Source organism: Microcoleus sp. N3A4 (genome assembly GCF_036701805.1).
Taxonomy (GTDB): Bacteria; Cyanobacteriota; Cyanobacteriia; order Cyanobacteriales; family Microcoleaceae; genus Microcoleus.
Map to the genome: position 1 here is coordinate 1 of NZ_JAUBRJ010000032.1, position 82,355 is coordinate 82,355.

Sequence of the window (82,355 nt, forward strand, 5' to 3'; positions counted from 1 at the left end):
AGAAAACTGCTGAGTCTTTTGGGTTTGAGCTAGTTGCTAAAACTCCACAGTTAGATTGAGTTTCTTAGGAGGACTTTCGCTATGAGACGGGGGTTTTGAACCCCCGGCGGACTGTTCGAGAAGCGAAAGCATCCTCAAATTTTAATCTTTTTCCCAAACGGCGACAGCTTCCCATCCCAAACCGCGGCGAACAACAATCGGTTCGCTTTGTGTCAAATCGAGAATGGTAGAAACTTGATATCCCGGATCGGAACCGTCATCGACAATCACATCTACTAACTTAGAAAAACAGTCAAAAAGTTCAGCTTTGCCAAAGCTTTCTGCTTTTGCTGCAGGGACTGGTGCTGCACCTTCATCATCCGTGGTAATGTGAGCGGATGTTGAAATAATTGGATTTCCCAAAGCTTCCAACAGTGTAAAACAAAGCCGCTGGTCGGGAACGCGAATTCCAGTGGTTTTGCGTTTTGGGTTCATTACCAGCCGCGGCACTAACTTGGTGGCTGGCAGCAGAAATGTATAAGACCCTGGTATTAACCGCTTGATAATTCTGTATGCTTCATCGCTGACGGCAGCATAGTCGGTAATATTTGACAGAGAGGAACACAGGAACGTTAAAGGCTTATCATTGGATAGTTGCTTGATCTGCCTGACTCGTTCTACCGCAGATTTGGAGTTGAGATCGCAGCCGATCGCGTAAACTGTATCTGTCGGATAAAGCATCACTGCCCCATCTTTCAGAGCTTTTGTAATCTTCTCGATCCGGTCTTTTTGCGGTGCGACTGGATGCACTTCGTAAATAGTTGCCATGTTAAGATATTGCAGGCTAAGTGGGCGATCGAAATATCGAGTGAAACAATCAAGGCTAAAAATTAATTGTTAACAATGAATAAAATAGCTTATTTTGACTGTCCGACCGGCATTGCTGGCGATATGTGCATAGGAGCTCTCGTCCACGCCGGCGTTCCTTTAGAATACCTAATCGAAAAACTCAATTTGCTCGGCATTTCGACAGAGTACCAGTTGCGGACGGAATTAGTCCACCGGAATACTCAACAAGCAACTAAATTTTATGTCGATTTAAGTGCCGATTTGTGGTTAAAACCAGAAAATCCCGCTGATTCCACACTCGATCCCTCGGAAACGGAATCCCCGACTTTTGACGCCCGCCACCACCACCATCACGGGGAAGAACATTCTCACAGTCACGGCGAAGCAGATGCGGAAATTAGCCACACTCATCACCGCCATTTGCCAGAAATCAAGCAGATTATTGTCTCTGCAAAATTGCCTCCGCGCGTGGAAGCCTGGAGTTTGGCCGTATTTGGGAAATTAGCAGATGCAGAAGGTGCCGTACACGGTATCCCCGCAAGCGAGGTTCACTTTCACGAGGTGGGGGCGACGGATGCAATTATTGATATTGTCGGTACTTGTTTGGGTTTGGATTGGTTGGATATTGATGAATTTTACTTTTCGGCAATGCCGACTGGTGGGGGTACGGTGAAGGCGGCCCACGGTAAGTTAGCGGTGCCGACGCCGGCGGTGATGCGGTTGTGGGAAACGCACCGAGTGCCGGTTTACAGCAACGGGATCGATCGCGAATTGTGCACTCCTACGGGAACTGCGATCGCCTGTACTTTCGCTGCTGCTTTTGGCCCGCCGCCGCCGATGCAGCTTCAGGCGATCGGATTGGGTGCAGGTTCTCGAATGCTGGCAATTCCTAATATCTTGCGCCTCTGGATTGGGGAGAAGGAAGAGGGGGAGAGGGGGAGAGGGGGAGAGTGGGAGAGTGGGAGAAAGACGGCTACTAATTCCCAATTCCCCATTACCGATTCCCAATTACCGATTACCAATTCCATAGAAACTATTACGGTATTGGAAACGCAAATTGATGATTTGAGTCCGCAGGCGATCGGCTATGTTTTCGATGCTTTGTTTGCCTGCGGAGCTCTGGATGTTTTTACTGCGCCAATTGTGATGAAAAAGTCGCGGCTGGGGGTTTTGTTAACTGCGATTTGTCATCCCGAATTTCAGGATGCTTGTGAAGCAGTTATCTTTCGCGAAACTACTACTTTGGGAATTAGGCGATCGACTCAACAGAGAACTATTTTGCACCGGGAAATCCAGACAGTTCAAACAGAATACGGTGAAGTGCAAATAAAAGTTGCGAAGTCTGGACAAACGATTGTTAACGTGCAGCCGGAATACGAAGATTGCGCGGAAATTGCCCGACTTAAAAATATTAGCTGGCGGGAAGTTCACCGCTTGGCGCTGCAAAGTTGGTACGATCGCACTTAATCAGTTCGCGATCGCACTCCGACAAAGAAACCGGGTTTTTATACCGAATCTGCGGGCCACAACGCAGTATTTTCGTAAAAAACCCGGTTTCTGACTGGATAAATTCAGTAAATTAACCGCAGCATAATCTGTCGGGTTTGCTTTTCGATCGCGCAACCAAGCTAAAATATTGCCTAGGTGCTGTTTGAGTTGAATAGCAGTTTTAAAATGGGTTAACAGACGTTCAATTAAAGGATACAAAATCAGTTGAATTTATGAGTCGCCGATCTAGTCTTGGGTTTGGGATTCAATTAAGACATGAGTGTTCATGAGTTAAGTTTGTTTGCGATCGTTCCTTGCTCAGCAGTTTGGAGCAAGCGTTCTCTGACATACTCGACGATCGCCGGTTGTAGCATTAAACTTGTCGGTGCGGTATCATTGAGCGATCGCCGATCTTCGATGAGCGATCGTTCAGCCAGCGCCTCCAATGCTTCCATCAGTTGCCGTCCCGAAACTTTGGGCAAAATTTCCGCTTTTAACTTCGCAGGGGTAGCTCCTTCTTGATTAATGGCGATCCAGTACATGATTTTTTGTTGCAGGGGTGACAAGCGATCGAACTGGCGATCGAGCAAATCCCACAAGTCGCTAAAAACAGTATTTCCTTGCACTAAAAATGCGTGAATATCACCGCCAAAAAGTGTTTTAATCGTCGTTGCAGCAAGTTTGAGGGCGAGGGGATTGCCGCCAAAGTAGTTGACAATATCTTGACACTGCAATAGCGTTGCCTTTAATCCTTTGGCGGCGAGGATTTGCTGGCATACTGGCGGTGAAACTCCGAAGAGTTTGAGCGATCGCACGGGTAAATTTTCGCCCGATCGCACAGCAAACCCGCCCGGTTTTTCTCGTCCGGTTAAAATCATACAACTTCGGTGGGGTTCGTCAGCAATGCGCGCCAATAACTGTCGGTAATCTTCATAGCCTTGTTGATATTGTCCGCTGCGATTTCCACCTTGCAAAATCGACTCTAGATTGTCGAAAATTAACAAACAGCGTTTTTGTCGCAACTGTTCCATGAGAGCAGGAATAGAGTGATTGTTTGTGGCTGATGAATTAGTTAAAATCGGCAAAATATTGCTGAGGATAACATCTAATTGCGGTGCTTGCTGCAAACTCCGCCAAATCGCGAATTCAAACTGAGATTGAATTTGCTGAGCGAGTTTTACAGACAGAGAAGTTTTGCCGATACCGCCAAGTCCAAAAATACCGATCAGACGAGTAGAATTGCCGCTAATCCAAGTTTCTAATGTTTCGAGTTCCTGTTGCCGGTTGTAAAATTGGGAAACATCGATCGCTTCTCCCCAATCTTGGGTGCAGTTATCTGCTTCGCTAGCGTGCAAGATGCCCGCACAGCAATGCTGGTAGCGGCGCAAGACTGCTTGCAGATTTTGCTTTGAGATTTTTTCGCCGATGATTTGAGAGAGATTTCGCCACAAATGCGAACCGACTTTTTTGATATAGTCATGTTCGTAAAGTAAGCGATCGGCTATCTCTTGATAAGAGTGTCCCTCCCAAGTTTCCAGAAAGACGCGGGATTGAATGTCATTGAGTTTTTGCTTTTTGTTTGCGGATTGTAACAGACTATCAACTAGGGCGATCGCCTCTTGTCCTTTCATAGCTTGCCAATTTGACCTATTCAGTAAATTTACTGATGTTTCATGAGTGCGAGTTGCTGTTCAGGAAAGAAAACAAATTAACTGAATTAACCGCAAGGTAATCCCTTTTATACTTGGCGGTTGAAACCGCTACTAAACAAAGTCCGCCTTCCGAGACTGAAAAATAAGGGGGATATTTGACCCGGATTTGGGATGAGGTTAATTGCACAATCTCAGATATCAAATCTCAAATCGATTGAGTAAATTTACGTAAGTTTACAAAACCATGTCACTTTTTCTCACCGGCAGGGCGATCGGGCGTGGTTTATTCTTTAATAGTTAGTTGATTAGAGGATGATCATGGCAACAGTTAGAAACATTATTCAAACTCACGCTAATGGTACTTGTGGCACACAGGATGTGAAACAACTTAGCCTTCAGGTCATTGATGAAATGAACCTGCTAATTCCCAATGTTCTAGTTAGCTTTGATGATTTGGACGTATCAGGTAAGGAAGCAACAGTTAATTTTTTCTTGCAACCCAAGGCAAAAGAATCTCTGCGACGTGCGATTAAAAGAAGAGGGGTAACACTCAGACTTAATTCGGCCTATCGGACTGTTGTCCAACAACATATTCTATTCAGTTGGCAAGGTTCTGAATGCGTAGCGATAGCAGCGAAACCCGGACGGAGTAACCATGAAGATGGTCTTGCCATTGATACTCCAGATTTTGAAGAATGGATACCTGCATTGGAAGCCGAAGGCTGGCAGAATTTAGGAGTTCACGATCCAGTACATTTCACCTACATGGGTGGGGGTGTTCGAGATGACATTGGAGACATTGGAGTCAAAGCTTTTCAGATTCTCTGGAATAAACATAATCCCAAGGATCTAATTGGTGAAGATAGTGACTACGGACCTGAAACCGCGGCACGTTTGGATCGATCGCCCGCCAACGGTTTTGCAATAGCAAGACTTCTCAAGCTAATTAGTCCACCAATGAAAGGTGAAGATGTGCGGAAAGTGCAACAAGCCCTACTTAAAGAGGGTTTACTCGAAGCCCAGCAGATGAATGGAATTTACAACGAAGCGACCAAACTTGCGGTTGAGATATTCCAGAAACGTGAAGGGCTAGGGATAGATGGAATAATCGGCCCGCAAACTCGCAGAGCATTAAAAATGCTGGCATAAATGCTCAAGGCTTCTAGCGCAAGTCCAGAGAAAGTCATTATTACTAATTGGAGATTTGAATATGGCGATTGAAAAAGTTGAGTTAGAACTCAATGACGGGATTATTGATACCCCTCACCTGATAGATGATGTCGAAATCCTGCAAAGGCGCTTGAAAGATTGGGGAGTATTACCAAAAGATGCCAAAATTGACGGACTTTTGGGGTCTGTCACTAAGGCAGCAGTGGAGCAATTTCAACGGATGCGTCCTGCTGATAGAAGTCAATTTGTCCCAGGTGGACTAAAGGTAACAGGCAAAGTCGATCGCAATACCTGGGCTGAGTTGCTGAAGGTGAAGTCAGAAGAAATCACAATAGTTAGTCGCAAACCCCAGATTTGGGATATGCCAGGTGGCTTCTCTAGCGTTGATAATATTTTAGATATTGCTCAATGCCCATCGGAAATTCGCCCCTTTGCCAAGAAAAATTTGCCTCTTGTCCTCAATCAATGTATCGATAATGGCGTCATCGATCGGGGGCAAATTGCCTATGTTTTCGCAACTGCCGAACATGAATCCCATTTTGGACGCTTCATGATGGAATTATCTGATGGGTGGTATCTGGAAGGTCGCGAAGATATAGGGAACACTGAACCCGGTGATGGCCCTCGCTTCAAAGGAAGAGGTTTTGTCCAAATTACAGGTCGTCGGAACTACCGAATCTGGAGTGCAAAACTAGGAATTAACTTGATAGATAATCCCGAAAAAGCCGCTCTCCCTGAAATTGCTGCCATTATTCTAGTTCGGGGGATGCGTGATGGTAGTTTTACCGGTGTGGGCTTGAGTGATTTCATTGTTGGCGATCGACGAGATTTTTTGAACGCCAGAAGAATAGTAAATGGACTGAACAGGGCTGACAACATCGTGCAAATCGCTGAGTATTATTTCAAAGCCATAGCCTAAAACTTCAACAATTTGGAGTCATTTTTTATGCCATTTACCGCAAAAGTTGTAACAGCAGAAGCATGGGGAGCCAGACCGCCCAAATCTGGAACATTTCCTTTCCAAAGGACTATTCCCCGTTATGTCATCGTCCATCATACAGACAACCAAAACCCTCCTAACGACCCATCAACAGGCACAATTGAAGGCGCACTTCGGTTCGCGCGAATCATTCAAAATGTACACATGGATGATAATGATTGGTCGGACTCAGGACACAACTTCTTAAATACAACCGGGGGGTTTATTCTAGAAGGCCGGCACGGTTCCCTAAATGCTGTAAAACAAGGGTTTTGTATCCAGTCAGCCCATGCAGCACAAGACCCAGGAAAATTAGCCAACGGCAATCAATCTCCTGGTATTGAAAATGAAGGCAATTTCATGACCTTTCAAATGGGTCAAAAGCAATGGCAGAGCCTTGTAGAACTTTGTGTCTCATTATGTGATTCTTGCAATATTAGTCCGCTTAATATTAAGGGACACAGAGATTTCAGTAATACTGATTGTCCGGGTGATTTATTGTACAGTCAACTTCCCCGTTTGAGAAAACAAGTTGCCGATAAGCTAGGTCTGCAATTTATGCCAGAAGAGCTAGAAAATGATTCGCAAGTTGTGGATCTAAAGTTTGGCTCAACAGGTTCAGCCGTTATCAAACTACAACAGCGATTGCGCGATCGAGGATTTAATCCAGGAGCAGTTGATGGTGTATTTGGTGAAAATACACAAGCGGCTGTAAAAGCTTTCCAGCGTTCTGTTGGACTTCAAGATGATGGAATAGTTGGTGCCATGACTCGAACTAAGTTAGGACTTAGTTAACCTTATTCCTGATTGTTTTAAATCACATACAAGGTGTACTTAAGTTCTTAATTATGCCTTGCCTGTATTTAGCGTTATAGCGCATATACCACTTGAATTAATAGTTGAATTCATGATGCAAGAAATACCAGAAAACATTGAAAATCAAATCAAAAGATGGCATCAGTATGCCTATATATTGCATTCCATTTATCTGTTCTTAGGAGTGACTTCAATTGTCTCATCCTTACTTGTGGCCACCTTTGTTGAAGAACTCGGAACTCATCGAACAAAAGTGCTTTCTGCAATTAGCGCAATTTCATTAGCTTTGATTAGCACAACAGATGTTAAACGAAAAGGTAATGGGTTTCGTCAAGCTCAAAGACACTTAAGAGCTGAATCAATGAGATTTCACACTGGTAGTAGCTCACCGGAAAAATTAGTGGCAGCTTTCGCCGAAGCAGAAGCGATGATAGGAGACGTAAATTTTGACCCAAAAAAGTTATCTCAGGATTAGAAGTTATGCTTACAACAGTCCTAACATCGATCGTCACAGCTTTTGGAACAGCAATTGTTACTACTTTAGCGTCTTTTCTTCTTCAAGAACGAAGAATAAAGTTTGAGTTTGCCCAGATGCGAACTGAATTTATGGCAGAACAAGTGGCCAGACAACTGTTGGAGCATGAGAATTGGCAAAGACGTAGTTTTAAAGCAATCAAGCACAGGTTAGGTGGTTTTGATGATGACGAGCTACGAAAAATACTTGTGAGGGCTGGTGCTATCAGATTTGAAGATCGAAATACCAAAGAAGAATTTTGGGGATTGATCCATAGAAATCGAGATGTTTTGAATTCTTAAGTAGGACGATCGCTCTCAGGTTATTCATTAGTTAAATCAAATAAAGGAGACTACAATGCCGCAAATTGCCAACCTATTCATAGCGATCGCTGCGTTAGTGCATATTATTCTTTTTGCTGTCGAGATATTTTTCTGGAAAGAACCTGTCATTCATCAGAGGCTTGGCTTCACTTTAGACGAGGCGCTCAAAGTAGCGCCAATAGTTGCTAATGCAGGGCTGTACAATGGGTTCATTACTGCTGGTTTGATTTGGGGCTTGGTTTCCGGCAAAAATGGTGACGCGATTAAGGTTTTCTTTCTAGCGTGCGTCATTATCGCTGGAATTTTTGGTGCTGCAACGTTGAAGTGGACTACACTTCTGATTCAGACTGCTCCTGGTGCGATCGCTCTTTTTCTAGTTTGGATATCAAGATGGAAAGATTCAGGTAGTCAAAAGAACCAGGCAATTAACCAATGATCCGCCTTCTTCATCTCCTCACCAAATAATAGGAAATGAAGGTTGCAAGTGCGATCTTACAAACCTTTACAAAACCCTGTCACTTTTTCTCACCGACAGGGCGATCGGGTTGTGGTTATAATGCAGACAAGTAACGATCGATCGACACAACTATTCTGAGAATAGACTTATGAGCCATCAAATCGAATTTAAGGTTGCTGCCCCACCGTTTCGTTGGGATGAAGCTGGTGGCATCCGCATTGGTCACAGTCGCGTTACCCTCGATAGCTTGCTAGCAGCATACCATCATGGCTCTACACCTGAAGAAATTGCGGTTCAGTATTCTGTTCTCCATTTAGAAGAAATATATGCAGCGATCGCTTACTATCTCAGCCACCGTCAGGAAATAGATAACTACTTAGATCAACGTCGCCGGAAAGCTCAACAACAGCACAGTCAGTTTGTGCAGCAGTATAACTTAGCTAATCTCAGGCAGCGCTTGAGCGATCGCGATCAGAATCAAGGAGAATTCACAGCCAATGCGTCTATTAACTGATGAGAACTTCAACGGTTCGATATTGCGAGGCTTAATCAGACGCTTACCAGACTTAGATGTTGTTCGCATTCAGGATGTAGGTTTAATCCACGCAGACGATCCCACTATCTTAGAATGGGCCGCCAATGAGGGGCGCATTTTGCTTACCCATGATGTGGCGACAATTACCGACTACGCCTACGAACGAATTAAAAACGGGTTGCCCATGCCCGGAGTTGTTGAAGTTATTGCAACGGCTCCGATCGGGCTGGTCATTGATGACTTGTATTTATTCGTTTGTTGCAGTCAGCCCGACGAATATGAAGGCCAGATTCTTTTCATTCCCTTTCCTTAATTCCTACACCATAAATTGTCTAAATCCCGTTAAAGCAGCCGCCGCCATTGTAAAATCTGTTGTTGCCACAGCTCGAAATTCTGTATATTTGAGTTATCATCTATCTGAACGATCGCCCTTATTTGCTCCATCAGCTCGATCGCCAGCGGTACGCCAAGCTGCAATTGCTCCAAAACCTCCCGTTGAGCAAAAACGGTTTCCGGTGTTCCTTCTAAAATCAATTTTCCTCGATCCATCACAAACACCCAATCAGCCCAGCGGTAGATGAAATCGAGGTCGTGACTTGCTAAAAGGATGGTGGTTCCGGCGCTGTGAATTTGTTGGAGTAAACCGATCAGTTGTCGGGTGTGACGCGGGTCGAGATAGGCGGTAGGTTCATCTAGCAGCAGCAGTTTGGGCTTGAGAACCATGATATCGGCGATCGACACCCGCTTTTTTTGTCCCAAACTGAGATTGTGAATTGGTTCGCGGGCGAGTTCACTGAGATCGAATTGCTCGATCGCCTGCTGTACCTGTTGAGCAATTTCGGATTCTCTCAAACCTAAATTGTACAATCCGTAGGAGATATCTTCTTCTACCGTGGAAGCTACTAATTGATGTTCGGGATTTTGAAAGACGAGTCCGATTTGTTGGCGCAGTTGCATCAAAGATTTGCGATCGTAGCGAAAGGGTTTACCTTCCCAACTAATGATTCCCTGTTGCGGTTGGTACAAGCCATTTGCTAACAGGAAAAAGGTAGTTTTGCCACAGCCGTTTTGACCGATCAGCCCGCAGCGTTTCCCGGCGGGTACTTTGAGGTTTAAACCCTGAATTGCCACTCGCGAACCGCAGGGATATGAGTAGGAAGTGCGATCGAATTCGAGAATCCATTCAGACATATTTGTTATTTGTTAATTGTTATTTGTTATTTATTATTTATTATAATCTTGTTCCCAGGCTCTGCCTGGGAATAAATACCCGGAGGCTGTGCCTCCAATTACCGATTACCGATTACCAATTTCCATTGTATTTGTGTCAGTTTTCATCTGTTTTTGACAACTGCCAAAGTTGAATTTCATAACACAAATGCTGCTCAAAAAGTTGACTTGCCTCCAATCCTTCAACCACCAGCTTCTTGAACCAGCGACGAAATATCCAGCGCAGGAATTTGTGGACGGGCGGAACTGCGATCGCAATTAAATCTGCAACATAGATCATTGTATTCAGTCCATACCTGCGGAAAGTATCGACATATAAATCGATTGTCGGCAAAATATGGGCCGAAATATCCTCAGTTTTGACTAAAGTGAATCCAGCCTGCTTTAAGGCTGCATGAAGTTCCGTAACAACATGACAATTAGAGAACATTCCCTCTTGATAATTAGCATCAGAACGCAGCATATCGGCAAGCAGCACGTAGCCACCCTGATTGAGGATTTTGGCGGCACCGTTAGCAATATCAACAGCCGACATATACTGGCTACTTTCGCTAAAGAGAATAAGATCGTAGAAATGGGTTGCTTTAAAGTCTTCAAACCTCGTGAGGTGGAAGATTGCCCGATCGCGCGTACACTTGAGAAATCGCTGTTGTTGGAACGGATCGGGTGCGAGCCCTTCCACTGCAAAACCTCGATCGAGCAAATAAGCCGCATTTCCGCCAATCCCGCAGCCCACATCCAGTATCGTATGAGTGCCTTTGGGGATCGCATCCAACAGTTTTACAGTATAAGCTTGCTGAGCGACGCGCAATCGCGCGAGTGTTAGTTCATCAGCGGGCACAGGTAGGGTTTCCCAATAGCCGTAGTGAAGGTAGGGCGAATCTGTCAGGCCCAAATAGTAATTAAGCGCTGCATTTTGGTAGCGAGTTACCTTGGAAATTTCGATTGATTTTGGCTGCGACATTCGGAAAATTTAGTAAGTTTTAGGATTTCGGGCAGAGTTGAAATTCTTCCCAGCGCTTGCATACCTGTTCATAGCACTCAACAGGAGAAATTGCCAAGTTTTGCAACAAATTGATATCAATCTGACCGTTGGCGATCGACAAAAATATAATTGCTGCCTTGGGTTCGTAGCTAGCAATGATTTGGAGCAGATTTGAAACAGTATTTTCCTCTACTTCTAGTTGTTGCAAATAAGCAGTTACGTGCAATTGCGAAATAAATTGCAGATCGTACTTTATAGTATCTACGCTCCAATTCACAGAGCCGTTAATGGGAGTATTGATTTTGCAAGCAACCAAGCCTCGTCCTCGATGCAAAAAACCATTCCAAGCAGTATGTCCGATCGGCAAAATATTCTGATGAATAAACAAGTTCTGCCAGTAGCCAAAACTACCCTGCCAAACACTATCTTCGATTCGCATTTTTTTTAGTTTCCCGCTGCCTAAAATTTCGTTATTGTCGATCGGGAAACGGAGCACAACAGCAAATTATTTGTAAAAATATTGAACTCACCATCATCCATACCTCGCAGATGAAAAACAACAGGGAAACAAATCGGCGGGCATCCTGACTCAGAGATGCAATGATCTCATTACAGTTGCGGGACAGCGCCGGATTCGCACCGAACTTTCCCCCTTGCGTCTGATGTGTGTTTTTCATCAGAGCCGATCGATATACCGGGATATTACCACTATTTGGGATATTTGACAAAAAATCGTCCGCCTATTCACCAAACTCAATATTTTCATACAAATCTGCCAGCGAAATTTCCACAGGAATAGAGGTTAATGTCAGGCGATCGCCCATACAGCTATATTCCGAAAAAATCCACTTATTCGCATCAGTTTTAGAATATTGCTCGACCTGTAGCCGATATTGGTCGATTAATAAATACTCCTGAAAACTAGGAATACTGCGATAGGCAGCAAACTTTTCATCGCGGTCATAAGCTTTGGTACCTTTAGACAGCACCTCAGCAATTAGCAGCGGATTGGTAATTGTATCCGTCCGTCCAGATTGCAGCTCTATCGGGCGCGCTACCACCATCACATCTGGATAAGTATAATTATTAAGGTGCGGAACCCAAAGCCGCTGATCCGATGCAAAAATACTGTAAGGTTTACCCTTAAGACTCACCCTCAAAATAGCATTTAAGATGCTCGTAATTTCATTGTGATTCGGTGCGCCACCAGCCATCAGAACAATCTCCCCATTGATAAATTCATGCCGATCCTGAGAATTGATTTCCAATTCTAGATATTCCTGGGCCGTGTAGGTTTTGGTTTCAACTTGCGCGATCATACACAACGCTCTCCTTTAATCTACTCATTTCAGTTTATCTTAAAAATTCTGCTAATTCAACAGAAAAGGAGAATTTAATCATGCTAAGAAACAGGCTTTCCGGCCTGTGAAGCGAAGAGGGAATTTTATTGTGGGGCGGACAGGATGCCCACCCCTGAAAGGCTTATTGAGAATGTGCAAGATGTGAGTGCGATCGCACTTAACAAACTTACCGCAGCGGGACAAAGTTATAGCCAGTGCTTCCTCCTTGTTTAACTTGCACTAAAATCGGCTTACCAGCCCGATCGCCCGTTGGCAAAAACCTCACTTCTTCGCTCGATCCTGCTGCCGAGAAATTCGGATTTCTGAGTGCTTGTTGCAACCCTTCCCGCGTATTGCTTTGCCGCAAGCCAGCGATGACAGCTTGAGTCGCATCAAAACTCGTTGCTGTTCGCCAATTCACAATTCCTCCCCAACGCTGGCGGGAATTTTCTGGGAAACGGCTACCGGGATTAGTTTCAGGATGCCAGGGAACGGGCAAAACAAGCCCGTCAACGTCTTTTTGTCCGTCTTTTAAAGTTTGAAAGGTATACATTGTGGTGCTGCCGTAGAGTGGCAATTTGCCTCGATTGATGCGAGCCAGAGAAATCGCACGGTCAATGCGATCGACGTGGGGTGCTACCATCAATCCTTGTGCACCTTTGCTGACAGCATCGGCGATCGCACTTTCGGGATTAAAAGAAGGGATTGAAAAGTCGCAAACAGTCGGAACTAATTTGCCTCCAGCAGCAGTAAGAGAGGCCACAAATTCATCTTTAAAGGAGATGTTATCGGGTGCTTGCGAGTCATAACAAATGGCAATATTAGTTTTGCCTGCTGTTTTGACTGCATATTCTGCTAAGGGAGCCGCCATTACGCTAATATTGGGAACAGTCCGAAAGATGTAGCTGCCAAATCCTGATAGATTATTTGCCAAGCTCGTAGGTGTAACCATTACCAGTTTTTCTTGCTGATATATCGGAGCAGCTTCGAGAGATGCGTTGCTAGCATTGTGTCCAATTACTGCTAGTATATTCCGATCTTTTGTCAATGTCTTTGCAACTTCTCTGACCACTTCTGGACTGTTGTCATCGTTGACTATTTCTACTTGGAGTTCTGCGCCGTTGATGCCACCGCTATTATTGATTTCATCCTGAGCTTGGGCGACACCCCGGAGGATTTCTTGGGCAACATTGGGGTTGCTACCAATGGGGACGCTGACAGCAATTATTAAGGAAGAACCATTGCTGGCTGTGGTCTTATTCAAATAAATAATGGCATTATTCAAATAAATAATGGTTTCGGGATCGTTGCGATTTTGTTGCAGCGATTTCTGAAAATATTCGGCGGCTGCTTGGTAATTTCCCTCAGCAAAAGCTTGAACTCCTGCTTGTTTTGCTGCTGTTGTTTGGGATGTCAGCAATATCTGATTTCCTAAACTGATGCGATTTGCGATCGCTCCCGATGGGCTCGTTGCCTGTGTAGATGTAGATGTAGGTGTATTTGAAGTTTTGGCATTCAATAAACCGGGAACAAACTTGTATGCGCCAAACCCAATTAAGCCGATGGCAATAATAAAAACAATCGGCGGTGGGCTGTTGCTTTTGTTAGGATCTTGATACATAATTTTTTCTATTTATTTTGATACTGTAATTATTCATTCAATTACTGCTCGCGTCAATTCATATAATTCATTCATCGAGTTCATAAAAGTCATATTTGTAATAGCTGTCGCAGGAAGTGCGATCGCCCTTATTCAAATCTGGCCCGCTAAACTAACGATAATACGAGAATTATCAACAAGAGGACTTACGCACTGGCGATCGGAAACCGGGTTTTCTACTGAATCTGCGATGCTCTAACGAAGTATTTTCGTAAAAAACCCGGTTTCTGGGCCCCCATGCTAAGTCCCAAGAATAAATTTAGCGTTGAAATACTGCGCTTAAAATGGTTAAAACCGTGCAGCCAAACACGGCTTCCAATGTATATCTTCGCGAAGGTTTGTAAGGGGAAGAATTCCAAACGCGAAGTTCTCCATTAAAGCCGCGCGACGCTAAACTCAAGGAAACTTGACGGTAGTTTTCCAAAGTTCGCTGAAGCAATTGCCCGATTAAAATGCCTAAACTACGCATTCCCAGTTTCCAAGTGCGATAGCCGCAGCGGGAGTTTTGGGCTATCCAAAGTTCATCGGCGATCGCCAATAAGCTAAAAATAAACCGATACATTAGTAATAGCAGTTCTGTGACTAACTCTGGACAGCGTAATTGTCTGAGAATCTGCAAGATTTCGGTAAATGGAACCGTCAAGAGGATGAAATACATACAGCTTGTCGATGCGAAGGCGCGGGCAAATAGCAAGCTCACTTGGTATATCCCAGTGCGGCTCACATACAGATAAAAAGTGCCGGTGCTAATCCCCCAACCTTGCCAGATATCCCACTGAATTGCGGGAATACGATCGCCCGCCACCGCACTCATCGCCAAAGCAGGCAAACTTGTCAGCAAAAACATCAACGGTAGCGACAGCAACCGCAAATACAGTTCCCCCGGAATACCCGCATAGATGACGATCCAGACAGCCAACCAAAGGGCGATCGACAATTGGACGATCGCAGGAGAAACCAGAGAAAGAATTAACAGGGCGATCGCAAAGGATAATTTGTGGGTTGGCGGCAACCCGCGCAAGCGATTTGTATAAGCCAGACTGTCAATCTGATGGTTCATTCCGACGGCTATTCATCATCAGATTTTTGTCGCTGCGATCGCCCCTTGTACAGCCCGATCGCGTAGCCAATTACGCCCGATCCTAGCGCCGCTTGAGTCGCAAACAGCAAACTTTCAATTTCTCCGCTAGCAGGCTCAAATAAGTGATTGAACCAAGGTTGATAGTCCGGTTGAATTTCCGTAATCGCTTTCTGTGCTTCCCCATCCGATCCGCCGTATTCACCCCGGACAAAAACTAGGGGAATAACGGCAAGCGCGATCACAGCAATTACCAACATCCAATTTTGTTGTGAAGTAGCTTGCTGATTTCTTGTGTTTTTTTGACTCATGGCTTATGACTCCTGTCTCAATAGTTTCAAAGTTTCTAACTCCGGCTTCCCGTAAGAATGCAGCCAATTCCAGACTAATACAGTCAGCAATCCCTCACTAATAGCAAGGGGTACTTGAGTAATTGCAAAGATACCAGCAAACTTGAGAAACGAAGCCATAAAACCGCCGCTGGCTGCGGGAAAAGCTAACGCTAATTGAATCGAAGTAACCACGTAAGTCAGCAAATCTGCAAAAGCTGCTGCACAAAAAATTGCCGCCCGTTGCCTGCCAGTTCGCATCAGCAATTGATAGATAAAATAGGCAGCAAACGGGCCAACTATCGCCATCGAAAACATATTAGCTCCCAGCGTTGTCAGCCCGCCGTGAGCTAACAGTAACGTTTGAAAAAGCAGCACTAAAGCACCGAGTACCGCCATCACCGAAGGGCCGAATAAAATCGCACCCAAACCCGTACCCGTTGGGTGAGAACAACTCCCCGTTACCGATGGAATTTTTAAAGCAGAAAGTACAAAAGTAAACGCACCGGCTAAAGCTAACAGCAGTTTAAGTTCCGGGTGTTCTTTGGTGATGCGGGCGATCGCACGCAACCCAAAGGCAAAAAAAGGCAGCGCCACAATCCACCAAAACGCAGCCCATTGCACCGGCAAAAAACCTTCCGAAATGTGCATAGCTGCGGCGGGCGTTGCCGAGCCCAAGACAATATAACAACTCAAGCCAGCCATCAATCCCAAGCTGACCAATTTCCGATTTCCGGCCTTCATGCTGAACCTCGCAGATGAGACAATGTAAACCAACACATCGGCGGGCATCCTGACTCAGAAAGCGACATCACCTTCATTACAGTTGCGGGACAGCGCCGGACTTGCACCGAACTTTCCCCGTTTCCTCTAATGGCTGCTCCCCATTAGAACCGAATCGTTAGGCTTAGTATAGTCGATCGCGTAAGTCTCAGCAAATATTTTACAAAAATTACTTCAGATTAACTAAATCAAAATTACCGATCGTCTTCTCTTCTCTTCCTTCGCGTCTTCGCGGTTCGTTCAATAAATACTATCGCCAAACAAATCAACGGTATAATATTAGTGATTTTTGAGGAAAGCCGCCATGTTAGATTACAAATTTCCGAGGCACTGGCCCTCAGCCGATGAACTACCAGACTCCGATGAAACACCTGTGGATAACGAACTGCAAGAATTAATACCGGGATTGCTAAAGGCAATCTTGCTGATACTTTGGTCAGAACGCATGGACTGGTTTTTTGGCATAGATATGGGTATCTATTATCACCCCGATAAACCTCACATTGTGCCAGATGCTTTCTTAAGTTTAGGTGTAGAAAGGTTTTATGATGAAGAATTGCGTCCCAGTTACGTGCTGTGGGATGAAAATGTTTTGCCGACTTTTGTGCTGGAAGTAGTTTCCCCAACTTATCGCAAGGAATACAGCACAAAGTTGGAGGAATATCAAGCTTTAGGCGTACTTTATTACGTCATTTATTCTTCCCGCCGTCGCCGTAAACCTCATTTAGAAGTACACAAGTTAGTCAATGGGAAGTATGAATTACAGCCAGGACATCCAGTTTGGATGCCAGAAATTGGTTTGGGGATTGGTTGTGAAAGGGGAAATTATTCTGGGGTGACAAGGGAGTGGTTGTATTGGTATGATGCCGATGGCAAACGCTATCTGACACCTGAAGAACAGGTAAAACAATCAGCGGAACGTGTCCAACAGGAAGCCCAGCGCGCCCAACAGGAATCGCAGCGCGCCCAACAGGAAGCCCAGCGCGCCGATCGATTGGCTGAACGTTCCGATCGACTAGCTCAGCGATTGCGAGAGTTGGGGATAGATCCCGATAATCTGACCTGATGGCAATCAAGAGCACCAGACTGACCGACTCTGGACGCTCAGAAACCGGGTTTTTCAACCGAGATCGATCGCCCTCAACGAAGGATTTCCGGGAAAAAACCCGATTTCTACATCCAAGAATGTGTGAATATTTATCGCAAAAATCACCAAAGATGCAGCTAAATTTGGAACCAACAGAGAGTTTGACGGCAAACATTGAGATCCAGCTCGAAAAAATGACGATCGGGAGAGGTTATTAAATAATGGTCACGGATTTGCGTTCTTACGATGTCATCGGCTTTGGTGATGAAGTTCCAGGAGTTTTAGCTGTTATCTCGGCTGCCAGAGAATATCGTCGCCGGACAAAGCGTTATCCGCGAGTTATGCTGATGTCTAAAGGAAGCTTGCAAGAAGGGATTGGCGGGCATTTGGCAAGAGGCGGTCTTGCTTATTTAGATAGAAGTCAGATTAGTCAAGAACTTCAAAAATCTTTAAATTTAGATACCTTTGGTTCACCAGCGGCAATCTATAAAGAGTTCCTGCAAAAATCCGGTGTCACCGCAATTGCACTTGACCCCCGCAAAGCCAGTGCAGCGCTAAAAGAAATGCTGTTACAAGCTGGAGTCGCTCTCCTCAGCAAAGTAGAAATTCAATCAGTCAGTAAAGAAGGCCAAAAAATTGCCAGTATAACCACCTCTAAAGGCGCAGTTTATGCCGGCAAGCAATTTATTGATGCCACTGTCAATGCCGAATTAGCTCAAGCTGCCGGCGTGAGAAAGCAGCAGGGATTTGAAACATTTGGTCTGCCTAACTCAGAACTTCCAGTCACCCTCGTTTTTGAAACCCAAGGACTTACTGCAAGAAGACTGAAAGAACTCGATTACATTTATCTAAAACGCTTCACAAACCTCGCCGATTCTGAAAGTCAAAATTTTTTGCTGTACGCTGCAGGCAAGGATGTCAAACTAGCACAAGAACTCCGGCTGGAAATGATCGACACTAGAGGCAATCTCAAAACTCTGTGGGCGGGTAACGATTACATCGATGTTCGCTCGCCGGCTCTGTCTGCAGCTTATCACTCCTTTAGAGGAAGAAAGCTATCTTTGCCTCAAACGGGCGTAATTTTAGATGAGGGAAATATAGCAATACTTCCAAATGAAAGACTTTCGTGGAATGCGCTTTTATTTGCAGTCACCGCCAGCGAAGCAGAAGCCTTAGCGAGAAGCGGGAGCAAACCCACGGCTAATATGCAAAGAGAGATGTTATTTGTTGCCACTTGGCTGAGGAGTTTGGGGGCTACTTCTGTTACTTCTGCATCAGAACTTTATATCAGACACGCTGGCAATGTAACGGGAGTTGTAGAACCTTTAACCGGCGCACAAATGCTGTTTGGTGGCGTACCTGCTAATGAGGCACTTGCAACATTTAGCTATCATTTTGATGTACGCGGAGGCATCCCGGGTATTGGCGAGAAAGCAAACAGTCGAGGGTGGTTGAAAAGTATGAGTTTTAAACAGCCTATCTTTAATATTGGCATCCGCCACGCATTAATTAAAAACGTTCCTAACCTGGCAGTGGTCAGTCCGTGTTCTGGATTTGAAGGGTTTGCCTGTTCTGTCGGCAGAATTGTTGAATTCAACGCCGCAGTTGGTCAAGGTGTCGGTATCGCTGCCATTAATGCCATTCTAAATAACAAAAATCTCGCCGATGTATCTAACCGAGAAGTGAGACAAGTTCTCGCCCAAACAGGTCAGTTACCTAGAATTTTTGGAGTTGCCAACAATACTGATGGAACGCTACTGGCGCAATTTGAGACTCTTGTCACTTCGGATGCTATTGCGTAATAGCAATTTTAATAAACAATGCAGCAGTATGTTGGGCCAGTGAAACGAAACTCAACACAAAAGTTTTTAGCAAGAAATGAGTAAAATTGGTATTAATATTATTTCCGTTTGGTTGTAGTGAGGAATGCAAGTCCTCTGCATTTTACAGCATATTCCATTTATATGGGGTACACACAATCTTGTTGTAAGGTGCGTCGCCATCAACAATCTGCAAAGTTCCATTGAACCATATAACAGCGACGCACCCTACATAACTGATTTCGGTAATATTAATTCCGATGCTACCGGATTTGATATAACGACCTGTTCTTCGATCGACTTTATTGCCCTACTCGCTAACAACCAACCGTTAATTCTTCTGCGGGCACTTCGGATGAATCCCCCCCTGCAAACAAATGTAAGCAATTTGACTTTGATCTAAATTCTTAACCTCCGCAAAATCAACTCCTTGGAATCGACCCGATTTACTACCTACCGGATTTTGAATAAATTGCTCCGAAGCTGCTTTCCCCTGAAACACAGCGCTTTTAAAATTCGCGCCCGATAAATTCGCGCCCCTAAAATCAACCGAACTCAGATCCGCATTCCGCAAATTAGCATCTTGTAACTGAGCATCTTTTAAATTTGTGTTTGCCAGTTTAGTCGAAGTCAAATCGGCTTTTTGTAAGTTAGCGCCGCTCAAATCCGCACCGGACAAATCTGCACCTTGCCATTCCGATTTAGACAAATTTGTCAAGGACAACTGAGTGCCTTGAGCCTTCACTTGGCCCAAACGCGCACCTGACAAATCAGCTCCTGAAAAATTCGCGCTTCCTATATCTGCACCCGTAAAACTTGCATTTTTTAACATTGCTTGCTGCAAATTTGCCCCAATTAAAATAGCACTGCTGAAATTAGCTGAATTCAAATTTCCGCTTGACAAATTAGCTTTATTCATGACAGCGCGCACAAAAGTAGTCCGGTTCATTACAGCACTGTTCAAAAATGCCCCGGTCAAATTTACTCCTTCAAGATTAGCTGCGCTCAAGTCAGAAATCCAATCGTCAAATGTACCCGCACGCCTGTCTTCACCGGTGCCGTAAAAGCGAGTTCCCTGCAAGCTGGCATTGGTTAAATTGGCGTTTCTGAGCTTAATTCCCGATAAGTCAACTTTGTTTAAAACTAAAGTAAACTGAGCGGGGCCGGCAGGACTTTGAGCTAAATCCGTGCGGCTGAGATCCGCGCCGTTGAGCTGGCTGCTATACACTGTGAGAATTTTGCCGATCGCCCTTTGTACTGTTCTCTGGCGGGCGGCCGCTAACTCGCGTTCCGGGGCCTTGCCGCCAAAGCGCAGGGAATCGAGGTCGTTGCTGAGGGCCTGATTCAACCGCTGCAAGTCAGGCAAAGCTTTCGGGCCGCTACTGACTAAAGCTTGCTGGATCGAGTCCAGCATGGCGCGGCTGTCTTCTTGAGCGAGCAAATCCGCTAGCAGCGGTACGGCGCGGGAGTCTTCCACCGCCCCCAAAGCCAAAATTGCCGATCGCCTGCCCGATGCCCCGCTAGCCGAAGTCGGAGACAATTTGCTAACTAAAGCCACAAATAATTCGTCGTTCCGCTGCCGGGAATCCCGCATATTTGCTTGACTTTGAGTGTAGATGAGAGTGCCGACAAACAAAGTTAAAATCAATCCCGCGCTGCCAACGGTAACTATCACTAAAGTTGTGCCCGGGTGTTGGCGCATCCAATTCCACAAACTGGGATTTTCTTTCACGTCGGTTTGCGGAGTCAAAACCAAAGCCGCAATCTGCGCGTCTTCCTCAGTCCAATCTTGAGTCTTGGCAGGATTGGCAGACAGTTGATTCCGATCGCTGACGACCAAAGTATTCGCGAGGCGATCGTGTCCCGCTTGCCGTTTGTAACGCCATGTAAAAGCGCCGTCTGCGATCACTGCCAAGCCGCTCAGCCCCCCTAAAATCAGCAAATCTGGAAACGCACCGGTCAAGCGCCAAATGCCGTAAGCTACGCCCAGAGGCACTCCCCAGCGCCCCAAACTTTCGCGAATTAGCACTTGCCCAAAACCCGGAGGAGTACCCGACGCTGTGACAACTTTGACGCCGAACCAGCGTTTGGGGAGAGTTTGACCGGTTCTGGCGAGCAAAAACAGTTGCCACGCCGCTAAAACTGCCGGTGCCAGCAGCGCCCCTGACCAGAATAGATTAGTTAGAGGTGCGACTCTGGGGTTGCGATCGCGCATCGGTATGCCCAAAGTACGGGCGACGGTTTCGGATGCTGCTGCTACTGAGGAATTGAGCGGCACGGTTTGAGATTCGTTGTTCACCAATGCCCCGATACTGAAGGGAACGAGGGCGCTGGCGGCAATTAACGAAATTTCCACGGCCCAAGCGCCGCACCTGCGAACCAGCAGTGGCATTTGCTTGGATTGTGTTTGCCAAGACGGATCGGGTTGATTGATGCCGCTGGGCGCGGTGGGGCTAGCCATATTTAGAAATTCCTATTATTTGTCGTTAGTATTTGAGGACTGGGGGGAAATTGCCAATTTATACGCTATGTAGATTAGCACTCCGAGAACGGCAAGAGTCATCAGGGCCGAAATTAGCTGTACGACACTATTGAAGACTGTCAGGACAATTATCGCTCCGACGGCAAAGGCTGCCACCTGCCCGGGTTTGGGGAGTCTTTGAAACTTGTCGAGTAATTGATTGTATAAGGTTCCGACGGCTTGATAGCTGTCTGAATTTTGTGCGATCAGCGGCGATCGTTCTAGTTTAGCTTTTAGTTCTCCGAACGCTTGCTGCCAATTGAAGTTATTTTGAGGATTCATAAAAAAATTCGGGAGTTAGTTTAGATTAATGTGTTCGGAACCGTCATTGTCCCCTACCGTCAAAGAACTAGAACCAAATGCCATTGTGTGAGGAAACATGAAGATCCATTATCCGGGCGATCGCGGCAAACTGTGGTTTAGCCCGATCGTGACCCTAGCCTTGGCAATGATTTTAGCGGATGCCGGAGCCCTTCGGAGCCAACCGCTACAAATTGCTCCGGGATTTCCCGAACCGCTGAGAGTTTCTGGAGTTTCCGGCGGCCCGAACAATAGTGGCGACTGCGGTTTTGTGTCCCAAGCACCGAACCACGTCATCGAAGTAACGCAGGATTTGCCTTACTGGCGGATTGCAGTACAAACCGCTGGAGCTCCGAGTTTGATGATTCAGGGGCCGAGGGGGCGTTTCTGCGTCCTGCCGGCGAATGCTGCTGCGGGGAATGTAGAATTTTCCGGTTATGGCGACAAGGGGACTTATGTTATTTTTGTGGGCGATCGATCTCAAGGTCAACACCCTTATTCTCTCTCGATTTCCCAAAAGCGAAATTAAAAATACAACGGAATTAGGACGCTTGCTGTGAGAAAATGGCTTTTTTGCGATCGTCAAGAAGCCTGCTTTTTAACAGCAAGTGCGGGGAATAGGGATTTCATATCAATTTTGTATTTGGTCTTTAACCCACTGGCGAAACAATCTGAGAGTTTGACTCGTACCCGCTGTTTGACTTTCTTCGCAATATTGAGAAATAGCTTCAATAATTGGCAGATTGGGAAAAATCCGACTAATTTCCGATTCAACATATTTCCCATCTTGAAGCACATTAATCAGAAGCTTCTTATTTTCATAGCGCCAGATTTCAGGGACTCCCAGAGCTTCGTAAGCATCGAGTTGAGTCTTGGAAGTTAGATCGACTTCAATTGCTAAGTCAGGCGGCGGATCGACAGTTAAGTCGATCCGCTTTTTACCAATCATTAGAGCATAATTCAGAATGTAAAAGCAGTTGTCAGGTTCAATTCCTTGTAACATACTCTTTCGTTTAAAAGTCGTCGAACCAAAACATTCTCGATCGATTTCAAGTTCTTCGAGTAAGATTTTCACCATATCGCCAATGATTTCCTTATTGAATTCATGTTCTGGTAGCGGCATCCTAATTTCCAAAGTTCCTTGACTGTAAGCTATTCTAGAGCCACGGTGTTCTCCCAACTCTTCTAAAATTGCTTCAAATTCCTGCCAGTTGACATCATGGAACAACACTCTATTTCCTGGAGATACACTGATTTGCCTTAATTGCAGCGTTACCATTTCAACCTCCGATTTATTTAAGTTTATGATAACTTGTCTGTATCGGTAATTGGGCATTGGGAAACAGTCAGATTTGTAGTGAATACTTCAGTAATCAAAGCCTGATTTGTTCTCTAACCCACTGGCGAAACAATCTGAGAGTTTGACTCGTACCCGCTGTTTGACTTTCTTCGCAATATTGAGAAATAGCTGCAATAATTGGCAGATTGGGAAAAATCCGACTAATTTCCGATTCAACATATTTCCCATCTTGAAGCACATTAATCAGAAGCTTGTTATTTTCATAGCGCCAGATTTCAGGGACTCCCAAAGCTTCGTAAGCATCGAGTTGAGTTTTGGAAGTTAGATCGACTTCAATTGCTAAGTCAGGCGGCGGATCGACAGTTAAGTCAATCCGTTTTTTGCCAATCATTAGAGCGTAATTCTGGATATAAAAACATTCATCAGGTTCAATTCCTTGTAACATACTTTTTCGCTTGAAAGTGGTCGAACCAAATGGTTCAAAGTCGATTTCTAGCTCCTCAAACAAAATTTTCACTAAATAGCCAATAATGATTTTAGCTTTCTCGTGTTCTGGTAGTGGCATCCTAATCTCCAAAGTTCCTTGACTGTAAGCTATTCTAGAGCCACGGTGTTCTCCCAACTCTTCTAAAATTGCTTCAAATTCCTGCCAGTTGACATCATGGAACAACACTCTATGTCCTGGGGGTACACTGATTTGCCTTAATTGCAGCGTTACCATTTCAACCTCCGATTTATTTAAGTTTATTATAACCAGTCCGTACTGATAATTGGTAATTTGTAATTATTGGTAATTAGAAACAAAAAATAACAACCAACAAATAACAACTAACCAATAACCAATAACTATTAAACTATTTTTTGCTGCTTGTACAGTTCCTTAAACTTGCGCTGCTGCTCGTTGTGGTCTACGATCGGAGAGGGATAAGGAAGAAGTCGGCGTTCTAAAGGCGAAATATTTCCTGTTAGCAAAAGTTTCGTATCAACGCGGCGCAATTCGGGAACCCAGTGCCGAATATATTCCCCTTCTGGGTCAAATTTTTGAGCTTGACTGGCGGGATTGAATATTCGCAAAGGTTTCGGGTCCATGCCGCTCGATGCGCTCCACTGCCAGCCGCCGTTGTTAGCAGAAAGGTCGCCATCTATCAATTTTTGCATGAAGTATTTTTCACCCCACTGCCAGTTAATAATTAAGTCTTTGGTGAGGAAACTGGCGACTATCATGCGGCAGCGATTGTGCATCCAACCTGTCTGATTTAACTGCCGCATTGCTGCGTCAATAATAGGATAGCCAGTTTTGCCCCGACACCAAGCTTGAAAAAGCTTTTCATCGTTCTCCCACGGAAAGTCTTTGAATGCTTGACGGTAGGGGCCGTCTGCTAATTCTGGGAAGTTATACATGGCGTGTTGGTAAAATTCCCGCCACGCTATTTCCTGTTGCCAAGTCCTGATGCTTGTGCACGCTTCTTCACTGCGGCAAGTTTCCATTACTATCTGGGTAGCTTGCCAAACAGTGCGGATGCCTATTGCACCAAATTTGAGGGCGGCGCTGAGTTGAGATGTGCCGTTAGTTGCGGGGAAATTGCGCTGTTCTTGATATTCGTAAATTGCCCGATCGCAAAATTCTTCTAATTTTTGTTGCGCTGCATCTTCTCCGGGTTCTATTACTAATGGATTTTCCCAAATAAATCCCAAACTAGAAGCAGTTGGCAGTGTTTCAATTGCACCTGCTTGGTTGGCGAGTTCTTGTTCTTCTGCGGTTAATCCGGTCATTAATTCCAGATATGTTATCGGCAGTGTCTCTACTGGTTGGGCTTTGGGTTTGCTGTTCCATTTTTTCCAAAATGGTGTATAAACTGTGTAGGGAGTCCCTGTACCGCTGCGAATTTCATCTGGGGCGTGCAGGACTTGATCCCAGAAATTTTGAACTTTAATTCCTGCTTGTTGGAGGGCGTTTGATACGGACAGATCGCGCTGTTTTGCGTAGGGTTCTACATCCCAGTTCCAAAATACTGCTTTGGCATTTATAGCTGTTGCTAATTTCGGTATTCCGAGACTCGGGTCATCTTGAATTATCAGCAATTGGCTGCCTGCTTCCCTGTAACGCGAGGAGAGTTTTTGCAAGCAGCCGATCATGTAGGTGACTCTGGCTGGCGCTACGTCATCGCGATTTAGGATATTGCGATCGAGACAAAAAATCCCGACTACTTTCGGGCTTTGCTGGCGCGCTGCTGCCAGTCCGATGTTGTCAGAAATACGCAAGTCGCGGCGGTGCCAAAATAAAATTAGATCTGACATTCGATTTTAGATTTTAGATTTTAGATTTTAGATTTTACAGTCCTGGACACACGCGGGGTCAAAAACCCGGTTTCTAAGTTAATATTTATCGGCTTGATGCACGATTATTATCAGAAACCGGGTTTTTTTCGTCAGTCCTATTTAAGTCAAAAATGGACGCGCCAAGAAAAAGCTAGAAATTGATTTCGCGTCAATTGGTTCGCCAGCTAAGATAGCTTTTTCTAATTCTTCTGGAGTGAATAGAACTGTTTCAATGTCTTCATCATCATCTTGTGCCGGGGGCTTTTCTAGTTTTTCCAAATCTTGGGCTAAAAAAGCATAAATGATTTCGTCGGAATAACCGGGGGCGAGAAAAAATTGCCCTAATTTCTGCCATTTTCCGGCGCGATATCCGGTTTCTTCTTCGATTTCGCGTTTGATAGTTTCGGCGGGGCTTTCATTGATTTCGACTGTACCTGCGGGAAATTCTAAAATCCGCCCTTTGGCGGCGAAGCGGTATTGGCGTACTAAGACGAGTTTACCGTCGGGGGTGACGGGAACTGCAAGTGCTCCCCCGGGGTGGCGAATACATTCCCAGTCGCCTTCGGAACCGTTGGGAAGGCGGAGGGTGGCTACGTCAAAGTTAAATTTGCGCCCTTGGTAAAATAGGCGCTGTTTGAGGAGTTGGGGTAGTTCTTGACCGATCGACATAAGCGAGAAGCGAATAATGTTTGATTGCACCGATTTAAGACATCATAGGCGATCTAATACGATTTTAGATTTTAGATTTTAGATTTTAGATTGGGAATGACTGATGACTATCACAGTTTGAGCTTACCTACGGTTGCATTTTTTTTGAAACTGGTACGATCTGTGAATTGTACTCAATTTTTACAAGGGCAATTTTTGCACTCCAGAACAGTCTGCGGTTTGCAAGAGTTGGACGATCGCACTTTTCGTCACCGGATGCACCCAATCCGGGGCAATTTCTGCTAAAGGTACTAATACAAAAGCTCTTTCGGTCATCCGGGGATGAGGTAGAGTCAGTGTCGGAGTTTCTAGGATTAAATTGTCGTACAGCAGCAAATCTAAGTCTAGAGTTCTCGGCCCCCATTTTTCTCGGCGAATTCGATTAAATTTTCTCTCGATTTCTAATAAATTTGCTAGCAATTGTTCGGGTTGCAGTGCAACTTCTAGGATGGCACAGGCGTTGATGTAATCGGGTTGGGGCGGCCCGACGGGGGCGGTTTGATACCAGCTTGAATGAGATTTTACTGCTATTCCTGGGGTGTTGTTGAGGGTGGCGATCGCGCTTTTGAGTGTGGCGAAGGAGTCGCCTAAGTTGCTACCGAGGGCGATCGCACATTTTGTTGATTTCATAAAGAAGAGGGAAGGCACGACACGGATTTTGACACGGATACACGGATTAATTATCCAGCGTTCCTTCTGATGTTAAAGGAATAATGAAGAGTAACGCGGGGGCTGGTTTATCGACATCCTTTGCTACTGACAAGTATTTCGAGTAAAACTGAGATATTGCACCATTATCAATAACCATTCTATGGGCGGGCAGGATGCCCACCCCACAAGAAAAGGCACTTGTTGTGGAACAGGCATCTTGCCTGTTAAGCGGAAATATGGTGACACAAAATATTATTTTAATCTAAGGTTAACTGTCTGTTAATTTTTATTAACTATCATTGACAAGTGTTAGTATTTAGTTTCAAACATAATGAATTTGTACATACGCTTATTGTCAGCCGTCATTCTAGCAATTATCAGTTTAACAGCAAGTATATCGATAGGTTTGGCTGAAACAAAAGAGCGCTACCTTACCTTAGATTCGGACGGCAGTCAATCTTTTGCGAGTTTGGTGCAGCAGGCGGAAGATTTAGCGAAAGAGTCGATCGCCCGATCGTTTCAAGAAAATCCGGCATTAACAGAAGTTACAGTCATCATTACAGCCGATCGCAGCCGACAAAGAGTTCCGGTTTTGCGATCGAGAGTATCCCGCCGCGACTGGCAGAAAGATGCGAGAATCGAACAGTGGACTAGATATTTTGCCGATGCTAAATTGCTGCTGGGATTCAGAGACAGCAATATTTTGCCCGCAAATTCAGGGTCTTCGCAAGCGATGAATGCACCTGCGCCCAGTCGATCGACATCCCGACAAAACGATCCGGGTTTTCGAGATGATTGAAATATTGGTAATGGGGCATGGGGCATGGGGCATGGGGCATGGGGCATGGGGCATGGGTAACAAATAACAAATAACAAATAACAAATAACCAACAGCACGACACGGAAATCACGGATACACGGATAGATATTTTTTCCTGAATCTCTCTCTCTATTCCCAATTACCAATTGCCAATTACAATATTTAACTTGTTATTAACCTAAATATCTCCCTATTTTAATTAACCTTTAGGTTAACTTCCCTTAATTTAAGAGTGATAAATTTTTACGTAAATCATGATTAGGGATGTTGGGTTGAAAAGGAATTTATGTCGAAAATAAGTCGCCGACAATTGCTAATTTTCTTCGGCAGCAGTGCAGCTACCACTGTGCTTGCCCCTCAACTAACTCAAACACTATTCGGCATCAATTCCACCTCGGCGGAAGCTGTTGTAGGGCCGCTATCTTTCACTCCGTTAAGACTTCCTCACCCGCTGCCAGTTTATCAAGAATTGTCGAGCTTTATGCCGATCGCCCCAAACGGACAGGGAACCGTAATGGCGGCCTCGCAGAATACTCGATTAACCAGCTATAGCGTGGTTGACGATGTGGTTGTACCGCCGGAATACGAACGGTACGTGATTCTTCGCTGGGGCGATCGAGTTTTCCCCGATCCGGCAGACTATTTCGGTTACAACAACGACTACACCGGCTTTGTAGGGATTCGCGGCAGCAGTGACGACGGCTATCTCTGGGTTAACCACGAGTACGTATCCTTCCCGATGTCGAAAGTAGCGCCGGAAGCGCCGTCAGATGTGGCATCATTTCCAGCAACCGATCGCGCCGTCCTCGGTATAGACTTATCGGTAAAGAATCGCGATACCCTCGGCGAATTCCTCTACAATCTTGGTGGTTCGATCGTCCGCATTACCAAACAGTCTAACGGCAGATTTGGGGCGATCGCCCGCGACCCCCTCAACCGACGCATCCACGGACTTTCCGGCCTCGGAATCAACAGCCAACGTTCCGACACATACAAAACAGTCACCTCCTGGGGAACCAGACAAGGCGACGACAAATATCTTACAGCCACGGGCCCTGCTGCTACCCAAGTCTTCGCGCAAGTCAACAGCGACGGGCTGGGAAACCGCATCATCGGTACAGCCTACAACTGTTCCGGCGGCACAACCCCGTGGGGCACAATCCTCTCCGCCGAAGAAAACTTCCAAGGTAGCGAACTATTCTTCGTCGGAGTTCAGGAAAACATCAAACCCAACGGCGGTCAAACCGGCTACGCCAAGGGCACTACGGGCGAGGAATTCGGCTTAGTCGGCGAAAAATACGGCTGGATGGTAGAAGTCGATCCTCAAGATCCGAGTTTCCGCCCCCGCAAACACACGGCTTTAGGCCGTTTCCGCCACGAAAACGTCGCGATTCGCGCCGAGGCAGGGCGCAAGTTAGTAGTGTACATGGGGGACGATCGGCGCGGCGGACACACCTGGAAATTTGTCAGCAGCGGCACGATCGCAAATCCCGCTGATAAAACGAACAGCCGGTTATTTGAAGACGGCACTTTGTACGTTGCCCAATACAACCGTAACGGTGCGGGAAGATGGCTGCCGCTGGCATTAAATAGCCCGACGAATCCAGTGAGTCCTTCTAAAGTCGGCGAAGCGGAATTAGCCAGTTTTGGCAAGGCTCAAAGAGATGCGAATACTCGCTTCCCCAAACGCGCCGGAATTGCAGGTCAAACCGAAGACGGCGGTTCTTTTGTGATGGATACAACTAATGAAGCAACAGCACTTCCGGGCTACAGAAATAAAAGTCTTGCTAATTTCTACACCAGCCAAGGTGCGGTTTTAGTTGATGCTTTTCATGCCGCTAATTTGATTGGCGGTACTCCGACGGCGCGGCCTGAAGATTTGGAAATTAATCTTACTACTAAGGAAGTTTTCATTTCCTATACTGACGGCGCACCGGGTAGCGACGGTTATCCAGATTCTCGGATTTTTACTGTTGCTAAATACACTGCCGCCCTCAACAGCACTCAGCAGTCTGGAGGAATTTACAAAATAATTGAAGATAGTTCCGACGGTGCGGGTTTGACTTTCCGCTGGCAGCGTTTTGCTCAAGGTGGAGAAGCGGGTTCGGTAGCTGGGGCGGGATTTGCTAGTGTGGACAATTTGGTTTTTGACACTCAAGGTAATGTTTGGGGCGTCACTGATATGTCTACTCCCACGCACAATGGTTTTGACGTAGGGAGTGTTGGAAAGGCAACGGCGATCGACCACAAAAAGACAGGAAATGTCTCGGATTTTACTGGTGTTTTCGGCAACAATTGGCTGTTTTATATTCCGACTTCCGGCCCGAATGCGGGAAGTGTAATTCCGTTTGCTCAAGGGCCGAATCGGTGCGAAATGACGGGGCCGACTTTTGTGGGAGATACGCTGGTGATTTCGGTGCAGCATCCGGGGGAAGATTGCCCGATCGATGATGGTACTGTACTGAGTCGGCAAATTGAAATGTTGGATTTAAACGGTGCGGTTTTTAATCAAACTCGCAGTGTTTCTCGCGGCAGTTTGTGGCCGAGTAATATCTCTAATGATTCGCGCAGATCGCCGATGCCGTCGGTGATTGGGATTCGCCGCGTGCGATCGACCACAACGGGTCAGTTTGTTTAGAGTGCTTAGTTATTAGTCATTAGTCATTAGTCATCGCTAGGGTGTGCACTGCGAACCTTACGCCTTGATTGATGACTGATGGTTTTTGAGTTTTATATTAAGTATTTTTACTAAAAAATATGACTATTATGACGGCAAATAATGATAAATAAGACCTTAAGCTTTAGGTAAAAACTTTTTAGTAAGGCTAAGCTGGAACTCCTAGGACAAATTAGCCCTGCTCAAAAAAATGCTTTATTCATTGTTGTCCAAATCTCAAGTCAAAGTTCGGATTTTAAAACATTTAGCAGCCGCTGTTTCGGCTTCCTTAGCTCTCAGTGCAATTAGCACTTTGAAACCCTCGCCAGTAACTGCGGCTGGCGATATCCCCCCAGCACAAACTTCGACTCAGCTAGCAGCAAAACCTGATTCTAGCTTGCAGTTAGGGCAGTTACGCAGCACTGTTCCCGTGCAGACAATGCAGCTCGAACCGGGCGGATTTATCCCGATCGCGATCGGCAGTATGATAATTATTCTGGTGCTGCCACTATTTTTTGGCGGATTGGTAGTAATTGGCGATCGCGAAGTTGGCATTGTCAGTAAAAACTTTAGCTTCGGCGGCAAGTCTTTACCGCCCGGAGATTTAATTGCCTTAAACGGAGAAGCTGGATATCAAGCTGATACTTTGCCTCCCGGTTGGCACTGGGGTTATTGGCCTTTGCAATACAACGTTCGCAAAGAGTCTCTAACTGTGGTTCCCCAAGGTGAAATTGCCCTAATTATCGCAGCGGGTGGCGCGTCAATTCCGCCGCAGCGCATCCTCGGAAAAATCACAGAATGTGACAATTTTCAAGATGCTCGCAAATTCCTCCTTGGGGGCGGCGAAAAAGGTAGGCAACTCGGCATCGTGACTGGCGGTAGCTATCGAATTAATACAGCATTATTTACAGTAATTACAGCAGCAAACGCTACCAAACACGGGATGACAGCCGAACAGTTGAAGCTGTACACAATTGCCCCAGATAGAGTGGGAATTGTCACAACTTTTGACGGCGTTCCGATTCAAGATGGCGAAATTGCTGGCCCGATTATTCCGAATCACGACAACTTCCAAAACGCGCAAAAATTTATCGCCGCTGGCGGGCGGCGCGGTTTGCAGGAACAGGTTTTGCTTTCCGGTTCGTGGAACTTAAATCCTTGGTTTGTCGGGGTTGACCAAGTGGCGATGACCGAAATCCCGATCGGCTATGTCGGCGCGGTGATTTCTTATGTCGGCAAAACCTCGGAAGATGTGAGCGGCGCTGCTTTCACTCACGGAAATTTAGTGAATGTCGGCAATAAAGGGGTGTGGGTGACTCCTCTTTATCCGGGGAAACATCCGCTGAATACTCGCATTTTGAAAGTAGAGTTAGTGCCGACTACTAATATAGTATTGAATTGGTCTGGCAAAACAGAAAGGCACAGTTACGATTCTAAACTTTCGTCTTTAACCGTGCGTTCTCAAGACGGATTTGCCTTTGATTTAGAAGTAGCTCAGATTATTCACGTTGGAGCCTTGGATGCTCCGAAAGTCATCTCTCGTGTCGGTTCGATGCAGAATTTAGTTGACCACGTTTTGCAACCGACAATTGGCAATTATTTCCGCAATTCTGCTCAAGCTTATTCTGTATTAGATTTTCTCTCGGCAAGAAGCGGCAGGCAAGCGGAAGCCGCCGAGTATATCAAAGCAGCTTTGCGTACCTACGACGTGCAAGCAATTGATACTTTGATCGGGGATATTTTGCCGCCTGCAGAGTTGATGCAAACTCAAACCGATCGCAAAATTGCCGAGGAACAGTGCAAGACTTATGAGGTGCAGCAAGTAGCACAAACTCAGCGGCAACAATTGGTGCGGGAAACTGCTTTAGCCGAGATTCAACAAGAGATGGTAAAATCGGAACAAGGCGTGAAGATTTCTGAGTTGAAAGCGAATTCTCAGGTGAAACAAGCTCAAGGCGAAGCTGAGTCGATTCGGGTGAAGGGAAATGCTCAAGCTGAAGCTTATCGCGCGGGTGTTGTGGCTTTGGGAGGTTCTGGTTATACGGCTTTGCAGTTAATGCAAATTATAGGCGATCGCAACGTGCGAGTTGTGCCGGATGTTGCGGTTAGCGGCAACGGTAGCAGTGGGGGTTTAGTTGACGGTTTGTTGGGGATGATGATGTGGAATCAAACGAGCAAAAATGGAGACAATGGCGGGGAATTACCTGTAGTTAAGTTACCGAAATCGGAACCTGCGGCCAAGTTACCGGTAGCCAAGGTTAATTCGGTGAAGCCACCGGAATCTCGCGCTAATTCCCCTGTTGCGAATTCTGAGGCTGATATTGATTCGCTGTTTGGTGAATTGCCGTTTGACGATCGATCTTTTAGTTAGGCTGTGCAGTTTGTAGGATAGAATACTCAGATACCTGACTTCTTTAAGAAGTCAGGGTATCTAATTATTTCGATAGATGCCGACAACGATTATTGCTAGTCCATATAATTTCCCAGAAACTCTTGCTGAGCGATCATCTCTTCTGCTGACTTTGTAGAAATTAACCTCAAAAATCCTCGCAATTGTTCCCCAATCGAATAACTTTGTCGGCCCATTACAATTCCTGAATGTTCCTGACCTTGTTCCATATACATTTTATGCAAGCGACAAAAGTCTCCCACATTCAAAGTATAGATAACTCGCCCTTGAGCAGTGGCCCATATTAATTGCTCTTCATCGGTGCAACTGAGATTATTCGCTTCAGCAGTAGTGGCTACATCAATTCCTGCATTTCGGAGCGCTTTGACTAAGGAACGTTCCAGAATATCCTCATCTAAATATAAACGAATTTGGCTCAAGATTAACTCCCCACTTTGTGTTCGTTGGCTAAGCGATCGCACTCAGCTTCTTCAACCGCAATATCGGCATCTATCTGCTCTTTATTAGCGTAGTAGTAAGCTAATGCTGCATGAACTTGTGCTAAATTTAAGTGGGGAATTTCTGCAATAATTTCTTCGGGTTTCATCCCCATTTTGTACCAAACGGCGATTCGTTGAACTGTTATTCTAGTGCCTGCGATGCGGGGGCGATTTCCACAGGTTTCTGGTGTGGAAATGATGAGAGTGCCAATATCAGTTAAAGTTGGCATAGGTGAATCTGGGGTTAAAAATTAGAACTTAAGTATAGCATAAATTTATTATTGTTGAATTTTTTAAACTTACTTAATTTATGAAATATTTTGCCCTACTGTTGTTGCTAGTTTGTACCAAGAGCGCGGACTTGTTTCGGCATCAGGATACTTTTCCAAGAATTTCCTGAGTGCTGATTGAGAGATAACGTGCGTACAGTTCCTCGATAACAAACAAATTTACGCATCGATTGGACTTTCGCTAAAATCATTTGAATTTCATATTAGCAAATTCCGAAGTATTTGGTCTACTCCGATTTGCAGTACAATCGATCGATATTGCATCTGAGGAATCTCCCATGTCAGAACAGTTTTCCACTGAGATTAGCGATCGCATCTGCACTCACATGAACGAAGACCACGCTAGTGCTGTAGTGCTGTACGCTCAAGCATTTGGCGGCCAACCAGAGGCCACCGAAGCTCAAATGCTCGCTATTGATGCGAACGGCATGGATTTAACCGCTCAAATCAATGGCGAAACAGTGCCTGTCAGAGTTAAGTTCGATCGCACTTTAACAGATGCCGAAGATGCTCACCACACTCTCATTGAAATGGTGAAACAAGCTCGAAAAGTTCCTAAATAGCTAATTGCGTACTATTCTGTTATAATTTTAACGTTTGCAGTACGGACTTTAGTCCGGTTAAATAGTTGTTAAGGATTAAAGTCCTTACTACAAAACTTTAGTTCAGTTAAATCATTTTAAGGACTAAAGTCCTGACTGCAAACACAATTTTTAATAAAGTGGAATTTACATCTAAGATATCAAATAAAATGACAGAATATTCCCCCCCTGCTAGAAAAAATGATGCCGTCAAGGGCAGTCAAAATAACCCTTTCGAGGCACTGGTAAAGCGACTAGATTTGATGATTCGCGCCCGCTATTCGCTGCTGTACATTGTCGGCGCCGAAGAGGAACCCGTCGAAGCTGTAATTGCCCAAGTAGCGCTGCAAGTAACTCCCGCACGCCGGGTGTTGTTCTGGGATATCGTGCGCGGCTGGGAGGATAACGGTTCTGGGAAAGGTTCGGTAATGGCGGCGCTCGATCGCATTGGCAAGACTGTTGTTGAAGAATATACCATATTTGTCCTGCGGGATTTGCACCCAATTTTAAAATATCCCTACACCGAAAAAAATGCGGCGGTAGTGCGGGAATTGCGGAATTTAACGCGAGAATTGAAGCGCAGCAAAAAAACTATAGTTCTCACTTCTCACACGCTGGAATTGCCGGAGGAATTGAAAGAAGAAGTCACAGTAATTGATTTTCCTTTGCCCAACGTACAAGAAATCGACAGTTTAATTTCCCACGTTGTCGAAAAGCCGCAACAGTTGCAAGTTAGCGGTTTAGCAAGGGAACAGTTGGTTAAAGCTTGTCAGGGATTGAGTCGCGCTAGAATCGGGCGGGTTTTGGCTAAAGCTTTGGCCGCCAAACAGCAAATTAACGAGTCAGATATTGACGGAGTTTTGGAGGAAAAACAGCAAGCAATTCGCCAGACGGGAATTTTGGAGTTTTTCAACTCCAAAGAATCCCTGAAAAGTGTGGGCGGCTTGGAGAATTTGAAACAGTGGGTAAAGATGCGGCAAGATGCTTTTACTGACGAAGCGCGACGCTACGGTATACCGAATCCGAAAGGAGTTTTGTTAGTAGGAATTCAAGGAACGGGCAAATCTTTATCTGCGAAAACTATTGCTTGCGAATGGCGTTTGCCGCTGTTGCGGTTGGATACTGGGAGGTTGTTTGGCGGCATTGTCGGGGAAAGCGAAAGCCGCGTCAGACAAATGATACAATTAGCAGAGGCGATCGCACCTTGCGTTTTGTGGATCGATGAAATAGATAAAGCATTCGGCAACATTATCAGCGGTAGCGACGGCGATTCGGGAACTTCGCGCCGGGTATTCGGCAGTTTGATCACTTGGATGCAGGAAAAAACCAGTCCGGTGTTTATTGTCGCAACTGCAAATAACGTCAGGATTTTGCCGGCAGAGTTGCTGAGAAAGGGCAGGTTTGATGAAATTTTCTTTTTGAATTTGCCCTCAGAATCGGAACGGCAAGATATTTTTAAGGTGCATTTACAGCGACTGCGGCCTACTAGATTGCGCGAGTTTGATTTGGTAGTTTTGGCGAAGTGCGCTGAGAATTTTAGCGGTGCAGAAATCGAGCAAGTGGTAATAGATGGATTGTACCGAGCCTTTGGCACGTTTGTCAACGGACAGCGCCGGGATTTGATGACCGAGGATATTTTGAGGTCGATCGAGGATACAGTACCTTTAGCTGCGATCGCGCGATCGCAAATTGAAGATTTGAAGCGCTGGGCGGCGGAAGCCGGCGCGAGAACAGCTTCTAACGATACTCACTTAATTGATGAATTGAAACGCTACAGCCAGCGGCGGGGAATGGATGCGATCGACAATTAACCCCACTTGTAGGGTGCGTCAGTTAATGTCTAATTAATTCTCGGAAAAATTCCATCTGACGCACCTTCCTAATCGCATGGTGCGTCAGTTCATGGCTGATTAATTAGCCCAAATATCTCCCGTTATGACGTACCCTACTACTACAAACCCAACCTAAAAACATCCGCATAAATAGAATTTCCCTCAACCATTCTCCCCGCATCCGGCGAATCGTAAACCACTAACAGCGAATTCTGCCCCCCCAAATACGGAAACAGCGACAACCCCTCAGCATTGTCCGCACCAACCTTAAAAGGCAAGTCCAACAATACCTCCAAATCTCCCCCATCTTGCCCAGTAATACTGTCGCCCGATCGCCCTAAAATTCCCTTTAACCGAAAAACCCTCATCGCCCCAGATAAAGTCATCGTCGGCCCGGCTAAAACAATCAAATCTTCCCCATTCCAGCACAATTCTCGCACGCCCAAACCGTTCAGATCGACAAAATGTTTCTTGTACAATTTCCCTCCTTCCCCAATTGCCTTAAGCCTTAAAACTCCCGGTTCTACCTCTTCAACTTCTATTTCTAAAATTATCGCCCAACCCCGCAGCACCGGCCCTCGCAAACCGAGGAAAATGCGATCGCCCCGCACCGCCAACCCTTCAATATCAAAGCCATTTTCTTTACTCGGAACCGGCACAGATAAATATAGACCGAGGTGGCTGTCATTTTTGAGCGCGTCTGTCAGCAAATTGCCCGTTTCTGTCCGCTGAAGGCATCCAACTTTCTGTTCCCTTTGATTGTCTGAATGGGAAATTGACTCGCACAAAATCCCGTCTTTCATAGGAATGCGCGCCAGCAAATAGCGGTTGACTTCTGTCTCGATTTGTGCTAATCTTTCAATGTCTTTTTCGGGGTTTTGGCCTTTAGCTTTTTTGCGTTTGGTGCTGTGAGAACCGACCACCCAAAGATAATCGCCGCTGAAATCAATTCCTTCGATATCGATTTCGGATTCTCCCGAAAGTTCGATAAAATCTGCGATCGCAAATCTCTTGTGTTTTCCCAACACATGAGGCCCGACAGGCGACAAACGCTCGATCGAAGTCGTTTCATCGGAACCCAGCCACAAATGACCGTCGGGAGTTAAAGCAACAGCGGATAAGTCTGTAATAATATCAGCCGCTTCGCTGTTGAATTGCAGCAGCAGCCGGCCGAGCAAAAAAGATTCTGGCATAATGATTAGCAGCAAAAGTATTGTTATGGTGAGTAATTATAGCTAAATCTGCTTGAAACTCATAGGTTGCACTATTCTCAATCAGGCTTTTAGGGGCGGGCTAGAAGCCCACCCCACAATAAAATTTAATTTTTGTGGAACAGGCATCTTGCCTGTTCGTGACAGAGGTGCAAAAAGAAAATTCATCTGTTGTGGAACAGGCATCTTGCCTGTCCATGACAGAGGTGCAAGATTTGAGTTAAAACCGACTGAAAACTAAAACAGATATCCTCCTCAAGCCTCATAGCAAGAACTTCCGTTTTGAGATATAGCCTTTCTCAAAAAGAAGAGGTATGATTGACAGATTATACAACCACAATAACGTATAGGGCTAAAGCCCAACTACGTACCTCATCTTTCTGAGAACGGATATAAGGATTTTAATCCCAGGCTGCCCCAACCGCAGCCGACGGTCATTCTGCCGCAAACCGAACCTCCACAGACGGATAACACCCTAATTGAAACATTAACATTGCCGTTACGTTTTGTTACGATAAGGAGACAGAGAGAAAAACCTCTCCTTCGTAAAATCAGAGGTAGCCATTATGAACGGTACATTTCGCGTCGGCAACCTGTTTGGGATTCCCTTCTTTGTCAACGCATCTTGGTTTCTAGTTCTGGGTTTAGTAACCTGGCAGTACGGCGGTGCACTAGCTGCCCTGTTTCCCGCATTGGGCCCCGTAGCGCCCTGGATGCTGGGATTATTCACAGCGTTACTGTTATTTGCTTCCGTCTTAGCCCACGAATTAGGACACAGTTGGGTAGCCATCAAACAGGGAATTGGCGTGAAATCGATTTCGCTATTTCTGTTTGGCGGACTGGCTAATTTAGATAGAGAATCCAAAACCCCCGCCGAAGCATTTTGGGTAGCCATTGCAGGCCCGTTGGTCAGCTTATTTTTATCCGGTTTGTTAACAGCGATCGGCATCGGCGCCGGTCTCACAGGCCCCGCAGCCGCGATCGTCGGACTTTTAGCTTCCATCAACTTAGCTTTAGCCTTATTTAACTTAATTCCCGGTTTGCCCCTCGACGGCGGCAACATCCTCAAAGCGATCGTCTGGAAAATTACCGGCAACCCTTACAAAGGCGTAATTTTTGCTAGCCGCGTCGGTCAAATAATTGGTTGGATCGCGATCGGTACAGGCATATTCGGCAATATTTGGAATCTAGTAATCGGTTGGTTCTTGCTGCAAAATGCCGGTCAATCTGCCCAATATGCCACAGTCCAAAATGAACTCGCAGGCTTGACAGCCGCAGATGCTTTGACCCCCGAAAGCCCGATCGTCTCCCAAGACTTGTCCCTCAGAGAATTTGCCAACAATTACGTGATCGGTAGCACTCATACCTGGCGCAGGTTCCTAGTTACCGACGATGCGGGACAATTGGTAGGGGCGATCGACCTTGACGACCTCAAAACCATTACTACCGGACGCTGGCCCGAAGTTTTAGTTAAAGAACTCGTGAAGCCGATCGAATTTTCCACAACAGTCAAACCAGAATTATCTCTCCTCGAAGTCGTCACCCTTCTGGAACAGCTAAAAGTACAAGAACTCCCCGTCATTCGTGAAAACGGTGTCCTCGTCGGACTTGTAGAAAAAGCTGAAATTGCCCGCCTGCTGCAAAAACGAGCCCAAGCGAACCCTGCTTGATATTCTCAGATACTTGACAGATAACAGTTAACCCCCTCGATTTCCCCTTACCAAAAGGGCGATCGGGGGGGTTAACTGTAGCTTCCCAAAAGCCAAGTACAGCACTAAATTGTTAGCTGCAAATTAAGGAAGATAATTATAATAGTGTATCGATCATCTAAGCGAGGACGCTATGCCATCTCAAGACGTTTCCTCTCAATCCGAAACAAAAGAGTCAAAAGTTCTGCCGACTCTCACAAACAATATATTGCCCGAGGCCGCAGAGCAACCAACAGCTCAATTAAAAAATTCAGAGCTCACTGTTTCGGCAGCTCAAGATATCATTTACAAATTTTTTATATATCATATCAACTACTCGGCATCCGAATTAGTTTTGCAGCACTTTAAAAAAATATTTATAGAACAAATTGCTCCAGTGAACCCGAAAGTAATTCAAGCTTTATATACAATTATTGAGTTTGACAGTCAACTAGAATTTAACAACTTATTTAAACGCTGCTGTTACATCTTATTAAATAACTGGATCACTCAGAGACAATACCAACTTGCTCGCGACTTAATTAAAATTATTAGCCAGAGAACCCTCAGTGAACCCCACGCGGACAATTGTCTCAAAATACTCAGAGTGTGGCTGACAAACTTTGTCAGCAGCAAAGACTATCAAGACCTCAAGTTATTTGTATTCAAGTATGGCGACTACCAGCCGGTACAAAATCACTGGACTTCTCGCTATCAGCCTTACTTGCTAGCCGCTCAATATCTAGATGCTAACAACACCCCCGAAGAACGCCAAGCTGCCAGACTATTGTCCCAGCAGGTCAAAAACAAGTATAAGTTTGACCTAGCAATGTATACCTCTCGCTCTCAGTCTGCCACATCCAAATTAAAAAATTATCATAATCCCACACTTTTAGGAGATGAAGCCCTACGTTTAATCAAAATAATTTTGGTCAACCGAGGCTCCTTCAGCTATCGTAGTTTAGCCAATATTTTTCTCAGTCAGAGTCAAAATATTACCTACAAGCAGTTTAAGGAATATCTGATTAAGTATTTATTTGCTTACGAAGGGATTTTTCGTCGTACTAATCTTTATCAAGAACAAATAACTAATATATTAGATAGTTTTCATCCCGAAAATGACGGAGAAACTTTGAACAGCGGTCTGCAGCTCAGAACTTGCAATTATCTAATCAAATGTTTGACTGTGGAAAATTCCGGGGAACCGACAGCCTTATTTCTAATGTTTGCCACTCAACTAAATCCTTTAACACTAGCAATTATAATTCTCAAAATTATTTTAATTTCACCGCATTCTCGAACTTACTTAGAACTTTGTTTCGCTCGATTAATTCAATACTATCAAGATAACTCGGCTGCTGAATGTCAGTGGCTCATTAATTTTTTAGAAGTTTGCCAGATTGCTGTAACTATTTATGGAGAAAATGTTCAGTATAATTTAGTAAATATGTCAAACCAGCATCAAGAAGAACAGTTGTTTACTGACCTCAATAACTGTCGAGTTTTTTCACAAGAAAAACACATTAAACAAGATAAAGATTAGTCATCAGTTATTAGTTATTGGTTGTTGGTTATTGGTTATTGGTTATTGGCTATTGGTTATTAGTTATTAGTTATTAGTCATCAGTCATTAGTCATCAGTCATCAGTCATTAGTCATCAGTCATTAGTCATCAGTCATTAGATCCGCAATGCGGCGAACCCGACAGCAAGTTTATAGGTAAGGTGTGAATTGCACACCCTACAGCTCAATTTCAGCAATCAAATCGAGTATTTTTTGATAATCCAAATTGTAGATGATTCATAATACAGCATATTCGGTGGTTCATGAAGTACACTATAAAGCTATATTGTCTGGTACGTGTTATGTAGGGTGCGTCGCTGCTCATGTTTAATGGAACTTACAGATTGACTCTGAAAGCGACGCACCTTACTTACTACAATATGGTGTGTACCACATATACATGGAATACGCTGTAACTTCGGCAAAAACATTATTATCGCTGATTATACCGCGGCCAACAGTATCTCCATGTTCGCGCAATTCAGGTCGAGAATAACCTGGCAGGCATTTGAGTTTTCCCGATGCTATCACAATCCGCCATTAGTGGGAAAATGGTTCGATCTCAGTCGCAGTTTTGACAATTACCTCGAACTGACTGGGGCTATCGTTCGGGTGCATTTGTTCGCAGAGTAAAACAGAGTTGTCCTTGATTTCCTCCGGATCTATTTATTGAATTTATCGGCACAGAGGACTGATACAGTATATTCCAGCTTCATGAAGTACACTATAAAGCTATATTGTGCGGTACGTGTTATGTAGGGTGCGTCGCTGCGGAGCAGGTTCAATGGAACTTGCAGATTGATGCGTGGCGACGCACCTTACTTACGACTCTTATTGTGTGTACCGCATATACATGGAATATGCTGTATATTCCATATTGAGTGAACCGTCGGGATGTTGCACGAATATGTAAAGTTTTCCGGGAATAGTATTCGCTAATTTGTGAAACATAGCTTTGCTTTTTTGCAAGGCTAATTATAGCCTTTCTCAAAAAGATGAGGTATGACAGACAGCTTACATAACCACCCAGACGCTTGAGGGCCCAAGCCCAACAACGTACCTCATCTTTCTGAGAACCGCTATATGGTTGTTTGCGATCGCCAATATCAATCCCAAATCCAAACAAGAAATCCAGGCGGCCACCTTCGTCAAGCATCGGTTTGCCTTGCCACTCGACTCACAAAGTTCGTGAAGCGCAGCTATCCCGTAGGGAATCGCACTTTGTGAGAATGCGGTGCTCGTTAACCGTTTGATCCCGCGCTGTTGAGCGCTCAAACATCGAATGTAATCCGGCTCGATCGCTTTCTGCTACAAATGCAGCTAAGTAATCTTTGCCCGTAACTTCTGCGGCAGTATAGCCCGCAGCTTGCAGCATACAGTCATTCACCAGCAGGATTCTACTATCAGAGTCGATTGCCGCCAAAAAACTCGGCTAAATTTCAGTTGCTGCCGCTGCTTAATGTCGCCACAGCCCCCCAAGTGTTCGTACAAATATTTAGTGGTGCGAATGACAGGAGTTTGGCTGTCTAAAATATTCAGCCGCTGCCGTTGCTGCTTTCCCGACATCTTTCTAAAGGGTGATTCTTGACTCGATCGCATCAAGCAGCAAGCCCGATCGTTCGATCGCGAAAATTTGTCCCGTTTTCCTAAGCTTGATGCGATCGAGATATTGCTGAACCTCCGAGAGCCAAAAGTCTACGGCACTAACTCCCAGCAATTTACCATTTCGATCGCGAATCGGTTGGCTGGCAGCAATAAACACAGTCCCGGAAGTAAAAACCGGATAAATGCTCGTCCAAATCGGTTTGTTAGCTGCGACAGCTTCTTTGTACCAGGGGCGCAGGCGGGCATCGTAGGTTCCCGGTTCTGCCTTTAATTTAGCGGTGCGAGTGCCTGTGCCGTCTGTAGCGCAGTAAATGTTCTGAGATTTGGTAGACTTCGAGGCTGCGACAATTTGCAAGCTGTTGTCGTGAGGGTTGGGCCAAATACCGAGATCGTCTCCTGATTTTTCAGCACCCAAGGAAATCCACTGAATGCTTTTAAACGATCGCATTTGCTGCCAGAGGAACTTCTCTCTCCGAGTCTGGGGCCTTTCTAACTGTAAGTTTAATTCAGCGCGGTCGATCGCGAAGAGCGTTAATTTGATTTACCCAGCGAGTATTTTCGAGAACAGCAGTCAGCTTTTCTTCAACTCTCTTCCCGTCTTCGCGATCGATTTCTGGGCGAAGTCTTCCACTACTATTTGTCCATTGCGAAAGGACAGATAGCCGACAATCCCAACTGCGGCGACGATTTGCATCACAGAAGAGGCCACTAGAACGCAGTGCAGGGGGGATTTTTTTGGCTGTTGGGAAGTTTTGCTCGCGAATCGGAGTAACGGCATAGGTAGGTGACTAATTGCTCCCTAACACTGTAACTGTTCCGACCCGTAATTTCATTTAGGGGCGATCGGCGCTGTTTGCTTGCCCTCAAAACACTTCCCAGAGAAAAGAATCAGCAGCGATCGCGGGACTTATACTATTTGAGATTTTAGATTTGAGATTAAAGAATTCAATAATTGGGAATTACCGATGACGATCGTGGTTTAGAGCTTCGCTACAGTTGCATTATTTTTTTCAACTGGTATAACGCACTGTTAGCTTAGAATACCTCCGCCATTTTGTTGCTTTGTTGGGTTTCCTACCTCAACCAAACCTACTTCTTCCCTCGAACCTCTTCCCGACCCCTGTTAGATCCGTTAAATCGGCTATACAATCCGTTGGCGAACATCCATCCCTGACATCCGTTGCCGAACTTCTCTTCAACAGCTATGCGGAAAATCCCCCGCTTGTCCAAACGGATATAGCGAGGGGCGAGAATACCTATTCTCGGAAAATATAAAGTGGTGGCAGTGGCTTTTGTCGAGCCATTGCCATCTATAGCAGCCATACTGTTTTAGGCGCACAGAAAGATTTCAGAGCCAACTCTCTGCTTGCAGTCAATGCTTGAAGTCAATGCTTGAAGTCAAACTAACCAGTTCAAGCAAGAAGTCAAAGCAAGTGGTAAAGGCTTAGGCTACTTCTTCTTCTCGATCGATTTGGCGCAGGTGAATGTGCTTGCGTCCCAGAGAGATTTCAAATTCATCTCCCGGCTGGAGTTCCATTTGTTTGGTGTAGGCCGCTCCAATCAGTAAGTTGCCGTTAGATTGAACGCTAATCCGATAGCTGGCTGAGCGTCCGCCGCGTCCGTTGCCGTTTTGCTTCCCGTCTAGCTGAATGCCTTCTGCATCAATCAGCGCATTCAGGAATTTCATCATGTTGACCCGTTCTACGCCGTTCTTGGTAACGGTGTAGTAGCCACAGGCTCTAGCTTTTTCTTCCTTGGTAAGGTTCTCTAGGTCTTTGACCTTTTTGATCAGACCTTCGCCTTCTAGGGGTTCGATATTTTTCTTTTTAGCCATTTACTGAGTCCTGAAATATTCAACTGGTGTACGGATTTTTTCTCGGTTGGTTTTTAGTTTGACCAAGAAACTTTAGCTTTATAGCTGGTCGTAAAACCATATTACACCGATCGGCTCAATTGTTAACCACTATTATCTAAATATTTTTAACAACCTGCTGTCTTTCTTGAGGAGTAGCAGCAGCCGGTGCGAGCAATCTCTAAACTCGGTAGCATAAGCTATCAGCTATCAGCTAGCTGAATATTTGCCCCGCTCTTAAAATCCCATGAAGTTAACCACACGCGGACACTACAGTGTCAAAGCATTACTGGATCTAAGTTTGCAACCTCGCTACGGCCCGACATCGGTGAAATCGATAGCGAAGCGACAAGAGTTACCGGCTCCGTATCTAGAAAAATTGCTGATTGAAATGCGACGAGCCGGTTTAGTCCAATCTGTTCGGGGCTCCCAAGGAGGATATCAATTAGCCCGCGTGCCCGCTCAAATCTCTTTAGGACAAATCTTAGAGGCTGTAGGTGAAACTATTGAACCTTTACCTCGACATTTTCCCGACGCGACGCAAGCAGAGGACTGGGTAACATTCAGTTTGTGGAACCGATTGCACAAAAAACTTGCCGAAGCGCTGTACAGTATTTCCCTCGAAGACTTATACTATGATGTCCGCAGTTGGCAAGCGGCTCTTGGGGAAGAAACTAGCTTTATCATTTAAATGGTAAGTTCATTGATTCGATCTGGAGCAAGCACACATGGACGCAACACTTGTTACCTACTCTGGCGGCTGTCACTGCGGAGCTGTCCGCTTCCTTGTCGCCGTTGACAAACACCAAGCATCTGATTGCAACTGCTCTATCTGTAAAAAGAAAGGATTTTTGCACCTCATTGTGCCGCCGGAACGTTTTACCTTGCTCAGTGGCGAAGATGTTTTGACAACCTATACATTTAATACAGGAACTGCTAAACATACTTTCTGCCGAATTTGCGGCATTCACTCGTTCTATCGCCCCCGATCGCATCCCGATCATTTCGATGTCAACGTCCGCTGTCTTGACGACTATGCCATCGAACACTTTCAGATCCTACCCTTTGACGGTGTTAATTGGGAGCAGAACGTACACTTGCTGGGCGACGAAAGTAATCTCAGCATTTAAAATCAGGGTTCAAAAATCAAAGTCAGCAAGGCTAGCAGCATTTAAAACCGTGGCCCTCCTGCGAGCGCTGCTGCTTGGATCGACTATCAAGTTTGACACAATATATAATGATGCCGGATGAATTTCCTGTTTTGATTTTAGCTGCGGTATTGGATTATTCGATCGGCGATCCTTGGGGTTGGCCTCATCCCGTGCAGGCGATGGGTTGGGCGATCGACCGCTATACTCGACTTGTATTTAATATATTGAATAATCCCGCAGGCAAAATGCCTCCCGCTGCAGTTAGTCCCGCTCTCGTCCGGCACAAACTGCTGCTGCGATGTGCTGGTACAATACTAGCGATCGGGCTGATTCTAGGCAGTTATACTGTCAGTTGGTCGATCGTCCAAGCTGCTAGTTGGGTGCATCCTCTTTTAGGTATTGCCCTACAGACGATTTTGCTCGCAAGCTGTTTTGCCGGCCGCAGTTTGAGGGCGGCTGCTGAAGACGTGCTAGCACCTTTAAATGTTGGAGATTTAGTCAAGGCGCGAGAACGGTTGAGCCTTTACGTCGGTCGGGATACCGAAAACTTATCCGAGTCAGAAATTCTGCGAGCATTGTTAGAAACTGTAACAGAGAATGCAGTCGATGGCGTGAGTGCCCCGCTATTTTATGCCCTAGTTGGGTTCGCTCTGCCGCATCTATTATTAAATGTTACCGATGGCTCGATCGATCCTAACTCGATGTGGGTGAGTGCTATAGTCCCCTTGGCGATCGCTTACAAAGCAGCTAGCACATTAGATTCTACGATCGGCTACAAAGAAGCGCCATACACTGATTTAGGATGGTTTAGCGCCAAACTAGAAGACGTGCTGACGTGGATTCCTTGCCGGCTAACAGTGATTACTTTAGCCCTTATATCTGGCAAACCGATTTACATTTGGCAGATTTGTCAGAGAGATGCTGTTAAAGATGCCAGTCCCAATTCTGGTTGGAGCGAGTGCGTTTACGCCGCCATCTTGGGAGTGCAACTAGGAGGTACAAATTCTTATCGCGGAGTTGTCAAACACAAACCGCTCTTAGGCGAGCCGGTTCACCCGATCGCAGCGCAGCTAATTTGCCAAGCATTACAATTAACTCGGTATTGCTTTCTGATTTGGTTGGGATTATCATTGCTTTTTTATACTTTATTCTGTTTGAGCCGCTAACTGATGACCTCACCCGAACAGTCCAGGACGCATAAATAACGTATTTCTGTCATTGTTCGCGATCGGCATTGCAATCGCAGCATCTGCTTTTCATCCGTTCTGGGTAAGTCCTGCAGAAGACAGATATCAGCCACCGACAGGAGCAAAAAAAAGTTTTGGCCTCAGTTCAAACCCCCAGATTCATCTATCAAGTCAATCTAAAATCTCAAAGCTCAAATCCCAAATCGTTCCACTCCCAGATTCATAGACGAGCAATTGCACAAATCTTTGATTGATACACAAACCGCAGATAATGGCAGATAAACACAGATAAACGCAGATAATTTGCGATGGAGAGCGAATGAATGCAAGATGTCTCATTTGTCAAGTCAGTCTAAAATCTAAAATCTAAAATCTAAAATTGTGCGATCCGCCAACAGCCAACAATTAGCTCGCAGCAAGCAATGACTAAAATTATCGAAATTTTATCGCCGGATGAAGTGAGGCGCACTCTCACCCGCGTCGCTTCCCAGATTGTCGAAAAATCAGGGAACCCCTCGGAGTTAGTGCTGTTGGGCATTCACAGTAGAGGAGTGCCTTTAGCTCAAATTTTGGCCGATCAAATTGAAGTCCTCGAACAAGTCAAAGTACCCGTGGGCGCTTTGGATATTACCTTTTACCGAGATGACTTGGATCGAGTTGCGATGCGGACACCGGCTAAAACAGAAATTCCTTTCGATTTGACGGGCAAAACTGTGGTGTTGGTAGATGACGTTATATATAAAGGCAGAACGACTCGAGCGGCTTTGAATGCGGTAAACGATTACGGCCGGCCGGAGAAAATTTGGTTGGCGGTATTAGTCGATCGAGGCCACCGAGAAGTACCGATTCAGCCAGATTTTACGGGTAAAAAGTTGCCGACTGCAAAGGAAGAACAAGTTAATGTTTACGTTCAAGAGCTAGACGGGCGCGACGGAGTGGAGTTAATTAAGGGTTGATATCGTTGACCTTGGCATCGGAATAATAATTTTCGGAGTGAAGTGCGAGTGCGCCAGCTCGCTCTTGAGATGGGATCGTTAAGCGTATAAGCTTTTATAATAGTTCCCGCTCCGTTGGCTACAGAAGCGATCGCGGACAGCACTTACACAAAAACAGTCCAATTAAGGTACGTAGTTGCGCTTCAGCGCTCTTTCATCTCTCAAAGAGCGCTGAAGCGCAACTACGTACCTAAACTGGTATCTGAGAAGAAACCGGGTTTTGGGTTCACGGGGGGATCGTCCTAAGTTCTTAAAAATCGGCAGTGCAGGAGTTGAACCTGCCTGGGGCGAATTATGAGTTCGCTGCCTAAACCGCTCGGCCAACTGCCGTTAAATCGATTTGTTCGACCTAACTGAAAATGAAGTATAACATAATTTCTCAGTCCGTGCTAGAACTAGAGAACAAAAATCAAAATCTTTAGATCTGCCAAGCCCCCGATCGCCTGTTAGCCGCTGTGCTGGAGCCGATCGACCGGAGAAAGCAGTTTCTAGGACTCGGCATAAAATTATAGGCAATGGCAGTGAATTCGACAGTAGTGCTGACTCTAATTCTGCTCGCTCTGATGTTTGGAGCAGGTGTGACGAGTTCTGTTTGGGGATTTACTATAGGTCGCGAAGCCTTGAAAGGAACGACTCAACCCGATATTCGCCCCAGCAACAATGCTGGCAGCGGCAAGCAGGGAACTGTGGCTAGCAAAGACCAAGTGAGCATTTTGAAAGAAAAAGACATTCTCAAAACCGTCAAAGCGCGGGTAGAAGGTCGCGATCCAGAAAAAACAACGGCCGGGGCAAATACTAAAACAGACAAGGCAAGCTCTAAACCAGCCACAGCCAAAAAAACGGGCGCACAAAATGCCAGCGCCAAGTTTCCCCTGAACAGTCGCGACGGGGGAATAACCCTGGAAGTGAGCGCGGCCAGTCAGCGCAGCAACTCCATGCTGCTAGACGTGAGCATGAAAAACGAAGGCTCGCAAGCTGTGAGGTTTCTCTACAGTTTCTTGAACGTCACTGACGATCGCGGCCGGGCCCTGAGCGCGACTGCCGAGGATTTGCCGGCCGAACTGCCCCCCAACGGGCAGGTGTATTACGGTACTGTTAGTATCCCCACAGCTTTGCTGGAAAATGCTAAGGAAGTTTCGCTGACGCTGACAGATTATCCAGGTCAAAAACTACAGTTGCAAATATCTGGCATTCCAGTGGCGAAATAAGACAAAAGGAGCAAAACCTCCAGACGGATTCTCAGGTTCGATCGATCGAGAAAATTGTTCTAGGGAGCATTGTGTCACTTTTAGGGGCGAGAGTGCAGGAAATAGCTGAGTTACCCGCGATGACTTGGGCAGAGGTGCTGTCGCGGTTGCTGTCAGTGCTGCTGCTGATTGCGATCAATGCTTTTTTTGTGGCGGCTGAGTTTTCGATGGTGACGGTACGCCGATCGCGCATCAATCAGTTAGTGGATGCTGGCGACGTTGCAGCTCTAACTGTTCAATCTTTGCAGCACAGTATCGAGCGATTGCTCTCGACAATGCAGTTGGGAATCACTCTTTCTAGTTTAGCTCTCGGCTGGATTGGGGAAGATACGATCGCCGTGCTAGTCCAAGCTGCGATCGGCTGTTTGCCGCTGCCAATTTACATCAAGTCTGCGATCGCCCATTCTTTGGGCATATCAATAGTAACTTTTTTCCTGTTAGCTTATCTGCAAATCGTACTCGGCGAACTTTTACCCAAATCTGTAGCGTTACTTTATTCCGAACAGTTAGCCAGAAGTTTAGGGCCTCCGAGTTTATTGATTTCCCGTCTGTTCAATCCCTTTGTGTCGTTTCTCAATCAATCCACTCGATCGCTTTTGCGGTTTGGGGGCATCGAATACGACCTAAGACACCGGCCGGTTACTCCCGAAGAACTGCAATTAATTATAGCTACTTCCAGCGAATCAAGCGGCTTGGAAGCAGAAGAGCGAGAACTGCTCAACAACGTGTTTGAATTTAGCGAAGTTTGGGTAGAAGAAGTGATGGTGCCCAGGCCGAGCATTGTCGCACTTCCGAAGACGGCTACCTTTCAAACTTTGCTCGACGAAATGGCGATTTCCAATCATTCCCGCTATCCAGTCACCGGAGATTCTTTAGACGAAATTATCGGCATTATTGGCTTCAAACAACTTGCGAAACCCCTAGCTCAAGGTTTGCTATCTCCCGACACGGAAATTGTAACTTGGATGCATTCGGTGAGGTTTGTGCCGGAGATGATGCTGCTGGGGGAACTGCTGCCTTTGATGCAGAGTTCGTCGGAAGAAATTGCGATCGTTGTCGATGAATTTGGCGGCATTTCCGGGTTAGTGACGCTGAGGGATTTGATTGCGGAAATTATCGGCCGCAGCTACGAGTCGCCCGACAGCAAAGAAATAGCTTTGCAAGTATTGGACGATCGCACTTTTTTGGTGCAAGCGCAGTTAAATGTAGATGATGTGAATCAAATATTGAATGTGGATTTGCCAGTAACGGACGAATACCAAACAATCGGAGGTTTTCTGAGCTATCAGTTGCAAAGAATGCCGGCTGTTGGGGAAGTTTCGCGCTGCGGAAATGTGGAACTTACGGTTGTTTCTGTGTCCGGGCCGCGGTTGGATCAACTTCAAATTCAGTTGCTGGAAGGGACGGCGGGCGATCGAGCTTTGGGTGAAGTTGCAGCAGCCGATGGGGAAATTGTGGGAAAAGGGCGATCGAATAACGGGTTGAGAGGTGTGGCAAAATTTTCGAGTTGAGAATATTTTAGCTAATGCCTATATAATCTACTCCCTCGAAGTCGCTGCGTACTAAATCATCTAACGTTGGGCCTTTGGGGCGCAAATTAACCCGATCGCCAACCTTCACATTTCCGTAATGTACCAAGGGAATATAGATATCTTGCTCCTGCATAAAAGCGTCTGTAAACCTAAAAGCACTGTCAATATCCTCAGCTTTCACGTCACGAAAGTCAGAGAGGAATAGGAGATCCATTTCTGCTTCAAAGTACAACATCTCTGCAAAGGCACCTCCGTCGTAGCAGTTATAACCAATATAACCGCAAGTGTCGCTGCATTTGTAGTAGAGGGCGCGAGTGGATAGAAAGTTAGAAAGGGTGATAGCATCCCCTTCTCCAAATACAAGCTGATATGGCTGATACTTCACTTGTTCAACGATCGTCCACGGGTGTCCCCGGAACTGAAAAACAATATAGCTTTCGGCGGTAATTTCGATTTCGCGATCGTATATGTCCCGTTCCCAAACATCCGCACGTCTTGCCCTACTAAGCCTTTGGGCTACTGACTCAATAGGAGCGCGAACGAGAAGTAGATTTTGGTTTACGTCAATAGATTCAATACCTCGGTGCTCTTCAATAGACATATCTTTTAGATTGAGAAAAACAGTCAATAATTAGTCTACCTCTTTTTCAGACTGTAGCGAATGCTCAGGAAGAACCAGGGTGCTTTATACTTGATTCATCAGGTCAAGTCAACAGACTCGATCCTTTATGCAAGCGCGATGAACAGCAGAAATTAAGGAATGCTATGAAAGCTCAAGAACTTTATCAACAAGCATTCGACCTCGGTCGCAGAGAACTGTATAAGGAATCTGCTGAAGCTTTTACTCAAGCAATTAATCTCAATCCTGATTTTGTAGAAGCTTATATGATTCGTGCTCGTATGCGAGCTGTAATTGGAGAAAAACAGGGTGCTGTAGAAGATTTTCAGAAAGCGATAGATATCTACAGGGCTAGAGGACAATCGCAAATAGCTGATATGCTTTTAGTTCCATTGAATTCGCTGCAAAATGAAATTAAGTTTGACCAGGAAGATCGGGGTCAACCGGAAGTTGAGGATGAGCCGAAAGGTAAATAAGCAGCCTGCTGATTCAAAATTCATCAGGTCAAGTGAATAGACTCGATTACAATTATATTTTATCTCTCCAAGTTCATGCTGCAAAAATTGTACTTAATTTATGCTGTTTCTTATCTTTTTCGTGCTTATTCTCGATGGGGAAATGGAGACAAACAGAGAGCAGTTAAATATTTTCAGAAAGCGATAGATATCTACAGGACTAGAGGACTATTGGACATAGCCGATCAGCTTTTAGTCCCATTGAGTATACTGCAAAATCAAATCAAGGATGAACAGGAAAACCAGTATCAAACGGAAATTGAGGATGAGCCGAAAGCTAAATAAGCAGCCTAAATTTGAGTTTTGTTTGTAAGGTGCGTCAGGCTTGAAGTGAGTACGAAATAATTAGGGTTTTCCCTCTGACGCACCCTACGAACTGGATGCACTGCGATGCTTAGAAACCTGGTTTTTTACCGTTGCGGCGGGCGCAGCGAAGAGACTCGAAAAAACCCGGTTTCTGGCCCGTCGCGCGCAAGTCATTTTTAAGCGTAAGGCACCGGATCTTTTAATCCCAATTCCTCAAAAGCCGCCAGCCGCAGCCGACAAGAATCGCAAACGCCGCAGGCATTTTCGCCGCCTGCGTAGCAAGACCAAGTTTGCTCCCAAGGCACTCCTAATTTGTTGCCTAATTGAATAATTTCTGTTTTTTTAAGTTCGATCAAAGGTGTTACAATATTAATAGCATTTCCTTCTCTGCCTTGCTTTGTTCCTAACCGAAATACTTCCTGCATGGCTTGGATGTAATCGAGGCGACAGTCGGGATAGCCGGAATAATCTAAAGCGTTGACACCGATGTAAATGCGATCGGCTTCTAGAGTTTCGGCGTAGGCGAGGGCAAAACTGAGAAAAATCGTGTTTCTAGCTGGAACGTAGGTAGTGGGGATGTTTTGAGACATTTCTCCCAGAGTGCGATCGATCGGCAATTCAATCTCATTATCCGTCAAAGCCGAACCGCCCCAAAGCGTCAGGTCAAAGTTTACCACCTGATGCGCCTTAACCCCGGCCCAAAGTGCGATCGCCCGTGCTGATTCCAACTCCCGCCGATGTCTTTGCTTGTAGTCAAAAGAAATAGCGTAACACTCGCAGCCGTCGGCCTTGGCTTGATACAAAACAGTTGAGGAATCCAGCCCTCCCGACAATAAAATAACTGCTTTCACTGAAAATCACCTCCATTAAATTAGCATTTACATTTATATCAAATCTCTTGTCAATTGACAAGATAGCAATGCCGAAATGCTTTTTGAAACCTAGATATTACACCAATCTCAAGAACGGGCAGGAAATCCTGTTCTTGAGATTGGTGTAATATGTCAGATTTAAATTCCTAACAAATCGTCTAGTTCGCGGTAATCGGGCAAAGTTGTATCAATTTCTATACCCTGCCGCAAAACTGTGCGATCGCGCTGCGATCTAGATAACAGTTCGCTGAAATTCCGCGCCTTAAACAAAATTAAATCTGCTGGTAAACCAACGGCAATTTTTCCGAGATTCGGCAATCCCATTAAATCTGCTGGTGTTTTTGTGACTGCGCGCGGCCAATCTTCCCAAGGTCTATCTAAATGGGCAATGCGGACTGCCATATTAAAGACTTCCAAAACATCGTGATCGCCAAATCCGTAAAACGGATCGCGACAATTGTCGCTAGCAACTGCAACGGGAATTCCTGCTGCTTTGAGTTCGTGCAGCAGCGTGACTCCCCGCCAGCGCGGTGTACGCCCAGATTGTCGGTCTTGCAAGTAAAGGTTGCACATCGGCAAGCTGACAATGCCAATATTTGCGGCCTTGACTAATGCAAGGGTTTCTGTTACTAATTCGGGCGGTTGTACGGCTAAACTACAGCAGTGACCGCAGATAATTTGACCGCTAAATTCATGGCGGATGGCGGTTTTTGCGACTTCTCGCAGTGTTGTTGATTCTGGATCGTCGTTTTCGTCGGTGTGGAAGTCGAGGTTTAAATTTCGTTCTTTGGCTAAGGCAAAAACTCGATCGAGTTGTTTGTCTAAATCGGGGTTGATATAGGCGACGCCGCCGAGATTGCCGCCAATTTCAGCAATGCGATCGGCTAATTTTTCGCCGGCAGGTGTCAGGAAATAGTCGAGGGAAACCAGGGAAACTGCTTGCAAGATCAGCCGATCGCCCCATTCGGCTTGCAGCGCTTCAAATACTCCCAAACTAACGGTTCCCTGTTCGCCTGCGCTGTCGATGTGAGTGCGGATGGCCTTGGTTCCGTGGGCGTAGCTGCATTTGAGGCCGAACTCCATCCGCCGGTAAACATCCTCTGCATTCCAGTTTTTTTCGGCATCAGCGCGCGCTGTGTCGATCGCGCTGGCAAAAGTTCCATCGGGATTGGGCGATCGTTCCCAAATGTGACCTTTGTCTAAATGCGCGTGCATATCAACAAAACAAGGCCAGATTAAGCCGCCTTGCAAATCTACAACTGGGATATCTGCAATTGGGAAAAAATGTTCTGTACCTGATGGAAGAATTTGGGCGATCGTACCCGCTGCAATTTCCACATCCACCGCACAAAAATTGTTCTCAGTCCCTGTTGTTGCGACAGTAGAAGCTGAGGGGGCGATCGATTGCATCTCTAGAATAGACGCGGGCACGCGACCATTTTTGAGCAAATAATTAGATGTACTTGGCAACATTAATTTTGTGAGTTAGTATGTACAGCAGATTCCATGTATATGTGGTACACACCATATTGTAGTAAGTAAGGTGCGTCGCCATTAACAATCTGCAAGTTCCATTTAAAAGGTCGCAGCGACGCACCCTACATAACACGTACCACACAATATAGCTGAAAAGTGTACTTCATGAACCTGGAATATGCTGTATTTTCTTGATAATTCAGCGCTATTAGTTGTAACTATAGCAACCCTTGCAGGAATTGTGAACATCTCTCTTTTCCTCTTTCTCTCTTTTCTAGATTGTCTGCGTCAAGAGCGCCCTCTGCGGTTAGTTTTAAAAAAGATCGTGCACAAATGAAATAGAATTGCTAAAGAAACTGGGCTTAAATATGTAGCTTTGTTGTTGGCAGTGCAGCCCCGATCGCTGAAGCACAAAGATAAAATTTTTATATTTTTGAGGAAAGCGCGCAAGTCAGCGTCACGGGTTTGGCTATGCCGGATACTTCCAGAGCCTGAATCCTGTTGCTATCATAAATCACTGCTTCAAATTGCAATTTTACTTTCAACCAACAGCAGCATCCATAGCAAGAACCAAAAAAAACTGTGTCAAAACCCAAGCATATAGTTTTAACCTCCCATCCCGACAGATCCGGCAGAAAACCTCTTCCCATCTACTGGGGAGAAATCGATCCCCTGAAACGGGGGCCTGTGATTGGCAGTCTCACCAAATCATCTCACCGGAATGCGATCGGCACTCATTCGGGTTCTTACTCTGTTTATCGCGCGCTAGCAGTTGCTTCCGGCGCACTCCAAGCAGATCACCGCCCCGATTTTACTAACACATCTCCGGCCTCACACATCGGGCCGCACCCGAGTTGGGGCGATCGCAATTTGATTGTTTCTCTCGATCCCTTTGGGGGTCTCGTCAGCGAAATTTATACTTCATTTCTCCAGCAGGGATACGATATTCGACCGACAATTGCTGTAACTAAAGCTCACATTAATATGCCGGAATTGCAAGATGCCATCGCTAAAAAACGGGTACAAATTGATGGCAAAATAGTCAAAGAAGGCGGTAATTTAGCAGTAACTAAAATTGCGATCGACCCGGTGTGGTATTTGCCGGGAATTGCTAGCAGGATCGGCGCCCAAGAAAGCGTTCTCCGTCGTGTCCTGTTTGAGGAAACAGGCGGAATGTTCTCGGATTTAGTGACGCGGCCGGACTTGCACGTTTTCTTGCCGCCAATTGGCGGAACTACTGTTTATATCATTGGCGATGTCGCGAATATTTCTGACCCGGACAAGCAGTTGGCGGTACGGGTACACGATGAATGCAACGGTTCTGATGTCTTCAGTTCGGATATCTGCACTTGCCGCCCTTATTTGGTACACGGGATTGAAATTTGTATCCAAACGGCACAATCCGGCGGTTCTGGGGTAATTGTTTACTTCCGCAAGGAAGGGAGAGCTTTGGGGGAAGTGACTAAGTTTTTGGTGTACAATGCCAGAAAACGGCAGGAAGGCGGCGATCGAGCTGATGCCTATTTTGCTCGCACTGAATGCGTTGCGGGAGTTCAAGATATGCGGTTTCAAGAACTAATGCCAGACGTGCTGCACTGGTTGGGTATCTCTCGAATTGACAGTTTAGTTTCTATGAGCGATATGAAATACAATGCGATTATCAATTCTGGGATTCAGGTGGTCGATCGCATCGCCATTCCTGAAGATTGGATTCCCGCAGACGCACAAGTCGAAATCGTCGCCAAAAAAGCCGCCGGCTACTACACGACAGACCCTGTGCCAGATGCTACAATTCTTGCAGAAGCGATCGGACGCGATTTAGGAGATTGAGAGGGCAAAAACGCGAGGGGTCGGACGCGAACAATCGCGTTTTTGCCAAATAAAATTTATTGCTGGTTTTTGATCAGTCAGGGTAGGTTATGGCTAATTTGCGTTCAACTGTGATCGTAAAAACAGATATTTGCGGATATACCGCCCGAGTTAAAAAATTATCTCAGTCGGACTTAAGTAGTTTGTTAAACGAGCATAAAACTTTTATTTCAGATATTAGCACCAGAAATGAAGGAAGCGTGATTAAAGGGGAAGGTGATTCATTTTGGATGATTTTTCCCAGCGTCACAGCAGCGGCTGTGGCAGCCATAGAAATGCAGCAAGAATTGAGAGCGCAACAATCTAGCAAGGCGAACGACGAACGGTTGGCTATTCGCGTGTCGATTACATTAGGAGATGTTTTGCATCAAGATAAAGATATCTTTGGCGATACGGTGAATTTAACCGCGCGCATAGAATCAGTAACTCCGCCGGATGAAATATATTTGTCCCAAGCAGCATGGCTGGCGCTCAACAAAGCAGAAGTGCAAACGTCTTTTGTCAACGAGTTTTCTTTGAAAGGAATGAGCGAACCTGAAAAAGTCTACAAAATTGACCAAAGTTACAAAACGCGAATCATAAAAAATCAAGCAATAATTAAAGCAGATTTGAGAGGTTTTATTGCTTATCAAGAGTCAAATTCTATCAAAGATGTTGAATATTTGCTCACCAAATTTGATACTTTTGAAAAAATAATTTGCGAAGAATACGGCGGCACAATTCGGAGTATTGTTGGCGATTCGCATTTGTTGACTTTCCCGGAAGCTCACTCAGCCTTAGCGGCAATGGAAAGTCTGTGCGAGAATTGGAAAGTTTTTACTGACGGCAATCAAATACCTTGCGGCTTGTCGGTGGGAGTTGCTAAGGGAAATTTATATATATTTAGGTCTTGCACTTACGGAAAAGATATTAACATAGCCGACAGGCTGGAAGGTTTAAGTAAAATAGTATGTCCGGGTAGAGAAAGAAATTCGGTGATAGTTTCCGATCAAATAAAACGCGAAGTCAGCGGGTCGAAGTGGGAATATAAGCTGATCAAAATCGATAAAAATGCGATTTTAGATAATCTTTTAGATTACAGTCAGTTTGACTTTTTTCAAGAAAACGATGTTTATCGGTGTTTGGTTGCATGAAGTTGCACAATATTGAACTTGAGACTGTAGAATATCTGAGAACGCCGGCTGCTATTCGCCAAAAGTGCGATCGGCTTTTTGATTTAGCCCGCCTTGACAAACTCCGCTACTTCCGCGTCGATTTATCCCAACTCGACAAAGCAGCAAATTATGTAATTGAGACAACGCGGGAACAGTATCCCGATTTTAACATTCCCTTTCACAGTCGCTGGCGGCATTTTGAAGCCGGCAACCTGCCGCGACTTGCCGAATTGGATGCAGCAATAGCCGAATTTTCACTCATAGAGCAAGCTAAGATCAAATTTGATTTAGCAATTGTCAGCGTTTTGCTCGATGCCGGTGCTGGTGCAGAATGGCAGTATTGCGAACCAGAAACCGGACTGGTTTACCGCCGTTCTGAAGGGTTAGCAATAGCCAGCTTGCGGATGTTTTGTCAAGGTGTTTTTTCCAGCAATCCCGATTTTCCTTGGCAAGTAGATTCTCGCGGACTTTCTCAATTAAAACTAGAACCTTTAGCTGCTGGATTTCAGGTAAGTCGAGACAATCCGCTAGTTGGTTTAACAGGCAGATTAGAATTATTGCAGCGTTTGGGAAATGCTATTTGCCAGCATCCATTATTATTTGGCAGCGAAAACCCGCGTCCTGGCAATTTGGCAAAATACTTGCTCGACAGTCGGGTTTCTGGTGTCAAAACTGTGAAGGCTTCTGAAGTATTGAGCGCTGTTTTGACAGGTTTTGGGGAAATTTGGCCGGGAAGATATGCAATTGGTGGCGTTAATTTAGGCGATGTTTGGCGGCATCCGGCATTACAAGGAGAAAATCTGGGAGATGAATTCGTGCCGTTTCACAAACTCTCGCAGTGGTTGACTTATTCGCTGTTGGAACCGCTGCAAGAAATGGGTTTAGAAGTGACTGGATTGGATGAGTTAACGGGATTGCCGGAGTACCGAAACGGCGGTTTGTGTTTGGATATCGGGCTGCTGCGGGCAAAAGATGCGGCTATTTTTGAGCAGAGTTACTTGCCGGGTTCGGAAGTTATAGTAGAATGGCGATCGCTCACAGTCAATCTTTTAGATCGAATTGCCGCAGCTATTCGAGAAAAGCTGCATTTGAGTGCGACAGAATTGCCGCTGGTGAAGATTTTGCAAGGAGGAACTTGGGCGGCGGGGCGGAAAATTGCGGCCGAATTGAGGGCTGGTGGAGTGCCGCCAATTCAGATTGAAAGTGACGGCACTGTGTTTTAAGGGGAAGAGGGAAGTTCGGCAACGGATTCTATAACGGATGTAACGGATGTAACTCATATGTTGCACCATTCTCAATTAGCCTTTTATGAACAGGCAAGATGCCTGTTCCACAAAATATAAACTTTCTTGTGGAACAGGCATCTTGCCTGTTGCTCACAATGGTGCAAGATATCAGATGTAACGGATGTCAGGAAGAGGGAAGAGGGAAGAAGCAAGAAGGAAGAGGGAAAATTATTCCCTCTTCCAACTTAAAACTCAAAATTCAAAATTCAAACCTGAAAACTATTCCTCACATTACACTCCCCACAAGCTGCTTAGCGGCAAGCGCGATATTTGACGTGATAAACTAAACCGCGATGAGCCAAATCGAAGGAGTCAACGGTGGCCATGCCGGCACCGCGGGCTGTCATCGAAGCATTTACTCGCATATTTACACTGTCGCCGCAGCTAGACCAAACATTAGCTACAGTGGCTAAGCTATCTCGAACATTGTAGTTAGTTTCCCCGCTCAAATTCCGATTAAAAACTGGGCCGCGGGCTCCAGCGAAAAAGTATTCTGCTCGCAGGTTGCCTGTGGTTTTAGGAGCAACGTAGCCGCGATAATCAGCATCGTAGATAGAAATTTGGAAGCCTTGGGGTACTTTGATGGGAATGCTCAGATTGCAGCTTTTCCGGCTTTCTGTTGACACATTTCCCTGGGCTGCAAACTTGTCAAATAGGATGGTCAGTTCTTGACCGTCGGGGCTGACGCTGACGCTGGCGGAGCGCTCTGGGCAACCGCTACCGCCATAGCTTGCACCTAAAATTTGAACGGCCGGATTAGCCAAGGCAGGCCTGATAGAAGCAGTCATTAATGCCGTAGCTAGCAATAGTTTTACAAACTTCATGGATGTTCTCCTTAATAAGTTCAGTTGTGTATTAGGAGCACCCTAAAAAAATGGAACTGAATTTAGGTAATGTGTTTTAAACTTGGATATAACCGCATTCATGTGGAAAGATGAAAAGCCAGTCAAGCCAAGCTTATGACCTCATGTGCAGTTCCTCTTCCGGTTTTTTCGATTAGTGAATTAATCGAAAAAATAGGTTTTCTGCTGATACTTCTTAAGATTCATATCTGTTGGTGAAAGTTCCGGAAGATTCCGGTGCCAAAATCCGGATCTGTAGTTACGGGCTTTTTTGGCAGCGCGAGACAGCGAGACAAGTCGGGAGGCTTTTGGGCCCGGAGCTGCGTTGCTAGGAAGAGCGCGGGAAGGAGAGGAAACGAGAGAATGACATATTTGTGTATTTTCAAATCTCGCATACTTAGTGTCGCGCTGCGCGGACGAAAGGCAAGTGTAGGAGCGAATTTTATTGGCGCAGTATTCATGTTTTCAATACGGGTTTGATATAAGTAGTCCTGGACGCAGGGGTGGCAGAAACCGAGTTGTTTTCGTGTCAAGAGTGCGTCCCAAACTGATAAGGTAGAATAAAGCAGATTAATTGTTTAAAAAAAATGAGTGCTAAAGTTACTGTCATCGACCATCCTTTGATACAGCACAAGTTAACTCTAATGCGGCAAACTCAAACGAGCACGGCGAAATTTCGCCAACTGCTGAAAGAGATTGGGCTGCTGCTAGCTTATGAAGTGACGCGAGATTTGCCGCTAAAATACGAACAAATAGAAACGCCGATCGCCAAAATGAATGCACCGATGCTGGCTGCAGAAAAGAACATGGTCATTATTTCGATTATGCGCGCCGGTCAGGGACTGTTAGATAGTATTTTAGAACTGATTCCGTCAGCGAGGGTAGGACATATTGGTTTGTACCGCGAGCCGACAACTCGGATGGCGATCGAATATTATTTCAAAGTTCCCCAGGATATCGAAGAGCGAGATGTTTTAATTGTCGATCCGATGCTGGCTACTGGTAATTCAGCAGTGGCGGCAGTGGATAGACTTAAAGAAGTTAATCCGAAGTCTATTAAGTTTTTGTGTTTGCTGGCGGCGCCGGAGGGAATTAAGCACTTTCACCAACAGCACCCTGACGTGCAGATTTATACGGCTGCTGTTGACGAAGGTTTGGACGAGCACGGCTATATTGTACCCGGACTTGGAGATGCAGGCGATCGGCTTTACGGCACTATGTGAATTCAATAATATGATTTTCGGCTGTATATGCTAATACATTCATTAAAAAATAACTTTACTAACATAAGTAGCGGTTTGAGCTTAATACAATGCAAATTGTCAGATTTTAATGTCAGGAAAAGCCTATAGATACCAATGGTTGTAGGATTTTCTTACATTAAATTCGTAAATTGCATTATCTAGATGTATTTACTGCATCATAGGGTTAAATTCTATGCCTTTAGTGTAACTAATAGCAGGAATTAGTTCATAAAATAGATGTATGACGTTAACCGTTTGCGATCGACTACTAACAATTTTTGGATGAGGAAAAAAAGAATGGAGACTACAGCACAGAAAAAAGCCCCAGATCAGACTGTTGAAGAAGTGAAAATTAACAATATCAACAGTTTGGAGTTTGAGCTTTGGGCTAAAGCGGTGAAACGGCAGATGATTGCAGCACTCTCCAAAAAGGGCGCGATTTGACATCTCTCGGTTTTTTGTGTGCAAGTTGTGTTAATTAAATTAACAAAATTTTTGTCTGCATTGTTGTCCGAGAGCGATAAGTGGGGAGGGGAAGAGTTTTGAGATTGCGCCTCTTTTCGGAGTTGCGGGAGGGGCAGAAGAAAGCATTTTCCTTTTTCCTAGTTTTGGACGCACGGGTGGCGGGAAACCGGGTTTTTTTACGAAAATACTTCTGTTGCAGTCGGCAGAAACGGTAAAAAAACCCGGTTTCTTTGTCTCAAGAGTGCGTCTAGGACTGTTCCCTGTGCCGACTGGTTTCTGCCAGATCACGATCGCTTGTCAACCGCCGCCAGCAAGCGCAGACTTCCGTCTTGAATCTGCACTGCTTTTACCGTTCCCACAGCAACTCTTTGTTGACCGTTAGCCATCGCTACCTCAATCTTAATCTTGGGGTCAGCCTGCAAGCCCAGCCGCCCCCAGAGCCACTTGACTTGAGTAGCAGGAAAAGAGCGCACTTCTACGTCTGAAAAGGGCGAATTAACCCAGCGGCTGCCGTCGTAAAAACTCGCTACCTGCACCTGATACCAAACTTGTTGTCCTGCCAATTTTAACTCGTTTTTCGGTTCGGGTTCCAGCCACTCAGCGGGATTGATACTGCTAATTAAAGTAGCAGAACCCATAATTTGACTCTTGTGGTCTTCTAAACTTTCAGCCTGAGAAACTGCTTCGTCAAGTTTATTGACCAAATTCCGAATTCGACTTCTTGTTTCGCTGTCAGTATCTGATTGCTGGTCGAGCCAATTCATCGCCTCGCGAGTTCCGTCTTGGGACGCTACAATCAGCGCGCCCCAAGCCTTGACATCGGCGTCAGCGGCATTCACTCTCAAGGCGGCGTCTACGCGGTTCCAGATCCGCTCGCCGTCATTTTTGAGGGTTGTGGCAATTTCGTGAGTGTTGCTCGGATCGGCTTCAAATACTTGCAAAGCTTGGCTCCAGCGGCCGTCGATCAATTCTGCGAGAACTTGTTGACCGGGACTGGCCCAAGATGCGATCGCCTGAGCCCGAGTAATTTTAGCGTGAAATTCGATCGTTTCTAGCTGAGCTTGCGCGACGGCAGGCCAATTTTTGCCGGCTTTCCCCTTCGCCAAACGCATGACATTTAATGCTGGAGACCACAGCCCGCTTTTCGCCAGTCGCAGCCCATTTTTGTAAGTCTCGTCATTGAAGGCAAATTCTTCTAAAGAAATCGCCGTTAACTGAACTGGGTTCGGCAAAAATTTGCGCGGGCCAATTTGATAAAGGGTAAATTGCGGCTCTAAACCAACTGTTTGGTCGATCGCCAACTGCGGATTTTCCCCCTTAACAATTTGCTGCCAATTCGGCGCTTGTCCGGCCGCACTCGCCCACTCCAACAGTGGCATTAAATGATTTTGGCTGGGGTTGTAGCGAACGACTTGTCCGTAGGGAATTTTCTTGTCGCCCCGCTTTAGTTGACCGCTGACATTAAACCAAATGCCAGAGGCGGGGGGCTTGCCGTCAAAGCGGCGCAGTTCTGTTAGGGGTAACGACTGATTGGAGGCTTGATTGTTAGATGTAGAGTCAGCTAAAGAAGCAATGACAAAAGATTCCGCAGGGCCTTCTAGATTCACCGAACTTGCTAACTGAAAATACTGCTCTTTATCGGAATCGGGATCGGGAAGTTGCACCCGCTTGTACACTCGAAGTTCGACAATTTGACGGCAAGGATTTTTGCAAACAGTAGAAGCATTAACAGTCCTTTCCACCATCACCGGCAAGAGCAAATCGGAAATAGAATTATCGTCGGATCGATCGACAGGAAGCTGCAGGGGTTCTCCGGTTACGAATCCCAATTTGCGGATGCTGGCTTTGATTTGATCCAGAGTTTGGATCGAATCTCTGCTACCTGTAGGCAGGCGCGACCATCCAGGCACAAACTGAGAGATCAATTTGTTGCCGTTAGGATCGACAATTAGCTGGTAACTCAGCCAAGCGCCGCCTCCCATCAAAGCTGCACAGCCACACAAGACGCTGAGGGCTGTCAAATTAGCTATCAGTCTTTTCCAGGGATATCTGGCGGGAGTTGGGGAAGCAGGTATGGGAAGCTGGGACTCTTGAAGTTTTTTGGGGCGTCGGGTTTGGCGGCGGCGTCTTGTCGGAGGAGGAGCAACTTTTGGATTTTCTGGGGGTTTGGCTCGATTTTTTGAGGGGTTAATTTTGTGTTCCATCGTCCCATTTTAGAATTTAGATTTTAGAATTTAGAGTTTAAAATTGCAATAGCCGATCGTACTGCCGACCTATGATATCCCAGGTGTATTGGTTTTCAACGAGCGATCGCGCGCTCTTGGAAAGCTGCTGTCTTAGCTGCTGATTTTCAAACAAACTGGTAATCGCCTCAACATACTCCTGAACTTTGTTCGCCCGCAAGGCCCTTCTCGGTTGTGGGCCGCCATCGACGGCTAAACCCTCCAAACCTCGATCGCTCGCAACCACAGGGGTTCCCGCAGCCATCGCCTCCAAAGTTTTATTTTTAATCCCAAAACCAATCCGCATCGGCACCACACAAACAGCAGCCTGATGCAAATATTCTGCCACCCTTTGCACCCGACCTACTACTTGAATTCCCGGGAGTTTCCCCAAGGCGAGCACTTCCGGGACTGGCGAAGCCCCGACTAGGGTGAGGGTAGCATCGGGATAGCGCTGCTGCAAAGGCGGCAGTACCTGCAAACTGAGAAACTGCGCCGCGTCAATATTGGGCAAATTGTTCATGGCGCCTGCAAAAATTAAGGTGTGTCCTCCCGGATCGATCGACCGGTACGGAAATTGTGCCAAATCCACGCCGTTAGGAATTACATCAATGGGAGGTACAAAAAAATCTTGTTTTCCTCGCACCTGAAGCGGAGGCGACAGCAATTCTAGAAGTTGCTCTCTGTCTGTGGATGTTGTCGCGACAATGCGGGAAAATTTGGAACAGTAGCGTTTTTCGTAGCGGGCGAGTAGCGGTAAATTCAGTCGATCGCGCAGCGGTTTTTCGGAGGTGCCGGTTGCTAACATTTCCCTGCAAGTTCCCCAAACGGAACTGTGAATGTTTGCCACTGTCAGCACTTTTTGCCGCCATTCTGGACGCACGTAAATCTCGTTAACGCTGTGTTCGCAGGTGACAGCATCGCATTTGCCTGCTGTTACCAACTCGTCTGCCCAATTCTGCATTGTTTGCGAGTAGCTTGAGAGTACGTTCGGAGGTGTCCCGGACAACAAAAATCGACCGAAACGCCCGATTTTTCCGATTATCCCGGTTGAAAATGTCCCGCGAGTCTCGAAAACTGCCAATTCTAGAACTTGCTGGCGCAATGCGTCGATTTGTGCGTCGGTGACATCGGGCGATCGCACAGTGCCGAGAATTACATCATGCCGCTGGCTCAAGTATTGCAATAAATTAAACGTCCTTACCTGAGTTCCTCCGCGGCTTGGCGGATAGGGAAAAGTCGAGGAAAGCATCAAAATCTTCATGGGATGCGGGATAAATAAAGTTGCCGCTTGCGCGATAAAATTGATCGATCAAACCTTTTTAACAATCCTCGCACCTATGGACGAATTATCTGTTAAGGCGCTGCTCGAAGACTTGAAAAAGTCCGACGAAAGCGTGCGCGATCGGGCAACTACAGAGCTCTGGCGCACTTGGTTTAACCAGAAGGGTGAGTATGGGATGCAAATTCTCAGGCGAGTGCAAGTTTCGATAGATGCAGGCGATGTTCCCCACGCTTTGGATTTGCTGACGAAACTGATTGCGGAAGCGCCTGATTTTGCTGAAGCTTGGAATCGGCGCGCCGTACTTCACTATACCCAAGGAAATTATAAAAAGTCGCTCCACGACTGCGAAATTGTCCTCAAACTGAACCCGGTGCATTTTGGAGCGCTGCACGGTCTGGGTTTGTGCTACGCTGCCCTGGGAGAATACAGAAGTGCTATTCAAGCTTTTCGCCGCGCTTTGGAAATTCAACCCTTTGCTTTGGTGAATCAAAAGTTAATTCTTGAATGTACCGCTCGTTTGAGTTAAAAAAGGAAGAAGGAAGAAGGAAGAAGGAAGAAGGAAGAAGGAAGAAAATCAATGGTTTCTGGATTTTTTTGCGATTTAAAATCTCAAATCTCAAGTGGTGATTGTGCCGAAAATTAGTGTTTGCATTCCTACTTGCAATCGAGTGCATCTGCTGGCTTGTGCGATCGCCAGCGTGCTAGATCAAACTTATACAGATTTTGAATTAATTGTCTGCGATGACGGCTCAACTGACAGCACTCCGCTGTTGATGTCGGAATTTGCCGATCGCGGGATTCGCTACATTCGCCACCCGCAGAATATCGGCAAAAGCAATAATATGCGATCGGGCTTTGCGGCGGCAAGCGGCGAATATTTTATCAAGTTTGACGATGACGATCGCCTGAGCGCGCAATTTCTAGAGCGCACATCTGCTATTTTAGATAAAGACCCCAGCATTGATTTTGTCAGTACAGATCACTGGGCGATCGATATTAACAATTATATTGATGAAAACCAGACGAAACTCAATTCGCACAGGTGGGGCCGCACCGAGTTGTCGCCTGGAATTATTGAAGATTTGCTCTCCACAGTTTTTCTGAGACAAAGTTTGCAAATAGGGGCAACTTTGTTTCGTCGCGGCGCGCTGGAAGAAGTAGGATTTCTGCGGCCGAATTGGCAAAATTGCGAAGATAACGATTTGTTTGTGAGACTTGCGATTGCGGGCAAAAAGTGCTATTACTTGCCGGAGCTGTTGATGGAGTATCGATTTCACGCAGGACAGCAAGGAGTCGATCGGGCAATTCCGTATTTGAGTGATAAATTGCGCTATTTGACCAGTTACGAGTTTGAGTCGGAGAAGTTGGAAACAGTCAGGCTCAAAAGGATTGCAGAAACTCAATTAGCGTTAGGTTTGCGGCTGATTGAGGTTGGTGAAACTGCAAAAGGGCGCCTGATGGTCTGCGCTGGAAAGTCGGTTTCTGAGGCGAAAATGTGGGCGGGTTTGGGATTGTCGCTGCTGCCAGTGGAGTGGCGGGGGAGGGCTTTTGCGGCTGTGCGGGAATTGGTGAAATGATAATTAGTAATAGTTCTTGGTTATGAGCAAGTGATAAAACAGTCGCTTTTTAATTATGTTATCATATTTATACAGTCAAGCTAATCTCTGTTAATAGGAGAAGTCGTTATGCAGATACCAGAAAATCCCAGTAATGATGACATCAGACAAGCATTAATTGAGCTTAGGGAAGAACTAGGTCAGAAAGTCGATCGCCTGGAATACAAATTTGACGCATATCAGAAAGGAACTGATGGTATGGTGAGGATGGCTACGACTATTATTATTGCTAGTGCTTCCGTCGTTGTCTTGTCTAGTCTTAGTCCCGCAGTAACAGCCATAGTCACAGCATTGTCAGCAGGAAACGGATAGTAATAATTAGGAATCAAATGCCTTGATATTATCTTGACGTTATACAGAGGCGACGGGTAGCCACGGAATATCTGTAACGCCTGGGTCGTAGCCAAGTTGTTTGAGCAGTGTGGTAATTTGTCCTCTATGGTGAGTTTGATGATTGAACATATGTGTCACCAGAACCCAAGTCGGTAGCACGCGGCATTTACCATCTACATTGCTTGTGTACTCAAACGGTTGACTCAACCAGTCAGAATTAAGGTGTCTAGACCATTCTATAATTTGCCGATCCGTTGTCTCCCGTTCGGCTCTCAAAGCCTCAAATTCACCATACAGTTCTTGCCCGATAACGGTAACAGAAAATGGGTGAAGAGTGAAACGACCCATCCATGCTTTGTCACCATACAGTAAGTGATTCAAAGTGCCATGAATCGACTTGAAAAAGGCACCCATATCCTGTTTGCGCTGTTCATCAGGAATTCCCGAGCAGACAGAATATATTTTTTGATTCATCCAGCAATTGTACTCAGCCATTAGCTGGTAGTAGCTACCGTCGTACATACTCAAAACTTAACCCCATAGTTTGAACAACTTACATTATACAAATATGTCTTTCACAATACTCCTGACTCTAATTGGTCTAGATAAATAAACTCAGGAGCTTTAACTCCCGCTTCCTCTCGAATTTTAACCAGTCTAGGCGACTCAAAAAACGCCCTAGCATCTGCGATAGATGTCCACGCGGAGAAATGAACAATTTTGTTGGGTTCATTTTCATACTTCAAGACTTGATACGATCGCTCGCCAGCTTCTTTTCGTAAGTTTGCAGCACGATCGAATACCTGTTTCCAAGCTTCATAGTTTTCTACTTCATGAATGATTAATACATATTGCATAGCAATCAGATTCTCCGAGAGTTTCAAAACTTCAAACGACTAATTTGATTAGCCTAACTCACTTTTCCTCCAAAGCCAACCACAGGAGAGCGAGTAAATTATACCGTAGTGACGGTAGAAAATCCTGCCAACGCCGAACAGAGCGATCGCGCTTTCCACTAAAGTAGTAAACAGTGCCTGATGTAAATAAGTGTTTCCTAAATATCGTGTCTATATTTGCTGAAGTTCCGACTGTGTGGCTGCAAATTTCCCTCGTGGGAGTCTGGCTGGGCTTGATTTTACTGATAGCTGAGGGCTTAAATCGCTTTACTTCTGTCGATGCTGAGGTGTCGCGGAAGGTGGTTCACATCGGTAGTGGGAACGTGATTTTGCTGGCGTGGTGGCTGGAAATACCCGGTTGGGTGGTGATTTCGGCGGGAATTTTAGCAGGCGCGATCGCCCTAATTTCTTACCAAGTTCCGATTTTGCCGAGTGTTAACAGTATCAACCGGAAGAGTTTGGGGACTTTTTTCTATGCTGTTAGTATCAGCATTCTCGTAGCTTGGTTTTGGCCGCTGCAACATCAGGAATACGCTGCTTTGGGCATTTTAGTGATGACTTGGGGCGACGGATTGGCTGCTGTCATCGGCCAGAAATACGGCAAACATATTTATCGAGTTTGGGGAATGCAGAAGAGTTGGGAAGGTTCTGCAACTATGTATTTGGTGAGTTTTGCTGTTAGCTGTTTGATTTTGCTGGCGGTTCAAGGCAATATTTGGCAAACTTGGGTGGTGTCTGCCGTTGTGGCTTTGGTTGCTGCTAGTTTAGAATCGGTTTCTAAGTGGGGAATTGACAATTTGAGCGTGCCGATCGGCAGTGCTGCGATCGGCTTTTTTCTGAATCAGTTTTGGGTAATTGGTAATTGATAGGTTGGGTAGAACGAAGTGAAACCCAACCTACAATTAGTATTAACAGTCAACAGTCAACAGTCAACAGTCAACAGTTAACAATTAACAATTAACAATTAACAATTAACAATTAACAATTAACAATTAACAATTAACTGTTGACTGTTAAACAGAATGCCTTTGCCTGCATCGCTAGAAAATCCCCGATCGGCTGCTCATTTTTCCCATTTAGAGCCTTTGGGTGGCGTACCTTCAAAAGGCTGAACGCCAGTGTTGGGATAATCGTCATCGCTGCGTCTAAAAATCCGCGAGGCTGCTTCCGAAACGTAACGCATTGCGTTTACAACAGATTTATAAAGATTCATAAAATCCGCCTCTCTTGTGTGGCTTGGGATACTTTTAGATTACTCTTATTTTTTGCCTTTGGACTACTTTAGCAATATTTATTTGAATTACTTATTAGTCTGCAACATTGAAGCAAACTGAAGGTTTTAGGAATTACGCATTTGTGGGCGATCGACCTTTTGCTGGTAGATTTTTCCTTGCTCAACTCATGCAGTGGCGATCGCACTCCCGACGCTCAGAAACCGGGTTTTCTAACTCGGTTCGACGGCTGCAACCAAATATTTGCGTAAAAAACCTGGAACGCTTGAGTGTTTGCGGTTAATTCCTGAGTTTGTTAAATGAGGTGTTTTTATGGATTCTACCATAATATTCACGCCTCAAGCCACCTCAAATCTGCTACTCACCGCCGTACTCAAGGAATTATTCAAACAAATATCTGCAATCTTTATCAAAAATTTACAAAAAGATATGGTGTTAGTCACTATAATTAAATAAAGAAATTTGTTCGGGGTTTTTCTTATGAAAACTACCACAGAAAGCTTGCAGCTCACAGGTTTTGAAGAAATCCAAGAAGACCAAGAACTGACTGTTTCCTCAGCAGATTACAGCCTTTTGACCGATCTCTACCAGCTAACGATGGCGGCTTGTTACGTTGGGGAAGGCCTCGACGGGCGGGCCGCGAGTTTTGAGCTGTTCGCGCGCAGGCTGCCAGAGGGTTTTGGCTACGCGATCGCGATGGGTTTGGCTCAAGTTCTCGACTATCTGGAGAAATTTCGGTTTTCTCCGGCGCAAATAGAGGCTTTGCAGTCCACTGGGATTTTTGCAGGTGCCCCGGAGCGATTTTGGACTCTACTCGCCACAGCCCGCTTTACTGGGGATGTTTGGGCGGTGCCGGAGGGGACGGCGGTGTTTGCCAACGAGCCGCTGCTGCGAATTGAGGCTCCTCTGTGGCAGGCTCAGTTGGTGGAAACTTATTTGTTGAATGCGATAAATTATCAAACTTTGATTGCGACGCGGGCTGCGCGGCTGCGGGATGCGGCGGGCCCGGATGCTAAGTTGCTGGAATTCGGGACGCGCAGGGCTTTTGGGCCTCAAGCTGCTGTGTGGGCGGCTAGGGCGGCTCTGGCTGCTGGGTTCGACGGAACTTCTAATGTTTTGGCTGCTTTGAAGTTGGGCCGCAAACCTGTAGGTACTATGGCTCATGCTTTGGTAATGGCTGTGGCGGCTCTAGAAGGTAGCGAAAATGAGGCGTTTGCAGCTTTTCACCGCTGTTTTCCGGGGGCACCGCTGCTGATCGATACTTATAATACTGTGGTGGCGGCGCGGATGTTGGCCGATCGAGTAAACAGCGGTGAAATGCAGTTGGAAGGCGTGCGGCTGGATTCGGGCGATTTGGCGGTGCTGTCTCGGGAAGTTCGATCGCTCCTTCCGGGCGTTCCAATTTTTGCTAGCGGCGATTTGGACGATCGAGAAATTGCTAAATTAAAAAGTAGCGGCGCTTGCATTGACGGTTACGGTTTGGGAACGAAGTTGGTCAGCGGTTCGCCTGTGAACGGTGTTTATAAGTTGGTGGAAATTGACGGGATTCCGGTGATGAAAGAGGCAAGCGGCAAGGTAACATATCCAGGAAAAAAGCAAATTTTTAGACATATTGAAAATGGGCAAATTCTTGGAGATTGTTTGGGATTGTCCGGTGAAATTATTCACAATGGCGATTCTCACTTACCATTAATGGAGTTGGTTGTCAAGGATGGGAAACGAGTGCAGAACCAGGAAAGTTTGGAGGATATCGCCAAACGAACTGCTGCTTCTGTCGCCAGTCTTCGAGCCGAAACTCGGCAACTTGACAACCCGATTTCGCCGCCAGTGGAAATTTCTACAGATTTGCAGAGTCTCACCCAAAAAACGAAAAAGAGTCAGTAGTCAGTTGTCAGTTGTCAGTTGTCAGTTGTTATCAATCAACAATTAACAATCAACAGTCAACAATCAACAATCAACAGTCAACAGTCAACAGTCAACAGTCAACAGTCAACAATTCCCAATTAACTATTACCGATTCCCTATGCAGAAGATTGCTCTTTTTGGAACCAGTGCCGATCCGCCTACAGCGGGACACAAAACTATCCTGAATTGGCTTTCCCAAAATTTTGATTGGGTAGCAGTTTGGGCGTCGGACAATCCTTTTAAGTCGCACCAAACTTCTCTAGAACACCGATCGGCAATGCTGCTGTTAATCATTCAAGAAATTAATTCGCCGAGACACAATCTTTGTTTGCATCCAGAACTCAGCAGTCCGAGGACGCTAGAAACTGTGGAACAAGCAAGATTGCTGTGGCCGGATGCAGATTTGACGCTGGTAATAGGTTCCGACTTGGTGGGGCAACTGTCTCGCTGGTACAAGTTTGAAGAATTGTTAAAACAAGTGGAGTTGCTGATAGTACCGCGCCCGGGTTATCCGTCAGAACAATTAGATTTGTGGCAGTTGAGGCGGATGGGTGCAGAGGTGGCGATCGCATCTTTGAGTGCTCCCAATGTTTCTTCTACTTCCTATCGGGAAACAGGAGACACGGAAGCTCTGACTCCGACCATTGAAGATTACATCCATAGGGAGCATTTGTACGCATGGCACGAGGCACAAAAAAGAGCGAAGGTTGCTCATTAGCTGACTTTAAAGTAGGAGTAGATAATGTTATTTTCTCCGTCGATACCGTGCAGAACCGCTTGTTGGTGCTGTTGGTAATGCGGCAAGACGAACCGTTTATTGATTCTTGGAGTCTTCCCGGCACTTTGGTGCGGCACGGAGAGTCTCTTGAAAATGCGGCTTACCGGATTTTGTCTGAGAAAATCCGGGTAAAAAACTTGTATCTGGAGCAATTGTATACTTTCGGAGAACCGGGGCGCGATCCTCGGGAATTTACCAGGGGCGATCGTTATCTTTCAGTTAGTTATTTTGCTTTGGTTCGGTTTGAAGAAGCTGAGTTAATTGCTGGGAGTGTAGTTGCGGGTGTGGACCACCGAGTCGGCGGCATTGCTTGGTATCCCGTGCAACAAGTTCCTAAGCTAGCCTTCGATCACAACCAAATTCTCGAATACGGATACCGGCGACTGCGTAACAAACTTGAATACAGTCCGGTAGCTTTTGAAGTTTTGCCGGAACTTTTTACTTTGAGCGATTTGTATCAACTTTATACAACTATTTTGGGGGAAAATTTTTCTGATTATTCTAATTTTAGAGCTCGATTGTTGAAATTGGGTTTTTTGTGCGATACCGGTGTCAAGGTTTCGCGGGGGGCTGGCCGCCCTGCTAGTTTGTACCGCTTTGATGCGACCGCTTTTGCTCCTTTCAAAAATAAGCCGCTGGTGTTTATCTAGCTGTTCCTTGGATGACATTCGGGGATCAATTTAGTAACATTAGAATAGAAGCTATTAAGGAGTGTCGGCGATGAAAGACCCTGATGAATGCGCTAATATTAACGAAGTGCGGGAGGAAATTGATATCATCGATCGAGAAGTGATCGACGCTTTGAGCAAGAGATTTAAATACGTCGTCGCGGCAGCAAGGTTCAAAACGAGTGAAGCTGGCGTTAGAGCGCCCGATCGCTTTCATGCTATGTTACAGCAGCGGCGGGAGTGGGCTTTAGAATCGGGTTTGAATCCTGATGTGGTTGAAAATATTTACCGGGATTTGGTAAATTATTATATTGATGAAGAATTGAAACATTACAAATCTGAGTAATGTTTCCCTATATTCAAATCTAGGACTATAGGAAATCGAGTCCGCGCGGGCGGACTGTTAGCAATATTTATGGTAGTGATGCAGGTAAGGATCGTGGATTAAATAACTTCCGTAGGTTGGGTTGAGGAACGAAACCCAACGCCACGCTTGATTGTTGGGTTTCGTTCCTCAACCCAACCTACAAAAAATGCAAGTTATTTAATTCTCATTCCTAATATGAAAATTGCGATCGCACAACTCAACCCTATGATTGGTGACATCTTTGGCAACTCCAACCTAATTCGGGAGGCAGCGAAAAAAGCGGAGGTTGAGGGCGCAAACTTATTGCTAACACCGGAACTTTCCCTGATCGGTTATCCGCCGCGCGATTTGTTGATCGATCCGAGTTTCATTGCAGCCGCAGGCGCACAGTTGCAGCAACTGGCGCAAGCTTTGCCGCCGGAGTTGGCAGTCATAGTCGGCACTGCCGTACCTAATGCTAATGCGGTTCAACTCGGCGGAAAACCATTGTTTAACAGCGCTGTTTTGTTGCAAGATGGCGCAGTCAAAACAGTTTTTCATAAACGCTTGTTGCCTACTTATGATGTATTTGATGAAGATAGATATTTTGAACCGGGAGAAAACAGCAATTACTTTTCTATTGGCGAAGTCAAAATCGGCGTGACAATTTGTGAAGATTTGTGGAACAATGAGGAGTTTTGGGGTAAACGCAGTTACGCGGGCGATCCTGTTTCCGATTTGGCAAAATTGGGCGTAGATTTAGTGGTGAATTTGTCGGCATCGCCTTACTGTGCGGGGAAGCGGGGAGTGCGATCGGCGATGTTGCAGCACAGCGTCATCCGCTGCGGGATACCGATTATTTACGCTAATCAGGTAGGGGGAAATGACGATATTATTTTTGACGGCAGCAGTTTTGCTGTGAATCGAAAGGGTGATTTGATTCAGGTATTAGCTTCTTTTGAAACGGATTTTGCGGTGCTGGAATATGACGCAGCTAAACAAGATTTAGTTGGCAGCAATCAGCAAAGTGCAGCAGGAATTGAGGCGGCGTCGTTGAGTTTTTATCCTGGCGAGGGAGATGCAGAAATTTGGGCTGCTTTGGTTTTGGGAGTGCGAGATTATGTCCGCAAGTGCGGTTTTTCTAAGGTTGTACTCGGTTTGAGTGGCGGGATAGATTCGGCTTTGGTGGCGGCGATCGCCAGTTGCGCGATCGGGCCCGAAAATGTTCTAGGGGTGTTGATGCCTTCTCCTTACAGTTCGGATCATTCGGTTAATGATGCTTTGGAAGTAGCCCGAAATCTGGGCATCGCGAGCGAAATGTTGCCGATCGGCGATTTGATGAAAACTTACGATCGTACTCTCGCCGATTTGTTTGTCAACACACCTTTCGGGATTGCTGAGGAAAATATTCAATCGCGGATTCGAGGCAATCTGTTGATGGCAATTTCTAATAAGTTCGGACATTTGCTGCTTTCGACTGGCAATAAGTCGGAAATGGCGGTGGGTTACTGCACTCTCTACGGCGATATGAATGGGGGATTGGCGGTGATTTCTGATGTCCCGAAAACTCGGGTTTATTCGCTTTGTCGGTGGCTGAATTCTGGGATTGAGAAGGTAAAAAATCAGCCAGAGTTGGGAAAGAAAATTATTCCGGTTAATATCATTAGTAAAGCGCCGAGTGCTGAACTGAAACCGGGGCAAGTAGACCAAGATTCTTTGCCGGATTACGATGTTTTAGATGACATCTTGCAGCGGTCGATCGAACATCACGAATCTGCCCAACAAATTATCGCTGCGGGACACGATGAAGCGGTGGTTAAACGTGTAGTAAAATTAGTGAGGCAAGCGGAGTTTAAACGGCGACAAGCAGCCCCGGGTTTGAAAATTAGCGATCGAGCTTTTGGTACCGGTTGGCGGATGCCGATCGCCAAATCTTCCTTTTATTAAACGCATCATTAAACGCAAAATGGTTAACATCGACGGTACTTTCGGCTTCGATTTTCTCCTGGGAACTCTCAGCAACGATACGATTAGAGGATTTGCGGGTAATGATACTGTTCAAGGTTTGGGGGGAAACGATCGGCTTTTTGGCGATCGGGAAAATGATTTGCTAGCAGGAAATGAAGGCGCTGATACGCTGTCTGGAGGGCAGGGAAGCGATACAATCTATGGAGGACAAGAGTCGGATTGGATGTTTGGCGATCGGGGTAACGATTTGCTCATAGGCGGCGAAGGCGGGGATATCTTGACAGGAGGCGCGGGCGATGATTTATTTGCGATCGAAAGAACCGCCGCCGCATCTACTATTACTGAAGCCGATATAATTACAGATTTTGGCAACGGCAATGATAAAATTGTCTTGACAGAAGGCCTGAAGTTTAGCGATTTGGAGCTTTCTGTTTCCGACAACCAAACTGTTATGAAAGATAAAAACTCTGGTAATTATTTAGGAGTTGTTTCGGGAAACCCTAATCTGACTGAATCAAACTTTATATCGCTGTTTGGCGGACTAGATAGGGGTCAGCTTTTGCCAATTTCGGTTAACACGATTGTAGCCGATCGCGCGATCGGACTGGAAGTGGCGCAAACTCCCCAAGAACAAGCCACAGGTTTAATGTTTCGGACAGCATTACCCGATGACAGGGGAATGTTTTTCCCGATCGAACCCGCGCGAAACGTGCGTTTTTGGATGAAAAACGTGTTGATTGAACTCGATATGGTTTTTCTGCGGGAAGGCGTCGTGCAGGCGATAATTCCTAACGTACCGCCGTGTTTGAGCGAAACCTGCCCCAACTACGGCCCGGATGTTCCCGTTGACGGAGTTATTGAACTCAGAGGCGGAAGGGCGGCGCAATTGGGACTCAAAGTTGGCGATCGGATTCCCAATTTACCCTAAAAGGTATATGATTTTACAACAGCATTCAACATTTTTGCATCCAATGAATCCGATTGAATTAAAAATAATCCCCAATCAAACTCAAGACGGTTTAGCTTACCAACATTTGCGCTTGCGAATTACAACTCAAGACGGTATTATCACACCAGATGATTTACAAGGTTTGAAACTTCCTCAAGATGTTCAATACAGCCAAGGAATTGTCATTGAAGGTAGAGGAGCGATTTGGCTGTACGGGTATTTAGTGCACGAATGCCATCCTGCGGCTTGGGTTGGATGTTACGATCCGCGATTAGAAGGTGCGGTGGTAGTAGCGACGCACAAGCACGAGGTATCAGTTGGACAGGTAATAAAATTGAGTTTACCGAGTGATTAAATTAGATTGTTTTGGATAAATTAACCGCAATATTTGTAGGGCGGGTTTTACCAACAATCTTTGATTCACATCCACAATATTGATCGATCCGCCCTCTCCTCATGTAATGTTTATTTGTAATAACTCGCATCTTGCACCATGCTCGAGAACGGGCAAGATGCCCGTTCCACAAGAAATGATTTTTTTTGTGGAACAGGCCGGAAAGCCTGTTCATAAAATGCTTATTGAAAATGGTGCAATATCTCAGTAATAACTGACATCTTGCACCATGCTCAAGAACGGGCAAGATGCCCGTTCCACAAGAAATGATTTTTTTTGTGGAACAGGCCGGAAAGCCTGTTCATAAAATGCTTGTTGAAAATGGTGCAATATCTCAGTAATAACTGACATCTTGCAGCATTCTCAAGAACGGGCAAGATGCCCGTTCCACAAGAGATTATTTTTTTTGTGGAACAGGCCGGAAAGCCTGTTCATAAAATGCTTATTGAAAATGGTGCAATATCTCAGTAATAACCTACTTACTATCGCGCGCCCAAAAAGCCTTTAAGTTTCACCCTCCCAGCAATACGAAGCACTTCAAAAACTGGTTGACAAGCTGCTGCTACTGTACTTCATCAACCTGGAATATGCTGTATATCTAGTGTGCCTGCGTAAATTCTGAAGGATTTACCTTACCGCCTACTCTATGTGCCACTTGCATAAATCCTAAAAGCTATTACTCTGCTTCACCAATCAGGGTAAATGCAGCCCAATCTCTGGGTTCTGGATGCTTTTTCATTGTGATTAACATTGCTTGCCGCAAGGCTTGAGCTTTATTGGGATTTTGCTGCAACTGGCGATAGAATTCTGCCATTAATTCTGCTGTGGGAGCATCGGGAACCGACCACAGAGAGGTGAGGATGCTGGGAACTCCAGCAGTAATTAATGCGCGAGATAAGCCAATTACACCATCGCCCGTTAATGTTCCTCTACCTGTATTGCAAGCGCTTAAAACCACTAATTCAGCATTTAATTTTAAATCTAAGATTTCGCTGGAAGTGAGCAAGCCGTCATCATTTCCCGAGGGAGCCAGGGCGATCGCTCCTGGCATATCTCGCCTTTTGACTTCATTGAGTAAACCATGAGTGGCTAGATGAATAATCCGAGCATTTAACATTTGTTGAGTAATGGATACTTTCGTGGCTTGAGAGCCGATAATCGCTTGAGTGTTCAGAAGTTGGGCAATAATTTTGGCCTCCTGTTCGCTGCCCGGAAGTGGTTGTAATTGTTGTGGGGGGTTGCCAATTTTTGGCATAGTAGGATTGCCGACAACGAGGATATTTTGGGGGGAAGTTTGTCGGTTTTTTTGTCTCGCTTGGTGGGTTAGCTGCAAGATTTGAATGGCAGGAGCAATGATGATGGTATGTTTTTCAATTAAGTATTGACCTTGGGCATTTTGGAGGCTAGCAAAGGGAGCTAAAAAGAGAGATTTATGAGGAATGAAGATAACGGGAGCATTGGGATTAGTGGGTAAAAGATCGGCGATTGGTTCAATCAGTAATTGATAAAGTTGTTGTAATTGTGGGTTGGCGGTTCGGGAATTAGCAGGTGTTGAGTTTGGGCGATTTGTTGCGGGTTGATAGGAGAGATTATTTTCCGATGTACCCAGAGCATCGCGACTACCGCGAATCATGTCTGCAAAGACTGTATCTTGTTCGTTCAATCCTCTGCCAGTAGCAGCAGCGACTCTTGTGTTTTCCGTAGCTGGTGTTAGATGAATGTTGAGGGATTTGAGGTCAACAGAGCGAAAAGTAATTTCACCAGTCGGCTTAATTACCCAAATATAGAGAGCTTGATTCCCGATAGTTGAATACTCAACGAGGGTGGCGTTTTGTTCTTTAGCAATTTGTTGAATTTGCTGGATGTTGGGCGGGTTTATGGTGATTTGAGCAGAGGCAGAGGGGGCGAGTCGAGCAGCTAATAACTCTACAAAAGCTCTGGCTCTTCCCCGTTCGGCAATTTCCAGGGCTTCATTAGTTTTCTTCTGGGCAATGAGGACTATTTGTAAGTTGCGATATGGGCTAGTTTGCGTGTCAAAGATTGACACTTTGTTGGCATTGTCTAAGCGAGCTCGGAGAGATTCTGAAACTTTGATACTATCTAGTAGTGGTTTCTCGGCTGCTGAGAAATTGCCTTCTCGGTAGAGTGCAAATCCCAAATTTGCCAAAGCTATCCGTTCACCTTCGCGGTCTTTAATTTCACGGGCGATCGCCAAGTGCTGCTTCTCGTATTCAATCGCTTTGCCGTAGTTGCCGAAATCCAATCCAAAACTTCTCGACCTTGCCACCAAACTTAACATTGAGTCTGAACTGTCCCCTCTTCCTATCTCACCTTGGTAAAGGTAAGCAATTCCCAAATTTCCCAAAGCTGCTCCCTCACCTTGGCGATCTTTAGTTTCGCGGGCGATCGTCAACCACTGCTGAGCATACTCAATAGCTTTGGCGTAGTCGCCGAGGCTACGGTAAGCATTTCCCAAATTGCCCAAAGCCTTTCCCTCACCTCGCCGGTCTTTAATTGCGCGGGCAATCGCCAACCACTGCTGCTGGTACTCAATGGCTTTGGCGTAGTCGCCGAGGTTAAGGTAAGAATTTCCCAAACTTCCCAAAGATGCTCCCTCACTTCGGCGGTTTTTAATTTCGCGGGCGATCGCCAACGACTGCTGCTGGTACTCAATGGCTTTGGCGTAGTCGCCGAGCCTACGGTAAGCAATTCCCAAATTGCCCAAAGCTGCTTCCTCACTTTGGCGGTTTTTAATTTCGCGGGCGATCGCCAACGACTGCTGCTGGTACTCAATGGCTTTGGTGTAGTCGCCGAGGGAATCGCAAGCAATTCCCAAACCTCCCAAAGCTCTTCCCTCGCCTTGGCGGTCTTTAATTTCCCGACAAATGATTAGCGCTTGCTGCCAAGACTGTATAGCTGCTTGAAATTGACTTATCTGAAATTGCTGACGGCCTTGGTCTAACAGCCTGTCAGCTTCCGCTTTCCGGTCTGTAGGGTTCTGGGCCAACTCTTGAGTAGAAGGGATTTTGGCTTGAGCACTAAGGATGAAGGGAAAATCGCCGCCACTGAGCGCGGCTAGAAGTGAGAAGAGTACGGTCGAGCCAATGGTTTGCAGTTTCATCGCTTTTACTTCCTCAGTCAGATAAATCACTTGAGCCAATATAGCGGTTATCAACCGCATGAGATACACTCAGTAAAGTTCATTAGACCTCTCCCATAATTCTTGTGGAACAGGCAGGATGCCTGTTCAAGACTGGCTTTTCTGGAGATGTCTATTAGCGTTTTGCGATCGCACACACCAATCCTCTTTCATGAGGGCGAGCAACTCATAACGTTTTAAGGTAGCTCAAAGCTTCGTTCAAAAACTCGCCTATTCGCTAGGGAAAAGTAAAAAGTCTAGCTCCCCTTGCTCACGGTGGCGGATTTTCCTCAACGTTGGTGGGAAAAATTGATGCGATCGAACAACTGCTCGATCAAAAAAATGATCCTACTTTAATAGGACTTATAGCCTTTCTCAAAAAGATGAGGTATGACTGACAGCTTACATAACCACCCAGACTTATTGGGCCGGGGCCCAACTACGTCCGCGAATCTTTCGCTCGAACCGCTATACGTACTCAAGGGCGTTAAATCAAGGGTTTGAGATTGCGACACACAGTGAACAATGACATAATTACGTTGTTTGTGCGTAAGTTCTGTTTAAAAGAGTTATACCAAGGCTTTCAACAAAAGACCCGAATCAAAGTCAGTATATCTTATTACGCGATCGCCTAAAAAAAATTGAATCTTAATTAAAATTTATCCCTTCACAGGCAAAACGATCGCAAACTCAGTGCCAACTCCCGGCTCCGCATTCACCTCGATGCTTCCGCCATGTTTTTCTACCGCAATCTGGTGGACAATTGCCAAACCCAATCCAGTGCCTTTACCGACACCTTTCGTCGTGAACAAATGGTCGAATATCTGCTGTTTCACTTCCTCTTTGATCCCGGTGCCGTTATCAGCAATTTTAATTTTAATGTGCGCTTCGCCCATTACCTCAGTGCAAATTGTGATGCGGTTGGGATTGGCGGCAATTTTACTAAAACTGCGTCCTACATTTGACTCTTCTAAGGCGTCGATCGCATTGGCAAGCAGGTTCATGAAAACTTGATTTAATTGACCGGGAAAACATTCGATTTTAGGGAGATTGCCGTATTTAGTTATCACTTCAATCTGCGGGCGGTGTTCGTTTGCTTTGAGGCGGTGTTTCAAAATTAAAATAGCGCTATTAATGCCGTCGTGAATATTAAAAGGAACTTTGTAGTCTTTGTCGCCTCTGGAGAAGGTACGCAAACTGGTGCTGATGCTGCAAATGCGATCGCACCCGACTTGCATTGAATCAATCATCTTCGGTAAATCTTCCAAGAGATAATCGATGTCTATCTCTTGGGCGTGGTCGGCAATTTCTGATTTCGGTGCAGCGGAGCGATACAATTCTAAGTGTTCTATAACATCTTTCAAACTCTTTTTACCTTCGCTTAAATTCCCAGAAATAAACCCAATCGGATTGTTAATTTCGTGGGCAACTCCGGCAACTAAATTGCCCAAAGCAGACATTTTTTCGTTTTGCACGATTTGCAGTTGCGCTTGCTGTAAATCTTTTAAAGTTTGTTCTAGCTGTTGATTTTGCTCTTGCAAAAGTTCCGATGCTCGCTTGCGATCGGTGGCATCAACACCCAAACCAATAATCCCGATCGTCTCGCCCTGGCAATTTTTTAGCTGCACTTTCGTGACTTCTAAATAGTGTCGTTTCCCGTCAACAAATCTGAGAGTTTCGATGGAGTAATGCGGCAAATCTTGGGCAAGGCAAGCGGCATCTGAAAGCAGACACCCCGCTGCATCCTCTCCCAGTATATCTTTGTAATGATCGACAGCTAGGAAAGCGCTCACAGGCACGCCCATATGTTGAGAAAAGGTCTCGTTCAAAAACTGTACTTTACCGCTGGGATTAACCATCCAAATCCAAATCGGAGCGACATCAATAATCGCTTGGAGCATTTGTTTTTGATCGGCAAGCTGAGCTTCGGTTCGGGTGAATTTTGCTAGCGATCGCTCTAATTGTCGGCAGTAATCCTGAGATTTTTGATATAGCAGAGCATTTTGCAAACAGATGGCTGCCTGGGAACACAGGAGATTGAGAAGTTGCAGGCGATCGCGGGTAAAAACTCCTGCGGTTAACCGATTTTCCAGATACAAAATGCCGACTAAGTTGCCTCGATCGAGAATCGGCCAACACAACACGCTCTGCGGTTCGTATTTGAGGATGTAGGAGTCGGAATCCCAATCACATTTTTGAGCGATGTCCCGCACAATCACAGGTTTCAACAAGTTTTTAACGCAGTCAACAATTTTGAGGGGCAAGATATCGCTGTTTTCATCGAGTGTTGCGGATGATAAGTCGATCGCCCGCTCGACTCCAAAATTGTCGATCGCGCTTGTAGCAGCGATTTCCCATTGATTGCCGTTTGGCAAAATCAGCGCTGCTTTGTCCGATCCTGTATTTGTCATCGCCAGTTGCATCAGTTTGGCAATCAGTCGATCGAGCTGAATTTCACTAGAGAGGGCTTGACAAGCTTGTAGCAGACTTGAAAAATTTCCGAAATCTGAGACGATAGCCGAAACAGACGGATGAATGGATGGATGAAGCGATTGATTTTGCCCAGCAGGTGTTGGAAAATTTGCTAATGGATTTGCAGAGAGTTTTGCGGGTTCTAAAATCGGTTTTAACAATTGAGGATAGCGTTTTTCTAAGTCGTCAATTTTGGCTTTATCTCCCCAGCGGACATAGCAATCACAGGCATCTGTCATGTAGACTCGCGCAATTTTTTCTCTTCCCAATGACAGGTAAAACTTAGCAGCTAGTTCGCAGGCAAGAGCTTCTTCATTCAAATATTCGTTAGCTTGAGCTCCGGTAATAGCTCGATCGTACAGTTCCATTGCTTCTGCTGTCTGCCCCAAAACGCGGAGCCATTCTGCCTCAACCAGATCGAACTTGTGCTGGTAATTGATCGGGGTATGGTGCGCGAATTCTTTGAGTTTTTTCTGACTGACCCCAACGCGCTTAAGGATTTGTTGGCGCTCCGCCGGTGTGACATCTGCATAGATTGCCAAATCTGCCAGCGTATCATAAAAGTCGTGCATCATTGTTACTAGCATTTAAACACACTTCTCAAAATAAGGTTTGCATCCATTTTTCCTGTCTAGCGGCTTCGGATCGACCGAATATATCCCGAATCCGTCGCCTCTTTTTGCTAAAATTTATACGCCTCCATCTGGCAGGTAACAGTCATTCGATTTTAGATTTTAGATTTTAGATTTTGGATTGACCCCACGGATCGAGTCGGGGGCTTGAGGATTTTAGATTTGAGATTTTGGATTGATTCCACGGATCGATCGCGTGGCGGGTACCACCTTTGAAATTCTTGGTCAAGAGCAATTCAAATATTCGGATGTTTCATATATTTGTAAATAACTGGCCTTCGTTCGAGTTCGTCGAGAATGTCTGTTCGCTTGAGGACTATTTCGACCGATGCAATTAACGGCGGCTGATGCAACTTTATCGTATTCTGGCAGCACCGCCTCCCGGAAATCCTCCGCCACAACGAAGTAGGTTTGAGAATTTTAGTGGCGGGTTGCCGTTCTCGATCGCGCACGGCTCGATCGACAGCCGATCGAGAATCGGTGTACAATTGCGCGATCGAGCGATATCCCGGCACGATCGCAGTCAAATCTACTACATTTGCTGTTGCGTCCATATCGGCTGACCTTAACCCCGACATTAATTTGACAAACTTAGTGTATCTATCTTAGGGCATAAACAGCATAGTTTTTGATCTGTCGGTCGAAAATTTCAATTATTTATTAATGAACAACATTTTATACTTTGGCGATCGGGATTCGAGCCTGTTACTTAGGTATAAGTTTCTACGGTTAATATCAAAGGCGGTTAAATAAACGCGAAATACCGTAAGAACACGGCAGTATCGTGTCTTGAGAAATACAATGTGTAATTAATTGAATTTAATAGACCTCTTGCAAAATAGTTTTATGATATAATTAAAGGTTTTACTGAAAATTGGTTGAATCCCAACTTCTGACTTA

Annotated in this window: 85 protein-coding genes, 1 tRNA gene and 2 riboswitches; of the genes, 45 read left to right on the forward strand and 41 right to left on the reverse strand. The window is 45.6% G+C overall.

What is annotated here, in order from left to right:
• Positions 1-141 precede the first annotated feature (141 nt).
• Positions 142-807, reverse strand: coding sequence for an L-threonylcarbamoyladenylate synthase (locus QUA56_RS18910; protein ID WP_333360324.1), 666 nt, complete (start codon positions 805-807; stop codon positions 142-144).
• A gap of 75 nt (positions 808-882) precedes the next feature.
• Here QUA56_RS18910 and larC point away from each other — a divergent pair, with 75 nt between their 5' ends.
• Positions 883-2,295, forward strand: coding sequence for a nickel pincer cofactor biosynthesis protein LarC (gene larC, locus QUA56_RS18915; RefSeq protein ID WP_333360326.1), 1,413 nt, complete (start codon positions 883-885; stop codon positions 2,293-2,295).
• A gap of 305 nt (positions 2,296-2,600) precedes the next feature.
• Here larC and QUA56_RS18920 read toward each other — a convergent pair whose 3' ends face one another.
• The gene (locus tag QUA56_RS18920) at positions 2,601-3,947 is read right to left on the reverse strand and encodes an NB-ARC domain-containing protein (RefSeq protein WP_333360328.1); all 1,347 of its coding nucleotides are present in this window, start codon (positions 3,945-3,947) and stop codon (positions 2,601-2,603) included.
• Between the two features lie 339 nt (positions 3,948-4,286).
• Here QUA56_RS18920 and QUA56_RS18925 point away from each other — a divergent pair, with 339 nt between their 5' ends.
• The 8 genes from QUA56_RS18925 (at position 4,287) to QUA56_RS18960 (ending at position 9,075) form a co-directional block, all read left to right on the forward strand.
• Positions 4,287-5,117 carry a peptidoglycan-binding protein gene (locus tag QUA56_RS18925; protein ID WP_333360330.1) on the forward strand — a complete coding sequence of 277 codons (831 nt, stop codon included), beginning with the start codon at positions 4,287-4,289 and terminating at the stop codon, positions 5,115-5,117.
• A gap of 61 nt (positions 5,118-5,178) precedes the next feature.
• Entirely contained in the window at positions 5,179-6,057 is an 879-nt protein-coding gene (locus QUA56_RS18930; protein ID WP_333360332.1) for a peptidoglycan-binding protein, read from the forward strand.
• Positions 6,058-6,084: 27 nt separating this feature from the next.
• Positions 6,085-6,912 (forward strand): N-acetylmuramoyl-L-alanine amidase, encoded by an 828-nt coding sequence (locus QUA56_RS18935; protein ID WP_333360334.1) that lies wholly within the window; start codon positions 6,085-6,087, stop codon positions 6,910-6,912.
• 112 nt (positions 6,913-7,024) lie between these two features.
• Positions 7,025-7,408 (forward strand): hypothetical protein, encoded by a 384-nt coding sequence (locus tag QUA56_RS18940; RefSeq protein ID WP_333360337.1) that lies wholly within the window; start codon positions 7,025-7,027, stop codon positions 7,406-7,408.
• Positions 7,409-7,413: 5 nt separating this feature from the next.
• Positions 7,414-7,749 carry a hypothetical protein gene (locus QUA56_RS18945; RefSeq protein ID WP_333360339.1) on the forward strand — a complete coding sequence of 112 codons (336 nt, stop codon included), beginning with the start codon at positions 7,414-7,416 and terminating at the stop codon, positions 7,747-7,749.
• Between the two features lie 55 nt (positions 7,750-7,804).
• Positions 7,805-8,206, forward strand: a complete 402-nt coding sequence (locus QUA56_RS18950; protein ID WP_333360341.1) for a DUF1304 domain-containing protein — start codon at positions 7,805-7,807, stop codon at positions 8,204-8,206.
• Between the two features lie 169 nt (positions 8,207-8,375).
• Positions 8,376-8,741, forward strand: a complete 366-nt coding sequence (locus QUA56_RS18955) for a DUF433 domain-containing protein (RefSeq protein WP_333360343.1) — start codon at positions 8,376-8,378, stop codon at positions 8,739-8,741.
• Entirely contained in the window at positions 8,725-9,075 is a 351-nt protein-coding gene (locus QUA56_RS18960) for a DUF5615 family PIN-like protein (RefSeq protein WP_333360345.1), read from the forward strand. Before QUA56_RS18955 ends, QUA56_RS18960 begins: the two co-directional genes overlap by 17 nt.
• Positions 9,076-9,104: 29 nt before the next feature.
• Here QUA56_RS18960 and QUA56_RS18965 read toward each other — a convergent pair whose 3' ends face one another.
• From QUA56_RS18965 to QUA56_RS19000, 8 genes are all read right to left on the reverse strand, one after another.
• Entirely contained in the window at positions 9,105-9,953 is an 849-nt protein-coding gene (locus QUA56_RS18965; protein WP_333360347.1) for an ABC transporter ATP-binding protein, read from the reverse strand.
• Positions 9,954-10,089: 136 nt separating this feature from the next.
• Entirely contained in the window at positions 10,090-10,956 is an 867-nt protein-coding gene (locus QUA56_RS18970; RefSeq protein ID WP_333360349.1) for a methyltransferase domain-containing protein, read from the reverse strand.
• 19 nt (positions 10,957-10,975) lie between these two features.
• On the reverse strand, positions 10,976-11,416 hold the full coding sequence (locus tag QUA56_RS18975; protein ID WP_333360351.1) for a hypothetical protein: 441 nt from the start codon (positions 11,414-11,416) through the stop codon (positions 10,976-10,978).
• A 118-nt stretch (positions 11,417-11,534) separates the two neighbouring features.
• Positions 11,535-11,679, reverse strand: a riboswitch (cobalamin riboswitch).
• 38 nt (positions 11,680-11,717) lie between these two features.
• Positions 11,718-12,296: a Uma2 family endonuclease gene (locus QUA56_RS18980; protein ID WP_333360354.1), complete on the reverse strand. Its 579-nt coding sequence runs from the start codon at positions 12,294-12,296 to the stop codon at positions 11,718-11,720.
• Between the two features lie 208 nt (positions 12,297-12,504).
• Positions 12,505-13,938: an ABC transporter substrate-binding protein gene (locus QUA56_RS18985; RefSeq protein WP_333360356.1), complete on the reverse strand. Its 1,434-nt coding sequence runs from the start codon at positions 13,936-13,938 to the stop codon at positions 12,505-12,507.
• Between the two features lie 298 nt (positions 13,939-14,236).
• On the reverse strand, positions 14,237-15,037 hold the full coding sequence (cbiQ, locus tag QUA56_RS18990; protein ID WP_333360359.1) for a cobalt ECF transporter T component CbiQ: 801 nt from the start codon (positions 15,035-15,037) through the stop codon (positions 14,237-14,239).
• A gap of 8 nt (positions 15,038-15,045) precedes the next feature.
• Entirely contained in the window at positions 15,046-15,366 is a 321-nt protein-coding gene (locus QUA56_RS18995) for an energy-coupling factor ABC transporter substrate-binding protein (RefSeq protein ID WP_333360361.1), read from the reverse strand.
• Between the two features lie 3 nt (positions 15,367-15,369).
• Positions 15,370-16,128 carry an energy-coupling factor ABC transporter permease gene (locus tag QUA56_RS19000; protein WP_333360363.1) on the reverse strand — a complete coding sequence of 253 codons (759 nt, stop codon included), beginning with the start codon at positions 16,126-16,128 and terminating at the stop codon, positions 15,370-15,372.
• Between the two features lie 22 nt (positions 16,129-16,150).
• Positions 16,151-16,297, reverse strand: a riboswitch (cobalamin riboswitch).
• A 174-nt stretch (positions 16,298-16,471) separates the two neighbouring features.
• Here QUA56_RS19000 and QUA56_RS19005 point away from each other — a divergent pair.
• Positions 16,472-17,233, forward strand: coding sequence for a Uma2 family endonuclease (locus tag QUA56_RS19005; protein ID WP_333360365.1), 762 nt, complete (start codon positions 16,472-16,474; stop codon positions 17,231-17,233).
• A 54-nt stretch (positions 17,234-17,287) separates the two neighbouring features.
• Here the strand turns inward: QUA56_RS19005 and QUA56_RS19010 are convergent, their stop codons facing one another.
• Positions 17,288-17,425, reverse strand: a complete 138-nt coding sequence (locus QUA56_RS19010; protein ID WP_333360366.1) for a hypothetical protein — start codon at positions 17,423-17,425, stop codon at positions 17,288-17,290.
• Positions 17,426-17,475: 50 nt separating this feature from the next.
• On the opposite strand from QUA56_RS19010, the gene QUA56_RS19015 reads away from it, so the two are divergent.
• A complete protein-coding gene (locus QUA56_RS19015) occupies positions 17,476-19,056 on the forward strand; it encodes an FAD-dependent oxidoreductase (RefSeq protein WP_333360368.1) in 1,581 nt (526 codons plus the stop codon).
• 349 nt (positions 19,057-19,405) lie between these two features.
• On the opposite strand, the gene QUA56_RS19020 is transcribed toward QUA56_RS19015, so the two are convergent.
• Positions 19,406-21,535 carry a pentapeptide repeat-containing protein gene (locus QUA56_RS19020; protein WP_333360371.1) on the reverse strand — a complete coding sequence of 710 codons (2,130 nt, stop codon included), beginning with the start codon at positions 21,533-21,535 and terminating at the stop codon, positions 19,406-19,408.
• Between the two features lie 15 nt (positions 21,536-21,550).
• Positions 21,551-21,877, reverse strand: a complete 327-nt coding sequence (locus QUA56_RS19025) for a hypothetical protein (RefSeq protein WP_333360372.1) — start codon at positions 21,875-21,877, stop codon at positions 21,551-21,553.
• Positions 21,878-21,974: 97 nt separating this feature from the next.
• Between QUA56_RS19025 and QUA56_RS19030 the strand changes: the two genes are divergently transcribed.
• Positions 21,975-22,424 (forward strand): hypothetical protein, encoded by a 450-nt coding sequence (locus tag QUA56_RS19030; RefSeq protein WP_333360375.1) that lies wholly within the window; start codon positions 21,975-21,977, stop codon positions 22,422-22,424.
• Positions 22,425-22,526: 102 nt separating this feature from the next.
• Here QUA56_RS19030 and QUA56_RS19035 read toward each other — a convergent pair whose 3' ends face one another.
• The 5 genes from QUA56_RS19035 to folK all read right to left on the reverse strand — a co-directional run bounded on the left by QUA56_RS19035 (position 22,527) and on the right by folK (position 26,852).
• Positions 22,527-23,174, reverse strand: coding sequence for a Uma2 family endonuclease (locus QUA56_RS19035; protein WP_333360377.1), 648 nt, complete (start codon positions 23,172-23,174; stop codon positions 22,527-22,529).
• A gap of 94 nt (positions 23,175-23,268) precedes the next feature.
• Positions 23,269-23,916, reverse strand: a complete 648-nt coding sequence (locus tag QUA56_RS19040; RefSeq protein WP_333360379.1) for a Uma2 family endonuclease — start codon at positions 23,914-23,916, stop codon at positions 23,269-23,271.
• A gap of 128 nt (positions 23,917-24,044) precedes the next feature.
• Positions 24,045-25,493, reverse strand: a complete 1,449-nt coding sequence (locus tag QUA56_RS19045; RefSeq protein ID WP_333360382.1) for an FAD-binding domain-containing protein — start codon at positions 25,491-25,493, stop codon at positions 24,045-24,047.
• A 141-nt stretch (positions 25,494-25,634) separates the two neighbouring features.
• The gene (locus QUA56_RS19050; RefSeq protein WP_333360490.1) at positions 25,635-26,183 is read right to left on the reverse strand and encodes an NUDIX hydrolase; all 549 of its coding nucleotides are present in this window, start codon (positions 26,181-26,183) and stop codon (positions 25,635-25,637) included.
• A 180-nt stretch (positions 26,184-26,363) separates the two neighbouring features.
• Positions 26,364-26,852, reverse strand: a complete 489-nt coding sequence (folK, locus tag QUA56_RS19055; RefSeq protein ID WP_333360384.1) for a 2-amino-4-hydroxy-6-hydroxymethyldihydropteridine diphosphokinase — start codon at positions 26,850-26,852, stop codon at positions 26,364-26,366.
• Positions 26,853-27,204: 352 nt separating this feature from the next.
• On the opposite strand from folK, the gene QUA56_RS19060 reads away from it, so the two are divergent.
• From QUA56_RS19060 to QUA56_RS19070, 3 genes are all read left to right on the forward strand, one after another.
• Complete coding sequence (locus tag QUA56_RS19060; protein WP_333360386.1) at positions 27,205-27,672, forward strand: hypothetical protein; 468 nt, start codon at positions 27,205-27,207, stop codon at positions 27,670-27,672.
• 307 nt (positions 27,673-27,979) lie between these two features.
• Positions 27,980-30,331 carry a PhoX family phosphatase gene (locus QUA56_RS19065; RefSeq protein ID WP_333360388.1) on the forward strand — a complete coding sequence of 784 codons (2,352 nt, stop codon included), beginning with the start codon at positions 27,980-27,982 and terminating at the stop codon, positions 30,329-30,331.
• A gap of 229 nt (positions 30,332-30,560) precedes the next feature.
• Positions 30,561-32,720, forward strand: coding sequence for a flotillin family protein (locus tag QUA56_RS19070; RefSeq protein WP_333360390.1), 2,160 nt, complete (start codon positions 30,561-30,563; stop codon positions 32,718-32,720).
• Positions 32,721-32,815: 95 nt separating this feature from the next.
• Here the strand turns inward: QUA56_RS19070 and QUA56_RS19075 are convergent, their stop codons facing one another.
• Entirely contained in the window at positions 32,816-33,178 is a 363-nt protein-coding gene (locus tag QUA56_RS19075) for a DUF5615 family PIN-like protein (protein ID WP_333360392.1), read from the reverse strand.
• 2 nt (positions 33,179-33,180) lie between these two features.
• Complete coding sequence (locus QUA56_RS19080) at positions 33,181-33,468, reverse strand: DUF433 domain-containing protein (RefSeq protein WP_333360394.1); 288 nt, start codon at positions 33,466-33,468, stop codon at positions 33,181-33,183.
• A gap of 338 nt (positions 33,469-33,806) precedes the next feature.
• Here QUA56_RS19080 and QUA56_RS19085 point away from each other — a divergent pair, with 338 nt between their 5' ends.
• Both QUA56_RS19085 and QUA56_RS19090 read left to right on the forward strand, forming a co-directional pair.
• A complete protein-coding gene (locus QUA56_RS19085; RefSeq protein ID WP_333360396.1) occupies positions 33,807-34,091 on the forward strand; it encodes a DUF2470 domain-containing protein in 285 nt (94 codons plus the stop codon).
• 188 nt (positions 34,092-34,279) lie between these two features.
• On the forward strand, positions 34,280-35,920 hold the full coding sequence (locus tag QUA56_RS19090; protein WP_333360398.1) for an AAA family ATPase: 1,641 nt from the start codon (positions 34,280-34,282) through the stop codon (positions 35,918-35,920).
• Positions 35,921-36,060: 140 nt separating this feature from the next.
• On the opposite strand, the gene QUA56_RS19095 is transcribed toward QUA56_RS19090, so the two are convergent.
• Entirely contained in the window at positions 36,061-37,134 is a 1,074-nt protein-coding gene (locus tag QUA56_RS19095; protein WP_333360400.1) for a DUF3616 domain-containing protein, read from the reverse strand.
• Positions 37,135-37,718: 584 nt separating this feature from the next.
• Here QUA56_RS19095 and QUA56_RS19100 point away from each other — a divergent pair.
• Together QUA56_RS19100 and QUA56_RS19105 are read left to right on the forward strand one after the other, a co-directional pair.
• Positions 37,719-38,822: a site-2 protease family protein gene (locus QUA56_RS19100; RefSeq protein ID WP_333360402.1), complete on the forward strand. Its 1,104-nt coding sequence runs from the start codon at positions 37,719-37,721 to the stop codon at positions 38,820-38,822.
• A gap of 172 nt (positions 38,823-38,994) precedes the next feature.
• Positions 38,995-40,383, forward strand: coding sequence for a hypothetical protein (locus QUA56_RS19105; RefSeq protein WP_333360404.1), 1,389 nt, complete (start codon positions 38,995-38,997; stop codon positions 40,381-40,383).
• Positions 40,384-41,580: 1,197 nt separating this feature from the next.
• Here QUA56_RS19105 and QUA56_RS19110 read toward each other — a convergent pair.
• The 6 genes from QUA56_RS19110 to QUA56_RS19135 all read right to left on the reverse strand — a co-directional run bounded on the left by QUA56_RS19110 (position 41,581) and on the right by QUA56_RS19135 (position 43,842).
• On the reverse strand, positions 41,581-41,778 hold the full coding sequence (locus QUA56_RS19110; RefSeq protein ID WP_333360406.1) for a hypothetical protein: 198 nt from the start codon (positions 41,776-41,778) through the stop codon (positions 41,581-41,583).
• A gap of 8 nt (positions 41,779-41,786) precedes the next feature.
• Entirely contained in the window at positions 41,787-41,969 is a 183-nt protein-coding gene (locus QUA56_RS19115; protein ID WP_333360408.1) for a hypothetical protein, read from the reverse strand.
• A 4-nt stretch (positions 41,970-41,973) separates the two neighbouring features.
• A complete protein-coding gene (locus tag QUA56_RS19120; protein WP_333360410.1) occupies positions 41,974-42,456 on the reverse strand; it encodes a cache domain-containing protein in 483 nt (160 codons plus the stop codon).
• Between the two features lie 123 nt (positions 42,457-42,579).
• The gene (locus tag QUA56_RS19125) at positions 42,580-42,786 is read right to left on the reverse strand and encodes a hypothetical protein (protein ID WP_333360412.1); all 207 of its coding nucleotides are present in this window, start codon (positions 42,784-42,786) and stop codon (positions 42,580-42,582) included.
• Positions 42,787-43,097: 311 nt separating this feature from the next.
• On the reverse strand, positions 43,098-43,331 hold the full coding sequence (locus QUA56_RS19130) for a hypothetical protein (protein WP_333360414.1): 234 nt from the start codon (positions 43,329-43,331) through the stop codon (positions 43,098-43,100).
• Between the two features lie 121 nt (positions 43,332-43,452).
• Positions 43,453-43,842: an AbrB family transcriptional regulator gene (locus QUA56_RS19135; protein ID WP_333360416.1), complete on the reverse strand. Its 390-nt coding sequence runs from the start codon at positions 43,840-43,842 to the stop codon at positions 43,453-43,455.
• Between the two features lie 265 nt (positions 43,843-44,107).
• On the opposite strand from QUA56_RS19135, the gene QUA56_RS19140 reads away from it, so the two are divergent.
• The 4 genes from QUA56_RS19140 to pyrR all read left to right on the forward strand — a co-directional run bounded on the left by QUA56_RS19140 (position 44,108) and on the right by pyrR (position 47,154).
• Positions 44,108-44,551: an RrF2 family transcriptional regulator gene (locus QUA56_RS19140; protein ID WP_333360418.1), complete on the forward strand. Its 444-nt coding sequence runs from the start codon at positions 44,108-44,110 to the stop codon at positions 44,549-44,551.
• 37 nt (positions 44,552-44,588) lie between these two features.
• A complete protein-coding gene (locus QUA56_RS19145; RefSeq protein ID WP_333360420.1) occupies positions 44,589-44,990 on the forward strand; it encodes a GFA family protein in 402 nt (133 codons plus the stop codon).
• Between the two features lie 107 nt (positions 44,991-45,097).
• On the forward strand, positions 45,098-46,177 hold the full coding sequence (cbiB, locus tag QUA56_RS19150; RefSeq protein WP_333360492.1) for an adenosylcobinamide-phosphate synthase CbiB: 1,080 nt from the start codon (positions 45,098-45,100) through the stop codon (positions 46,175-46,177).
• A 443-nt stretch (positions 46,178-46,620) separates the two neighbouring features.
• Positions 46,621-47,154: a bifunctional pyr operon transcriptional regulator/uracil phosphoribosyltransferase PyrR gene (gene pyrR / locus QUA56_RS19155; RefSeq protein WP_333360421.1), complete on the forward strand. Its 534-nt coding sequence runs from the start codon at positions 46,621-46,623 to the stop codon at positions 47,152-47,154.
• A 296-nt stretch (positions 47,155-47,450) separates the two neighbouring features.
• On the opposite strand, the gene QUA56_RS19160 is transcribed toward pyrR, so the two are convergent.
• Positions 47,451-47,523 (reverse strand) — tRNA-Ile (locus QUA56_RS19160).
• 185 nt (positions 47,524-47,708) lie between these two features.
• On the opposite strand from QUA56_RS19160, the gene QUA56_RS19165 reads away from it, so the two are divergent.
• Positions 47,709-48,401, forward strand: coding sequence for a hypothetical protein (locus tag QUA56_RS19165; RefSeq protein ID WP_333360424.1), 693 nt, complete (start codon positions 47,709-47,711; stop codon positions 48,399-48,401).
• A 71-nt stretch (positions 48,402-48,472) separates the two neighbouring features.
• Positions 48,473-49,951, forward strand: coding sequence for a hemolysin family protein (locus QUA56_RS19170; RefSeq protein ID WP_333360425.1), 1,479 nt, complete (start codon positions 48,473-48,475; stop codon positions 49,949-49,951).
• A 7-nt stretch (positions 49,952-49,958) separates the two neighbouring features.
• On the opposite strand, the gene QUA56_RS19175 is transcribed toward QUA56_RS19170, so the two are convergent.
• Positions 49,959-50,573, reverse strand: a complete 615-nt coding sequence (locus QUA56_RS19175) for a hypothetical protein (RefSeq protein ID WP_333360427.1) — start codon at positions 50,571-50,573, stop codon at positions 49,959-49,961.
• Positions 50,574-50,737: 164 nt separating this feature from the next.
• Between QUA56_RS19175 and QUA56_RS19180 the strand changes: the two genes are divergently transcribed.
• Complete coding sequence (locus QUA56_RS19180; protein ID WP_333360429.1) at positions 50,738-51,067, forward strand: hypothetical protein; 330 nt, start codon at positions 50,738-50,740, stop codon at positions 51,065-51,067.
• 521 nt (positions 51,068-51,588) lie between these two features.
• On the opposite strand, the gene queC is transcribed toward QUA56_RS19180, so the two are convergent.
• Together queC and QUA56_RS19190 are read right to left on the reverse strand one after the other, a co-directional pair.
• Entirely contained in the window at positions 51,589-52,263 is a 675-nt protein-coding gene (gene queC, locus QUA56_RS19185) for a 7-cyano-7-deazaguanine synthase QueC (protein WP_333360431.1), read from the reverse strand.
• Positions 52,264-52,422: 159 nt separating this feature from the next.
• Positions 52,423-53,757 (reverse strand): cytosine deaminase, encoded by a 1,335-nt coding sequence (locus QUA56_RS19190; RefSeq protein WP_333360433.1) that lies wholly within the window; start codon positions 53,755-53,757, stop codon positions 52,423-52,425.
• Between the two features lie 585 nt (positions 53,758-54,342).
• On the opposite strand from QUA56_RS19190, the gene QUA56_RS19195 reads away from it, so the two are divergent.
• The 4 genes from QUA56_RS19195 to QUA56_RS19210 all read left to right on the forward strand — a co-directional run bounded on the left by QUA56_RS19195 (position 54,343) and on the right by QUA56_RS19210 (position 58,356).
• Entirely contained in the window at positions 54,343-55,590 is a 1,248-nt protein-coding gene (locus tag QUA56_RS19195) for a GTP cyclohydrolase II (RefSeq protein ID WP_333360435.1), read from the forward strand.
• An 89-nt stretch (positions 55,591-55,679) separates the two neighbouring features.
• Positions 55,680-56,762 carry an adenylate/guanylate cyclase domain-containing protein gene (locus QUA56_RS19200; protein ID WP_333360437.1) on the forward strand — a complete coding sequence of 361 codons (1,083 nt, stop codon included), beginning with the start codon at positions 55,680-55,682 and terminating at the stop codon, positions 56,760-56,762.
• Positions 56,759-58,006, forward strand: a complete 1,248-nt coding sequence (locus QUA56_RS19205; RefSeq protein WP_333360439.1) for a URC4/urg3 family protein — start codon at positions 56,759-56,761, stop codon at positions 58,004-58,006. The genes QUA56_RS19200 and QUA56_RS19205 overlap by 4 nt, the downstream gene beginning before the upstream one ends.
• A 98-nt stretch (positions 58,007-58,104) precedes the next feature.
• Positions 58,105-58,356: a hypothetical protein gene (locus QUA56_RS19210; RefSeq protein WP_333360441.1), complete on the forward strand. Its 252-nt coding sequence runs from the start codon at positions 58,105-58,107 to the stop codon at positions 58,354-58,356.
• Here the strand turns inward: QUA56_RS19210 and QUA56_RS19215 are convergent.
• Positions 58,321-58,893 carry a DUF4360 domain-containing protein gene (locus tag QUA56_RS19215; RefSeq protein ID WP_333360443.1) on the reverse strand — a complete coding sequence of 191 codons (573 nt, stop codon included), beginning with the start codon at positions 58,891-58,893 and terminating at the stop codon, positions 58,321-58,323. The genes QUA56_RS19210 and QUA56_RS19215 overlap by 36 nt on opposite strands.
• 605 nt (positions 58,894-59,498) lie before the next feature.
• Here QUA56_RS19215 and upp point away from each other — a divergent pair.
• Together upp and QUA56_RS19225 are read left to right on the forward strand one after the other, a co-directional pair.
• Positions 59,499-60,134 (forward strand): uracil phosphoribosyltransferase, encoded by a 636-nt coding sequence (gene upp, locus QUA56_RS19220; RefSeq protein ID WP_333360445.1) that lies wholly within the window; start codon positions 59,499-59,501, stop codon positions 60,132-60,134.
• Between the two features lie 318 nt (positions 60,135-60,452).
• On the forward strand, positions 60,453-60,599 hold the full coding sequence (locus tag QUA56_RS19225; protein ID WP_333360447.1) for a hypothetical protein: 147 nt from the start codon (positions 60,453-60,455) through the stop codon (positions 60,597-60,599).
• A gap of 305 nt (positions 60,600-60,904) precedes the next feature.
• Here QUA56_RS19225 and QUA56_RS19230 read toward each other — a convergent pair whose 3' ends face one another.
• A complete protein-coding gene (locus QUA56_RS19230; RefSeq protein WP_333360448.1) occupies positions 60,905-62,824 on the reverse strand; it encodes a hypothetical protein in 1,920 nt (639 codons plus the stop codon).
• A gap of 37 nt (positions 62,825-62,861) precedes the next feature.
• Positions 62,862-64,106 carry a glycosyltransferase family 4 protein gene (locus QUA56_RS19235; protein ID WP_333360451.1) on the reverse strand — a complete coding sequence of 415 codons (1,245 nt, stop codon included), beginning with the start codon at positions 64,104-64,106 and terminating at the stop codon, positions 62,862-62,864.
• A gap of 76 nt (positions 64,107-64,182) precedes the next feature.
• Here QUA56_RS19235 and QUA56_RS19240 point away from each other — a divergent pair, with 76 nt between their 5' ends.
• The 3 genes from QUA56_RS19240 to QUA56_RS19250 all read left to right on the forward strand — a co-directional run bounded on the left by QUA56_RS19240 (position 64,183) and on the right by QUA56_RS19250 (position 66,055).
• Positions 64,183-64,653, forward strand: coding sequence for a tetratricopeptide repeat protein (locus tag QUA56_RS19240; protein WP_333360453.1), 471 nt, complete (start codon positions 64,183-64,185; stop codon positions 64,651-64,653).
• A gap of 103 nt (positions 64,654-64,756) precedes the next feature.
• Positions 64,757-65,704: a glycosyltransferase family 2 protein gene (locus QUA56_RS19245; RefSeq protein ID WP_333360455.1), complete on the forward strand. Its 948-nt coding sequence runs from the start codon at positions 64,757-64,759 to the stop codon at positions 65,702-65,704.
• Positions 65,705-65,812: 108 nt separating this feature from the next.
• Complete coding sequence (locus QUA56_RS19250; protein WP_333360457.1) at positions 65,813-66,055, forward strand: hypothetical protein; 243 nt, start codon at positions 65,813-65,815, stop codon at positions 66,053-66,055.
• Positions 66,056-66,094: 39 nt separating this feature from the next.
• Here QUA56_RS19250 and QUA56_RS19255 read toward each other — a convergent pair whose 3' ends face one another.
• Together QUA56_RS19255 and QUA56_RS19260 are read right to left on the reverse strand one after the other, a co-directional pair.
• Complete coding sequence (locus tag QUA56_RS19255) at positions 66,095-66,598, reverse strand: DinB family protein (RefSeq protein ID WP_333360494.1); 504 nt, start codon at positions 66,596-66,598, stop codon at positions 66,095-66,097.
• A 53-nt stretch (positions 66,599-66,651) separates the two neighbouring features.
• Complete coding sequence (locus QUA56_RS19260; RefSeq protein WP_333360459.1) at positions 66,652-66,933, reverse strand: antibiotic biosynthesis monooxygenase; 282 nt, start codon at positions 66,931-66,933, stop codon at positions 66,652-66,654.
• A gap of 206 nt (positions 66,934-67,139) precedes the next feature.
• Between QUA56_RS19260 and QUA56_RS19265 the strand changes: the two genes are divergently transcribed.
• Entirely contained in the window at positions 67,140-67,838 is a 699-nt protein-coding gene (locus QUA56_RS19265; protein ID WP_333360461.1) for a diacylglycerol/polyprenol kinase family protein, read from the forward strand.
• Between the two features lie 197 nt (positions 67,839-68,035).
• Here QUA56_RS19265 and QUA56_RS19270 read toward each other — a convergent pair whose 3' ends face one another.
• The gene (locus QUA56_RS19270) at positions 68,036-68,185 is read right to left on the reverse strand and encodes an isochorismate synthase (protein ID WP_194066136.1); all 150 of its coding nucleotides are present in this window, start codon (positions 68,183-68,185) and stop codon (positions 68,036-68,038) included.
• A gap of 107 nt (positions 68,186-68,292) precedes the next feature.
• Here QUA56_RS19270 and QUA56_RS19275 point away from each other — a divergent pair, with 107 nt between their 5' ends.
• The 9 genes from QUA56_RS19275 to crn3 all read left to right on the forward strand — a co-directional run bounded on the left by QUA56_RS19275 (position 68,293) and on the right by crn3 (position 75,173).
• Entirely contained in the window at positions 68,293-68,487 is a 195-nt protein-coding gene (locus QUA56_RS19275; protein ID WP_333360463.1) for a hypothetical protein, read from the forward strand.
• 29 nt (positions 68,488-68,516) lie between these two features.
• A complete protein-coding gene (locus tag QUA56_RS19280) occupies positions 68,517-68,660 on the forward strand; it encodes a hypothetical protein (protein WP_333360465.1) in 144 nt (47 codons plus the stop codon).
• A 24-nt stretch (positions 68,661-68,684) separates the two neighbouring features.
• The gene (locus QUA56_RS19285) at positions 68,685-70,088 is read left to right on the forward strand and encodes a nicotinate phosphoribosyltransferase (protein WP_333360467.1); all 1,404 of its coding nucleotides are present in this window, start codon (positions 68,685-68,687) and stop codon (positions 70,086-70,088) included.
• Between the two features lie 139 nt (positions 70,089-70,227).
• Positions 70,228-70,827 (forward strand): nicotinate-nucleotide adenylyltransferase, encoded by a 600-nt coding sequence (locus QUA56_RS19290; protein ID WP_333360469.1) that lies wholly within the window; start codon positions 70,228-70,230, stop codon positions 70,825-70,827.
• Positions 70,788-71,537 carry an NrtR DNA-binding winged helix domain-containing protein gene (locus QUA56_RS19295; protein WP_333360471.1) on the forward strand — a complete coding sequence of 250 codons (750 nt, stop codon included), beginning with the start codon at positions 70,788-70,790 and terminating at the stop codon, positions 71,535-71,537. The genes QUA56_RS19290 and QUA56_RS19295 overlap by 40 nt, the downstream gene beginning before the upstream one ends.
• A 70-nt stretch (positions 71,538-71,607) precedes the next feature.
• Positions 71,608-71,901 (forward strand): isochorismate lyase, encoded by a 294-nt coding sequence (locus QUA56_RS19300; protein WP_333360474.1) that lies wholly within the window; start codon positions 71,608-71,610, stop codon positions 71,899-71,901.
• A gap of 216 nt (positions 71,902-72,117) precedes the next feature.
• Positions 72,118-73,848: an NAD+ synthase gene (locus QUA56_RS19305; RefSeq protein ID WP_333360476.1), complete on the forward strand. Its 1,731-nt coding sequence runs from the start codon at positions 72,118-72,120 to the stop codon at positions 73,846-73,848.
• A 19-nt stretch (positions 73,849-73,867) separates the two neighbouring features.
• On the forward strand, positions 73,868-74,797 hold the full coding sequence (locus QUA56_RS19310; RefSeq protein WP_333360478.1) for a DUF192 domain-containing protein: 930 nt from the start codon (positions 73,868-73,870) through the stop codon (positions 74,795-74,797).
• A gap of 43 nt (positions 74,798-74,840) precedes the next feature.
• Positions 74,841-75,173, forward strand: coding sequence for a CRISPR-associated ring nuclease Crn3/Csx3 (gene crn3, locus QUA56_RS19315; protein WP_333360480.1), 333 nt, complete (start codon positions 74,841-74,843; stop codon positions 75,171-75,173).
• A 243-nt stretch (positions 75,174-75,416) separates the two neighbouring features.
• Here the strand turns inward: crn3 and QUA56_RS19320 are convergent, their stop codons facing one another.
• The 4 genes from QUA56_RS19320 to QUA56_RS19335 all read right to left on the reverse strand — a co-directional run bounded on the left by QUA56_RS19320 (position 75,417) and on the right by QUA56_RS19335 (position 82,009).
• Positions 75,417-75,563: a hypothetical protein gene (locus tag QUA56_RS19320; RefSeq protein ID WP_333360482.1), complete on the reverse strand. Its 147-nt coding sequence runs from the start codon at positions 75,561-75,563 to the stop codon at positions 75,417-75,419.
• A gap of 325 nt (positions 75,564-75,888) precedes the next feature.
• Complete coding sequence (locus QUA56_RS19325; RefSeq protein ID WP_333360484.1) at positions 75,889-78,393, reverse strand: CHAT domain-containing tetratricopeptide repeat protein; 2,505 nt, start codon at positions 78,391-78,393, stop codon at positions 75,889-75,891.
• Positions 78,394-79,010: 617 nt separating this feature from the next.
• Entirely contained in the window at positions 79,011-81,410 is a 2,400-nt protein-coding gene (locus tag QUA56_RS19330) for an ATP-binding protein (protein ID WP_333360486.1), read from the reverse strand.
• Positions 81,411-81,691: 281 nt separating this feature from the next.
• Positions 81,692-82,009 carry a hypothetical protein gene (locus tag QUA56_RS19335; RefSeq protein WP_333360488.1) on the reverse strand — a complete coding sequence of 106 codons (318 nt, stop codon included), beginning with the start codon at positions 82,007-82,009 and terminating at the stop codon, positions 81,692-81,694.
• Positions 82,010-82,355 lie beyond the last annotated feature (346 nt).

Excerpts from the sequence above, each read along its gene's own strand:
- QUA56_RS18910 (WP_333360324.1), bottom strand. The coding sequence starts at position 807 with ATGGCAACTATTTACGAAGTGCATCCAGTCGCACCGCAAAAAGACCGG.
- larC (WP_333360326.1), top strand. The coding sequence starts at position 883 with ATGAATAAAATAGCTTATTTTGACTGTCCGACCGGCATTGCTGGCGAT.
- QUA56_RS18920 (WP_333360328.1), bottom strand. The coding sequence starts at position 3,947 with ATGAAAGGACAAGAGGCGATCGCCCTAGTTGATAGTCTGTTACAATCC.
- QUA56_RS18925 (WP_333360330.1), top strand. The coding sequence starts at position 4,287 with ATGGCAACAGTTAGAAACATTATTCAAACTCACGCTAATGGTACTTGT.
- QUA56_RS18930 (WP_333360332.1), top strand. The coding sequence starts at position 5,179 with ATGGCGATTGAAAAAGTTGAGTTAGAACTCAATGACGGGATTATTGAT.
- QUA56_RS18935 (WP_333360334.1), top strand. The coding sequence starts at position 6,085 with ATGCCATTTACCGCAAAAGTTGTAACAGCAGAAGCATGGGGAGCCAGA.
- QUA56_RS18940 (WP_333360337.1), top strand. The coding sequence starts at position 7,025 with ATGATGCAAGAAATACCAGAAAACATTGAAAATCAAATCAAAAGATGG.
- QUA56_RS18945 (WP_333360339.1), top strand. The coding sequence starts at position 7,414 with ATGCTTACAACAGTCCTAACATCGATCGTCACAGCTTTTGGAACAGCA.
- QUA56_RS18950 (WP_333360341.1), top strand. The coding sequence starts at position 7,805 with ATGCCGCAAATTGCCAACCTATTCATAGCGATCGCTGCGTTAGTGCAT.
- QUA56_RS18955 (WP_333360343.1), top strand. The coding sequence starts at position 8,376 with ATGAGCCATCAAATCGAATTTAAGGTTGCTGCCCCACCGTTTCGTTGG.
- QUA56_RS18960 (WP_333360345.1), top strand. The coding sequence starts at position 8,725 with ATGCGTCTATTAACTGATGAGAACTTCAACGGTTCGATATTGCGAGGC.
- QUA56_RS18965 (WP_333360347.1), bottom strand. The coding sequence starts at position 9,953 with ATGTCTGAATGGATTCTCGAATTCGATCGCACTTCCTACTCATATCCC.
- QUA56_RS18970 (WP_333360349.1), bottom strand. The coding sequence starts at position 10,956 with ATGTCGCAGCCAAAATCAATCGAAATTTCCAAGGTAACTCGCTACCAA.
- QUA56_RS18975 (WP_333360351.1), bottom strand. The coding sequence starts at position 11,416 with ATGCGAATCGAAGATAGTGTTTGGCAGGGTAGTTTTGGCTACTGGCAG.
- QUA56_RS18980 (WP_333360354.1), bottom strand. The coding sequence starts at position 12,296 with ATGATCGCGCAAGTTGAAACCAAAACCTACACGGCCCAGGAATATCTA.
- QUA56_RS18985 (WP_333360356.1), bottom strand. The coding sequence starts at position 13,938 with ATGTATCAAGATCCTAACAAAAGCAACAGCCCACCGCCGATTGTTTTT.
- cbiQ (WP_333360359.1), bottom strand. The coding sequence starts at position 15,037 with ATGAACCATCAGATTGACAGTCTGGCTTATACAAATCGCTTGCGCGGG.
- QUA56_RS18995 (WP_333360361.1), bottom strand. The coding sequence starts at position 15,366 with ATGAGTCAAAAAAACACAAGAAATCAGCAAGCTACTTCACAACAAAAT.
- QUA56_RS19000 (WP_333360363.1), bottom strand. The coding sequence starts at position 16,128 with ATGAAGGCCGGAAATCGGAAATTGGTCAGCTTGGGATTGATGGCTGGC.
- QUA56_RS19005 (WP_333360365.1), top strand. The coding sequence starts at position 16,472 with ATGTTAGATTACAAATTTCCGAGGCACTGGCCCTCAGCCGATGAACTA.
- QUA56_RS19015 (WP_333360368.1), top strand. The coding sequence starts at position 17,476 with ATGGTCACGGATTTGCGTTCTTACGATGTCATCGGCTTTGGTGATGAA.
- QUA56_RS19020 (WP_333360371.1), bottom strand. The coding sequence starts at position 21,535 with ATGGCTAGCCCCACCGCGCCCAGCGGCATCAATCAACCCGATCCGTCT.
- QUA56_RS19025 (WP_333360372.1), bottom strand. The coding sequence starts at position 21,877 with ATGAATCCTCAAAATAACTTCAATTGGCAGCAAGCGTTCGGAGAACTA.
- QUA56_RS19030 (WP_333360375.1), top strand. The coding sequence starts at position 21,975 with ATGAAGATCCATTATCCGGGCGATCGCGGCAAACTGTGGTTTAGCCCG.
- QUA56_RS19035 (WP_333360377.1), bottom strand. The coding sequence starts at position 23,174 with ATGGTAACGCTGCAATTAAGGCAAATCAGTGTATCTCCAGGAAATAGA.
- QUA56_RS19040 (WP_333360379.1), bottom strand. The coding sequence starts at position 23,916 with ATGGTAACGCTGCAATTAAGGCAAATCAGTGTACCCCCAGGACATAGA.
- QUA56_RS19045 (WP_333360382.1), bottom strand. The coding sequence starts at position 25,493 with ATGTCAGATCTAATTTTATTTTGGCACCGCCGCGACTTGCGTATTTCT.
- QUA56_RS19050 (WP_333360490.1), bottom strand. The coding sequence starts at position 26,183 with ATGTCGATCGGTCAAGAACTACCCCAACTCCTCAAACAGCGCCTATTT.
- folK (WP_333360384.1), bottom strand. The coding sequence starts at position 26,852 with ATGAAATCAACAAAATGTGCGATCGCCCTCGGTAGCAACTTAGGCGAC.
- QUA56_RS19060 (WP_333360386.1), top strand. The coding sequence starts at position 27,205 with ATGAATTTGTACATACGCTTATTGTCAGCCGTCATTCTAGCAATTATC.
- QUA56_RS19065 (WP_333360388.1), top strand. The coding sequence starts at position 27,980 with ATGTCGAAAATAAGTCGCCGACAATTGCTAATTTTCTTCGGCAGCAGT.
- QUA56_RS19070 (WP_333360390.1), top strand. The coding sequence starts at position 30,561 with ATGCTTTATTCATTGTTGTCCAAATCTCAAGTCAAAGTTCGGATTTTA.
- QUA56_RS19080 (WP_333360394.1), bottom strand. The coding sequence starts at position 33,468 with ATGCCAACTTTAACTGATATTGGCACTCTCATCATTTCCACACCAGAA.
- QUA56_RS19085 (WP_333360396.1), top strand. The coding sequence starts at position 33,807 with ATGTCAGAACAGTTTTCCACTGAGATTAGCGATCGCATCTGCACTCAC.
- QUA56_RS19090 (WP_333360398.1), top strand. The coding sequence starts at position 34,280 with ATGACAGAATATTCCCCCCCTGCTAGAAAAAATGATGCCGTCAAGGGC.
- QUA56_RS19095 (WP_333360400.1), bottom strand. The coding sequence starts at position 37,134 with ATGCCAGAATCTTTTTTGCTCGGCCGGCTGCTGCTGCAATTCAACAGC.
- QUA56_RS19100 (WP_333360402.1), top strand. The coding sequence starts at position 37,719 with ATGAACGGTACATTTCGCGTCGGCAACCTGTTTGGGATTCCCTTCTTT.
- QUA56_RS19105 (WP_333360404.1), top strand. The coding sequence starts at position 38,995 with ATGCCATCTCAAGACGTTTCCTCTCAATCCGAAACAAAAGAGTCAAAA.
- QUA56_RS19110 (WP_333360406.1), bottom strand. The coding sequence starts at position 41,778 with ATGCTGCAAGCTGCGGGCTATACTGCCGCAGAAGTTACGGGCAAAGAT.
- QUA56_RS19115 (WP_333360408.1), bottom strand. The coding sequence starts at position 41,969 with ATGTCGGGAAAGCAGCAACGGCAGCGGCTGAATATTTTAGACAGCCAA.
- QUA56_RS19120 (WP_333360410.1), bottom strand. The coding sequence starts at position 42,456 with ATGCGATCGTTTAAAAGCATTCAGTGGATTTCCTTGGGTGCTGAAAAA.
- QUA56_RS19125 (WP_333360412.1), bottom strand. The coding sequence starts at position 42,786 with ATGCCGTTACTCCGATTCGCGAGCAAAACTTCCCAACAGCCAAAAAAA.
- QUA56_RS19130 (WP_333360414.1), bottom strand. The coding sequence starts at position 43,331 with ATGGCTGCTATAGATGGCAATGGCTCGACAAAAGCCACTGCCACCACT.
- QUA56_RS19135 (WP_333360416.1), bottom strand. The coding sequence starts at position 43,842 with ATGGCTAAAAAGAAAAATATCGAACCCCTAGAAGGCGAAGGTCTGATC.
- QUA56_RS19140 (WP_333360418.1), top strand. The coding sequence starts at position 44,108 with ATGAAGTTAACCACACGCGGACACTACAGTGTCAAAGCATTACTGGAT.
- QUA56_RS19145 (WP_333360420.1), top strand. The coding sequence starts at position 44,589 with ATGGACGCAACACTTGTTACCTACTCTGGCGGCTGTCACTGCGGAGCT.
- cbiB (WP_333360492.1), top strand. The coding sequence starts at position 45,098 with ATGATGCCGGATGAATTTCCTGTTTTGATTTTAGCTGCGGTATTGGAT.
- pyrR (WP_333360421.1), top strand. The coding sequence starts at position 46,621 with ATGACTAAAATTATCGAAATTTTATCGCCGGATGAAGTGAGGCGCACT.
- QUA56_RS19165 (WP_333360424.1), top strand. The coding sequence starts at position 47,709 with ATGGCAGTGAATTCGACAGTAGTGCTGACTCTAATTCTGCTCGCTCTG.
- QUA56_RS19175 (WP_333360427.1), bottom strand. The coding sequence starts at position 50,573 with ATGTCTATTGAAGAGCACCGAGGTATTGAATCTATTGACGTAAACCAA.
- QUA56_RS19180 (WP_333360429.1), top strand. The coding sequence starts at position 50,738 with ATGAAAGCTCAAGAACTTTATCAACAAGCATTCGACCTCGGTCGCAGA.
- QUA56_RS19190 (WP_333360433.1), bottom strand. The coding sequence starts at position 53,757 with ATGTTGCCAAGTACATCTAATTATTTGCTCAAAAATGGTCGCGTGCCC.
- QUA56_RS19200 (WP_333360437.1), top strand. The coding sequence starts at position 55,680 with ATGGCTAATTTGCGTTCAACTGTGATCGTAAAAACAGATATTTGCGGA.
- QUA56_RS19205 (WP_333360439.1), top strand. The coding sequence starts at position 56,759 with ATGAAGTTGCACAATATTGAACTTGAGACTGTAGAATATCTGAGAACG.
- QUA56_RS19210 (WP_333360441.1), top strand. The coding sequence starts at position 58,105 with ATGCCTGTTCCACAAAATATAAACTTTCTTGTGGAACAGGCATCTTGC.
- QUA56_RS19215 (WP_333360443.1), bottom strand. The coding sequence starts at position 58,893 with ATGAAGTTTGTAAAACTATTGCTAGCTACGGCATTAATGACTGCTTCT.
- upp (WP_333360445.1), top strand. The coding sequence starts at position 59,499 with ATGAGTGCTAAAGTTACTGTCATCGACCATCCTTTGATACAGCACAAG.
- QUA56_RS19225 (WP_333360447.1), top strand. The coding sequence starts at position 60,453 with ATGGAGACTACAGCACAGAAAAAAGCCCCAGATCAGACTGTTGAAGAA.
- QUA56_RS19230 (WP_333360448.1), bottom strand. The coding sequence starts at position 62,824 with ATGGAACACAAAATTAACCCCTCAAAAAATCGAGCCAAACCCCCAGAA.
- QUA56_RS19235 (WP_333360451.1), bottom strand. The coding sequence starts at position 64,106 with ATGAAGATTTTGATGCTTTCCTCGACTTTTCCCTATCCGCCAAGCCGC.
- QUA56_RS19240 (WP_333360453.1), top strand. The coding sequence starts at position 64,183 with ATGGACGAATTATCTGTTAAGGCGCTGCTCGAAGACTTGAAAAAGTCC.
- QUA56_RS19250 (WP_333360457.1), top strand. The coding sequence starts at position 65,813 with ATGCAGATACCAGAAAATCCCAGTAATGATGACATCAGACAAGCATTA.
- QUA56_RS19255 (WP_333360494.1), bottom strand. The coding sequence starts at position 66,598 with ATGTACGACGGTAGCTACTACCAGCTAATGGCTGAGTACAATTGCTGG.
- QUA56_RS19260 (WP_333360459.1), bottom strand. The coding sequence starts at position 66,933 with ATGCAATATGTATTAATCATTCATGAAGTAGAAAACTATGAAGCTTGG.
- QUA56_RS19270 (WP_194066136.1), bottom strand. The coding sequence starts at position 68,185 with ATGAATCTTTATAAATCTGTTGTAAACGCAATGCGTTACGTTTCGGAA.
- QUA56_RS19280 (WP_333360465.1), top strand. The coding sequence starts at position 68,517 with ATGGATTCTACCATAATATTCACGCCTCAAGCCACCTCAAATCTGCTA.
- QUA56_RS19285 (WP_333360467.1), top strand. The coding sequence starts at position 68,685 with ATGAAAACTACCACAGAAAGCTTGCAGCTCACAGGTTTTGAAGAAATC.
- QUA56_RS19290 (WP_333360469.1), top strand. The coding sequence starts at position 70,228 with ATGCAGAAGATTGCTCTTTTTGGAACCAGTGCCGATCCGCCTACAGCG.
- QUA56_RS19295 (WP_333360471.1), top strand. The coding sequence starts at position 70,788 with ATGGCACGAGGCACAAAAAAGAGCGAAGGTTGCTCATTAGCTGACTTT.
- QUA56_RS19300 (WP_333360474.1), top strand. The coding sequence starts at position 71,608 with ATGAAAGACCCTGATGAATGCGCTAATATTAACGAAGTGCGGGAGGAA.
- QUA56_RS19305 (WP_333360476.1), top strand. The coding sequence starts at position 72,118 with ATGAAAATTGCGATCGCACAACTCAACCCTATGATTGGTGACATCTTT.
- QUA56_RS19310 (WP_333360478.1), top strand. The coding sequence starts at position 73,868 with ATGGTTAACATCGACGGTACTTTCGGCTTCGATTTTCTCCTGGGAACT.
- crn3 (WP_333360480.1), top strand. The coding sequence starts at position 74,841 with ATGAATCCGATTGAATTAAAAATAATCCCCAATCAAACTCAAGACGGT.
- QUA56_RS19320 (WP_333360482.1), bottom strand. The coding sequence starts at position 75,563 with ATGTCAGTTATTACTGAGATATTGCACCATTTTCAACAAGCATTTTAT.
- QUA56_RS19325 (WP_333360484.1), bottom strand. The coding sequence starts at position 78,393 with ATGCGGTTGATAACCGCTATATTGGCTCAAGTGATTTATCTGACTGAG.
- QUA56_RS19330 (WP_333360486.1), bottom strand. The coding sequence starts at position 81,410 with ATGCTAGTAACAATGATGCACGACTTTTATGATACGCTGGCAGATTTG.
- QUA56_RS19335 (WP_333360488.1), bottom strand. The coding sequence starts at position 82,009 with ATGGACGCAACAGCAAATGTAGTAGATTTGACTGCGATCGTGCCGGGA.